This window comes from Paracoccus sp. (in: a-proteobacteria) (assembly GCF_047605025.1).
In the GTDB taxonomy this organism is placed as follows: Bacteria; Pseudomonadota; Alphaproteobacteria; order Rhodobacterales; family Rhodobacteraceae; genus Paracoccus.
Genome location: NZ_JASGGO010000003.1, coordinates 56615 through 167251, shown reverse-complemented (window position 1 = coordinate 167251; position 110637 = coordinate 56615). Strand labels below are relative to the sequence as shown.

The following is a 110637-nucleotide window of genomic DNA, read 5'->3' as shown; positions in this document are numbered from 1 at the left end:
TCCTTCCCCGCCGAACGGCCGCCCCCATGCCCGATACATCCCGCCCCAAGGCACTGATCGTCGCCCATGGCCAGCCCGGCGATCCCGGCCCGCAGCAGCAGGCGGTCCAGGCGCTGGCGACCCAGGTCGCGGCCCGCCTGCCGCAGGCCCGGATCCGGGGCGCGACGCTCGCCATGCCCGGCGCGCTGGACATCGCCGATGACGGGACGCTGATCTATCCGATGTTCATGGCGGCGGGCTGGTTCACCCGCACGGAACTGCCTCGGCGCCTCGCCCAGGCGGGCGCGCCCCAGGCCCGCATCCTGCCGCCCTTCGGCAGCGATCCCGGCCTGCCCGCACTCTGCCTCGCACTGCTGGCCCAAGCCGCCCAGGCCCAGGGCTGGAGCCTGAACGAAACCCATCTCCTGATCGCGGCGCATGGCTCGGGCCGCTCGCACGCCCCGGCCGAGGCGACCCGCGCCATGGCCCGCACCCTCGCCCCGCATCTCGCCGCCATCACCTGCGGCTTCATCGAGGAACCGCCCTTCCTGCGGGATGCCGCCCGCGCCCTGCCCGCGCGCGCGCTCTGCCTGCCGCTTTTCGCGACCGGGGCCGAGCATGTCACCGACGACCTGCCCCAGGCCCTGGCGCAGGCCGGCTTCCAAGGCATCTCACTGCCCCCGGTCGGCCTGGCCGCCGAAGTTCCCGCCATGATCGCCACAAGCATCAGGGCCGCCCTGTCCGAGCGGCCCTGATTCTTCGTTTTCCAAATACCCATGCGACCGCGCCGCCGGGGCCTACATCGCCGCCAGTTGCGCCAGCGCGGCCTTGACCCGCCCCAGATCGTCCTCCAGCGCGGCCAGCTTCTCGCGCGTCTCCTCGATCACCTCGGGTCCGGCATTCTCGACAAAGCGCGGATTACCCAGGCGCCCGCGCAGCCCCCCGGCATCCTTCTCGGCCTTGCCGGCGACCTTTTCCAGCCGCGCCGTCTCGGCCTTGATGTCGATCATCGCGCCCACCGGCAGCGCGAAGCTCGCCCCCAGCGCCGCGACCGAGATCATGCCCGGCCCCATCGCCCCATAGGCAGGCGCGTTCACCCGCGCCAGCCGCTCGATCAGCGGGGAATTCGCGGCCAGCGCCGCGCGCGCCGCCGCATCCGCCTCGGTCACGATCAGATCGGGCCGCGCGCCCGCCGGCACGCCGATCTGCGCGCGGGCCGAACGGATGTTCTCGATCAGCGAAATCACCCAGTTCATCTGCCGGTCGGCCTCGGCGTCGATCAGTTCGGCGCCGTAGTCCGGCCAGTCGCCATGGACCAGCATCCGGTCACGCTCGCCGGTCAGCGCCCAAAGCTCCTCGGTGACGAAGGGCATGATCGGATGCAGCATCGTATAGCACTGGTCCAGCACCCAGCCCATCGTGGCCTGGGTCTCCTGGGCATATTCCCCGTCGAACAGCGGCTTCGAGAACTCCACATACCAGTCGCAGACCTTGCCCCAGACAAAGGCGTAAAGTCCGGTCGCGGCATCGTTGAAGCGATAGCCCGCCAGCGCCTCGTCCGTCGCCATGCGGATGCGGGCGACCTCGCCGATGATCCAGCGGTTCACCACATGGCGCGGCTGGGGACGCGAGACGCCGCCCCTCACGCCGTTCATCTCGGCGAAACGGGTGGCGTTCCAGATCTTGGTGACGAAATTGCGGTTCGCCTCGACATGTTTCGGCCCCAGCTTGGGATCGCGGCCCATCGCGGCCATGCTGGTCAGGGTAAAGCGCAGCGCATCCGCGCCATATTGGTCGATCAGGGTCAGCGGGTCGATGACGTTGCCTTTCGACTTCGACATCTTCGCGCCCTTTTCGTCGCGCACGAGGCCATGGACATAGACCGTGCGGAACGGCACCTGCTCCACGACCGCAAGCTGCATCATCATCATCCGGGCGACCCAGAAGAAGATGATGTCGAAACCCGTGATCAGGGTCGAGGTCGGGAAATAGCGCGCCAGTTCCGGCGTCTGTTCCGGCCAGCCCAGCGTGCCGATGGGCCACAGCCCCGAGGAAAACCAGGTGTCCAGCACATCGGGATCGCGCCAGACCGGATAGACCAGCTTGGTCGGGTCCTGGGTCAGATTGTATTCGGCCAGACCCTGCGCGAAGGCGTCCACGGCGGCCTCGCGGTCGGCCACTTCGATCACGCGGGCGATTTCCAGCGGCTGCGGCAGGCCGGCGATGGCGTCGCGGAAACGCTCGGCCACCTCGGCAAAGCTCGGGGCGCATTGCAAGGTCTCGCCGGCATGAACCAGCCCTTCCTCAAGGAAGGCAAAGATTTCCACCTCGTCCAGCGCGCCGTCATGGTCGTCCTCGACCTGCCCCTCGGGCCGCAGGTCCAGGCCATACCAGACCGGAATCTGATGCCCCCACCAGAGTTGGCGGCTGATGGTCCAAGGCTCGATATTCTCCAGCCAGTGGAAATAGACCTTCTCATGCTGCTCGGGCAGGATCTTCGTTGCGCCGTTGCGCACCGCGTCGATGGCGGGCTGCACGATGCGGGGCGTGTCGACGAACCACTGGTCGGTCAGCATCGGCTCGATCACCACGCCCGAGCGGTCGCCAAAGGGCTGCATGATGGGCTTGGCCTCGACCAGGGGGCGGCGTTCCAGATGCTCGGCGCCGGTCTCCTTGTCGATTTCCTTGTGCAGATAGGTGACGGCCAGGCGTTCGGCGGTGATCGCCTCGATCACGGCCGCGCGCGCCTCGTAACGGTCCAACCCGCGCAATTCCTCGGGCACAAGATTGACCGCGGACACGTCGCCCACATCCTCGCCCCGCGCCGCCCGCGTGGCGATCCCGGCGCTTTCGGCGTAAGAAAGCCCGTCGGCGCGCATCGCGCCCTTGGTGTCCAGCAGCGCGTAAAGCGGGATGCCGTTGCGCATCGCCACGCCGTAATCGTTGAAGTCATGCGCGCCGGTGATCTTGACCGCGCCCGAGCCGAAATCCGGGTCGGGATATTCGTCGGTGATGATCGGGATCAGCCGGCGGTGCTCCTTGGGTCCGACCGGGATTTCCACCAGCTTGCCGACGATGGGGGCATAGCGGGCATCGTCCGGGTGGACCGCCACGGCGCCGTCGCCCAGCATGGTCTCGGGGCGGGTGGTCGCGATACTGATATAGTCGCGGGTCTCGCGCAGGGTGACGCGACCGTCCTCGTCGCGCTCGATGTATTCATAGCTCTCGCCGCCGGCCAGCGGGTATTTGAAATGCCACATATGGCCGGGAACCTCGCGGTTCTCGACCTCAAGATCGCTGATCGCGGTCTCGAAATGCGGATCCCAGTTCACCAGCCGCTTGCCGCGATAGATCAGGCCCTTGTCATACATGTCGACAAAGACCTTGATCACGGCATCATGGAAATTGCCCTCCTGCCCCGCAGGCGCACCCGGCGCCCCGGACATGGTGAAGGCATTCCTGGACCAGTCGCAACTGGCGCCCAGCCGCTTCAACTGCCCGATGATGGTGTCGCCGGATTCCTGTTTCCAGGCCCAGACCTTTTGCAGGAACGCCTCGCGGCCGATCTCGCGGCGGTTCGGTTCCTGGCGTTCGGCCATGCGGCGTTCGACCACCATCTGCGTCGCGATGCCGGCATGGTCCTGGCCGGGCTGCCACAGCGTGTCATGGCCGCGCATCCGGTGCCAGCGCACCAGGATGTCTTGCAGCGTATTGTTCAGCGCGTGGCCGATATGCAGGCTGCCGGTCACGTTCGGGGGCGGGATCACCACCGAAAAGCTTTCCGCCCCCGGCTTCGCATTGGCACCGGCGGCGAAGGCATCGGTCGCCGCCCATTCTGCCGCGATCCGCGCCTCGGCGGCCTGCGCGTCGAAGTTCTTTTCCATGGCCATATGAGCTCACCCCTTGAATTGCCAAGGGAGATAGCGAAAAGCCCCGGAAAGTTGAAGCCCGCTTGACGGGACGGAATCAGACCGGGGCCGGCGCACCGAAATGCGCGCGCTGATCGGCCAAGGCGCGCCGAAAGCCGGGCCGCGCGGTCATCCGCGCCACATAATCTGCAAGCGCCGGATAGGGGTCCAGCACCCCGCGCGCGGCCGGCAGCCGCAGCACATCGGCCAGCAGGATGTCGGCCAGGGTAAAGCGCCCGGCGGCGATGAAGGCGCGTCCCTCCAGCACCGGGGCAAGCTGGCGCAGCCGATCATGCAGGCGTGGCAGGGCACGGGCCACCGCCCCCTCGTCGCGGTCGAAGAACCGCGCGACGGTCAAGGCCAGCACCGCCGGCTCCAGCGTGTTCAGCGCCGCCACCAGCCATTGCTGCGTCTCGGCCCGGTCGGCGGCATCCTCCGGCATCAGCGCGGGATGGCGGTCGCCCAGGTAAAGCAGGATCGCCCCGCTTTCAAAGATCGACAGATCGCCATCGCGCAGCATCGGCACCTGGCCGAAGGGCTGGCGGCCGAAATGCCGCGCCGTCCTTTCGTGAAAGCTGGTGGTCTCGACCGCGTAAGGCAGCCCGGCCTCATGGCAGGCCCAGCGGATGCGCAGGTCCCGGACATAGCCGACGGCCATGTCGGGCACCCGGTCATAGGTCGTGATGGTCAGCATGGCTTATTGTCCTGCCGGGCGAGTTCCGCGTCGCGCCGGATGTGAACCGGAATGGTGAAGCAGGCGTTCAGCCCATGGGCATGCGGGCCGGTCCGCCTGGAAGGCGACGGGGCCGGCCGAAGAGCAGCCAGGCCGGGGCCGCGCGATCCATGTATCCCTGCCTGTTCGCGGCCGGCGCCGCCAGAACGAACCCCTGGTGGCAAGCCATCCCCTCCTTCTCTGGCCAAGCGAAAATCGCCGCATGAGTCGAAGCCTGAACCTTGAAGTAGTAAAAAGCAACTAATAATATTTAAATATGACCAATGCCAGCAAACCCCCGCGCTATGACGAAGGCTGCCTTGGCGCCCACGCGCTGAACGTGATGGGCGACCGCTGGGCGCTTCTGGTGGTGCGCGAGCTGATGTTCGCGCCCAAGCGGTTCCAGATGATCCGCGCGGGCCTGCCGGGCGTCGCCGCCAGCGTGCTGACGCAGCGGCTGGGCGAAATGGCGCGGGCGGGGGTGGTCAGCCATGACGACGTTCTGGGGGTCTATGCGCTGACCGATCTGGGCCGGGCGCTGCATCCCGTCCTGCGCGAGCTTTGCCGCTGGGCGCTGCGCCTGCCGGGCCATGATCCGGCGCGCCATATCAGCATCTCGGCGCTGATGATCTCGATCTCGGCCACGGTGGATGCGGGGCGCGCGGCGGGATCCGCCCTGCGGGGCGGGTTCCTGTGCGGCAAAGAGGGGTTCGAGGTGATCTTTTCGCCCAAGGGCGCCCCCCTGGTCACGGCGATGCGCGCGCCGCAGGGGGATTTCCTGCTGGAAGGGACGGGCAACGCGCTGGCCGCCGCGATCTATGGGCAGGGTCCGCAGGCCATGGCCGAAGCCGGGCGGATCGGCTTGCGCGGCGACCTGGACGCCGCGCAAAGGTTCAGCGATCTTTTCAGCCTGGGGCCTTAAAGCAGGCCCAGAAGCGAATCGCCCGAGGAGATGGCGCAGGTGCTGGGGCTTTCCTCGATCTCCAGCGTCTCGACCACGCCGTCCTGGACCACCATGCCATAGCGTTTCGAGCGGCCGTTGACCCAGCCATCCGCCTGGATGTCCAGCCCCAGCGCCTTGGTGAAGCTGCCATCCGCATCGGCCAGCACCTCGATCCCGGCGCCGGTCGCGCCGGTATCGCGCGCCCAGGCGCCGGCGACGAAGGGATCGTTCACCGTCACGCAGACGATGCGCGAGACGCCCTTGGCGCGGATCTGGTCCGCGTTCTTCACGAAGCTCGGCATATGGGCATTGTTGCAGGTCGGCGTATAGGCGCCCGGCACGGCGAAGATCACCACACGGCCCTGGGCCAGTTCGGCGGTCTCGACCGGCTCGGGGCCGTTCTCGCCCAGTTTCACCAGTTTGCCTGCGGGCAGTTTGTCGCCCTTTGCGATGGACATGCGCGGTTCCTCCGTCAATTGCATCGATCCGATGGGAACTATAGGCTCTGCGCCGCAAGCAAGCCAGCGAGGGCGAAGAATGAACATCGTGATCCTTGGCGCCGGCCAGGCGGCGGCCTCGCTGGCGGCGAAGCTGCGCGGGCTGGGGCATCGCGGCCCGGTCACGCTGATCGGAGACGAGCCGGCGCCGCCCTATCAGCGCCCGCCGCTGTCGAAAACCTATCTGCTGGGGCAGATGGGGCTGGACCGCCTGACGCTGCGCGCGCCGGAATGGTGGGATGAACAGGGCATCACCCTGCGCCTGGGCGAGCGCGCGGCAGGAATCGACCGCGCGCGTCGGGTAGTGGTCACGGATCGCGGCGAATATCCCTATGGGCAACTGGCGCTGACGCTGGGGGCCACGCCCCGCCGCCTGCCCGAGACGATGGGGGGCGATCTGCCCGGCGTGCATGTTGTGCGCAACCTGGCCGACATCGCGGGCTTGCGGCCCGAACTGGTCGCGGGTCGGCGGCTGGTGGTGATCGGCGGCGGCTATATCGGGCTTGAGGCGGCGGCGGTCGCGCGCAAGCTGGGGCTTGAGGTCACGCTGGTCGAGGCCGCCCCCCGCATCCTTGGCCGCGTGGCCGCGCCCGAGACCGCCGACATGATCCGCGCCCTGCATCGCGGCCACGGGGTCGAGATCATCGAGGGCCTGGGTATCGCCCGCCTGACTGGCGCCGGTGCGGTCGCGGGCGTCGAACTGGCCGATGGCCGCCTGCTGCCCGCCGATCTGGTGATCTGCGGCATCGGCGTCGCGCCGGAAACCGCGCTGGCCGAGGCCGCCGGGCTGGCGGTCCGGGACGGCATCGCCGTCGATGCGCGGGGCCGGACCTCGGACCCGCTGATCTGGGCGGCGGGCGATTGCGCCAGCTTTCCCGGCCCCGACGGGCCGATGCGGCTGGAAAGCGTCGGCAACGCCATCGACATGGCCGAGGCCGTCGCCGCGAACATGCTGGGCGCGGGCGCCGATTACGTCCCGAAGCCCTGGTTCTGGTCGGATCAGTTCGACGCCAAATTGCAGATCGCCGGCCTGAACGCGGGCTTCGACCGGATCGTGACCCGGCCCGGCGCCAAGGGCGGCTCGGTCTGGTATTACCGCGCCGGGCGCCTGATCGCCGTCGATGCGCTGAATGACGCCCGCGCCTATATGATCGGCAAGCGCCTGATCGAGGGCGGCACCTCCCCCGCCCCCGAGGCAGTGGCCGGCGCGGCCGACCTGAAGGCCCTGCTATGAGGATCATCGGCGGCGCGTTGCGGGGGCTGAAGCTGGCCGAGATCGGCGCGGGCGATCCGGCGGCGCATCTGCGGCCCACGACCGACCGGGTGCGCGAATCGATCTTCAACCTGCTGGTCAACGGCACGCATGGCAATCCGATCCCCGGCGCGAGGGTGCTGGACCTGTTCGCGGGCACCGGCGCGCTGGGGCTTGAGGCGCTGTCGCGCGGCGCGGCACGGGTGGCCTTCGTCGATGACGGCGTGGCGGCGCGGGGCCTTTTGCGCGCGAATATCGAAAAAGCCCGCGCCATGGGCATCACCGATCTCTGGCGCCGCGACGCGACCCGCCTGGGAGAAAATCGCGGCCCGGCCTATGATCTGATCTTCCTGGACCCGCCCTATGCCCAGGGCCTGGGCGAGCGGGCGCTGGCCTCGGCGCTGGCGGGCGGCTGGATCGCGCCCGGCGCGATGGTGGTCTGGGAAGAGGCCGCGCCCCCCGCGCCCGTGCCAGGGCTGGCGCGGATCGACCAGCGCCAATATGGCGACACGGTGATCACCCTGCTGCGCCCCGAGCCCGCCTAGCCCGAGCGGTCCAGCTTGGTCGAAAGGTGGATCAGGCTTTCCGACGAGCGCACGCCGGTCAGCCCGCCGATCTGGTCCAGCACATCGTCAAGCTGGCTGGTCGAGGCCGCCGCCAGTTGCAGCAGCAGGTCCACCCGACCGCTGGTCGTATGGATACGCTCGACCTCGGGCATGTTGCGCAGCCGGGTCAGGATCCCCGCCTGCGAGCGCGGCTCGATGGTCAAAAGGCAAGTGGCGCGGATGCGGTGTTCGCGCGCGGAATCGCCCAAGCGCAGCGTATAGCCCGCGATCGCGCCCGAGGTCTCAAGCCGTTCCAGCCTGGCCTGCGCGGTCGATCGCGCGACCTTGAGCCGCCGCGCCAGCACCGCCACCGACAGCCGCGCGTCCTGCGCCAGATGGGCCAGGATGCCCCGGTCAAGCTCGTCCACGCGCGATACCCTGTCAGATTGACGCCAAGGCCGTCAGTTTAACCGGATAATCAGGCATTTCCACCATTTTCACAAAGCAATCCGACGCGAATCGAGCGCAGGATAAGATAGACCGCCATTCATTGACCGAAAGAGCGCGCATGGGACTGATCGAGGCTGGTGGCAGGACGCTTTGGGACGATCCGGCCCACATCATCCGCGAACTGGCGCCCGAACACCCGGTGATGGTGTTCTGCGCCCCTGTGCTGGTCGCGAACCTGCGCCGCTTTCAGCGCGGCTTTCCGGGATGCGTGACCTATGCCGTCAAGGCCAATCCCGACCGCGCCGTGATCCGCATGCTGGTCCGGGCGGGCATCGCGGGCTTCGACGTGGCCTCACCGCATGAGATCGAGTTGATCGGCCGCCTGGCCCCCGGCGCCGCGCGCCATTACCACAACCCCGTCCGCGCCGAGGCCGAGATCGCCCAGGCGCTGCGCGCGGGTATCCGCGTCTGGTCGGTGGACAGCCTCTCGGAACTGGACAAGCTGACCCGGCAGGCACTGCCGCCAGGAACCGAGATCGCGGCCCGGTTCAAGCTGCCGGTGGCGGGCGCGGCCTATGATTTCGGCGCGAAGTTCGGGGCGGAGCCGGACCTCGCGGCCAGGCTTCTGCGCCGGATCGCGGCACTGGGCCATGTCCCCTCGCTGACCTTTCATCCCGGCACGCAATGCGCCGATCCCGCCGCCTGGGAAAGCTATATCCTGATGGCGCGCCGCATCGGCGACATGGCCGGCGTGCGGCCGCGGCGGCTGAATGTGGGGGGCGGCTTTCCGTCTTACCGCGTGGCGGCCGCACCGCCCCCGCTTGAGGCGATCTTTGCCCGGATCGACGACGCCGCCACCCGCGCCTTCGGCCAGGCGCGCCCGGAGCTGGTCTGCGAGCCGGGCCGCGCGCTTTGCGCCGATGCGTTTTCCCTGATCACCCGCGTCAAGGCGCTGCGCGACGGCGGGCCGGTCTTTCTGAACGACGGCGTATATGGCGGGCTGACCGAACTGCCCCAGATCGGCAATCTGGACCGGATCGAGGTGTTTTCCCCGGCGGGCCGGCGCCGCCGCGCGCCGCCAGTCGCCCGCACCGTGTTCGGGCCGACCTGCGATTCGCTTGATCGCCTTCCGGGCGAGCTGCCGCTGCCCGGCGACCTGGCCGAGGGCGACCACCTGGTATTTCATGGCGCGGGCGCCTATTCGATCGTCACCAATACCCATTTCAATGGCTTCGGCCAGGTGACCCGCCTGTCCGTTAAGTCAGTTTCCTGAATTCGCAACCTTTCGTTCGTATTCGCATGCTAGCGTTCAGTCATGGAACAAACGAGTCGCCCTAGCGCACAGGTTGTCCTGATGGATGGCACCTTCGCCTCGCTGACCGAGGGGCGGGGGACATCGATCGCGCGGATCCATGCCATGCTGGCGCAAGGCCCGGTGCGGCTTCACTATGCCGAGGGGCAGCAATGGGCCGCCTGGCGCACGGTGCCCGAACTGATCTCGGGGGCGATGCTGGACCGCAATATCCGCCTGGCCTATGGCTGGCTGGCGCGCAACTGGCGGCCGGGCATCCCGCTTTACTTCTTCGGCTATTCGCGCGGGGCGCTGGGGGTCTGCGCGCTGGCGCAGATGATCGCGCATATCGGCCTGATCCGGGCCGAGCATGCGACCGACCAGAACATCCTCTGCGCCTGGAACATGTTCCGTTATTGCCAGAACCATCGCCCCGATCCCGCCATCTGCCACGACCATGTGCCGATCCGCATGCTGGGCCTTTTGGACACGGTGCTGTCCCTGGGCCTGCGCCTGCCCTTCCTGAACCCGTTGTCCGAGCCGGATTTCTGCTATGCGCGCGGCGTGCTGGCCCCGAATGTCGAGCATGGCGCCCATGCCCTGGCCCTGGACGAGACGCGCTGCGCCTTCGCCCCGATCCTGTGGCAATCGCCCGAGCGCGATCCCCGGATCGAGCAATGCTGGTTCCGGGGCAGCCATGCCGATATCGGCGGGCAATTGGCCGGCCACGAGACGGCGCGGCCGCTGGCGAACCTGCCGCTGGTCTGGCTGATGTCGCGCGCCGAATCGCTGGGCCTGCCGCTGCCCGCCGGCTGGCGCGACGATCATCCCTGCGATGCGGCCGCCCCGCCCGTCGGCTGCTGGCATAGCTGGGGCAAGCTGTTCCTGACCCGCGCGGCCCGGCTGGCGGGGGCCGATCCCAGCCAGGCGCTGCATCCCAGCGTCTCGGTCCCCTATGCCGGCCCGGCGCGCCTGATCGGCCACCTGACCCCCGCAGCCCAGCCCCGCCGCCCCCGCCTGCGCCTGCCGGGCGGCGACGGCATGGACAGTTCCGCGACCGCCTGAGCCTGTGGCGGCACCCTGGGAATGCCAGCCGGGCAACGGCGGTCGCATGAATCACGGGGTTGTGATCCATGGCTGGCGGCGATGTCCCGCCCGGCACCCGCAAGGCCATCGTTCAGGGCCGCCCCCGCCGGCCCCGCGACGGCGGGGGTGAAGATGCGCGTGCCGCGCGACAAACCCGCCTCCTGCCCTTTGATCATCCCGATAATCTGTTCATCGGGGCTTACGCGGCACCACTGGGGCCATGGCCCCCTCTTCATCGGTGAAACGGCTTTTCCTCATGTCGTCTGCTCCTTCAGGTTGCTCTGCCCGCTGAGAACTGGATCGTTTGGAACTGGAGTTTTCGGCTAGTATTTCCCGGCTGGGAGAGGAGTTGAAGACGATGAAGGCATCGAGGTTCACGGAAGCGCAGAAGGCGTTCATCCTGAAGCAGGGCGAGGAAGGCACGCCGGTCGCCGAGATCTGCCGCAAGGCGGGGATCAGCCAAGCGACCTGCTTCAACCGGAAGAAACGTCATGGCGGGTTGCTGCCCGACGGGGTGCGACAGCTGAAAGCGCTTGAAGACGAGAACGCGCGCCTGAAGAAGATCGTGGCCGACCTGACACCTGACCGCGAGATGCTGTGAGGCACGTCATCCGCCGAAAGCTCTAAGGCCTGCCCGCGCACGGAAACTGGTCGATGGGATGTTGGTGGACTGGGGTGTGCCGATCCGCCGGGCATGTGGGGCCCTGCGCTTCGACCCATCAAGCTACCATTACAAATCCCGACGAGCCGGGCAGGCCGCTTTGGAACTGAGCATCGGGGAGATTTGCCAAACGCGGGTGCGATACGGATACCGGCGCATCCACGTCCTGCCACGGCGGGAGGGCTGTCAGGTGAACATCAGGAAGACCCGTAGGGTTTACAACGAGTTGGGCCTCCGGTTGCGCAACATCAAGGGATGGGCCGCCATTGGTTCAAGGCCATGCCGAAGATCCCAAGCGGCGGGTCAAGGCGAAGCTGCGTGATGATCGCGCCGAGGCCGTCGGGCCGAATGATGTCTGGGCGATGGAGTTCGTTCACGACCAGCTTGCCCTGGGCAACAAACTGCGCATCCTGACCATCGTGGACATTCATTCCCGCTTCTGTCCAGCGGCTGACTCCCGCTTCGCCTACCGGGGCGAAGATGTGGTCCAGACCCTGGAACGGGTCCGCGCCCAACTGGGCTATCCTGGAACCATCCTGATCTGCGGTTCCGTGAAACGGCTCTTTCTCATGCGAATCTCCTCAGCTCACGCGACGAGAAAATTCTACCTATGCAGCCCCTTAACCTTGGGGAGGATTACCAAAAGACCACCCGCATCGAGGCCGAAGCGAAGAAAATCAATCTTCTGGCAAAGCAACCCGGCACGGCGAGGCGGTTGCAAACGATGCCAGGGATTGGCCCGCTCACGGCGCTTGCGGTCGAGGCCGCGCCCGCGTTGAGCTTTACCGTGGTCGATCTGGCGCGGATGGCGACGAAAGCGGGGATAACGTCAGCATTCTGATCAGGACGATGACACAGGCCTGTCGCTGGTGCCGGCCTGGTCCGGGCGCGTCGCCTCGGTCGCCTGGGCAAGGGCGACCTCTCATGTCCCCCGGGATATTTGGGCAAGAAAGACGGTCAGCCCTTCTTGCCGATGCGCGGCTCGGTGCCGGCCAGGATGCGGCCGATATTGGCGCGGTGGCGGATGAAGATCAGCAAGGCCATGAAGCCCGTGACCAGCGCCGGCCATGCGCCATCCAGCCAGAGCGCCAGGAAGGGCACCAACGCCGCCGCGACCAGCGCCGAAAGGGACGAGATCCGCAGCACCAGCGCCATGATCAGCCAGATCCCGCAGGCGATCAGCCCCAGCCTCCAGTCCAGCGCCAAAAGCGTGCCTAGGAAGGTCGCGACCCCCTTGCCGCCCTGAAAGCCCAGCCAGACCGGGAACAGGTGGCCCAGGAAGGCCGCCGCGCCCGCGACCAGCGCCGCCTCGGGGCCCGCCAGCCAGCGCGCCAGCAGCACCGCGATGGCGCCCTTGCCCGAATCCAGCAGCAGCGTCGCCAGCGCGGCGGGCTTGTTGCCGGTGCGCAGCACGTTCGTCGCGCCGATATTGCCCGAGCCGATCCGGCGCAGGTCGCCCAGGCCCAGCGCGCGGGTGATGACGATGCCGAAGGGGATCGAGCCCAGAAGATAGCCGATGACGGACCAGAGGATCAGGCTCATGCGGTTTCTCCGAAGACCTGCCGCCCGCCGACCCAGGTGCCGAAGACCCGGCCCTGCATCCTGGCGCCGTCGAAGGGCGTGTTCCTGGATTTCGACAGCAGCGTAAAGCGGTCCAGCACGAAGGGCGCGTCCGGGTCGAACAGCACCAGGTCGCCCGGCGCGCCCACGGCCAGGCGCCCGGCATCCAGCCCCAGGCGCCTGGCCGGGTTCAGCGCCATCGCGCGCCAAAGCTGCGGCAGGCTCAGCCCGCCCGAATGATAAAGCCGCATCGCCGCCGGCAGCAGGGTTTGCAGGCCCACCGCGCCCGGCGCCGCCTCGGCGAAGGGCAGGCGCTTGGATTCCTCGTCCTGGGGGGTGTGGAAGCTGGCGATCACGTCGATCAGCCCCTCGGCCACGGCCTCGACCATGGCCAGCCGGTCGTCCTCGGAGCGCAGGGGGGGCGTGAAGCGGAAGAAGGTGCGATAGCCGCCGACATCGTATTCGTTCAGCGTCAGGTGATGGATCGAGATCCCGGCGCTGACATCCAGCCCCGCCTGCCGCGCGCGGCGCAGCGCCGGCAGGCTGGCCGCCACGGTGATCTGGTCGGCGTGATAGCGCGCGCCCGTCATCGCCGCCAGCGCCAGGTCGCGGTCCAGCCCCATCACCTCGGCCGTGGGCGAGACGGCGGGCAACCCGTAGAGCGAGGCGAATTTCCCCCCCGTCGCCGCCGCCCCCTTGGACAGGCCCGGCTCTTGCGGATGGCCGACGATCAGCGCGCCCAGACCCCGCGCATAGGTCATGCAGCGCGACAAAAGCCGGGTATCGGCCACGACGCGCACGCCATCGGTAAAGGCCACCGCGCCGGCGTCTTGCAGAAAGGACATCTCGACCATCTCGCGGCCGTCGCGACCCTTGGTCAGCGCGGCCATGTGGCGGATGTTGACCGGCGCATCGGCAGCGCGGCGGGTAGCGAATTCCAGCGATTCCGGCGCGTCGATGGGCGGCAGCGTATCGGGCCGGGCGATCACCGTGGTGACGCCCCCCGCCGCCGCCGCAAGGCCCGCGCTGCGAAAGCTTTCCTTGTGCCGCTCGCCCGGCTCGCCGATCTTGACGCCCCAATCGACCAGACCGGGGGCAAGGTGGCGGCCGCCGCAGTCGATCAGTTCGGCGCCGCGCGGGGCATCCCCGCCCACCGCCTCGATCACGCCGTCGCGCAGGGTCAGGCTGGCGCCCTCGACCGTCAGGCCCTCGGGATCGACCAGGCGGGCATTGTGGAAATACAGGGTCATTGGATGCGCGCCTCGCTCAATTGGCCGGTTCTTTTGCGAAAGACTTCATCAAGCCGTTGCAACTGCTGTGCCAGCCAATGATGCTGCCTTGGCCAGCCTTCCTCGTCCGTGGGGTCTGCATCGGTCAGCGTCAGCCCGATCCGGGCCGACTGGCTCTGCGGCAAGGGATCCCAGTCAAGGGCACCCCCGAAGTCCTGTTCGATCCGCGCCCTGTCGCCGGCCAGAATTTCAAACCACTGCCTGGCGGCAGGTCCTTGCAGATAAAGACCCGCCTTGATGCGGTTTTCGCGTTTGCTGATCTCAAGCCGGATGATGACATTCGTCTTGCCGACGGCATAATCGGTCCATTGCTGCGCTGCCGGCTTGCGAGGCCTGATATGGCTGCCGCTTCGCAGAAGTTCCTCATTGAAAGCTTCCCAGAAGCGCAGATAGCTGGCCCGCAGCTCCGACGGCGCGCCCTCCTCGATGCTTTTCTTGGCCAAGGCGACCGACTTGCTCCAATCGTTCGGCTTGCTGACGATGTTGAACTTGGGCGCCACCGGGCTTTCGCCGATGCGCCACAACTCGACCTCCAGCCCGAAGATGCGGATGTTTTCGCCCGTGACCTCGTTCAGCCAGTCGCAGGCGGCCCGGTGTTCCTCGGTGAATCGCGCCGCGATCCAGACGATGGTGACGGCGTGCAGCCCGGCGGCATAGGTGATCAACTGGCCCAGATGCGTGTGGTCGGTGCGCTCAAGCTGGTTTTCGATCAGGATCCAGCTTCCGTCCGCCGTATCCTTGCACAGGATGTCGGCGCGGAACGGGCCGACGGAACGCTCCTGCGCCTCAAGTTCAAGGTCGATGCCCAGGGCCTCGCCCAGCAGGGCCAGATTGTCCTCGGACGCCAGCCATGGCGTGAAATGCTGCGCCTCGCTGAGCCAACCTTTCCGCAGATCGACCCGTTCCAGGCGCCCGAAGCCGCTCACGCCATCACCTCGGATGCCTTGGCGCCGCGTTCCGCCCGAAGGTTGCGCGCCAGCAGGTCCATCGCGGCCATGCGCACCGCGACACCCATTTCCACCTGGTCCTGGATCACGCTGCGATTGATGTCGTCGGCGATGGTGCCGTCGATTTCCACGCCACGGTTCATCGGGCCGGGATGCATGACGATGGCATCGGGCGCGGCCAGGGCCAGCTTTTCCGCGTCCAGCCCCCAGCGGTGGTAATATTCCCGCTCGGACGGGATAAAGCCGCCGTCCATCCGTTCCTTTTGCAGCCGCAGCATCATCACCACATCGGCGCCCTTCAGCCCCTCGCGCATGTCCTCATAGACCTCGCAGCCCCAATCGCGCGCGCCCGATGGCATCAGCGTCGAAGGCCCGACCAGCCGCAGCCGGTTCTCCATCTTGCCCAGCAGGAACAGGTTCGAGCGCGCGACGCGGCTATGCGCGATGTCGCCGCAGATGGCGATGGTCAGGCGGTGCAGCCGCCCCTTGGCGCGGCGGATGGTCAGCCCGTCCAGCAGCGCCTGGGTCGGATGTTCATGCCGGCCGTCGCCCGCGTTCAGCACGGCGCAATTCACCTTCTGCGCCAGCAGATCGACCGCGCCGGACTGCGGATGGCGCACCACCAGCAGATCGGGATGCATCGCGTTCAGCGTCAGCGCCGTGTCGATCAGCGTCTCGCCCTTCTTCACGCTGGACGAGGCCACGGACATGTTCATGACATCCGCGCCCAGCCGCTTGCCGGCCAGCTCAAAACTAGCCTGGGTCCGGGTCGAGTTCTCGAAGAACATGTTGATCTGCGTCATCCCCGCCAGCGCGTCGGAATGCTTCACCGTGCGGCGGTTCAACTGGACATAGCTCTCGGCCAGATCAAGCAGCGTGGTGATCTCGGCGGGGGCCAAAGGCTCGATCCCCAACAGGTGGCGCGCTCGGAACATGGAATGGATCCTCCGGGGTCTCGGACGCGCCCTCTATGGCAAATCGCGACGGATGCGGCAAGCGCGCGCCCCCTTGCCAAGCTGCGGATTTTGCCGCATCGCGGGCGGCATGAGCGACAAGGCCGGCCATGTCAGTTTCGTTTCCTCGGGTCCGGGCGATCCCGAGCTGCTGACCCTGCGCGCCGCGCGGCTGCTGGGCGATTGCGACGTGGTGCTTTACGACGACCTCGCCTCGGGGCCGGTGCTGGACCGGGCGGGGCCGCGGGCGGAACGCATCGCGGTGGGCAAACGCGCCGGCCGCCCCTCGGCCAAGCAGGAAACGGTGAACGCGCTGCTGGTCGAGCATGCCCGCGCCGGCCGCCATGTGGTGCGGCTGAAATCGGGCGATTCCGGCATTTTCGGCCGGCTGGAAGAGGAAATGACCGCGCTGACCGCCGCCGGCATCCCTTATGAGATCGTGCCGGGCGTGCCCTCGGCCATGGCGGCGGCGGCGGCGGCGAAGATACCGCTGACCCGGCGGCTGACGGCGCGGCGGCTGCAATTCCTGACCGGCGCCGATGTGACGGGGGGCCTGCCGCAGGATCAGAACTGGGCCGCGCTGGCCGATCCGCAGGCGACCACCGTGGTCTTCATGGGGCAGCGCACCTTTCCCGCCCTCAGCGCCGAGTTGATCGCGCGCGGCATGCCCGCCGACACGCCCGCGCTTCTGGCCGAGGCGGTGGGCCATCCGCATCAGCGGCTGGTCCGCTCGACCGTCGCGGGGCTGGCGGCGCTGCTGCAAGCCGAAGGGCCAAGCACCCATCCCGCGCTGATCCTTTACGGCCCTTTGGCGCCCGAACTGGCGCCCACCGATCCGACACAGCCAGATCCCGCGCCCTAAGGCGGCTCAGGCGGGAAAGCCCGCCGCGCGGCGCAATTCGCCCGTCACCCGGCCGCGCCAGTTCACCTGCGGCCCGGTCAGATATCTCGCCGCCACCGGGTGGCCGGGATCCAGCACCCCAAGATGCAGCAACAGCGCGGTAATCGCCGCCTCGGATCCGCGCGTGCCGCCATCCATCACCTTCAGCGCGATGCCCAGGCGCCGCTCGGGCAGGATGGCGACGAAAACCGCCTCGGCCCCGGTCTTGACCGCGACCCGCCCGCCCATGGCGCGCATCAATTCGGTGCAGGCCCGCCCCTCGCCCGCGACCAGTTCGGGATGGGCCGTCATGGCCTGGACCAGGCGGCGCCGCGCCGCGCCGCGCAGCCCCGGACCAGGATCGGCGAATGCCGCCATGGCGCGCGCCAGCCCCGCCACGCTGCACGCGAAATTCGGCGCCGAACAGCCGTCGATGCCCCAGCCGGCGGCGGTCTCGCCCGTGACTTCCTGAAAGGCGTCGCGCACGGCCGATTGCACCGGATGGTCGATCTCGACATATTCCGGCCCGGCCTTCAGGTGGCGGTTCAGCGTCAGGAAGCCCGCATGCTTGCCCGAGCAATTGTTGTGAAGCTGGCAGGGGCTTTCCGGCGTGCAGGTCAGCCGCGCCCTTTCCTCGGGATCGTTGGGCAGGTGGCTGCCGCAGCGCAGGTCCGGTTCGGACAGACCCAGGGCCGAAAGCCAGGCGCCGACGCGCGCGGTATGGATCCGGGCGCCGTTATGGCTGGCGCAGGCCAGGGCCAGATGCGCGCTTTCCAGGCGCGCGGCGTCCGCGGCCCCGCTTTCGACCAGCGGCAGGGCCTGGATCATCTTGCAGGACGAGCGCGGGAAGATGATCGCCCCCGGATCGCCCCAGGCGGCGACGATGCCCTGGGGGCCGGCGATCACCGCATGGCCCAGGTGGACGCTTTCGCGGATTCCGCCCCGCCAGGCTTCGATCAGTTTGGCCGCCGTCATCGACGCTTTTCCTCTGACAATCGCGCGATTTCATGGCGGGAGGGCTTTTTCTCGGCGCGATTTTCGCATTATCCTGCCGCCGGATGGTTGAAAATACCACCGTCATCAGCGACAAGCCCGGATAAACCGGACTATGGCAGGAGGCCAGAGCATGTTGAATTCCGCGCCGCGTGTGGCGGCCGCAGCCACCCTATTCGCAATCGCCCTTTCCACGCCGGTCCTTGCCCAGGATTCGACGAACGTGATCGGCACCGAAGGGGATTGGACGGCTTTCTCGGCAGCCAGCCCCAAGGAATGCTGGGCCGTCTCGGCGCCCAAGTCGACGCAGAACACCGACACCGCCGGCAAGCCCAAGGACGTGACGCGCAGCGACATCCGCCTTTACATCGCCTACCGCCCCGGCCAGTCGGGCGAGGTCTCGTTCTCGGGCGGCTATCCCTTCGCGCCGGATTCGGCGGTCGAGGTGAACATCGGCGGCAATGTCTTCAAGCTTTTCACCGAGGGGGAAAGCGCCTGGACCGGCTCTCCGTCCGAGGATGGCAAGCTGATCTCGGCCTTGCGCGCGGGCAGCACCGCGATCATCTCCGGGCGTTCGGCGCGCGGCACGGTGACCAAGGACACGTTCAGCCTGGCCGGCATCACCGCCATGACGAACAAGGCGCAAGCCTCCTGCAAATAGGCGCGGGACGCCGGCTTCGCCCGGCCCTCTGAACGCGGAACCCGAAGCGGGGGCCCTGGCCTCCGTTTTCGTATGCGCCCTGTTTCCTTTTGCGGGCTTTTCGCCTATATAGGCGCCTTCGCCCCTTTTATGACCGCCCGCCGGACCGCCAGCCATGAACGCCCCGATCACGCAAGACCTCCTGACCATTCCGCGCAAGCTGCCCGAGACGGGGCTGACCAATATCGTCGGCCTGACGCGCGACCAGCTGCGCGAGGCCCTGATCCAGGCCGGCACGGCGGAAAAGCAGGCCAAGATGCGCGTGGGCCAGATCTGGCAATGGATCTATCACTGGGGCGTGCGCGACTTCGCGCTGATGACGAACCTGGCCAAGGATTACCGTGCCTTTCTGGCCGAGCGTTTCCAGATCGCCCTGCCCGAGATCGTGACCCGTCAGGTCAGCGCCGACGGCACCCGGAAATACCTGCTCCGCATCGCCGGCGGCCATGAGGTCGAGACCGTCTATATCCCCGAGGAAAATCGCGGCACGCTGTGCATCAGTTCGCAGGTGGGCTGCACGCTGACCTGTTCCTTCTGCCATACCGGCACGCAGAAGCTGGTGCGCAACCTGACGGCGGGCGAGATCGTCGGCCAGGTCATGGTCGCCCGCGACGACCTGGGCGAATGGCCGCAGCCCGGCGCCCCCAAGGACGAGACCCGGCTGGTGTCGAACGTGGTCCTGATGGGCATGGGCGAGCCGCTGTATAATTTCGACAATGTGCGCGACGCCATGAAGGTGGTCATGGATGGCGAGGGCATCAGCCTGTCGCGCCGCCGCATCACGCTTTCGACCAGCGGCATCGTGCCCGAGATCGCCAAGACCGCCGAGGAGATCGGCTGCCTTCTGGCCGTCAGCTTCCACGCCACCACCGACGAGGTGCGCGACAAGCTGGTGCCGGTGAACCGCAAGTGGAACATCCAGACGCTGCTGGACGCGCTGCGCGAATACCCGCGCCTGTCGAACAGCGAGCGCATCACCTTCGAATATGTGATGCTGGACGGGGTGAACGACAGCGACGAGGATGCCCGCCGCCTGGTCCGGCTGATCCGGGGCATCCCGGCCAAGATCAACCTGATCCCGTTCAACGAATGGCCGGGCGTGGCCTATAAACGCTCAAGCTGGGCACGGATCGAGGCTTTCGCCGACATCGTGCATAAAGCGGGCTACGCCTCGCCCATCCGCACCCCGCGCGGCGAGGACATCATGGCCGCCTGCGGGCAATTGAAATCGGCGACGGAACGCGGCCGCAAGTCGCGCGCCGAGATCGCGGCCGAGGTGGGGGCCGGGGCGGCGTGATGCCGGCGGGGCGGCCTATTTCGTGTCGCTCAGGGTCTTGGCGAGTTCCAGTTCGGCCTGCGCCAGCTTGGCCTTGATCGCGCCCATCTCGACCTTGTCGGCGGCCAGGAAGATGGTGGCAAGGTTCACCGCATCGCCGGGCGTCGCCGCCAGCAGCGCGCGCAACTCGGCCTCGCTACGCCCGCGCGACAGGATTTCCAGCGCATCCGCGCGGGAATCGTGGAAGCCCACCAGCCGCACATTGTAACGATACAGCGCGCCGGCCGTCGCCAGCAGGAACATCAGGATGATGCCCGGCGGCACTTGATCCGCCACGGTCTTCCACCAGCTTTGACCCGCTTGCCGTTCGGATTCGCGGGCGGCGAGGCATTTCTCGGTCAGCGTGGCGTCGATGGCGCCATCGCCCCGGCAGAGCTTCATGAAGCTTTCAAATTCCAGCGCCTGTTCGTCCTGGCGATAGGCATAGGGGAATTGCTTGAGATTTTGCTGTTCGTTCTTGGTCTCTTGGCGCACGAAGGCGAAGGCATCGCGACGGTTCACGATTTCGGTCAACTCGTCTCGCAGCTTCTCGACCTTGATAAATTCTCGCAGATGAGGCGGCAGGATTTCATCCAGAAAGCGGGCCAATTTCCCGTCGCCCGCTGCCCCGCTATCGAGGTCGACAGGTATCTTATCCCGCCATACGTTTCCAAAACGCACCAGACTGCCATCCCCGCCATAGATCAGCACCCTATCGCCCAGCACGACATGGCCGTACAGCGCCCCTCCCACACCCGAAGGAACGGGCTCGAAATTCTCGCCGCCATCGGTCGAGCGGATGATTGTTCCATTCCAGCCATAGATCAGCACCCTATCGCCCAGCACGACATGGCCGTACAGCGAAACCTCCACACCCGAAGGCACGGGCTCGAAACTCTCGCCGCCATCGGTCGAGCGGATGATTGTTCCGTCATCGCCATAGATCAGCACCCTATCGCCCAGCACGACATGGCCGTTCAGCGAAGCCTTCACACCCGAAAGCATGGGCTCGAAATTCGCTCCGCCATCGGTCGGGCGGGTGATTGCTCCGTTATCGCCATAGATCAGCACCCTATCGCCCAGCACGACATGGCCAAACAGCGCAGCCTTCACACCCGAAGGCACGGGCTGGAAACTCGCTCCGCCATCGGTCGAGCGGATGATTGCTCCGTCCATGGCAAAAAGACGATCACCTCCATAGATCAGCAGAATATCGCCCAGCACGACATGGCCGAGCAGATCAGCCCTCACACCCGAAGCCACGGGCTCGAAATGCGCACCGCCATCGGTCGAGCGCGTGATTGCTCCGCCATCGCCATAGATCAGCAACGTATCGCGCAGCCTCGCATGGCCAGACAATCGACCCTTCATACCCGAGGGAGCCAGTTCGTTCGTCAGCGGCGCCGACAGCCCGTTATCCTCGCGGCTGACAAGTTCCCCTCGCGTGGCATCCAGCTTGGCATCCTCGGCACTGATCGTGCGAAGGGTCGCCTCCAGCGTGGCGCCGCGGCCGTCCCAGTAACTTTGCCAGAAGGGAAACCCCAGATAATAGCCCAGGCCCGCCAGAACGGTCAGAAACAGCAGCACCAGAAAGGCCCAGGCCATGCGCGGCGCGGGCGCGGCAGCGCAGATGCAGGATCACGCCGCCCAAAGGCCCCTGCCCCTCGGCCCATTCGGCGTCCAGCCGCGCCTGTTTCAGCCGTCGCGACCGCTCGGCGGATGAAAGGCTGGCAAACGACTGACTGGTCAACTTATCCGGCACAAGCCTTGTCCCGCACGATTGCGTGAACCCATCCTGCATCACGAAGCGATTCGCTTCAAATCTTCCGCAAGCCGATGAGCGACCGGATCATGCGGCCCGACACCGCGATCCTTGCCCCGCGCGCCCCTTGGCCTTAGAAGCATTCCGACCGTCAGCGAGGCTTCCATGACCCATCCGAAACCCGTCGTCCTGTGCATCCTCGATGGCTGGGGCATCTCGACCCGGCCCGAGCAGAGCGCGCCCGATCAGGCCCGCACCCCCAATTTCGACCGGCTGATGCGCGACTGCCCGCATGGCACGCTGATCACCTATGGCCCCGATGTCGGCCTGCCGCGCGGCCAGATGGGCAATTCCGAGGTCGGCCACACCAATATCGGCGCCGGCCGCGTCGTCGCCATGGATCTGGGCCAGATCGACCTGGCGATCGAGGATGGCAGTTTCTATGCCAATACCGGCCTGGGCGCGTTCATCGACACGCTGCGGGCCACGGGCGGCACCGCGCATCTGATGGGCGTGGTCTCGGACGGAGGCGTGCATGGCCATATCCAGCATGTCATCGCCGCCGCCCGCGCGGTGGCGGAAAAGGGCGTGCCGGTGGTGATCCATGCGGTGACCGACGGGCGCGACGTGCCGCCCAGTTCGGCCATGGGCTTTGTCACCGAATTGCAGGGCAACCTGCCCGACGGCGCGCGCATCGGCACCGTGATCGGCCGCTATTTCGCCATGGACCGGGACAATCGGTGGGAGCGCGTGGGCCGCGCCTATGCCGCCATGGTCCAGGGCCAGGGTCTGGCCGAGCCGGACGCCGCGCAGGCCGTCGCCGACGCCTATGCGCGCGGCGAGACGGATGAGTTCATCCAGCCCAGCCTCATCGGCGATTACGCAGGCGCCAGGGACGGGGACGGCTTCTTCTGCCTGAATTTCCGCGCCGACCGCGCGCGCGAGATCCTGGCGGCGATCGGTCAGCCCGGCTTCGACGCCTTCGACACCGGCCCCCGCCCGCAATGGGCCGCGCTTTTGGGCATGGTCGATTACTCGGCCATCCACAACACCTACATGAGCGCCGCCTATCCCAAGCGGCAGGTGGCGAACACATTGGGCGCCTGGGTCGCGGCCAAGGGCCTGCGCCAGTTCCGCCTGGCCGAGACCGAGAAATACCCCCATGTCACCTTCTTCCTGAACGGCGGGAAAGAGGCGCCCGAGCCGGGCGAGGACCGTTTCATGCCGCAAAGTCCCAAGGTCGCCACCTATGACCTGGCACCCGAGATGGCGGCGCCCGAGGTCAGCGCGAAACTGGTCGAGGCGATCCATGCGGGCTATGATCTGATCGTGGTGAATTTCGCCAACCCCGACATGGTGGGCCATACCGGCAGCCTGCCCGCCGCCATCCGCGCCTGCGAGGCGGTGGACCAGGGCCTGGGCATGATGCTGGCCGCGCTGGAGCAAACCGGCGGCGCGGCGGTGGTGATCGCCGATCATGGCAATTGCGAGACGATGATCGACCCCGAAACCGGCGGCCCGCATACCGCCCATACCGTGAACCCCGTTCCCGTCGTCGTCTTCGGCGCCCCGGCCGGGGCCAGGCTGACCGATGGGCGGCTGGCCGATGTGGCGCCGACGGTGCTGGATCTGATGGGCCTGGACCTGCCCCCGGAAATGACCGGCCATTCGTTGATCGCGCGGGGCTGAGCGGTGCGCAGGACGCTGCTTCTGCCCGCGCTGATCGCCGGGATGGCCACGCTGGCACCCGCGATTTCAGCGCAAAGCGCGGCCCCCTCGGACCAGGGCGCCGCCGCGCTGAGCCAGGCCGCCGAGGAAGCCGCCCAGGCCGCCGAGATGCTGCGCGCCGCCACCGGCCAGCTTGATGCCGCGCTGAGCAAGGAGGATCAGGTCGCTTCGCTGACCCAGATGATCCACGCCTATGAGCAGGGGCTGTCCGCCCTGCGCGACGGACTGCGCCGCGCAGGTATCCGCGAGCAGGAAATCCGCGCCGAATTCGACGCCCGCCGCGACAAGCTGGGCCGGGTCCTGGGCGTGATGACCTCGATGCAGCAATCGCCCGAGACGATGCTGCTTCTGCACCCCGCGGGCCCCGAAGCCTCGGCGCGGGCGGGGATGATCCTGTCCTCGGTCGCGCCGGGCCTTCAGGCCGAGGCGGCGGCGATGCAGCGGAACCTGGACGAAATCCGCGCCGTCCGCACCATCCAGCTTAATGCCGCGAATACGCTGGCGCAGGGCCTGGGCCAGGTGCAAGAGGCGCGCCGGCTGCTGGCCTCGGCCACGACCGACCGCTCGGACCTGCCGCCCCGCTTCGGCGAGGACCCCGAGGAATTGCGTCAACTGATCAAATCCGCCGATACGATGGACAGCTTCGCCTCGGGCCTGTCCTCGATGGAACAGGATGTCGGCCCCCCGATGGCCGATTTCGAGGGCGCGCAGGGAAGCCTGCCCCTGCCCGCGCTGGGAACGATCCTGCGCCGCTATCACCAGCCCGACGCGGCGGGGGTCGAGCGGCCGGGCATCGTCATCGCCACCGGCCCGGCGGCGCTGGTCACCACGCCCTGGCCCGCGACCATCCGCTATCGCGGCCCGCTTCTTGACTATGGCAACGTCATGATCCTAGAACCCGCGCGCGGCTATCTGATGATCTTCGCCGGCCTCGCCCAGGTCTTCGGCGAGACGGGCGACGTTCTGGCGGCGGGCGAGCCGGTCGGCCTGATGGGCGGGACCGAGCCTCCAGCCCAGGAATTCGGCGCCGAATTCGTCGCGGATGCCGCCGAAGGGGGCGGTGCGGGCCAGACGGAAACACTGTATGTTGAACTCCGCAAGGGCAAGGAAACACTGGACCCGGCAGAGTGGTTCGTGATGAATCCCATCATGGACCCGCAGGGCACGGACAGAACCCAGGACACAACCGGCCAGGATTGACCCGGCAGAACGGAAAGACGGAATGAAACATTACCTTCTGGCCGGCGCGATCGGCACCCTTGCAGGCGCGGTCGTGGCCACCCAATTCGCGGGACCGCTGATCGCCCAGGAAAGCGGTAGGAACGCCTCGGTCTATGAGCAGTTGGACCTGTTCGGCAATGTCTTCGAACGCGTCCGCGCCGATTATGTCGAGCAGGTGGACGACAAGAAGCTGATCGAGGCCGCGATCAACGGCATGCTGACATCGCTGGATCCGCACAGTTCGTTCCTGTCGGCCAAGGATTACGAGGATATGCAGACCCAGACCCGTGGCAGCTTCGGCGGCCTGGGCATCGAGGTCGGGCAAGAGGACGGGCTGGTCAAGGTCATCTCGCCCATCGACGACACCCCCGCCGCCAAGGCCGGCGTCAAGGCCGGCGATCTTATCACCCATGTGAACGGCGAATCGCTGATGGGCCTGTCGCTGGACGAGGCGGTGGACAAGATGCGCGGCCCGGTCGGCTCGGACATCAAGATCACCATCCTGCGCAAGGACGAAAAAGAACCCTTCGACCTGACCGTGACCCGCGACGTGATCAAGCTTACCGTGGTCAAGACCCGGATCGAGGGGCATGCGGTCGTCCTGCGCGTCACGACATTCAACGACGAAACCATGTCCACGCTGCGCAGCGAGATGGAAAAGGCCATCAAGGAGGCCGGCGGGATCGAGAAGGTGACGGGCTTCGTCCTGGACCTGCGCAACAACCCCGGCGGCCTGCTGAACCAGGCCATCGAGGTTTCGGACGCCTTCCTCGACAAGGGAGAGATCGTCTCGACCCGAGGCCGCAAACCCGAAGACAGCGAGCGTTGGAACGCCAAGACCGGCGATCTGGCCCAGGGGCGGCCCATGGTGGTGCTGATCAACGGCGGCTCGGCCTCGGCCTCGGAAATCGTGACCGGCGCATTGCAGGACCATCGCCGCGCCATCGTCGTCGGCACCAAATCCTTTGGCAAGGGCTCGGTCCAGACGGTGATGCCCGTGACCTCGGACAGCGCCATCCGGCTGACCACGGCGCGCTATTACACGCCCTCGGGACGTTCGATCCAGGCGCTGGGGATCCAGCCCGACATCATCGTCGAACAGCCCGCGCCCAAGCCCGCCGACGAAAATGCCGACAAGCCCCGCAGCGATTCGAAGTTCCTGAGTTCCGAGGCCGATCTGCGCGGCGCGCTGAACAACGACGCCGTTTCCGACGAGGAAAAGAAGCAGATCGAGGACGAGGCCAAGCAGGTCGAGGCCACCGCCAAACTGCGGGATGAGGATTATCAGCTCGCCTATGCTGTCGATATCCTCAAGGGCCTCGCGGCGGTCAGCTATCGCGCGGACGAGGTTCCCGACGCCGCCAAACCCGCCGTCACCGGCGAGGACGCGACCAGCCAAGGGGCGAAAAAGAAATGACGGCACGCGAATTGCTCGGCCCCTCGGGCCTGCCCTATCGGCCCTGCGCGGGCGTGGTGTTGATCAACGGCGCGGGCCTGGTCTTTGCCGGGCAGCGCATCGACAATCCCGGTCATGCCTGGCAGATGCCCCAGGGCGGCATCGACGCGGGCGAAACCCCGCGCGAGGCCGCGCTGCGCGAACTGGTCGAAGAGACCGGCATTTCCCCCGATAAGGTCCAGATCCTGGCCGAAAGCCCGGATTGGGTGACCTATGACCTGCCGCCCGAGCTTCTGGGCAAGGTCTGGAAGGGCCGATTCGGCGGCCAGCAGCAGAAATGGCTGGCCCTGCGCTTTCTCGGCACGGATGCCGATGTGCGGATCCAGACCGAGCACCCGGAATTCGACCGCTGGCAATGGATGCCCGCCGCCGAGCTTCTGGCCAGCATCGTCTCTTTCAAGCGCGCGGTCTATGAACAGGTCTTCCGCGACTTCCGCGCGCATCTGGCCTGACCCCCGCCAGTTCGCGCATCAGCGCCATTCGATGGTCAGGCTGTGCCCGGCCGGCGGCTTCGGACTATCCGCGCGGCCGATGTCCAGCCCGATCCGCGACAGGCATCCCAGCCCGATCACGCTCAGCAACAGCAGCGCCGGCACCGCGCGATAGACGCGCTGGCGCAGCACCAGCAGATGGCCATAGCTGGTCAACCGGGCGATCTGGCCCTCGAACGGCGCCAGGGCCTTGGCCGCGCTGTTTTGCTTGCCCAACGCGTCGGCACGTTCCGGGCTGCCTGCCGCCGTGGCCTCATAGGCCCGGTTCGCGTCCGCCAGCCGCGCGACCGCCTTGCGATGCTGGTCCAGGAACAGATCCAGCCCGGCCTCGTTCTCGGGATAGCCGCGCGGCACCAGTTCGATCAACCGATCGCGCAGACCCGCATCGGCCAGCACCTCGCGCAGCCTGACGGGCGGGTTCAGCATGATCCACAGCAGGAGGCCGATGCAGCCGCCCAGGCAGGCCAGGCCCAGGACGCCCAGCACGATGCCGCGTTCCATGGCCGCGCCACTCAGCTTGGGCAAAGCGGTCAGCGCGATCCCCGTCGCCAGCGCCCCGGTGACCGCCCCCAGGGTCGAGGCCAGCCATTTGACCGTTTCCAGCACCTTGTCGCGGGCGGCGGCGAAGGGATCGGACGCCTCCGCCATGCCTAAGGCTCCTCGGAGCCTTCGCGGTCCTGCGCCGGCCCAGCCCTCAACTCGCTCAGCCTGTCCAAAAGCATGCGCTCGGCCTCGTGCTGCGTCAGCGCGCCACGCCCCAGCGCAAGCCGGCGCACCAAGGCGGACAGGTCGCCGGGGCTGACGAAGATCGGACCGTCGGCATCCTTCGCATCCCCGCTGGCCGGCGGAGCCGCAGGAGTCACAACGACCGCCCCTGCGCCCGAGAGGGGGCCGGAGGGCGTCGGGCTGGCCTGATAGGTGATGCTGCCATCGTCATGAACCTGAATGTTCAAAACAATGGTCAGGCTGCCGACGACGCTCATCGCCAATCTCCTGGGAATGGGGCGGACGGAAACTTCGGGACGGGCTTGTTCCGCATCCTAGCAGAAAAACCGCCCTTGGAGAAGCGTCCGATGGGTCACGCCCAAGGGGCTGGCGCATCCCGGCGCCCCGTGCTTGCCGCCGCGCCAACACCTTCGCGCCACCATCCTCGCGCCGCGACCGGGCGGCGCCTTGGCCCCGCCGCCGTGGCTTGCCATAATGACCGCCTCGGGACGGCTCGGGCATTGGAAAACAAGCGGGACGGCCCGCCGGCACAGGAAAGACACATGGCCTGGATCTCACTCGTCGTCGCGGGCCTGCTGGAAATCGTCTGGGCCTTCGCGATGAAGAAGTCCCAGGGCTTCACCCTGCTCTGGCCCTCGGTGGTGACGCTGACGGGGATGATCGCCAGCTTCGGGCTGCTGGCCGTCGCGATGCGCACCCTGCCCCTGGGCACGGCCTATACGATCTGGACCGGCATCGGCGCGGTCGGCGCCTTCGTCCTGGGCGTGGTTCTGCTGGGCGAGACGCTTAGCCCCCTGCGCCTTCTGGCCGCCGTGCTGATCATCGGCGGCATCCTGCTGATGAAGCTCTCAAGCTGATCGGCCGGACTGTTGGGGCGGACTGTTCGGGCGGACTGTTGGGGCGGGCTGATCGGGTCAGGCCGCCGCGCCCAGACCCGCCAGCCGCGCCTTCAGCACCTCGCGCGGGATTTCGGCCCGGCTGCCCGAGATCACCGCCCGGCCCCGCTCCAGCATCAGGAAGTGGTCGCCCAGGTCATGGGCGAAATCGAAGAACTGCTCGACCAGCACGATCGCCATGTCGCCCCGGTCGCGCAAGCCTTTGATCACGCGCCCGATCTGCTGGATGATATTGGGCTGGATACCCTCGGTCGGCTCATCCAGAAGCAGCACCTTGGGCCGGGTGATCAGCGCGCGGGCAATCGCAAGCTGCTGCTGCTGCCCGCCCGACAGATCCCCGCCCCGCCGATGCGACATCTCGGCCAGAACCGGAAAATGCTCGAAAATCTCGTCCGGGATCTTGCGCTCGGCCGATGGCAGCAGGCCGAAGCCGGTTTCCAGGTTCTCGCGCACGGTCAGCAGCGGAAAGATCATCCGCCCCTGCGGCACATAGCCGATGCCCCGCGCCGCCATGCCCTGGGCGTTGACCCGGCCCAACTCTTCGCCGTTCAGGCGCAGCGTGCCGCCGGATCGCGGATGACTGCCGGACAAGACCTTCAAAAGGCTGGTCTTTCCGACGCCGTTATTGCCCATGACGCAGGTGACTTCGCCCGGCCGCGCGATCAGGTCGATGCCGTAAAGGATCTGGCTGCCGCCGTAATGCAACGTGATTCCATTGGCTTGCAGCATGTCAGCCCCTTCCCAGATAGACTTCGATGACCTGCGGATTGGCCGTCACATGGTCCAGCGACCCCTCGGCCAGGACCGAACCTTCGTGCAGCACCGTCACCTTGCAATCCAGCCGCCGCACGAAATCCATGTCATGTTCGACCACGACGACCGCGTGCTTCCTGGCCAGCCGCACCAGAAGCGAGGTGGTCAGTTCCCGCTCGGCCAGCGTCATCCCGGCGGCAGGCTCGTCGACCAGCAGCAGGCGCGGCTCTTGCGCCAGCAACATGCCGATCTCAAGCCACTGTTTTTGCCCGTGACTTAGCTCTCCCGATTTGCGGTGAAGCTGCTCGCCCAGACCGACCTCGGCCGCCAGTTCCACGACGCGCGCATCGCTGCCGCCCGACGGTTTCCACCACAACACGCTGAACGGCCCGCGCGCCGCCTTCAGCGCCATGGTCAGGTTCTCGGCCACGGTCTGGTCCTCGAAGACGGTGGGGCGCTGGAACTTGCGGCCGACCCCCGCCCGCGCGATCTGCGCCTCGTTCATCTTCAGCAGGCTTTTCGAGTTCTCGCCCCAAAGCACCTGCCCTTCGTTCGGGCGGGTCTTGCCGGTAACGATGTCCATGAAGGTGGTCTTGCCGGCGCCGTTCGGGCCGATGATGGCGCGAAGCTCGCACTCGGCGATGGCGAAGGACAGGTTGTTGATCGCCCGAAAGCCGTCGAAGCTGACCGAGATGCCATTCACTTCCAGAAGCGCGCTCATTCCGTGGCCTCCTTTTCCCGCAGCGAACCCATGTCCGGGCCAAGCGGCGCGCCGCCGCGTTTCGGCGACCGCAGCCCTTCCAGCAGATCGAAGATCCCGGCGATGCCCTTGGGCGCGAACAGCGTCACCAGCACGAAGCTGAGGCCCAGCAGCACCTGCCACCAATCGACCCATTTGACGGTGTAAAAGCCCAGGTTCAGGTCGGGCGCGCGGCCTCCGGTGAACCAGCTCGACAGCATCGAGACGACGACCGCGCCGATCACCGCGCCGTAAAGCCGCCCGCGCCCGCCGATCGCGACCCAGACCGCCAGATAGATCGAGGCGATGGGCGCAAGCTCGGCCGGGTTGATGATCCCGGCCTGCGGGTAGTAAAGCGCGCCGGCGATGCTGGTGATGATCGCGGCCAGGGTAAAGACCACCAGCTTGTAGCTTTCGACCGAATAGCCCAGGAAGCGCACCCGCGCCTCGTCGTCGCGGATGGCGCGGGTGACGCTGCCGAACTTGCCCGAGGCGACCCAGGAGACCAGCAGATAGCCCAGCGCCAGCGCCAGCGCCGAGGCCCAGAAGAACCAGACCGACAGCCGTTCCTGCGGCACCGCGTCAAGGCCGGGGATGTTCTGCAAGCCGGAAAGGCCGTTGTTGCCGCGCAGGCCGGAATCGTTCTGGAACAGGTAAAGCGCCAGCGCCAGCGTCATCGCCTGGGTCAGGATCGACAGATAGACCCCGTTCACCCGCGACCGGAACGCCAGCCAGCCAAAGACCAGCGCCAGCAGGCCCGGCACCAGCACTACCAGCGCCAGTTGCCCCCAAAGCGAGCCGGCCAGGAACCAGATCACCGGGAACTGGTCCGAGCCCACGACGCCGAAGATCTGGGTGGCGACGGCCTGGCCGATCTCGGCCTCGGTCGGCGGGATCGGCAGGTTCGCCAGCGATCCGGCGACGATGCCCTGGGTCCGGGCGACCATCAGCCACATGCCGATCATGTAGCCGCCCAGCGCGAAAAAGGCCATCTGCCCCAGCGACAGGATGCCGGCATAGCCCCAGACCAGATCCATGGCGACGGCGGCCAGCGCCAGGCACAGCGTCTTGCCCAGCGTCTTGACCATGCTGGTCGAGATGACGCCGGTGCCGTAGCCCGCCGACAGGATGGTGACGCCCAGCGTCAGGACCGCAAGCACGGCCAGAAAGACCAGGATCGAGGGGTGACGTAGAACCAACGGTTTGCGCATCCTAGGCCCCCACTGCGGCGCGGCCCTTGGCGGCGATGATGCCGCGCGGCCGGAACTGGATGAAGATGATGATGAACAGGATCATGTAGGTCTGCGCGGCCAGCGTGTTGGCCGGGTTGAACCACTCGATCCCCTTTTGCAGGAAACCGATCAGCGCGGCCCCGGCCAGCGTGCCCCAGATATTGCCGACACCGCCCACCACGACCGTCATGAAGCTTTGCACGATGTAATCGCTGCCCAGTTCCGAGGTCACTTTCGCGAACAGCCCGATGGCGACCCCGGCGATCCCCGCGATCCCCGAGCCAAGGCCGAAGGTCAGCATGTTGATGCGGTCCGGGCTGATGCCCATGCTGGCCGCCATGCCGGGGTTCTGGGTCACGGCGCGCACCTCCAGCCCCAGCCGGGTGCGGTTCATGATGAAAAGGTAAAGCCCCAGGAAGACCAGCGCCAGGACGAAGATCGCGATGCGGATATAGCTGATCGACACGATGTCGTTGAAGACCAGCGCGCCATCCAGCCAGGCCGGAGAGGTCAGCGGCCGCGCCTGCGTGCCGAAGATGTTCTTGGCCAATTGTTGCAGCGCGATGGAGACGCCGAAGGTCGCCAGCAGCGTTTCCAGCGGGCGCTTGTAAAGGTGCCGGATCACCAGCCGTTCCAGCGCGACGCCGGCGGCGAAGGTCACCGCGAAGGCCAGCGGCAGCGCCACGATCAACGAGATCGTGCGGTCGCTGATGAACTGCTGCACGACATAGCCGGTATAGGCGCCCATCATGATGAATTCGCCATGCGCCATGTTGATCACGCCCATCACGCCGAAGGTGATGGCAAGGCCGATGGCGGCCAGGAAATAGATCGAGGCCAAGGACAGCGCGTCCAGCGACAGATCGGCGGCCTGCATCAGGCCGATGCGGGTTTCGGTGCCGCGCAGGGCGGCGCGGGCGGCGGCGGTCACGTCCGAATTCGGCTCGGCATAGACATCCAGGAAATGGAACCGCTCCAGCGCCGCGTCCATCTCGGCCTCGCTGGCGGCGGGCTGGACCAGGCCCTGCCGCTCCAGCGCGGTATAGGCGCGGTCGCGGGCCGCCTCGTCGCCCAGTTGCGCGACGGGCACGCCGCCCACGGCACCGTTGACGATATGCTGGGCCAGCGTGGCCCGCTCGGCCTGGGGCGTCAGCCGGGCCGGCGCCTGGCCCGCCTCGATCAGCATGGCATAGGCGGCATCGCGGGAAATGTCGCCGCCCGGCACCAGTTCATCCGCGATATTGGCGTCCGGCGGCACGGTTTCCAGCGCCACGCGGCGGGTGGCCAGGATCGGGTTCAGGCTGGCGCGGAAGTCCAGCGAACTATCGCCGCCAAAGCTTTCGATGGCGGCGATGCGCCTGGCCGGGTCGGCGTCGTATTGGATCGTCAGCAACCGTTCCAGCCGGGCCTTGCGCGCGGCCAGGCCCGGATCGGGATCGTCCAGCGCCTGCCGCAACAGCGCAAGCTGGGCGGCGTCACCCTTGCGGGCCAGCGCGTCCAGCGCCTCGACCCGGCGCCTGCGATCTGGATCGGACAGCGCCGATCCCGCCATCGCCGCCGAAATCACCCCGCGCACGCCCGAATTCGGGCGCAGCAGCGTCACATCGCTTTCCGGCACGCTGCCCAGATCGGCCCCGGTCGCGGCATCGGTCAGCTTCAGCGCGTCGCCATCGGGCGCGACGATGACCAGCAGCCCGTCGGATTTGCGCAGCCCCAGCAGCCGGTCGCCCCAGGCTTGCAGCAGCGCCGCCCCCTGCGGGCCGGTCGCGGCGATGGCGGCGACCACCGGCTCGACCGTCTGGCGCGAGGGCTTCTCGATCTGGTCGTGATACTGGGCGACGACCGCAGCCAGGTCGGGGCCTTGGGCGCGCGCCGCGTGCGGCAGAACCAGCGCCACCAGCGCCAGGGCAATCAGGAAAATGCGCATGAAAATCCTCGGGCAGGGAAGCGCGGGGCGGCGTCACGCGCCGCCCCGAAGGTCAGTAGTTCGATTTCACCTGGACACAGCTATTCGTTTCGGTGTTCCACATGCCGCATTTCTTGCCCGGCCAGTCGCTGTCCAGCTTGGCGCTTTCGGGCAGGAAGTCGGTCCAGGCGTCACCGGCCACTTCGGGGGTCTGGCTAACGATGTCGAACTGACCATCCTTGCGGATCTCGCCGATCAGCACGGGCTTGGTCAGATGGTGGTTCGGCAGCACCTTGGCCTGGCCGCCGGTCAGGTTCGGCACCTCGACGCCGACGATGGCGTCAAGCACCTTGTCGGTATCGGTCGAGCCGGCCTTTTCCACCGCCGCGACCCAGGCGTTGAAGCCGATCATGGTGGCCTCCATCGGGTCGTTGGTCACGCGCTTGTCGTTGCCGGTGAACTTGTGCCATTCCTCGATGAATGCCTTGTTTTCCGGCGTGTCGGCGGATTCGAAATAGTTCCAGGCCGCCAGGTGGCCGACCAGGTTCGTCGTATCCAGGCCCGCCAGTTCCTCTTCCCCGACCGAGAATGCCATGACCGGAATATCGTCGGCCGAGACGCCCGCCGCCGCCAGTTCCTTGTAGAAACCGATATTGGCATCGCCGTTGATGGTCGAGACGACCCCCACCTTCTTGCCATCCGCGCCAAGCGCGACCACATCGGCCACGATCTTGGACCAGTCGGAATGGCCGAACGGGGTGTAGTTGACGAAGATGTCGCCAGCCGCCACGCCCTTGCCCTTCAGATAGGCGTCCAGAATGTTGTTCGTCGTGCGCGGATAGACGTAATCGGTGCCCAGCAGCGCCCATTTCTCGACGCCAAGCTCGTCCATCATGTAATCGACGGCCGGGATCGCCTGCTGGTTCGGGGCGGCGCCGGTATAGATCACGTTCTTCGAGGATTCCTCGCCCTCATATTGCACCGGATAGAAAAGCAGCCCGTTCAGTTCCTCGATCACCGGCAGGACGGACTTGCGGCTTACGCTGGTCCAGCAGCCGAAAATCGCATCGACCCCGTTGACCGAGATCAGTTCGCGCGCCTTTTCCGCGAAAAGCGGCCAGTCCGAGGCGGGGTCCACCACGACGGCCTCAATCTTCCTGCCCAGGACCCCTCCCTTGGCGTTCTGCTGGTCCACCATCATCAGGACGGTATCCTTCAGCGTCGTCTCGGAAATCGCCATGGTGCCGGACAGCGAATGCAGCACGCCGATCTTGATCGTGTCGTCCTGCGCCAAAGCCGAGCCGGCAAGGCCCGCGGACAGCGCGACCGTGGCCATGGCGCATGTAAACCTGTTCATCCCTGTTTTCCCTGTTGTGATCATGACGCCGCGGGGCGGCATAAGGGATCAGGGCAGTCGCCTGACAGGCTGCCAATAAGAAAGGCAGAAGCGGATCACGAAATTCTGAACTGCCTCGAAGTGTGATTAAATATCAGCCATCTTGTTCGGCGCGGGGGCAGGCGTGAATCGAAAAGGGCGGCCCTGGCGCCGCCCTTTCAGCCTTGGGCCCCGTTAGCCGCGCAGATGCGCAAGCAACGTGCTGTCGGCATAGCCATCCGGCACCATTCCGCGCGATCTCTGGAAGGACTTGACCGCCTCGACCGATTTCGCGCCAAGCTTGCCGTCCACGCCGCCGGTGTCAAAGCCCCTGGCCATCAACAGGCGCTGCACCTCGGACTTTTCGCTGGTGGACAGGGGGCGGTCCCCGCGCGGCCAGGCGCCCCTTATGCCGGGACGGCCCGCGATGGCCTCGCCCAGATAGCTGACCGCCAGGGCATAGCTGTCCGAGGCGTTGTATTTCAGGATGGCGCGGAAATTCTCGGTGATCAGGAATGCCGGGCCGCGCGCGCCCGCCGGCGCGATGATCGCGCCCGAGGGGACGGCCGCGCCATTCGCCGTCCGCACCCCCATCGCCGCCCATTGGCTACCGGATTTCACCACGGATTTGCTGACCTGGTTATAGTCGAAGCCCTGCGGCAGCACGACCTCGGCGCCCCATGCCTGGCCGGGCTGCCAGCCATTCTGGCGCAGGTAATGCGCGGTCGAGGCCAGCGCGTCGGTCGGATCGTCGGACCAGATGTCGCGCCGGCCGTCGCCGTTGAAATCGACCGCGTGGGACAGGAAGGACGAGGGCATGAACTGCGTATGCCCCATGGCGCCCGCCCAGCTTCCCACCATATGCGCGCTGTCCACGTCGCCCGACTGGATGATGCGCAGCGCCGCGACCAGTTCGCCGGCGAAGAATTCGCCCCGCCGCCCGTCATAGGCCAGCGTCGCCAGCGCCGGCACGATGCGGGTGCTGCCGCGACCCGTGCCGAAATTCGACTCCATCCCCCAGACGGCCAGCACCACCTCGCGCGGGACGCCATAGCGGGCCTCGATCGCCGAAAGCGTGCCGGAATACTGCGCGGCCTTGGCCCGGCCCGTCGCCCCGCGCGAGCCGATGGCGCCGTCCAGATATTCCCAGACCGGCTTCGAGAACTCGCTTTGCTTGCGGTCCAGCGCGATCAGGCTGGGCATGAAATGCGCGTCGGCCATGGCGCTGTCGAAGACGCCCGGCTGGATGCCTGCGGCAATCGCGCGCGGACGGAAGCTTTGCACCCAGTTCTGGAAACCCGCCTCGGATCCCACGCCGCCCGCCGTGGGCAACCCGCCGAAATAGCCCCCGCCCGCGACCTGCGGCGCACGGTTCATCGAGACGCCGCAGCCCGCGACCGCAAGGGTCAGCAGCATCGCGGCGGCGATCCGAGAGTAGCGTCTGGTCATTCTGCCTGTCCGTCCCGTGCTCTTGTTCTGGTTGCAGGCAGTCTAGCGCAGCAAGGCGAGGCTGGCCAGTCAGTCCTGGCCGTCCTCATCCTCGTCCTCGCCGTAAAGCGGCTCCATCTGGGCCACGATCACCGCGTTCTCGGCCAGGGCGCGGTCCATCAGGGCGCGTTCCTCGGCGGGGATCTCATGGCCCTCGGCCAGGCGCTCGTCGATGGTGCCATGCCCGGTCACGTCCAGCGGCGCCAGCCCCGCCTGCTTCAGGATCGCGACCGTCTCGCGCACCGCCTCGGCCTCGTCCTTGCCCGAGGCATAACAGACCAGCGCCGCGCCCGAGGCGTCGGCGGGCAACCCGTCATCCTTGGCGCGCCCGACCTGGACCAGAAGCGTATAGACCTGCTGCGCCATGGCTTTTCCTTTGCTGCGATTTGCCGTCATATCGCCCGAAACGGCCGGAGGGCACAATGAGCAAGAGCCTGAAACGGGTGCGGGCGGCGCTGGAAACGGCGGGGCTGGCGGTCGAGATCCACGAGACCGACGACAGCGCCCGCACCGCCGAGGGCGCGGCGGCGGCGGTGGGCTGCGCCGTCGATCAGATCGCCAAGTCGATCATCTTTCGCGGCGAGGACAGCGGCCATGTCGTGCTGTTCCTGACCGCCGGCGGCAACCGGGTCGATCCGGCCAAGGCGACGGCGCTGGCCGGTCAGCCGCTGGGCAAGGCCGATGCGGGGCTGATCCGGGCCGAGACCGGCTTTGCCATCGGCGGCGTGGCGCCGCTCGGCCATCTGCGCCCGCTTGCCGCCTTTGTCGATCCGCGCCTGATGGATTTCGATCGGGTCTGGGCGGCGGCGGGCACGCCGCGTCATCTTTTTGCCATCGCGCCCGGCGATCTGATCCGCGTGACGGGCGCGCAGGCGGCGGATTTCACCGCCTGATCGCGGCAATGGCGAAGGGGCGGGAAAACCCGCCCCTTGCAGAGCATGCCCGCCCGGCGCCTAGCTGATCGCGCGTTTCAGCCAGATCAGGATGACCGCGCCGATCAGCCCGGCAAAGCCCTGCGCCAGCCAGCTTCCTGCCGCGAAATGCACGCCGAACACGCCCAGCAGGGCATTGGCGACGATGGCGCCGACGATGCCCAGGATGATGTTAAGGAACAGGCCCGTATCGGCCTTCATGATATTGCTGGCGATCCAGCCCGCAAGACCGCCGACGATGATGGCGGCGATCCAACCCAAGCCCTGCATGTGCGATCTCCTGTGAAAGCGGGGTTCCGCCGCTCTAACGCGGACGGCCCGCCCCAGGTTTCACGCAACGCCTCGACCGATGCCGCATTGCAACGGTTTCAGTCGCGCAGCAGCTCGTTGATCGAGGTTTTCGAGCGCGTCTGCGCGTCCACCCGCTTGACGATCACCGCGCAGTAAAGGTTCACCCCGTTCTTCGAGGGCAACGAGCCCGCGACCACGACCGAGCCGGCCGGCACCTCGCCATACATGATCTCGCCTGTCTCGCGATCCACGATCTTGGTGGATTTGCCGATGAAGACGCCCATGCCCAGGACCGAGCCTTCGCGCACGATGCAGCCCTCCACCACCTCGGACCGCGCCCCGATGAAACAGTTGTCCTCGATGATCGTCGGGCCGGCCTGCATCGGCTCCAGCACGCCGCCGATGCCGACGCCGCCCGACAGGTGGACGTTCTTGCCGATCTGCGCGCAGGAACCGACCGTGGCCCAGGTGTCGACCATCGTGCCCTCGTCGACATAGGCGCCCAGGTTCACGAAGCTGGGCATCAGCACCACGCCCTTGGCGATATGGGCCGACTTGCGCACGATGCAGTTCGGCACGGCGCGGAAACCGGCCTCGCGCCAGCGGTCCTCGCCCCAGCCGGCGAACTTGCTGTCGACCTTGTCCCACCAGCCGCCATTCTGCGGGCCGCCGGCGTGGATTTCCATGTCCTTGAGGCGAAAGCCCAGCAGCACGGCCTTTTTCGCCCATTGGTTCACATGCCAGTCGGAGCCGCGCTTTTCGGCGACGCGCAGCGCGCCCTTGTCCAAAGCTTCCAGCACCGCCTCGACGGCCTCACGGCTCTCGCCCTTGGTGGCGGGGGTGATCTGGTCGCGGATCTCCCAGGCGGATTCGACGGCGGCTTCAAGGGCGTCATTCGACATGTGCGGGCCTCTCTCGGGTGGAAACTGTCACCCAAGGGCTATAAGCCGGGGGGTGCGGACGCGCAATCCGCGCCCAGCCCCTGCCAGAGGTTTCGATGATCGAAGAAGACAAGCGCAACCACCCCATCCGCGACAGCCAGCAGGATGCCCAGGCCGCGCGGCATATGCCCGAGACGCCCCAGACCCGCGCACCCGCCTATCGGCTGGCATTCACCGACACGGAATTCCTGCTGCGCGACGAACTGCGCCCGGTGCGGCTGCAACTTGAACTGCTGAAGCCGCAGATGGTGATGGATGCGCGCGGCGTGCGCTCGACCGTGGTGATGTTCGGCGGCGCCCGCATCCCCGCGCCCGAGGCGCGCGACACCGCCCGCACCCCCGAGCTTGCAGGCCTGTCGCATTATTATACCGAAGCGCGGAAATTCGCCCGCCTGATGACCCAGCGCAGCCTTGAGACCTATGGCGCCGAGAACGTGATCTGCACCGGCGGCGGCCCCGGCGTGATGGAGGCCGGCAACAAGGGCGCGGCCGAGGCCGGGGGCATCTCGATCGGGCTGTCCATCGTGCTGCCGCACGAGCAGACGCCGAACGCCTATGTGACGCCGGACCTGTGCTTCAACTTCCACTACTTCGCGATCAGGAAGATGCATTTCCTGATGAGGGCCAAGGCCGTGACGGTCTTTCCCGGCGGCTTCGGCACGCTGGACGAGATGTTCGAGGCGCTGACCCTGATCCAGACGCGCCGGATGACCCGCATTCCCTTCATCCTCTTCGGGGCGGCATTCTGGCGCAAGGTGATCAACTGGCAGGCCCTGGCCGATGCCGGCACCGTCAGCCCCGAGGATCTGGACCTGATCAGCTTCGTCGAAACCGCCGAGGAAGCCATCGCCATCATCGACGCCTGGGCGCCGCCCTGCCCCTGAAAGCCATGCGGCGGCCCGGCGCGGGCGGGCATCCCCGGATCGGCTAAAGAAAGCTCATCGGGTCCACATCCACCGACAGCCGCAGGTTGCCGGGGGCTTTGGGCGCGCGGGCCAGCCATTGCGAGATGGCCTGCTGAAGCGGGGCCTGGCGCGCGGCGCGGATCAGCAGCCGGACGCGGTAGCGGCCCCGGATGCGGGCGATGGGCGCGGGCGCCGGCCCCCATAGCTCGGCCCCGATGCGGGCCAGGGGCTCGGCGCAGGCGGCAAGGGCGCGGGCATGGTTTTCGACCACGGGCTGATCGGGATGCGACAGGATGATCCCCGCCAGCCGCCCGAAGGGGGGCATCCCGGCCGCCTGGCGCTGCGCGGCCTCGGCATCCCAGAACTCCTCGTCCCGGCCCGAGAGGATGGCGCGGATCACCGGATGCTCGGGCTGGTGGGTCTGCAACAGCGCCAAGCCCCGCGCCTCGCCGCCCTCGCGGCCCGCGCGGCCGGCGACCTGGCGCATCAGTTGAAAGGAACGCTCGGCGGCGCGCAGATCGGCGCCTTGCAGGCCCAGATCGGCGTCGATCACCCCAACCAGCGTCAGGCGCGGGAAGTTGTGGCCCTTGGCGACGATCTGCGTGCCGATGATGATGTCCGTCTCGCCCGCGCTGATCCGGGCGATGGCGTCTTTCAGCGCGCGGGCCGAGTGGAACAGGTCCGAGGACAGGACCGAGGCGCGGGCATCGGGAAAGCGCGCGGCCACCTCTTCGGCCAGACGCTCGACGCCGGGACCGATGGCGGTCATCCTGCCCTCGGCTCCGCAGGCGGGGCAGATGACGGGAATGGGCTTCGTCTCGCCGCATTGGTGGCAGACCAGCCGGTTCTGGAAACGATGCTCGACCATGCGGGCGTCGCATTGGTCGCAGCCGACCTGCTGGCCGCAGGCGCGGCAGGCCGTGATCGGGGCATAGCCGCGCCGATTCAGGAACAGCAGCGACTGCTCGCCCCTGGCCTGGCGGGCGCGGATCTCGGCCTCCAGGCGGGGGCTGATCCAGCGGCCCTTCTCCATCTCGGCGGCGCGCAGGTCGATCGCCCCCATCTCGGGCAGTTCGGCGCTGCCATAGCGGGCGCGCAGGTCGATGCGGGCATATTTCCCCTGCCCCGCATTCACCCAGCTTTCGACCGAGGGCGTGGCCGAGGCCAGCACCACCCGCGCCCGGCACAGGCTTGCCCGCAGCACCGCCATGTCGCGGGCACTGTAAAAGACCACATCCTCCTGCTTATAGCTGGAATCGTGCTCCTCATCGACGACGATCAGGCCCAGATCGGCAAAGGGCAGGAACAGGGCCGAACGCGCGCCGACGACCAGCCCCGCATGGTTCGTCGCGGCCATGGTCCAAAGGCGCCGCCGCTCGCTTCGGGTGATGCCGCTATGCCATTCGCCGGGACGGGCGCCGAAACGCGCCTCGACCCGATCCAGGAATTCCGAGGACAGGGCGATCTCGGGCAGCAGAACCAGCGCCTGCCGCCCCTGGCGCAGGCATTCGGCGACGGCTTCCAGATAAACCTCGGTCTTGCCCGAGCCGGTCACACCGCGCAGAAGCGTGGTGCCATAAGCGCGGCGGCCCATGGCGGCGCGCAGGCCGTCGGCGGCCTCCTGCTGGTCGGGGGCCAGGGGCTTGCCCGGCAGGTCGGGGTCCAGCCGCGGATAGGGCAGGTCGCGCGGGGCCAGCGTCTCGGCCAGCGTCCCGGCGCGAAGAAGGCCCTGGACCACGCCCGCGCCGACCCCGGCAAGCTGGGCCAGTTCGGCGGGACCGAAGCCCGCGCCGCCATGATCCTCGATCACCCGCAGAACGGCGGCGCGGGCATCGGTCATGCGTTCGGGCGGGGGGCCGGCGCGGTGGATCAGACGGCGCGCTCCGGGGGGCTGGTCCAGATCCGGCGCCCGCGTCGCCATGCGCAGCATCGAGGGCAGCGGCGTCAGCGTGTATTCCCCCATCCGCTCCAGGAACTCGATCATCTGGGGCGTGAAGGGCGGGGCGTCGATCAGCCGCGCCACCGGGCGCAGCCTGGCCGCGTCGAAATCGCCCACCCCCTGGCCCCAGACCGCGCCCATGACCCGGCGCGGCCCCAGCGGCACCACCACAAGCTGCCCCAGCCGCACGCCCCCCTCGGGCGCGAGATAGTCGAGAATGCCCACGACCTCCTGCGTCAGCACCGCGATGCGCGCGCCATGCGGATAGAACGGCGGCCGGTCGGTCATGCCAGCAGCGAAGGCGGCGCCGGGCCGATCTCGATGGGACCGGAAGCAAAGGCGGGCATGGCGGACTCCTGATCTTGTGCGGGCCGGACTGTGCCACGGGCGCGACCGGACCTGCAAGCAGGGCGCGAATCCCTGCGACCCGCCCTTCCAGACCCGGATGTTATGCGCTAAACCTGCGGCGAACGCCTAAGGAGGGGCCAGAACATGAAATTCTTCGTCGATACCGCCGATACCGCCGCCATCCGCGAATTGAACGACCTGGGCATGGTCGATGGTGTGACCACCAACCCCTCGCTGATCCTGAAATCCGGCCGCGACATCATCGAGGTCACGAAAGAGATCTGCGAAATCGTCAGCGGCCCGGTCAGCGCCGAGGTCGTGGCCGCGAATGCCGATGACATGATCCGCGAAGGCAAGCTTCTGGCCAAGATCGCCCCGAACATCACCGTCAAGGTGCCGCTGACCTGGGACGGGCTGAAAGCCTGCAAGGTCCTCAGCGGCGAAGGCCATATGGTCAACGTCACGCTGTGCTTCTCGGCCGCGCAGGCGATCCTGGCCGCCAAGGCCGGCGCGACCTTCATCAGCCCCTTCATCGGCCGCATGGACGACATCAACCTGGACGGCATGCAACTGATCGAGGATATCCGCACCATCTACGACAATTACGACTACAAGACCCAGATCCTGGCCGCCTCGATCCGCTCGGTGAACCACATCACCGACGCCGCCCGCATCGGCGCCGACGTGATCACCGCGCCCCCCGCCGTGATCAAGGGCATGGTGAACCACGTCCTGACCGACAAGGGTCTTGACCAGTTCAACGCCGACTGGGCCAAGACCGGGCAGAAAATCGGCTGATGGCACAGGACGCGGTGCCGAACCTGCCCGAGGATCTGCGCGCCCGGTTGCTGGGCCAGCCCGAGCTGATCCTGGCCGACCGCGAACTGATGCGTGCGCTGATCGGCGCACGCGACGCCACATTGGGCGAGAATGTCGTGGACATCCGGGGCCTGGCCATGCAGGCGCTGGAGGCACGGCTGGACCGCCTCGAAGCCACGCATGAATCGGTCATCTCGACCGCCTACGAGAACCAGACGGGGATGAACACCGTCCACCGCGCCGTGCTCTCGCTTCTCGAGCCGCTGGATTTCGAGGCTTTTCTGGACAATCTGGAAAGCAATGTCGCGCCGATCCTGCGCATCGAGACATTGCGGCTGATCATGGCCTCGGACAGCGCCGAACAGCCGCCGCGCATTTCGGGACCGCTGCGCATCGTGCCCACCGCGACCATGGCCGAACTGATCGCGGGCGGGCGCCGGGCGCCCCGCGCCGACGACATCATCCTGCGCGGCGTGGCGCCCCAGACCCTGCCCCTTCACGGCGAGGCACGCGCCCCCATCCGCTCCGAGGCGCTGCTGCCGATCGAACTCGGCCCCGGCCGCTTCCCGGCGCTGCTGCTGATGGGCTCGACCGAACAGGCCCGCTTCAGCCCGGCCCAGGGCACCGACCTTCTGCGCTTCTTCGCCCAGGTCTTCCGCCTGGTGCTGATCGGCTGGCTGCGCGAATGAAACCACGCGGCGATCAGGCTCCGCCCCCCCTGGCGCTCGCGCCCCTGATGGCCGAGAACCTGCGCCGCTGGCTCGACAGCGAAAAATCCGCCCGTGATCGCTCGGCCCATACGATCACCGCCTATCAGGCGGATGTGCTGGCCTTCCTGGCCTTCCTGGGCGGCTATCACGGCGGCCCGGCCCTGCCTGGGAACCTTGGGGAACTCACCCAATCCGACATGCGCGCCTTCGCCGCGGCCGAGCGCGAGCGCGGCCTTTCCCCCCGCTCGCTGGCCCGCAGGCTCTCGGCGGTGCGCAGCTTCCTGCGCTGGATGTCCGACCGCCATGGCTTCGACGCCTCGAAGCCGCTGGCCTCGCGCAGCCCGAAATTCACCCGCTCGCTGCCCCGCCCGCTGGCGGTGCCCCAGGCGAAGGCGGTGCTCGACCTTGCGGGCACCACGCATCCGACCGCCTGGATCGCGGCCCGCGACGCGGCGGTGCTGACGCTGCTCTACGGCTCGGGACTGCGCATCTCCGAGGCGCTGGCGCTGCACGGCCGCGACTGGCCCCTGCGCGAAGTGCTGATGATTCGCGGCAAGGGCGGCAAGGAACGCCAGGTGCCGATCCTGCCCGTCGCGCGCGATGCCATCGCGGAATATCTGCGCCTGTCGCCCTGGCCCCTCGCCCCCGAAGAGCCGCTCTTCCGCGGCGCCAGGGGTGGGCGGCTCAGCGCCTCGGTGCTGGACCAGGTCATGCGCAACCTGCGCCAGGCCCTAGGCCTGCCGGCCAGCGCCACCCCCCATGCCCTGCGTCACAGCTTCGCCACGCATCTGCTGGCGGCGGGGGGCGATCTGCGCACGATCCAGGAATTGCTGGGCCATGCCAGCCTGTCGACCACGCAGGTCTATACCGGGGTCGACGACGCGCATCTGCTTTCCGTCTACCGCTCCGCCCACCCCCGCGCCTAAGCGCCCGGCCAGGATCCCGCGGCAGGAAAATCGAAGGTCGCCGCGCAAGCCCCCTGCCCTTCTTCGTTTTCCAAATACCCATGCGACGCCCCCAACCCGCGCCGGCCTTTACAATAGGGCGCGCGGGCGGCATCAGGCTTACCATGCTGGACCTGTCCCTTCATCTCGTGCTCATGCTGGTCGGCGCCGCCTTCGCCGCCGGATTCGTCGATGCCATCGCCGGGGGCGGCGGCCTGATCACGGTGCCGGCGCTGATGCTGGCGGGGGTCCCTCCGGCCCAGGCGCTGGCGACGAACAAGGTGCAGGGCACCTTCGGGGCGGCCACGGCGGCATGGTCCTACGCAAGGCGCGGGCTGGTCGATCCGCGCCGCCAGATCGGGGCGGGCGCGATGGCCTTCGCGGGCGGACTGATCGGCGCGCTTTGCGTCTCGGCCGTGCCCACGGACCTCCTGCGCCATCTGCTGCCGGTGCTGCTGATCGGGATCGCGCTTTTCTTCGCCCTGAAGCCGGGGCTTGGGGATCTGGACCGGACCGAGCGCGTCACCCCCGTCGTATTCGCCGCGACATTCGTGCCGCTGATCGGTTTTTACGACGGGCTGCTGGGTCCGGGCACCGGCGCCTTCCTGATGCTGGGCTTCGTGATGCTGGCGGGCTACGGCGTGCTGAAGGCGACGGCCCATACCAAGTTTCTGAATCTGGCTTCCAATCTGGGCGGGCTGGTGGCCTTCGCGGCGGTGGGCAAGCCGCTTTGGCTGCTGGGGGCGTTGATGGCGGTGGCCCAGATCGCGGGCGCAAGCCTGGGATCGCGGCTGGCCATGCGGATCGGCGCGCGGGTGATCAAGCCGCTTCTGGTCGTCACCTCGGCCGGCCTCGCGCTGCGGCTAAGCTGGCCACTGTTCTAACTTTCGCCCCCATCCGCCGGAAGCGGCGCAAGGGCTCACAAGGCGACAGGACCCCGTTGCGCCCGCTGCCGCCCCGACTATGCTCGGCCCGAAGCGGTGGGCGAAACGGTGGGTGCGATGCTGGGCTTTCTGACCATGGCGCCGGAGGAGGACTCCGAAGGACGCCCCGGCGCCGCCGACCGGCTGCTTTCGGCGACCGCCCACGCCTTGGAAGCGCGGGGGTTGCGGCTGGCGGGCGCGGTGCAGGACAATCTGGATCGCGGCGAGGGCCGGGCCTGCGACATGGACCTGCGCATCCTGGGCGACGGGGCGGTGATCCGCATCTCGCAGGACCTCGGCAATTGCGCCGAAAGCTGCCGGCTGGACGCCGGCGCCTTCGCCCAGGCCGTGGGCCGGGCCGAGGCGGCGCTGGCGCGCGGCGCCGATCTGGTCATCGTCAACAAGTTCGGCAAGCAGGAATGCCATGGCCGAGGCTTTCGCGAATTCATCGCCCAGGCGCTGGCGCGGGGCGTGCCGGTCCTGCTGGCGGTCCCGGCCGGGCAATGGGCGGCATTTCACGAGTTCGCGGGCGATCTGGCCCAGCCCGTGGCGCGCGACGCGCTGATCGACTGGGCGCTGGCCCAAACCGCCGCATGAGCGAACGGGTCGATGCGCGCGGACTTCTATGTCCCCTGCCGGTCCTGCGTCTGCGCAAGCGCCTGCTTGCCCTGGCCCCCGGCGCCCGCGTCACCCTGGTCGCGACCGACCGCGCGGCGGCGATCGACGTGCCGCATTTCTGCGCGCAATCCGGCCATCTGCTGATCCTGACCCGCGAGACCGCGCCGGGCGAAACCGAATATACCGTCGAACGCGGCCCAGATGCTTGAGATCTTCCTGAAGACCCTGCCCTTTTTCCTGCTGATCGGCACCGGCTGGCTGGCGGGGCGCGGGGGCTTCTTTCCGCCCCAGGCGACGGCCTGGCTGACGAAATTCGTCTTCTACTTCGCCCTGCCGGCGATGTTGTTCCGCTTTGCCGCGACGCTGGATCTGGCCGAGCTTTTCGATCCGCAATTCGTGCTGGCCTATCTGGCCGGCTCGCTGACGCTTTGGGCCCTGGCCTTCGGAGCGGCGCGCCTGCGGGCCGAACCTTTGCCCGCAGCCGCGATGCAGGCCCATGCCGCCATCACCGGCAATACCGGCTTTCTGGGCGTGCCGATGCTTGTCGTGCTGCTGGGACCGGGGGCGGTCGGGCCGGTGCTGATGGTGCTGACCATCGACATGCTGGTGTTTTCCTCGCTGATCACGCTGATCGTGGCGGCGGCGGGGCGGGGGCGGATCTCGTTTGCGTCGCTGTTGCCCCTGGGGCGGGGGCTGGTCGCGAACCCGATGATCGTCTCGATGCTGGCGGGGCTGCTTTGGTCGGGGCTGGCGCTGCCCTTGCCCGGCCCGGCGCGGGACTACATGGCGATCCTGGGCGGCGCGGCCACGCCGGGGGCGCTGTTCGCCATCGGCGCCAGCCTGACCGGGCGCCGGGCCGACCGGCTGGGTCCGGCCCTGGGGCTAAGCGCGGCCAAGCTGGTCCTGCATCCCCTGGCCGTGGGCATCGCGGCGCTGTGGTTCTTCGATGTCGAGCCTTTCGCCGCCGGCGCCATGATCGCGGCGGCCAGCCTGCCCGTCGCGGGCAATGTCTATATCCTGGCGCAGCATTTCGGCCTGGCGGTGCAGCGCGTCTCGGCCGCGGTGCTGATTTCGACGGCGGCAAGCATCGCCACCGTTCCCGTGGTGATCCACTGGATCACGAAGGGCTAAGGCTTTCGCCGGCCGCGCGATCCGGGTATGGCCATCCGGCAGAAGGCGCCCGGCAGAAGGCGTCCGACAGAAGGCGTCCGGCGGCTCAGTCGACGGGGCGGATCAGCTTTTTCTCCAGCACGCGCAGCACCGCCGCAAGGTCGTTGCCGCGCTTGAGGATGCGCCCGTCCATGCCGATCACCGCATATTGACCCTGCGCCATGCGCAGGCGGGGGCGCTTCTCGATCCGGTATAGCGGATGTTCGGCGGCACGGCGAAAGACCGAGAAGACCGCCATCTCGCGCAGGAAGGACATGGCGTAGTCGCGCCATTCCCCCGCCGCGACCATGCGGCCGTAAAGGCCAAGGATCACGCCAAGCTCGGCCCGGTCGAAAGCCACCCGATCCTGATCCTGGGGAAAGCCGAAGGGCATGTTCATGCCCCGATGGTGACACCGAAGGCACCACACATCAAATGGAAAAGCGGTCTAGCGCGGACGGCCCGCCATGCGTTGCAGCGTGCCGTCGCGCCACATGCCCTGATGCACGCCGACCATCGCCACATGGCCCGCGATCAGCGCAAGAAGCACCCAGGCGGCCTCTCCATGCAGGGCATTGCCGAAATCCACCATCCAGCCGATGGGCTGGGCGTGGCCGGGAAAGATCTGGAAACCGAAGGGCGCGAAGGGTCTGTCCGAGCCGTAGGCGCGCAGCAATGCCGCCAAAGGCACCAGCGCCATCACCAGATACAAAGCCAGATGCCCAAGCCGCGCGGCCAGGCCCAGCAGGCCCGTGCCATGTTCCGGGCGGTGGCCGCGATTGGACAGCGCCCATAGCGCGCGCAGCACGATCAGCACGAACAGCGCCGCGCCGACCTTCTGATGCGAGAAGACGAAGAACGAGACCAGCGGCGTGCGCCCCAGTGCCAGCCGCAGCCCCATGCCGACGAATTGCCACAGCATCAGCGCCGCGATGGTCCAGTGCAGCAACCGGGTGACGCGCCCGTAAAGATCCTTGGTGTCGCGAATCGGGATCGTTCTCATGGCTCCTTGCCCGTCGAAATCTAGGAAAACCTGCGGCTTGAAATTGACTCGTTTTGTCGGCCAACCTAGACCACCGGAAAAGCTGGCAAGAGGAATAGTGGAAAAGCGGACCACAGGCCAGCACGGTTATCCCGATAACCTGCCGCGCCGCTTTGCACGACTGCCCATGACCCGAGCCCAGATGAACGCAACCGTGACGCCCCCACCCCCCGCGCCGATGCCCCTGACCCAGGCGCAGGAGGGCTTGTGGTATGCCCAGGCGCTGGATCCCCTGAATCCGATCCTGAATACCGGGCAATATCTGGAAATCCTGGGGCCGCTGCACCGCGATACGCTGGCCTTGGCCCTGACGCGCACCCTGGCCGAGACACCGGCCCTGTCTCTGCGCTTCCTGACCGGCCCCAATGGTCCGGCGCAGATCCAGGGGGCGCCGCCGATGCTGGGCTTTGCCGATCTTTCGGTTCAGCCCGATGCCGAGGGTCAGGCCCTGGCCCTGATGCGCGCCGACAGCACCCGCCCGCTGCGGCTGAATGCCGAGCCTGCCGCCGCCTTCACCCTTTTCGCGCTAAGCGCCGAGCGGCATTTCCTTTACGAGCGCATCCATCACCTGGCGATCGACGGCTATGGCATGGTCCTGGTCACGAACCGCATCGCCCGGCACTACGCCGCGCTGCTGGGCCGGGGACCGGCGCCCGCGCCTTTCCCGCCGCTTTCAACCGCCGCCGAGGAGGATGCGGAATATCTGGGCTCGGCCCGCCATGCGCAGGACCGCGCCTGGTGGCATGAACAGATGCGCGGCCTGCCCGAGGTGACCGGCCCCGCGCCGGGCCGGGCGGTCAGCGGACATGGCTTCCTGCGCGACAGCCGGCGGCTGGACCCGGCGCTGCTGGACAGGCTGGCGCAGTTCTCGGCCCGGCACCGATTGGGCTGGCCGGATGTGCTGAACGCTTTGGCGGGGGCCTATCTTGCGCGCTGGACCGGGGGCGAGGCGGTGATCGGCCTGCCCTTCATGGCCCGGATGGGCCGGCGCATCGCGGACCTGCCCTGCATGGCAATGAACGTGCTGCCCTATCGCTTGGCGCTGGACGAGGACACGGCCCTGCCCGAATGGCTGGCCGCGCAGTCGAAATCCATGGCCCGGCACCGTCGCCATGGGCTTTACCGCAGCGAGGCGCTGCGGCGCGAACTGGGCCTTGTCGGCGGGACGCGGCGGCTTTACGGGCCGCTGGTCAATGTCCAGCCCTTCGACAAGGCGCCGGAGTTTCCGGGGCTGGACTGCCGCCTGCATATCCTGGGCGCGGGCGCGGTCGATGACCTGACGCTGACCTTCCGGGGGGATCCGGCCTCGGGGATCACCTTCGAGGTGGACGCGAACCCCGCGCTTTACTCGCCCGGGGAGACCGCTGCCCATGGCGCCCGGATCGAGGCGTTTCTGGCGGCGGCCTTGCAGGCCCGGACCCTGGCCGAGGTTCCGACCGCCAGCCCGGCCGAGATCGCGGCGCAGCGCGATCAGGCGCGGGCCGCGCTCCATCCCCTGCCCGACACCACGCTGGCCGCGCTGATCGCGCACACCATGGCCCGCGCGCCCGACAAGCCGGCGCTGCGCTTCGGCGCCCAAAGCCTTAGCTATGCCGAACTGGACCGCCGCAGCGCCGCGCTGGCCGCGCAACTGGCCGCGATGGGGGCGGGGCGCGACCGCATCGTCGCCGTGGCGCTGGAGCGGGGGCTGGACCTGCCCGTGGCGCTGCTGGCCTGCCTGCGGGCGGGGGCGGCCTATCTGCCGCTGGACCCGGACCATCCGCCCCAGCGCATCGCCCGGATCCTGGAGCAGGCGCGGCCGGTCGCGGTGCTGACCTCGGCCGATCTGCGCGGGCTTTTCCCCGGCGACACGCCCCTGCTGATGCCGCAGGACTGGCCCTTACGGGGCGATGCCCCGCCCGGACCGGCGCCGGACGATCTGGCCTATGTGATCTTCACCTCGGGTTCGACCGGCGCGCCCAAGGGCGTCGCGGTCGAGCATCGCGCCATCGTCAACCGCCTGCTGTGGATGCAGGCGCATTACGGCATCGATGCCGGCGACCGCATCCTGCAAAAGACCCCCGCCACCTTCGATGTCTCGGTCTGGGAGTTCTTCCTGCCCATGATCGCGGGGGCCGAACTGGTCATGGCGCCGCCCGGCGCGCATCGCGACCCCGCCGCCATCGCCGCCCTGATCCGGGACCAGGGCATCACCACCTGCCATTTCGTGCCCTCGATGCTGTCGGCCTTTCTGGCCGCGCCCGCCTCGGAAGGGGTGTGCATGGCCCGCGTCTTCTGCTCGGGCGAGGAGTTGACGGCGGATCAGCGCGACCGCTTCCATGCCCGCATCACGGCCCAGCTTCACAACCTTTACGGCCCGACCGAGGCGGCGGTGGATGTCAGCTACTGGCCCGCCGCGCCCGAGGATCGCAGCAATCCGATCCCCATCGGCCATCCGGTCTGGAACACCCGCCTCGCGGTTCTGGATGAGCGCATGCGCCCGGTGCCGCCGGGCCTGGCCGGGCATCTTTACCTGGGCGGCGTGCAGCTTGCGCGCGGCTATCTGGGCCGCCCCGACCTGACCGCCGAACGCTTCGTCGAGACGCCCGAGGGCCGGCTTTACGCGACCGGAGACCTGGCGCGGCTGCGCCCCGACGGGGCGGTCGTCTATCTTGGCCGCTCGGACCATCAGGTCAAGATCCGGGGCCTGCGCATCGAGCTGGGCGAGATCGAGGCGGCGGCCATGGCCTCGGGCCTGGCCCGCGAATGCGTCGTCCTGGCGCGTGAGGATCATGCGGGGGAAAAGCGCCTGGTGGCCTATCTGGTGCCCGGCCCCGGCTGGCGGCCCGGCGCGCTGGCCGAGGCGCTGGCGGCCAGCCTGCCCGCCTATATGCTGCCCCAGGCCGAGGTGGCGCTGGACGCCCTGCCCGTCACCGCCAACGGCAAGCTGGACCGCAAGGCCCTGCCCGCGCCGGAATTCGCCTTGCGGGGACGCCAGGCGCGCACGCCTTCGGAACGGATGCTGGCGCGGCTTTTCGCCTCTATCCTGCATCTGCCCCAGCCCGCCCCCGCCGAGGCGGATTTCTTTGCCCTGGGCGGGGACAGCCTGTCCGCCGTGCGCCTGGCCCAGGCCATCGAGGCCGAGACGGGCCGCGATCCGGGCCTGGGCACGATCTTCGAGCAGCCGATCCTGGCAAGCCTTGCCGCCGCGCTGGATGCGGGCGGGCCCGGCGATGACGGTCTGGGCCTGCTGATCCAGCTTGCCCAAGGCAAGGCGCCGGCCGCGCCGCTGTTTCTGATCCATCCCGCCGGGGGCCTGTCCTGGGGCTATCGCGGCCTTGCGCGGCGGCTGGCACCTCAGCGGCCGGTCCTGGGCCTTCAGCATCCCGGCCTGACGGCGGAAAGCGGCACGCCGGACAGCCTTGCCGCCCTGGCCCGGCTTTACGCCGCCCGCGCGGCCGAGATCGTGCCCCAGGGGCCGATCCATCTGGCGGGCTGGTCGGTGGGCGGGATCCTGGCGCAGGAAATGGCCGTGGCGCTGGCGGATATGGGGCGGCAAGCGGGGCTGGTGGCGCTTCTGGACAGCTATCCCGCCGATGCCTGGCGCGACGAACCCGAACCCGATCCCATCGCCGCCCTGCGCGCGCTTCTGGCCATCGCGGGCCACGACCCCGAGGGGCATCCCGAACTGGACGACCGCGAAAAGGTCATGGCCTTCCTGCGCAAGGGCGACACGGCCCTAGGGGCGCTGCCGAATTCGGTCCTGGACGGGGTGGTCCGCACCGTGACCCGCACCAATGCCATGATCCGCGCGCATCGCCACCGGCGCCATGCGGGACGCCTGCTGCATTTCCGCGCCGCGCTGGATCATGCGGGCACCGCGCTGACCCCCGACATGTGGCGGGATCTCGCGGCGGGGATCGAGGTGGTCGACCTGCCGCTTCTGCATGCGCAGATGACCTCGCCCCAGGCGGTGGACCTGATCGCGCCGGAACTGGCCCGGCGGCTGGCCGAGTGGTGATCAGGCGGCCGCGAAGGGCAGGACCAGAGGAAATGAGCCCGCCAGCGTCTGGATATGGGCATGTCCCGGCAGCACATGCACCTGGGCCCGATGGCCCGGATGCGCCCGCAGGTCGTCGAAAAAGCGCATCGTCGCCTGGGGCGGCCCATCGGGCGGCGGCCCGTCCGACCCCGTGCGCTTCTCGCGGTCGCCCACGGCCATCAGCAGCGGCAGGCGGGCGGCGGGGGCCTTGGCGGCGATGCGGCGGATCAGCGCCTCGTCCCACCAGATCGAGGGGCTGATCGGCGCATACCTCGCAAAGGCCCAGGGCCGCGCCAGAAGCGCGTAAAGCGTGAAAAGCCCGCCGAAGCTATGGCCCCAAAGCGTGCGCCGGGCGGCGTCGATGGGCAGCCCCGCCTCGGCCGCGAAGCGCAGGGGGCCGGTCAGCCGGTCGTGAAAGATAGCCGCCCCGCCCGCCATCCGCCCAGCATGGACGTGATCGGGCCGCAGCCCGTCGCCCGGACCGTCCGGGGCGGTGAAATCCAGCGTCCGAAGCTCGCGGGCGAACTGGCGATCCGTGTCATAGCCCACCCCCGCCAGCACCAGGCCCGGCGCCAGGGCCAGATGCTGGGGCGTCAGGAAGTCGAAGGCGGCATTGCCGTCCAGCATGTAAAGCACCGGCCAGCCCCGCGACGGCGGCGGTGCCTTGGGAATGGCCAGGAAAAGCCGGTGCCCCGGCCCCTCGGGCACCGTCACCTGCCGCAATTCGTGGCTGGGAGCGCCGGTCTGGAAGACGCACAGCGCCGCTTCGCCCCGCGCATGATCGGGTCCGACATTCCCCAGTCTCGACATCCCGCCCTCCTGTCCTTGTATGGTTCTGACGCGCCAAGTCTTAGTTGACAAGACCAGTCAGAAATATAGGTTTCCGCCCGACATGAGCCACGCCCCGCGGTCAGCCAAGTGCCATTTATACATAGGAGAACGACATGCAATTGACTTTTCCGCTGAATATCCGCCACCTGCTCGGGGCCTCGGCCCTGGCGCTCGGGCTGGCCGCGGGCCCGGCCCTGGCCGACAGCGTGTTTACCCCGTCCGCGACCGAATTTAATGGCCAGATCCGCATCATCGGCGCCGTGCGCGGCATGCCGATCTATCCGGGCGGCGAGGCGATCGTGACCGGCTCGAAGCTGCAACCGGGCCAGAAGGTGACGCTGCTGCGCGGCGCGACGGTGCTGAACAAAGAGCCGATCACCGTAGATGAAAAGGGCGAATTCAGCCATGCCATCGCCGTGGACGAAGCCGCCGCCCTGGGGCTGCAACCCATCGTCATCGCGACCGAGAACCCCGCCAGCGCCGCCGTCGCCGACCTGAAGATCTCGAAAAAGCTGCCGGCCTCGGGCGAGGACAAGTTCACCGTCGAAAGCAAGCCGGTCAATCCGGGCCTGTATCAGGTCGCCGAAAGCGCCAAATCCGGCGCGGTCTTCGTGACCTCGGCCGTGGGGCGCCCGCCGATCAAGGAATCGGCGCTGGTCAAGCTGGACCCCAAGACCCTTGAGGTGGCAAGCCGCATCAATCCGGCGGAGGCCCCCGGCAAGGACGGCACCCCCGGCGGGCTTTACGCGGTCTATGGCGTTGCCGTCGACGACGTGAACGAGACGGTCTGGACCACCAACACACGCCAGAACACGGTCGCGGTCTATAAGCAATCCGACCTGTCGCTGGTCAAGCAGTTCGATCCCGGCACCGTCACCCATGCCCGCGACGTGGTGGTGGACGAGGCCAATGGCCGCGCCTACGCCTCGACCAGCTTCGGCCCGGATCTGGTGGTCTTCGACACCAAGACGCTGGAGACGCTGGAGCCGATCCATATCCCCTCCGAGATCCGGGGCGAGACCTTCGGCGCCATGGCGCTGGACATCGACGCCGAACATGGCAAGCTTGCCACGGTCAGCTACAACACCCCCGAGGCCGCCATCGTCGATCTGAAGACCGGCGAGGCGAAGGTGTTCGCGCTGCCCCGCTCCAAGATCGGCGCGGGCGTGGCCTTCGACGCAGTGGACAATCTGCTTTTCGTGGTCTCGCAGGAAACCGACAACCTGCTGATCCTGAACGCCGAAACCGGCGAGACGCTGCATGACGTGGATGTGGGCGCCACGCCCCTGAACGTGACGTTCGAGCCGAAGAGCCGCCTGGCCTTCATCGCCAATCGCGGCGCGGGCACCATCGCGGTCGTCGACACCAAGGGCGAGATCGTCGCGAACCTGGAAACCGGCGGCTTCCCGAACCAGCTTCGCGCCGACGGCAACGGCAATGTCTGGGCGGTGAACAAATCGCGCGGCGAAGACGACGAGGCCGGGGACCGCATCTGGCGCATCACCCCCAAATCCGAGTAACTGTTCGGGCCGGGTCTTTCCCGGCCCTTTCATTCCACCCAGAAGGTCCGCCGATGCTGCTTCGTTCGCTTCTTGCCGCAATGGCGCTGCTGTCCATGCTGGGCGCGGCCCACGCCGAGTTGCGGGCGACCGACATCCTGGGCCGCGAGGTCACGCTGCCCCAGCCCGCCCGCCGCATCGTCCTGGGAGAGGGGCGGCATCTTTCGGTCCTGGGGCTGATCCATGACGATCCGGTGGCGCTGGTCGCGGGCTGGCGGCTGGACAAGCCCCTGGACCCGCCGACCATGGCGGCCTATCGGGCGAAATTCCCGGCCATCGACGCCATCAGGCCGGTCGGCGCCGGCAATCGCGGCCTATCGGTGGAAAGCGTGATCGCGCTTCAGCCCGATCTGGTGGTGCTGACGCTGATCGACCGCAACGATCCGGCGATGACGCTGGCGCAGGAACAGCTTGACGCGGCGGGCATCCCGGTTGCCTTCGTGGATTTCTTCTCGCACCCCCAGGAGAACTCGATCCCCAGCCTGCGGCTGCTGGGCGCCCTGACCGGGGCCGAGGACCGGGCCGAGGCTTTCGCGGATTTCTACCAGACCCGGCTTGACCGCATCCGCCAGCGCCTGGCCGATCCGGCGATCCCGCGCCCCAGGGTGTTCTTCCACGTCCATGCGGCGCCGACCGGCTGCTGTGCGACCGTCGGCTCGGGCGTGTTCAAGGATTTCATCGAGACGGCGGGCGGGCGCAATATCGGCTCGGAAACCGTCCAGACGGTGCTGGGCAATGTCAGTCTGGAATATCTGATCGGCGCCGATCCCGATATCTATGTCGCGACCGGCGGCACGCATATGGCGGCGCGCGGCGGGCTGGTGCTTGGCTCGGGCGTTTCGCAGGACGAGGCGCGGACCAGCTTTCAGACGCTGATCGCGGCGCCCGGCTTCGCCTCGCTGCGCGCGGTCCAGCAGGGCCGGACGGCGGGCGTCTGGCACATGTTCAACGATTCGCCCGTGCATATCGCGCTGATCGAATACCTGGCCAAGACCTTCCACCCCGACCTGTTCGCGGATGTCGATCCGCAGGACACGCTGAACCGGATCGAGACCGAGTTCCTGCCCGTGCAGGTGCCCGGCACCTGGTGGGTGGAGCCGCAACGATGACCGACACGACCGAAAGCCTGCTGGGCCGCTATCAGGCGCAGGGCCGGCGCCATGCGGTGCTGGTGGGCGTGCTGGGCCTTGCCGCGCTGGCCGCGCTGCTGCTGGATCTTGTGACCGGCCCGGCGGGCCTGCCGCTAAGCCAGACCGTGCGGGCGCTGCTGGGCGCCGAGGTGCCGCTGGGCACGCAGGTCATCGTCTGGGACGTGCGCCTGCCCGTGGCCTGCATGGCGCTGCTGGTCGGCGCCAGCCTGGCGCTGGCCGGGGCCGAGATGCAGACCGTGCTGGAAAACCCCCTGGCCGAGCCGTTCACGCTGGGCGTCTCCTCGGCCGCCGCCCTGGGCGCGGGGGTCGCGATCGTGCTGGGCATGACCCTGCCCGGCCTGCCCCCCGCCTGGGGGGTGACGGGCAATGCCTTCCTGTTCGCCATGGGATCGCTGGGTCTGTTGCAGCTTCTGGGCCGGCTGCGCGCCGGCGGTCCCGAGGTGCTGATCCTGTTCGGCATCGCGCTGAACTTCACCGCCATGGCGCTGATCTCGCTGATCCAGTTCGTGGCCTCGGCGGATGCCTTGCAGCAACTGGTGTTCTGGACCATGGGCAGCCTCACCTCGGCACGCTGGTCGGGGGTGGCGCTGGTCGCGCTGGTGCTGGCGCTGTCGGTGCCGTTCTCATTCCGTGCCGCCTGGCGGCTGACCGCCCTGCGCCTGGGCGAGGATCAGGCGCGCAGCTTCGGCGTCGATGTGCGCGGCCTGCGCCGCTGGACCCTGCTGCGGGTCAGCCTTTTGTCAGCGGCGGCGGTCTCGATGGTGGGCGTCATCGGCTTCGTGGGCCTTGCCGGGCCGCATATCGCGCGCATGCTGGTCGGCGAGAACCACCGCGTTTTCATCCCCGCAAGCATCCTGACCGGCGCGCTGATCATGTCGCTGGCCTCGACGCTTTCCAAGACCATCGTGCCGGGGGTGATGCTGCCGGTGGGGCTTGTCACCTCGCTGATCGGCCTGCCGGTCTTTTTCGCGCTGATCCTGCGGGGACGGCGCGGATGAGCCTTGAGGTCGGCGACATCTCGGTTCGCTTCGGCGCGCGGCAGGTGCTGGCGGGGCTGACCCTGCCGCCCATGCGCGCCGGAGAGCTGACCGTCCTGGCCGGGCCGAACGCCGCCGGGAAATCCACGCTGATGCGCGCCATCGCCCAATTGGTGCCGCATCGGGGCCGGGTCACGCTGGACGGGCAGGATCTGGCCCAGCTTGCCGCGCCCGCGCGTGCCCGGCTGGTGGGTTTCATGCCGCAAAGCCTGCCCGGCGGCTCGTCGCTGATCGCCCTTGAGACGGTGATCGCCGCGCTGCGCGCCGGCCTGGACCTGCCCGGCCCCCAGGCCGAGCGGGCGGCGCTGGAAACGATGGACAAGCTGGGCATCGCCCCCTTGGCGCTGGAGCGGCTGGACGCGCTGTCGGGCGGGCAGCGGCAGATGGTCAGCCTGGCCCAGGCCATCGCCCGCGATCCGCGCCTGCTTCTGCTGGATGAGCCGACCAGCGCGCTGGACCTGGCGCGGCAGGTGCGGCTTTTGTCCGAATTGCGGCGCCTGGCGGGCGAGGGGCGCGTCGTCGCCGCCGTCCTGCACGATCTGGCGCTGGCCGCGCAATGGGCCGACCGGATCGTGCTGATCCATGGCGGCAAGGTGCATGCCCATGGCCCTCCCCAGGCGGTGCTGACGCCGGAACTGCTGGCTCAGGTCTATGGCGTCGAGGCGCGCGTCGAACGCTGCTCACGCGGGCGGCTGATGGTGATGATCGACGGAGAGATCGGGCGCTAGCAGGGCCCGGCCCCTTCGCGACAGGGACGGGGACGGGGACGGGGACGGGGCCCTCAGGCAAGCTTGCAGACAAGCTTGGCCCGCAGACAGGTCCGCGGATGCGCCCCCAGATGCGCCCGCCGCCCGTCAGTTCGTGCGCTGGCGGCTGCGGAAGGGCAAGGGGGCGACGGGAATGCCATCCTCCAGCAGGGCCTTCGCCTCGTCCAGCCGGGCCTCGCCATGGATGGCGCGCTCGGGCGCGCGGCCTTCGTGCATGGCGCGGGCCTCGGCGGCGAAGGACATGCCGACGTAATCCGAATTCTCTTCGATCTGGCGGCGCAGCTTTTCCAGCGCCTGTTCCTGCGGGGTGCCCGGGGCGGACAGGTCCGGCTTACCGCGAGAGGCCGCCACGCGCGGCGCCATCAGCGCCTTTTCCACCTGGACCGAGCCGCATTGCGTGCAGGCGACCTGACCGGCCTTGCGCAGGCGGTCGAACCCTTCGGAATCCCGATACCAGCCATCGAAATCGTGGCCCTTGTCGCAGCGCAGATCATAGCGGATCATGTCGGCTCCCTTCTCCGATACATATCTGGCGGCTGGGGACATTATGCAAGATCCGGGTCATCGCGCCCCGCGCGCCAGCGTCAGGATACGCGCGATCAGGGCCGAGGGATCGCCCGCCCGCGTCAGAAGCATCTCGCGCGCGGCCTTGCCCATGCGGCGCTGACGGAGGGGATCGCCCGCCAGCGCGGTCAGGGCGGCGGGCAGGTCCCGCGCGCTGCTGGCCTCGGCCGCGCCCGCCGCGTCCAGATCTGCATAATCGGCGGCATGGTTCGCCACATGTGGGCCGTGCAGGATCGCCGCGCGCCAGGCGGCGGGCTCCCACGGGGTATGCCCGCCCCGGTCGGCGAACGAGCCGCAGGTGACGCAGATCGCGGCGGATTGATACCAGCGCGCCATCTCTCCCAATGTATCGGCCAGAAGCACATCCTCGCCCGGCTCGGCCCCCTGGCTTCGACGCCCGAAAGGCAGTCCGCGCGCCGCGATCAGCGCGGCCACCGCATCGCCCCGGTCGGGATGGCGCGGAGCCAGGATCAGGCGCAGTTCGGGCAGCACCTGGCGCGCGGCCATGAAGGCGTCCAGCACCGGCCCGTCCTCGCCCTCATGGGTCGAGGCGGCCAGCACCGTCCGGCCGCGACCCGCCACATCGTCGGGCGGCTGGACCTGCGCCGGCCCCAGCAGCTTGAGGTTCAGCCTTGTGCTAAGGCTGCCGGCGGGCAAGCCCAGGCGCAGCAGACGCTCTTCGCTGCCGGCGTCCTGGGCGGAAAGCGCGTCGATGCGCGACAGCATGGGGCGGATCAGCCCAGGCAGGCGCGACCAGCGCGCGGCCGAGCGGGCCGAGATCCGCGCGCCCACCACCACCTGCGCCACGCCCAGGGCATGCGCCATGGCCGAGCGGTTGGGCCAAAGCTCGTTTTCCACGGTGACCAGGACCGAAGGCTCGACCCGGTGCAGGAAACGCTCGACCGCCTGGGGCACGTCCAGAGGGGCAAGCGCGGCCTTCCAGCCCAGCCTGCGCGCCAGATCCCGCCCGGTCAGGCTGTTCGTGGTGACGGTCAGGGGAAATTCGGCGGCCAGCGCCTCGGCCAGCAGCCGGGCCGAGGTCAGTTCGCCCACGCTGGCCGCGTGCAGCCAGATCCCGCCCGGCACCACGTCCGGTCCCCGCAGCGCCAGCCTTTCGCGCAGGTCCGCCCCCGCGAACGGGGCGGCCAGACGCAGGCCGGTCCCGATCACCGCCGAGGCGCCGCGCCAGATCATGCCCGCCCTTTCGTCACGCCGATCCTCCCGCAATACGGCGACAGCCTAGCGCGGGGCGGGGCGGGGTTCAACGCAGCCCGGCCTCGGCGGCCTCGCGGATGGCGCGGATATTGCGACCATAGACCTGCGGGGCATCCACCGAGCCGCCCTTGAACACCGCCGATCCGGCGACCAGCACATCCGCCCCGGCCTGCGCGACCAAGGGCGCGGTCGCCGGATCGCAGCCGCCGTCGATCTGGACATGGATCGGCCGATCCCCGATCATCTGGCGCAGGCGCCGGATCTTGCCCAGTTGCGAGGCGATGAACTTCTGCCCGCCGAAACCGGGATTGACCGTCATCACCAGAACCATGTCGCAAAGGTCCAGAAGCTCGGACGCGGCCTCGGCGGGGGTGCCGGGGTTCAGCGCCAGCCCCGCCTTCCGGCCGGTCGCGCGGATCGCCTGAAGCGTGCGGTGCGGATGCGGCCCGGCCTCAAGATGGGCGGTGATCATGTCGGCGCCGGCCTCGGCGTAAGCCTCGATATAGGGATCGACCGGGGCGATCATCAGATGCACATCCATGAAGCCCCGGACATGGGGCCGGAACGCCTTGACCGCCGGCGGACCGAAGGTCAGGTTCGGCACGAAATGCCCGTCCATCACGTCCACATGCACCCAATCGGCGCCCTGATCCTCGATCGCGCGGATCTCGGCGCCGAAATTGGCGAAATCGGCGGACAGGATCGAGGGCGCGATCTTGATCTTGCGGTCGAAACTCATCGGGGCGTCCCTTTTGCGGCGGCCGGCGCGGGCCTTTCGGATCTGGCCCCCGGTTATCGTGGAACGGCCTTCGGGCGTCAACGGGGCCATCGGCGCGCCCCCTCTTGGGCTTTCGGGCTTTCGGCCTATATTGGGGGCCAAGGCGCGGGCCTTCCCCTTTGGCCGCGCAATCCATCCGAAGGAACCATCATGCCTGAGACAAAGGACATTTCCTGGGACGACGCCGTGTTGCCCTTTCAGCTTGAGCGTTCGGGCGTGCGCGGCCGCGTGGCCCGGACAGGTCCGCTGCTTGAGCATATCCTGTCGCGCCACGACTACCCGAACGCCGTCAGCGCCATGCTGGCGGAACTGGTCACGCTGGCCGCGCTGATCGGCCCGACGATCAAGCTGCGCTGGAAGCTGTCGCTGCAAGTGCGCGGCAATGGCGCGATCCGCACCATCGCGACGGATTACTATGCCCCCGCCACCGACGGCGCCCCCGCGCGCATCCGCGCCTGGGCCAGCTTCGACCCCGAGCGGCTGGCCGGCGACGGCGCGGGCTTCGAGCAGATCGGGCAGGGCTATTTCGCCGTGCTGATCGACCAGGGCGAGGGCACGACCCCCTATCAGGGGCTGACGCCGCTGGCCGGCGGCTCGCTTTCCACCTGCGCGCAGACCTATTTCGCCCAGTCCGAGCAGTTGCCCACCAGGTTCGAACTGACCGTCGGGCGCTCTCGCATGGCGGGCCAGCCCGCCGAGCATTGGCGCGCGGGCGGAATCATGCTGCAAACCCTGCCCGCCCAGCCGGTGGGGCAGCAAGCAGGCGAGGCGCTTGAATCCGCCGACATCCTGCAAGGCGCGCAGTCCGAGGACTGGACCCGCGCATCCATGCTGATGGCCACGGTCGAGCAGATCGAACTGGTCGATCCCGCCTTGCCGCTGCCGAATCTGGTCTATCGCCTGTTCCACGAGGAAGAGCCCGCCGCCTTCGACCGCCAGGCGCTGGAATTCGGCTGCTCGTGCAGCGCCGACAAGGTGCGGGGCACGCTGTCGATCTATTCGCAAAAGGACATCTCGCACATGATCGACGATCGGGGCGTGGTGACGGCGGATTGCCAGTTCTGCGGCGCGCATTACAAATTCGACCCGCTGAGCCTGGGCTTCGAGGCGGTGGTGGACGAATCCGGCCATCCGCTGCCTCCCCGGCTGCCCCCCGCGCAGGCGGCGCAATAGCATGCTCGGCACGCCGCAAGATCTGCTGCGCGACCGGCTGCGGGCGGCGCTGTCGGTCGCGGCGGGGCCGTCCTCGGATTACGATTTCGACGCCCTGCCTCCGGGCGAGGTGCCCTTGCGACCGGCGGGTGTGCTGGCCGCCTTCGACGAAGCCGGGCGGCTGGTGATGACCAAGCGCGCCTCTAGCCTGCGCAACCATCCGGGCCAGATCGCCCTGCCCGGCGGCAAGGTCGATCCCGAGGACCGCGACGAGATCGCCGCCGCCCTGCGCGAGGCGCATGAGGAGGTCGGGCTGGACCCCGCCCAGGTCGAGGTGCTGGGCACCCTGCCCGCGCACCGCACGGTCACGAATTTCGCCATGGTCCCGGTCCTGGGCCTGATCCGGGGCCGCTTCGACCCCAGGCCCGAGGCAGGCGAGGTCGAGGAGGTCTTTCGCGTGCCCTTCGCCCATCTCGCCGACCCGGCCAGCTACCGGATCGAAAGGCGGCGCTGGCGCGGCGGCTGGCGGTCCTATTACGTCGCCCCCTGGGGGCCTTACTACATATGGGGCGCCACCGCGCGGGTGCTGCATTCGCTCTGCGAAAGGTTGAACGCATGACCTGGATCAACGCGCCGTTCCTGAAGGATGCGGGCTTGCGGCAGGTGCTGGAGGCCCTGGCGGCGGGGGGCGAGCAGGCCCTGATCGTCGGCGGCGCCGTGCGCAATGCCGTCCTGGGCGAGCCGGTCGCCGATATCGACCTGGCGACATCGGCCCCGCCCGGCCGCACGATCGAGTTGGCCCAGGCCGCCGGCCTGCGCAGCGTGCCCACCGGCATCGAACATGGCACGATCACCGTGATCGCCCAGGGCAAGAGCTATGAGGTGACGAGCTTTCGCCGCGATGTCCAGACCGACGGCCGCCACGCCATCGTGGCCTTTTCCGGCAGCCTGGAAGACGACGCCCGCCGCCGCGACTTCACCATGAACGCGCTTTACGCCGACGCCTCGGGCCGGGTGCTGGACCCCGTGGGCGGCCTTCCCGACCTGACCGCGCGGCGGCTGCGCTTTGTCGGCGATCCCCGCGCCCGGATCACCGAGGATTATCTGCGCATCCTGCGCTTCTATCGCTTTCTCGCCTGCTATGGCCGCGAGGCGGATCTGCACGCCCTTGCCGCCTGCCGCGAGCTTCGCAACGGTTTGCAGGCGATCTCGCGCGAGCGGATCGGGCATGAGATGCGCAAGCTGCTTTCGGCGCCCGACCCCTCGCGCGCGCTGGCATTGATGGCCGAGGCGGGGGTGCTGCCGCTGGTCCTGCCCGGCGCGGACGCCTCGGACCTGCCCGATCTGATCGAGGCCGAGCGCGATTTCGGCACCGGCGCCCTGCCCGTCTGGCCGCGCCGCCTGGCGCTGCTGGCGCCCGACGACGCCGCGGCCGACCTGCGCCTGTCGCGGGACGAGGCGCGCATGCAAGAGCAGATCGCCGCCGCGCTGGACCAGACCGGCCCCGAGGCCGCCTATCGCTTCGGCAGGGTCGTTGCGGCGCAATCGGTGCTGATCCGCGCGGCCAGGGGCACGGCCCCCGCCTTCGGCTGGTGCCATGCGCTGGCGCGCGGGGCCGAAGCCAAGCTGCCGCTTTCCGCCCGCGATCTGATGCCGCATCTGTCCGGTCCCGCCCTGGGCCGTGCGCTGAAGCGCGCCGAGCACGCCTTTGTCGCCAGCGGTTTCCGCCTGAGCGGCGAGCGTCTGCGCGCCATCGCCCTATCGGATGACAAGCACCCCACGCATGCCGCCGGCCCGGCCAACCGCGAGGGGGCGCGATGATCGACCTGCATTTCCGCTTTGGCCGGATGATCGACGCCTTCCGCCCGGCGGAAGGCCCGCCGCCGCGCATGCTGCTGGCTTTTTTCCGCTGGTGCCTCTCGGGGGCATGGCCGGGGCTGACGGTCGCGGCGGCGGCCTCGGCGCTCAGCGGGATCGCGGATGTCGTCTCGGCGGTGCTTCTGGGCCATGTCGTGGATGCGGTCGTCGGCAGCACGCCCCAGACGTTCCTGACCCAGAACGGCCCGATGGTGCTGGGCTTCGTGATCTTTTTCCTGGTCGTGCGGCCGCTGGTCTTCGGCCTGTCCACCGCCAGTTCCAGCGTCATCATCGGCCCGAACCTGTTCCCGCTGGTCCTGTCGCGGCTGCATCGCTGGACCATGGGCCATTCGGTCACCTTCTTCGACAATGATTTCGCGGGCCGCATCGCCCAGAAACAGACCCAGACCGCGCGCGCCGTCACCGATGTGGCGACCGAGTTCGTGAACGTGGTGGCCTTTGCGCTGGCCTCGATCCTGGGCTCGGCGGCGTTCCTGGTCTCGGTCGACGGATGGGGGGCGGTCGCGATGCTGGCCTGGCTGGGCAGCTATGTCGTGCTGATCCGCTTTTTCCTGCCCCGCATCCGCACCCGCTCGGCCAGCCGGGCCTCGGCGCGGGCCATGGTCACGGGCCAGGTCGTGGACACGATCACCAACATCAAGACCGTCAAGCTTTTCGCCCATGCCGATCACGAGGAAAACGTGGCCCTGGGCGCCATGGCCGGCTTTCGCGAGCGGGCACTGGATTTCGGCCGCGTCAGCACCTGGTTCCGCTTTTCGCTGATGTTCATCGCCGGCGTCCTGCCCGTGGTGCTGATCGGCGGCACGCTGCTTTTGTGGCGCGACGGGCTGGCCACGGCGGGCGATATCGCCGCCGCCGGCGCGGTCTCGATGCGGCTGGCGCAGATGACCGGCTGGGTCAGCATGGCGCTGATGGGCGTCTGGGGTAGCATCGGCGAGGTCGAGGACGGCATGAGGACGCTGGCCCCGCCGCATGGCCTGACCGACGCGCCGGATGCGCTGTCCCTGGGCCGGGTCGGCGGGCGGATCGACTTCGACCATGTGGATTTCTCGTATGGCAAGGGGGCAGGCGGCATCCGCGACCTGGATCTGCACATCGCGCCGGGCGAGAAGCTGGGCGTCGTCGGCGCCTCGGGCGCGGGAAAATCGACCATGGTGGCCCTGCTTCTGCGGCTTTACGATGTCGAGCGCGGCGCGGTGCGGCTGGACGGCCACGACCTGCGCAAGGTCACGCAGGAAAGCCTGCGCCGCAATATCGCCATGGTCACGCAGGAAACGGCGATGTTCAACCGCTCGGCTCGCGACAACATCCTTTACGGCCACCCCGGCGCAAGCGAGGATCAGGTCGTCGCCGCCGCCAAGGCCGCCGAGGCGCATGAGTTCATCCTGGGCCTTCAGGACCATATGGGCCGCAAGGGATACGACGCGCATCTGGGCGAGCGCGGGGTGAAGCTTTCGGGTGGGCAGCGCCAGCGCATCGCCCTGGCCCGCGCGCTTCTGAAGGACGCGCCGATCCTGATCCTGGACGAGGCGACCAGCGCGTTGGACAGCGAGGTCGAGGCCCAGGTCCAGGACGCCCTGCACCGCGCCATGCGGGGCAAGACCGTGCTGGCCATCGCCCACCGGCTTTCCACCATCGCCGAGCTGGACCGGATCGTGGTGATGGAGGCCGGCCGGATCGTCGAGCAGGGCAGCCATGCCGAGTTGCTGGCCGCAGGCGGCACCTATGCCCGCTATTGGAGCCGCCAGTCGGGCGGTTTCCTGGGCACGGACGAGGATGAGATCACCGAGGCCGCGCAGTGACCGAATGGACCGTGGCCCGGCTGGGGCGCAAGGGCGATGGCGTGGCGATTTCCGGCGAGCGGCGGGCGCTGGCCCCGCTGACCCTGCCCGGCGAGGTGATCCAGGGCGAGGCCGAGGCCGGGCGCATCGCCGCCCCGCGCGTCCTGACGCCTTCGGCCCAGCGGGTCCGGGCGCCCTGCCCGCATTACCGCGCCTGCGGCGGCTGCACGCTGATGCATGGCTCGGAGGATTTCGTGAAGGGCTGGAAGGTCGGCGTCGTGACCGAGGCTCTGCGCGCGCAGGGGCTGGCGGCACCGATCGCGGGGGTCCATGTCTCGCCGCCCCGGTCGCGGCGGCGAGCGGTGCTTTCGGGGCGGCGGACGAAAAAGGGGGCGCTGCTGGGCTATCACGCCCGCGCCTCGGATGTGGTGGTGGATCTGGCCGATTGCCAGGTGCTGCGCCCGGCGATCCTGGCCGCGCTGCCCCTGCTGCGCGAGATGGTCGTCGCGGGCGCATCGCGCGCGGGGGAACTGGCGATCACGGTGGTGGACAGCGGCGCGGGGCTGGATGTGACCGTGACCGGCGGCAAGCCGCTTGAGCCGGGGCTGTTCCAGGCGCTGGCGGGTCTGGCCGAAAAGGGCGATCTGGCGCGGCTGACTTGGGACGGGCAGTCGCTGACCCGGCGCCCGCCCGCCCTGGCCTTCGGGCGCGCGCGTGTCGTTCCGCCTGCGGGCGGTTTTTTGCAAGCCACCGCCGAGGGCGAGGCCGCGCTGGTCGCGGCGGTGCGCGAATTCACCCAAGGGACGGCTCGTATCCTGGAGCTTTTCGCGGGCTGCGGGACCTTCACGCTGCCCCTGGCCGAGACCGCCGAACTGCATGCCGTCGAGGGGCTGGCCGCGCCCCTGGCCGCGCTTGAGGCAGGCGCGCGCCAAGCCCCCGGCCTGCGCCGAATCACCACCGAGATCCGGGACCTGGCCCGCCGCCCCCTGCTGCGCGACGAACTGGCTTATGACGCGATCGTGATCGACCCGCCCCGCAGCGGGGCCGAGGCCCAAGCGCGCGAGATCGCCGCGTCGCGGGTGCGGCGCCTGGCCTGGATCAGCTGCGATCCGGTGACTTTCGCCCGAGACGCGCGGATTCTTGCCGAGGCGGATTGGGAAATTTCCCGGCTTTATGTGGTCGATCAGTTCCGCTGGTCGCCCCATGTCGAGACCGTGGCGGAAATTCGCCGACGCTAGCGAATATTTAACCCCTCTGTTATTATCCTCTGAAAACAAGGCGTGCCCTTGGGCACAGCATAAGGGGCAGTGGATGATACGGGCAGTTCGCGCATGGATCGCGTTGGTCGCGGTTGCGCTGGTGGCAAGTTGTGGCGGCGGCGACAGCGGCCTTGGCGCGGACAACAGGTTCAAATCCTATGACGGGCCACCGGTCACCCAGGTCGTGGTCAAGAAGGGCGCGCGCAAGATGTATCTCGTCTCGGGCCGGGAGGTGGTGCGCAGCTATGACGTAAGCCTGGGCAGCCAGCCCGCCGGCGCCAAGCAATACGAGGGCGACGGCAGGACGCCCGAGGGGCTGTATTTCATCGACCGCAAGAACCCGCGCAGCCGCTATCACCTGTCGGTCGGGATCTCTTATCCCTCGGCGCAGGACATCACCCATGCAGCGCAGATGGGCCTGCGACCGGGCGGCGACATCATGATCCACGGCCTTGGCCCCGAAGGTCAGAGGCTGGCCCAGCAGCGCCGCGACTGGACCGCCGGCTGCATCGCCGTGCGCGACGACGAGATCGAGGAAATCTTCGCCATGCTCTCGCCGGGGGTGCCGGTGTTCATTTATCCCTGAGAGGCGGCGGACGCCTTTCGCCGGCACCCTGACCTTCGGGCGGCGAGGCCGGCGGGTATTTGGGAAACGAAGAAGGGCCTTGGGGTCGCGCCTTGGCGATAGGGAAGGGCGGCGACATCCGGCAACCCTGAATGCGCTTCGGCGGCCGCGCGTCCCGGAGATGGGTGGGGAAGGGCGGCGGGGCCGCCCTTCACGCATTTTCCGGGGTGATCCCGTGGCTTACAATGCCGGGGTCGCGCCCGCGCCGACGAAACCCGCGGTCGCCATGGGCTGGGCGTTCATGCCCCCGGTCAGCAGCACCCACCAGATCTTGCCCGAGGGTTCCTGATACCAGCCGATGCCCACATCGGTCGCGCGTGGATCCATGATCACGTCGCGGGTGTCGCGGTTCTGCATCCAGGCGTTCAGGGTGGTGATGTCGTTCTCGTAGGTTTCCGAGATGTTTTCGCCGATCAGATGACCGGAGTAGCCCTGCCGCCGGATCCGGTCCAGCGGCGAGGAGCCGTCCGATCCGAAATGCCAGGCCCGGTTCTGCGCCGCCATGTCACGGGCATGAGCCTTGGCGGCGGCATCGAGCATCGGGCTGAGCGTCGCCGGCGTTGCGCCCAGATTGGCGCGCAGCGCGTTGATCTGGCCCAGCACGCGCGGGCCGATCTGCGTCTCTTCCTGGGCGGTGATCTTGTAGGCCACGGGCAAAGGCTTGCCGTCGGGGCCGAGCTGGGGCTGCCCCGCCCTCTGGCAGGCCGACAAGGCCAGCACGGAGACCAGCGCAATGGTTGTAATTTTCAGCATGATCATTCTGTCCCGGATGAGTTTGGGACAGCCATACAAAAGCCGGAAAGACGCTTCAAACCCAAGATTGCGTGAGCGCAACAGGCTGCGACTATGTTGCGACAATGACGCTGGTTTGAATTGAACGAATCCGGGCACCGGCGTATGCGCGACCCACGACCTCATTTCAAATCGGGCAAAGAAGGCCGCGTCAGGCGGTCCATGACCAGTTCTTAGGAGCGATACAGATGATGAAGCCGAAGACTACGGTTTCTCGACGGAATTTTCTGACCACCTCGTTGGCCATGGGCGCGGCGGGCCTGGCGGCCCCGGCCCTTGCCCAGTCCATCGACCCCTATACCGGCCAGCCGGTCGTCGGCGGCGCGGCGGGCGGCGCGACCCCGGATGCGGGCATGGTGCAATACGACGCCACGCAGGATTCGCGGCGCAACATCTCCAGCTTTCACATGCAGGACTGGCAGCCCTATTTCAGCGATCTGACCAATGGCGCGATCCTGGTGGACCTGACCTCGCGCGCGCTGCATTTCTGGTCCGCCGACCAGTCGGTCTACAAACTTTACCCGACCTCGGTTCCGGTCAGCCCCGATCTGACCCGCACCGGCCGCACCGAGATCATCAAGAAGGTCAAGGGTCCCACCTGGTCCCCCACCCCCGAGATGAAGAAGCGCAATCCCGAATGGCCCGATTTCGTGCCCGCCGGTCCCGACAATCCGCTGGGCACCCGCGCGCTGTGGCTGAGCTGGCAGTATTACCGCATCCACGGCACGCATGACACGCGCAAGATCGGGCGGAAATCCTCGAACGGCTGCATCGGGCTTTACAACGAGCATATCGAGCAGCTTTTCGAACTGACCACCCTTGGCACCCAGGTCCTGGTGATCTGACGCAAGAGGGGCCGAAAGGCCCCTTTTTCCACCCCAAGGGCGGGCTCCCCGCCCGGACCCCTTCGAGGCGCCATGAGAGCCCCCATCCTTGCCCTGATCCTGGCCCTGCCCCTGCCGGTTTTGGCCGAGCAGATGGACATGGCAGCCCGGTTCGCCGACCACGCCGCCAAGGGGCGGACGGGCCTGGCCCGCAAGACGAAGCCTGTCGACGCGCGGCCCGCGCAGCCGGGCGAGGTCATCGTCACCCTGATCCGGGGCGAAGGGATCGAAACCCGCAGCAAGCCCGCCCAGCCGGGCGATCAGGTCGTGCGCAATCGCTGCCCACAGACCGGGAACGAGGAATATCTGGTCTCGGCCGCGAAATTCCCCGATCGCTACGAGGCGACCAGCCAGGCCGCCGGCGGCTGGCGGGAATACCGCCCCAAAGGCCAGGAGATGGGCTATTTCATCATCCCCCAGGGCGAAGGCCCCTATACGTTCGCCGCCCCCTGGGGCGAGGAGATGGTGGCCCGCGCGGGCGATGCCATCGTCGGCAGCCCCGCCGACCCCAGCGATGTCTATCGCATCGCCGCCGCATCTTTCGCGTGCAGCTATGAAATCACGCGGGCAGCGCCCTAGATCCAGCCGCCCAGATTCTCGGCGATGATGCGGGTCAGGACCTCGATATGGTCAGGCTCGGCGTTCAGGCAGGGGATATAGGTGAATTCCTTGCCTCCGGCATGAAGGAACGCCTCGCGGATCTCGCCCTGGATCTCTTCCAGCGTCTCGATGCAATCGGCCGAGAAGGCGGGCGAGATCACGGCGATCCCGGTCACGCCCTGACGCGCAAGATCGGCCACATGCTGGACGGTATAGGGACGCAACCACTCTTCGCGCCCGAAGACGGATTGGAAGCTGGTGTCGATCACGCCGGGTGGCCAGCCCAGCTCCTGGGCCAGCAGGCGCGAGGTTTTCTGGCACTGGCAATGATAGGGGTCGCCCTGCATCAGATAGCGTTTGGGCATGCCGTGATAGCTGGCGACCAGCCGCGCCGGCACCTTGCCCCCCAGCGCGCGCCGGACCGAGCCCGCCAGCGCCCGGATATAGTCGGGGCGGTCGAAATAGGGCGGGACCGTGCGCGCGGCGGGCTGGCGGCGCTGCTCCATCAGGGCGCGGAAGAACTGGTCATTCGCCGTGGCCGAGGTCGCTCCGGCATATTGCGGGTAAAGCGGAAAGAACAGGATCCGCTCGCAGCCCGCCTTGACCATGCGGTCCACCACCGAGGCGGTGGAGGGATTGCCGTAGCGCATGCAGAACTCGACCATGACCCGGTCGCCCCATAGCGCCGCCGCCCGCGGGCGCAGCGCCTCGACCTGCTGGCGGGTGATGGTCATCAGCGGGCTTTCATTCGCCGCCTCGTTCCAGATCGCGCGGTAATTCGCCCCCGAGGAAAACGGCCGCCTGGTCAGGATGATGCCTTGCAGGATCGGCTGCCATTTCCAGCGCGGCAGGTCGATCACCCGGCGGTCCGACAGGAATTCGTTCAGATAGCGGCGCATCGACCAGTAATCGTGCCCATCGGGCGTGCCCAGATTGGCGATCAGGACTCCGATCCGGGGGGTGGGCAGCAAGGGATGGTCGGCGGGCGCGTGTTCAGGTCGGATCATTCTGCTGTCTCATGCTTGCCAAGGCATCCGCCAGCGGCATCCTTGCGGAACCGGGGCGAAGAGGCTTGGGCTGGCTGGCATCGGGGGCCCATCCGGTCAGGAAAACCAGTTCGAAACTGGCCAGGATACGATCGGAATCCTGCGGATCGGGATGGTTCTGCGCATAAAGCCGCGCCGCGTGCATCAGGACGGCGCGGCGGGTCGGGCGGCGCAGGCGGGCGGCAAGGGCGTTCCCCTCGCCCATGGCACGCAGATCCTGGGCCAGATGGAACAGGCTGCGATAGCTGACTCTTTGGCCGATCTGGTCGGCTACCGGCAGCGCCAGGCCCACGCGGGACAGAAGCCCGCCCAGGTCGCGAATCTCGCCCATCGGCAGGACGCGGGGGGAAAGCCCGCCCGAGACCTCGGCCTCGGCGCGCGTCATCACGTCACGAAGCTCGGCAAGGCTGCGCCCGCCGGGACAGGCGGCGATGAAAAGCCCGTCCGGGCGCAGCGCGCGGGCCGATTGCGCGATCTGGCCCACGGGATCCTCGGCCCAGTGCAGCGCCATGGCATGGATCACCAGATCCTGCGATTGCGGCGCCAGGTCGATTCGCGGATCGTCGGCCAGAATGCGGGCGGCGGGAAAGGCCCGCGCCCAGAATTTCGGATGCCCGGTCACGACGGCAATGTCGGTAAAGCTTCTGTTAACCTCGCGCAGTCTATCCTGGATCTCGTCGGCGGCGATTCGATGCAGGAAGTCGACGAAGCCGATGCGGTCGGCGCGGGTCCGGTTACGCGAAAGCGCGGCACGGTCGGTCAGGCTGGGAACGGGATCTTGACGGGCGGGCATCATGGTGGCGCACAATAGGGGGCTTCGCGCCCTGATGAAAGGCGCATTGCGGCTGATCTATCCGCCGCAATGCATGTCCTGCGACGCCCCCGTCGCGGAAGAGGGCGCGCTATGCCCAACCTGCTGGAACGAGGTTGAGTTCCTGGGGAATTGCTGCTGTTCGCGCTGCGGCGTGCCTTTGCCCGACGATGGCGGCGGCGATCACGCGGGGCTTTTATGCGACGACTGCCTGGCCTTGCCGCGCCCCTGGCAGCGCGGACGCGGCGCGCTGGCCTATCGCGGCACCGGGCGCAAGCTGGTCCTGATGCTGAAACATGGCGACCGGCTGGACCTGGCGCCGGCGCTGGGGGACTGGGCGGCGCGCGCGGCGGCGCCTCTGGTGCGGCAGGGCATGGCCGTCGTGCCCGTGCCCCTGCATCCGCGCCGGCTGGCACGGCGGAAATACAACCAGGCGGCGCTTCTGTCGCAGCGGGTGGCGCGGGTCCACGGCTTGGCGCATCTGCCCCGCGCGCTGGTCCGCCTGCGCCATACCCCGATGCAGGACCATGGCAGCGCGGACGACCGCTTCGCCAATCTTGCCGGCGCGCTGGCCGTGCGGTCCGGCCAGGCGGCGGCGCTGCAAGGCCGCGCGGTGCTGCTGGTCGACGACGTGATGGCCTCGGGCGCGACGCTGGCGGCGGCCACCGAGGCACTTTTGCGGGCGGGATCCGGCCCCGTATCGGTCGTGGTGCTGGCGCGAGCGATCAAGGACACCTAAGTATGGGGAAACAAAGCCACGGGAACCTTCCTTCATGTCCAAGGTCGAGATCTATACCACCCCCACCTGCCCCTATTGCCTGGCCGCCAAGGCGCTTCTGACCCGCAAGGGCGTGGCCTTCCAGGAAACCGATGTCAGCGACCCCGGCCCGCGCGCCGCCATGACCGAGCGCGCGGGCCGGCGCAGCGTGCCGCAGATCTTCATAGACGGGCGGCATGTCGGCGGCTGCGACGACCTGCACGCGCTGGACGATGCGGGCAAGCTGGATCCGCTGCTGGGCCTGACCGCATGAGCTTCGCGCCGCTTCGGGCGGGGCTGGTGCAGCTTTGCGTCTCGGACGATCCCGAGGAGAACCTGCCCCGGACCCGCGCGCTGATCCGCGAGGCGGCACAGGGGGGCGCGGGCTTCGTGCTGACGCCCGAGGCGACGAACCTGCTGAACGCGGACCAGGCCACCCAGGACCGCGTGCTGCGCCCCGAGGATCGCGACCCGACCCTGGCCGCCCTGCGCGACGACGCGCGCGGCCTGGGCATCTGGCTTCTGATCGGCTCGCTTTCGCTGAAGACGGCCGACCCGGACGAGCGGCGCTTTGTCAATCGAAGCTTCCTGATCGCCCCGGACGGGCGGATCCGGGCGCGTTACGACAAGCTGCACATGTTCGACGTGACCGTTTCGGAAAGCGAATCCTATCGCGAATCAGCGACCTTCCGCCCCGGAGGGCAGGCGGTGCGGGCGGATGGCCCCTGCCCGCTGGGCCTGACGATCTGCTATGATCTGCGCTTTCCACATCTTTACCGCGATCTGGCCAAGGCGGGCGCGCAGGTGCTGACCGTGCCCGCCGCCTTCAACGACACCACCGGCGCCGCCCATTGGGAGGTTCTGCTGCGTGCCCGCGCCATCGAAAGCGGGGCCTATGTCCTGGCCCCCGCGCAATGCGGCACGCATGCGAATCACCTTTGCCCCGACCGCAGGCCGCGCCGCAGTCACGGCCATTCCCTGGCCGTCGATCCCTGGGGCAAGGTGCTGGCCGATGGCGGCACGGCGCCCGGCGTCGTCTTTGCCGATCTCGACCCTCAGGCCGTTGCCCAGGCACGGTCCCGTATCCCTTCCCTTCGCCATGATCGCACTTATACAGGGCCATGAGCAAAGACATGCCCCAATCCCATTCCGGCCCGCCTCACCACAATTCCGAAGCCTCGGCCGACAGCCTGGCGGCAAGCCTTTTCGCCGAGGTCTTCATCTCGGACCAGTTGGCGCGCGATCTGATCGGGAACGCGCTGCCGAACGGCATGCAGATCTCGCATTTCTCGGTCCTGAACCTGCTGGCGCATCTGGGGGTCGAGCGTAGCCCGGCCGAACTGGCCGGCGCCTTTCACGTCACGCGCGGCGCGATGACGAACACGCTGACCCGACTGGAGCGCGCGGGCCATATCCATATACGCCCCGATTGGAACGACGCGCGGCGCAAATTCGTGGCCATCAGCCCGGCGGGACGGGCCGCGCGGGATACGGCGCTGGCGGCCTTCATGCCGCGAATCGCCGATGTGGTGCGCGATGTCGGCCCCGAAAAGGTGCGCGCCGCCCTGCCCGTGCTGCGCGCGTTGCGCAAGCAGCTTGAAGAGGCGCTGCATCCCGGCCCGCGCTAACCCTCGCGCAGCGCCGTCATGATATAGTTCACCGACAGGTCGCGGGGCGAAAGCGACCAGCTCCATCCCAGGGGATTGAAGACCATGCCGCAGCGATCCACCACGCGCAGGCCCGTGGCCTCGGTCATGGATTGCAACTCGTCCGGGGTGATGAAGCGACGCCAGTCATGCGTGCCCTTGGGCAGCCAGCGCATCACCCATTCCGCGCCGATGATGCCCATGAGAAAGCTTTTCGGGTTCCGGTTCAGCGTGGACTGGATCAGCATCCCGCCGGGTTTGACCAGATCGCGGCAGGTGGCGATGAAATCGGCGGGATCGGCGACATGCTCGACGATTTCCAGCGCCAGAACGATGTCATAGCGCCGGCCCGCTGCCGCCAGCGCCTCGGATGTCGTCGCCTGATAGTCGATCTTCAGCCCCTGCTCGCGCGCGTGCAGGCTGGCGACGGCGATATTGCGCTCGGCCGCGTCGGCGCCGGTGACCTCGGCGCCCAGCCGGGCCATCGGCTCGGCGATCAGCCCGCCGCCGCAGCCGATGTCCAGGATGTCCAGGCCCCGGAAGGGCAGCGGAGCATCGCGGTCGCGGTCGAACTGCGCCGCGATCTGCGCCGTCACATATTCCAGCCGCGTCGGGTTCAGCATGTGCAGCGGCTTGAACTTGCCCTGCGGATCCCACCATTCGGCGGCCATGGCCTGGAACTTCTCGACCTCGGCCGGGTCGATACTGCTGATCTGCGGTCTTTCGGTCATCTGGCCGTCCTTCTTATGGCGGGCGCCTGCGCGGCGTTATATAGTGACACGATGGATAGATTGGCAGGCCAAATCGGCGACCCGCCGCCGCCCGGCAAGATGCACCCGCTGGTCGAACCCTTCGACCAGCGCCAGATCGACATGGGCGACGGCCACGTCATCCATGTCGAGCAAAGCGGAAACCCCCAGGGCCAGCCGGTGATCGTGCTGCATGGCGGACCTGGGGGCGGGTGCAGCCCTTACATGCGGCGCTTTTTCGACCCCGAGCATTTTCGGGCGATTCTTTTCGACCAGCGCGGTTGCGGGCGGTCGCGGCCCCATGCCTCGGTCGAGCGGAACACGACCCAGCACCTGATCTCGGACATACAGGTGATCCGGCGCAAGCTGGGCATCGGACCGGCGATCCTGTTCGGCGGAAGCTGGGGCGCGACCCTGGCCCTTGCCTATGCCGAAGCCCATCCCGAGGCGGTGCAGGCGCTGGTCCTGCGCGGCGTCTTCCTGGGCCGGCGCGCCGAGTTGGACTGGTTCTATGGCGGCGGCGTCGCGCGCTTCTTTCCCGACCGCTGGGAGGAGTTCCAGGCGATGATCCCCGCCGCCGAGCGCGGCGACATGATCGCGGCCTATCACCGCCGCCTTTTCAGCGGCGACCGGGGCCAGGAGGTGCGCCATGCCATGCCCTGGCTGGGCTGGGAGAACGCGCTGGCCGGGCTTGAGATTTCCGGCTCGGGTCATGCGCCGCCGGATTACGCCCGCGCCTTCGCCCGGCTGGAAAACCATTATTTCGTGAATGGCTGCTTCCTGGACGAAGGCCAGTTGCTGCGCGACCGCCACCGAATCGAGCATCTTCCCGCCGTCATCGTCCAGGGCCGTTACGACATGGTATGCCCGCCGCAAACCGCCTGGGACCTGGCCCAGGGCTGGAACAAGGCGGAGTTGCGGCTGGTCCCGGCCTCGGGCCATGCGCTGAGCGAGCCGCGAATCGCCTCCGAACTGGTGCGGGTGATGGACGGCTTGCGCGATGCGGCACGGGCGGGCGGGCGGCCTGCGGGGGGTTAGGCGGCACCCTCTGCGCTTTTCCTTGCAATCCCCCGGCTTCGGGTCTATATGGACTTCAACAGCGGCGCAGGTCTCCACAGCCTGCCCACCGGTAAGACGCACGGGCCGCCAAGGCCCGTTTTTTGTATTTGGGGTAGCCAAATGACCGACCTCATCGCCAAGACCGCCATCGACCGGCGCCTGGCCGAGATCATCTCGCCCGTGATCGAGGATCTGGGGTTCGAACTGGTGCGCATCCGCCTGCAAGGCGGCAAGACGGCGACCTTGCAGATCATGGCCGACCGGCCCGAGGGCGGGATCAACGTCGATGACTGCGCCGATATTTCCACCGCCGTCAGCGCGGTGCTGGATGTCGAGGACCCGATCGAGGATAATTACCATCTGGAAGTCAGCAGCCCCGGCATCGATCGCCCCCTGACCCGGATGAAGGATTTCGCGACCTTCGAGGGCTATGAGGCGCGGCTTGAAACGAACCAGCAGATCGACAGCCGCAAACGCTTCAAGGGCGTGCTGGCGGGTGTCGAGGGTGACGAGGTGCTGATCAATATCGAAGAGGCGGGCCAGGTCCATACCATCGGCCTGAACTTCGACTGGCTCAGCGATGCCAAGCTGGTGCTGACCGACGAACTGATCGCCGAGATGCTGCGGCAGAAGAAGGAAGCGGGCGTGCAGATCGAGAATCTCGACGAGACCGCCTTTGACGAGATCGAAACGGAAGCCGGCGATGACAACGCCGCCGCGAAGGAGTGATGAATGGCCATTACCTCTGCCAACCAGCTTGAGCTGCTTCAGACCGCCGAGGCCGTCGCACGCGAGAAGATGATCGACCCCGATCTGGTGATCGAGGCGATGGAGGACAGCCTGGCCCGCGCGGCGAAGTCGCGCTACGGCTCGGAAATGGACATCCGGGTCAAGATCGACCGCAAGACCGGCAATGCCACCTTCACCCGCGTCCGCACCGTCGTCGGCGACGACGAGGTCGAGAATTATCAGGCGCAATTGACCGTGGCCCAGGCCCAGCCCTATCTGGACAGCCCCCAGCTTGGCGACGTGATCGTGGACGAGGTGCCGCCGGTCGAACTGGGCCGCATCGCCGCGCAATCGGCCAAGCAGGTCATCCTACAACGCGTCCGCGAGGCCGAGCGCGACCGCCAGTATGAGGAATTCAAGGACCGCGCCGGCACCATCATCAACGGCGTCGTCAAGCGCGAGGAATATGGCAATATCATCGTCGATGTGGGCCGTGGCGAAGCCATCCTGCGCCGCAACGAGAAGATCGGCCGCGAGAGCTATCGCCCGAACGACCGCATCCGCGCCTATGTCAAGGACGTGCGCCGCGAGACGCGCGGGCCGCAGATCTTCCTGTCGCGCACCGATCCGCAGTTCATGGCCGAGCTGTTCAAGATGGAAGTGCCGGAAATCTATGACGGCGTGATCGAAATCAAGGCCTGCGCCCGCGATCCGGGTTCGCGCGCCAAGATCGCCGTGATCAGCTATGACAACTCGATCGACCCGGTGGGCGCCTGCGTTGGTATGCGCGGCAGCCGCGTCCAGGCCGTGGTGGGCGAGCTTCAGGGCGAAAAGATCGACATCATCCCGTGGTCCGAGGATCAGGCAACCTTCCTGGTCAACGCGCTGCAACCGGCCGAGGTGGCGAAGGTCGTCTTCGACGAGGACGCGACCCGTATCGAGGTCGTGGTGCCGGACGAGCAGCTTTCTCTGGCCATCGGCCGGCGCGGCCAGAACGTGCGGCTGGCAAGCCAGTTGACGGGCCTGGATATCGACATCCTGACCGAGGAAGAGGAATCCAAGCGCCGTCAGGCCGAGTTCAACGCGCGCACCAAGCTCTTCATGGACACGCTGGACTTGGACGAGTTCTTTGCCCAGCTTCTGGTGGCCGAGGGCTTCACCAATCTGGAAGAAGTCGCCTATGTGGACCTGGACGAGCTTCTGTCCATCGACGGTGTGGACGAAGGCACCGCCGAGGAATTGCAGACCCGCGCCCGCGAGCATCTGGAAGCCGCGAACAAGGCCGCTTTGGACAATGCCCGCGCCCTGGGCGTCGAGGACAGCCTGATCGAGTTCGAGGGCATCACGCCCCAGATGGCCGAGGCTCTGGCCAAGGACGGCGTCAAGACGCTGGAAGATTTCGCCACCTGCGCCGACTGGGAACTGGCCGGCGGCTGGACGACCGAGAATGGCCAGCGCAAGAAGGATGACGGCATCCTTGAACCCTTCGGCGTCAGCCTTGAGAACGCGCAAACCATGGTCATGACCGCCCGCGTAATGCTGGGCTGGGTCGATCCGACCGAACTTGAGGCCGGGGAAGATGCCAGCGAAGGCGACGACGAACAGGAGGCCGGGGTGTAACGCCCCGGGAACCGGATGACACGCGGGGGCCGTATCAAGGACCGCGAGACGCCCGAACGGCGCTGCATCGTCACGGGCGAGACCCAGCCCAAGGCCGGGTTGATCCGCTTTGTCGCCAGCCCCGATGCCGAGGTCGTGCCGGACCTGGCCGAGAAGCTGCCCGGACGCGGCTTCTGGGTTCTGGCCGACCGCAAGGCGCTGGAAAAGGCCGCGGCGAAGGGGCTGTTTTCGCGTGGGGCAAAGGCGCAGGTCTCTGTCCCGCCCGAACTGCTGGCGATGTTGGAACAGGGCCTGGCGAAGCGCGTCGTGGACAACCTGTCCCTGGCGCGCAAGGCCGGGCTGGCCGTCGCGGGCTTCGAGAAGGTGAAGGATTGGCTTGCCGGCGGCAAGGCCAAGGTTCTGCTGCAAGCGAGCGACGGCTCGGATCGCGGCAAGGGCAAGCTCTGGACTCCGCCCGGCGGGCGCTGGTTCGGCTGCTTGACCGCATCAGAATTGGGTTTGTCCTTTGGGCGCGATCATGTCATACACAGCGCGCTTGCGCCGGGGGGCCTGACCGAGACTCTGATCAGGGACGCGAGCAGACTGACGGGTCTGCGCGGGCATGACGATGACAATTCGGTCATCGGGAAGGATTGAAATCGGAATGAGCGATACTGACGGAAAGAAACCCCTGGGTCTTGGTGGCGGCACTGGTCGTTCGGGCCAGGTGAAGCAAAGCTTCAGCCACGGCCGGACCCATAATGTCGCGGTTGAGATCAAGCGCAAGCGCGTTGTCGTGCCGGGCAAGTCCGGGGCGGCTGCGGGCGGCTCGCGCTCGGGCTCTCCTTCGGCTGTCGGTGGCGACCCTTCCAAGCGCCCGGCGGGCATCTCGGATGCCGAGATGGAGCGCCGCATGGCCGCCCTGCGCGCAGCCAAGGCCCGTGAGGTCGAGGAAGCCGTCCAGCGCGTGGCCGAGGAAAAGGCCCGCGAGGAAGAGCGCGAGCGTCGCCGCCTTGAGGCCGAGGCCAAGGAGCGCGAGGATCGCGAGCGCGAGGAAGCCCTGCGCCTGAAGGCCGAAGAGGACGAGCGCCGCGCCCGCGAGGCCGAGTTGCGCGCCCAGAAAAAAGCCGAGGTCAGCAAGCCCAAGGCCGCCGAGGCCCGCCCCGCCCCCGCCGACCGCGCCGCCGCCGAGGCCGCCGCCGCGCGCGCCGAGACCAAGGGCGTCAGCGCGACCGCGCCGCGCAAGACGGAACGCGAGCGCAGCCCCTCGGACGACCGCGACAGCCGCAACAAGGCCCGCGACGACAGCCGCCGCACCGGCAAGCTGTCGCTGAGCCAGGCCATGGACGGAGAAGGCGGGCGCCAGCGCAGCCTTGCCGCCATGAAGCGCAAACAGGAAAAAGCCCGGCAGAAGGCCATGGGCGGCAGCCAGCGCGCCGAAAAGCAGGTCCGCGACGTGCAGTTGCCCGAAACGATCCTGGTCTCGGAACTGGCGAACCGGATGGCCGAACGCACGCCCGATGTCATCAAGTCGCTGATGCGCATGGGGCTGATGGTCACCGCGAACCAGGCGGTCGATGCCGACACGGCGGAACTGGTGATCGACGAATTCGGCCATCGCGCCGTCCGCGTCTCGGATTCCGACGTTGAGCAGGTGATCGATCAGGTCGAGGACAAGGCCGAGGATCGGCAACCCCGCGCCCCGATCATCACCATCATGGGCCATGTCGACCACGGCAAGACCTCGCTTCTGGACGCCATCCGCAACGCCAATGTCGTGGCGGGCGAGGCCGGCGGCATCACCCAGCATATCGGCGCCTATCAGGTGAAAGCCTCGAACGGGGCGCTGCTGACCTTCCTGGACACCCCCGGTCACGCGGCATTCACCTCGATGCGTGCGCGTGGCGCGCAGGTGACGGATATCGTCGTGCTGGTCGTGGCGGCAGATGACGCCGTGATGCCGCAGACGATCGAGGCGATCAACCACGCGAAAGCGGCCAAGGTGCCGATGATCGTGGCGATCAACAAGGTCGACAAGCCCGCCGCCGATCCACACAAGGTCCGCACCGCGCTGTTGCAGCATGAGGTGGTCGTCGAGGCCATGTCGGGCGAAGTGCAGGATGTCGAGGTCTCGGCCAAGACCGGCCAGGGGCTGGACCAGCTTCTGGAAGCCATCGCCCTGCAAGCCGAAATCCTGGAGCTGCGCGCCAATCCCGACCGGGCGGCGCAAGGCGCGGTGATCGAGGCCAAGCTGGACGTGGGCCGCGGCCCCGTCGCCACCGTCCTGGTTCAGAACGGCACGCTGAAACGCGGCGACATCTTCGTCGTCGGCGAGCAGTGGGGCAAGGTCCGGGCGCTGATCAACGACCAGGGCGAGCGTGTCGATGAGGCCGGTCCCTCGGTCCCGGTCGAGGTGCTGGGCCTGAACGGCACCCCCGAGGCCGGCGATGTGCTGAACGTGGTCTCGACCGAGGCGCAGGCGCGCGAAATCGCGGATTACCGCGAGCAGGCCGCCAAGGACAAGCGCGCCGCCGCCGGTGCCGCGATCACGCTGGACCAGATGCTGGCCAAGGCCAAGGCCGATCAAAGCGTCGCCGAACTGCCCGTGGTCGTGAAGGCCGACGTGCAGGGCTCGGCCGAGGCGATCGTCCAGGCATTGGAAAAGATCGGCAACGACGAGGTGCGCGTGCGCGTGCTGCATTACGGCGTCGGCGCGATCACCGAATCGGATATCGGTCTGGCCGAGGCGTCGCAGGCTCCGGTCATCGGCTTCAACGTCCGGGCCAATGCCCCGGCGCGGAACGCCGCGAACCAGAAGGGCGTCGAGATCCGCTATTACTCGATCATCTACGACCTGGTGGACGACATCAAGGCGGCTGCCTCGGGTCTGCTGTCGGCCGAGGTGCGCGAGAACTTCATCGGCTATGCCGAGATCCGCGAAACCTTCCGCGTCACCGGCGTCGGCAATGTCGCGGGCTGCCTGGTGACCGAGGGCGTGGCGCGCCGCTCGGCCGGGGTGCGCCTGCTGCGCGACAACGTGGTGATCCACGAAGGCACGCTGAAGACGCTGAAACGCTTCAAGGATGAGGTCAAGGAAGTGCAGTCCGGCCAGGAATGCGGCATGGCCTTCGAGAATTACGACGACATCCGCAAAGGCGATGTCATCGAGATCTTCGAGCGCGAGGAAGTGCAGCGCCAGTTGTGATCCTGGCCCATGGCAGACAAAAGGCGGACCCTCACGCCGCCAGCCCCTATCCTAAATGTTGAAAGATCAGGATCCGACCGAGACAGCTCGGTCGGATTCTTTCAGCTTAAAGCGTTTCTGCTTTAACCTGGAACATACCGTGCAGCCTTGAGGTAGTTCCAGCATTCGTCTGGATCGAAGAGGTCACGGACCTCGCCGATTGCCTTGAAGACATCGGTGAAGGTTGGTGCTCCGATCCTGCGCAGGTGGGCCTTGAGCTTGGCGAATGCCATCTCGATAGGGTTCAGATCCGGCGAATATGGCGGCAGATAGATGAACCAGCAACGATGGGCATGCAGAGCCTCGGCAGCCTGCCTGTTGTGGTGGGCGGCAAGGTTGTCGAGGATCACCACGGTTCCCGGCTCGATCTCCGGGATCAGGACTTCGCGCACCCAGGTTGCGAAGGCGGGACCGTCCATTGCGCCCTTGATGCACCAGGGCGCGATCAGGGCCTCCGTGGTGAGGCCGGCGATCAGGGTCTGTGTTCCCCAACTGCCGAAGGGCGCATCCATGGTCAGGCGTGTGCCACGCAGGGCCCGGCCCCGCAGGCGGGTAAGATTGGTCTTCACCGAAGTTTCATCAATAAAAACCACGCGATCCGGGTGATCGGCGATGGCGGGCAGGCGATGCGCGAACCAGTCGATCCGCCGCTGCCTTACCCTGCTACCACGGCGCCCGGCGGCCACCAGAGACTTTTTTATAGGTGAACCCAAGCCGTGACAGCAGGCTGGCGATGGACGAATGATGGACCCGAACACCTTCCGCCGCGGCCAGCGCGTCCCTGAGTTCCAACAGCGTGATGTCGAGGTCTTGTGCAAGCAGTTCCTCGAAAAAGGCCCGGTGCGAAGCAAGCTTGCCATGCCCCGTGGGACGGCCCTGGGGCAATGGCTCGGCATGCCCATTGGTCCTGGTCGCCCGCGCCCGGGCGCCGGTCGCCCGCGAGAGCTTCAGCCGCAGCGCCGCTGCCCGGCCACTCAGACCCTCATCGATATATCGATGAAACCGAACCCGAAGTGCCGATGGCAATGGTGCTGACATGATCCATCCTCCCAAATGGAAGGGAATCACGATCAGCACCGCCACGGAACCCCAAGTGAGCCAGCGTTCAACAGAAATGATTTAGGTTATTGCTGGGTCAAGGCATGTGCGATTTTCTTCTTCTTTCGGGTTGCGGCAGCGGTGCTGGCCTTGAAGCGGAAGCTATCGTTTCCGGTCTCCAGGATGTGGCATCGGTGGGTAAGGCGATCGAGCAGCGCAGTGGTCATCTTGGCATCACCGAAGACGCTGGCCCATTCGCTGAAGCTGAGGTTGGTGGTGATCACAACGCTGGTGCGTTCGTAGAGCTTGCTCAGCAGATGGAAGAGCAGCGCACCGCCTGAAGTGCTGAAGGGCAGGTAGCCCAACTCGTCCAGTATCACGAGGTCCAGGCGTGCGAGGTTCTCGGCCGTTTGCCCAGCTTTGCCCCTGGCTTTCTCCTGTTCCAGCGCATTGACGAGTTCGATGGTGGAGAAGAAGCGGACCTTGCGGCGATGATGCTCGACGGCCTGCGTGCCGATCGCGGTCGCGGCATGGGCCTTGCCAGTGCCTGGCCCGCCGATCAGCACCACATTCTGCGCGCCATCGATGAACTCGCAGCGATGCAGCTGGCGCACGGTGGCTTCGTTCATCTCGCTGGCCGCGAAGTCGAAGCCGGTCAGATCCTTATAGGCCGGGAAGCGCGCAGACTTCATGTGATAGGCGATGGAGCGCACCTCTCGCTCCGCGACCTCTGCCTTCAGCAGCTGGTCAGGATCGGCACAGCTGCATCGAAGGCGGACGCGCCCTGTTCGATCAGGTCGGTCACGGCCTGTGCCATGCCATACATCTTGAGGCTTCGCCGCATGATGACGATGGCCCCACTGGCGGGATCATGACGCATGGCGGCCTCCGGTGCTGCGGGCGCGCAGATTGTCATAGCGTCCGACATCGGCCTTGGGTTCTCGGCGCAGGAGCAGCGCCTGCTCGCACAGGATCTGCCCCTCGGCGACGACCACGAGCCGCTCCGGATAGACGCACAGGCTCACCCGACGACGGCCGCCATCGGTGATGATCTCTACGTTAGCCATAAGCATGTGCTCAGGCATAAGCCTAAGCCTCCATGTTCAGGCCTGAGTGTCCGGTCGAAAAAGAGGCCCGTTCAACCAGAGGGAATAAAACAAGCCCCGCCATCCACATGGCGGGGCCTTATCTCAAGCATCGGACCGGATCTTACCAGTCTTCGCGCGCGACGATGCGGGTCAGCACCGGCAGTTTGTTCGCACCCAGGCGCAGCGCCTCACGCGCGATCTCGTCGGACACGCCGTCGATTTCGAACATGATGCGGCCGGGATGGACGCGGGCCGCCCAGTAATCGACCGAACCCTTGCCTTTACCCATCCGCACCTCGGTCGGTTTCGACGAAACCGGCACATCCGGGAAGATGCGGATCCAGACGCGGCCCTGGCGTTTCATGTGGCGCGTGATCGCGCGGCGAGCCGCCTCGATCTGACGCGCGGTCACACGCTCGGGTTCGGTGGCTTTCAGCGCGAAGGAGCCGAAGTTAAGGGCAAAACCGCCCTTGGCTTCGCCGTGAATCCGGCCCTTGTGCTGTTTGCGGAACTTGGTCCGTTTCGGTTGCAGCATTTTGACTTCTCCTTAGCGCGCGTCGCGGTCGCGATCACGGCGCGGACCACGCGGAGCCGGGCCGTCCTGCGCCTCGGTGGCGCGGCGGTCGCGGGCTTGCGGGTCATGCTCCATGATCTCGCCCTTGAAGATCCAGACCTTCACACCGATGATCCCATAGGGGGTCGAGGCTTCCGACAGCGCATAGTCGATGTCGGCGCGCAGCGTGTGCAGCGGCACGCGGCCTTCGCGATACCATTCGGTGCGGGCGATCTCGGCACCGCCCAGGCGGCCCGACACGTTCACCCGGATGCCCAGGGCGCCCATGCGCATGGCGTTCTGCACCGCACGCTTCATGGCGCGGCGGAACGATACCCGGCGCTCAAGCTGCTGGGCGATCGATTCGGCCACCAGCTGGGCGTCAAGCTCGGGCTTGCGGATCTCGACGATGTTGAGATGCAGCTCCGAGGCGGTGAAGTTCGCCAGCTTCTTGCGCAGGGTCTCGATATCGGCGCCTTTTTTGCCGATGATGACGCCCGGACGCGCGGCATAGATCGTCACGCGGCATTTCTTGTGCGGACGCTCGATAATGACGCGGCTGACGCCGGCCTGCTTGGCTTCATCATGGATGAAGTCGCGGATTTTCAGGTCTTCCAGCAATAGATTGCCGTAGTCCTTATCGTCCGCATACCAGCGGCTATCCCAGGTGCGGTTGACCTGAAGACGCATCCCGATGGGGTTGACTTTCTGACCCATTACGCACGCTCCCCGGCTTCAATGGTCTCGACCTGACGCACCTTGATGGTGATTTCCGAAAACGGCTTCATGATCTTGCCGTAACGACCACGGGCACGCGGGCGACCACGTTTCATGACCAGGTTCTTGCCGACCCAAGCCTCGGCGACGATCAGATTATCGACATCGAGATTGTGGTTGTTCTCGGCATTGGCGATGGCCGACTGAAGGCATTTCTTCACGTCACCGGCGACACGCTTGTGCGAGAAGGTCAGATCGGCCAGGGCCTTATCCACCTTCTTGCCGCGGATCAGCGCCGCCACCAGGTTCAGCTTCTGCGGCGAGGTGCGAAGCATCTTGGTTTTCGCAAACGCCTCGTTCTCCGCCACGCGGCGCGGATTTTGTTCCTTACCCATGGGGATTACTTCCTTTTCGCTTTCTTGTCGGCGGCATGACCATAATAGGTCCGCGTCGGCGAATATTCACCAAACTTCTGGCCAATCATCTCCTCGGTCACGGCGACCGGGATATGCTTGCGGCCATTGTAGACACCAAAGGTCAGGCCGACGAATTGCGGCAGGATGGTCGAACGACGCGACCAGATCTTGATGACATCAGACTTGCCGGCCTCGCGGGCTTTTTCCGCCTTGCGAAGCACATATGCATCGACAAAGGGGCCCTTCCAAACTGAACGTGCCATGGATTAACGCCCCTTCTTCGCGTGACGCGACCGCAGGATATACTTGTCGGTCGACTTGTTCGTGCGGGTCTTGTTGCCCTTGGTGCCTTTGCCCCAGGGGGTGACCGGATGACGACCGCCCGAAGTCCGGCCCTCACCACCACCATGCGGGTGGTCGATCGGGTTCATGGCGACACCGCGAACGCTCGGGCGAATGCCCTTGTGGCGGTTGCGGCCAGCCTTGCCCAGGTTCTGGTTCGAATGATCGGCATTCGACACGGCGCCAATGGTCGCCATGCATTCCTGACGCACCAGACGCAGTTCGCCCGAGGAAAGGCGGATCTGCGCATAGCCGCCGTCGCGGCCGACGAACTGGGCATAGGTGCCGGCAGAGCGCGCGATCTGACCGCCCTTGCCCGGCTTCAATTCCACGTTATGGACGATCGTGCCGATCGGCATGCCCGAGAAGGGCATCGCATTGCCGGGCTTCACGTCGACCTTGGCGCCAGCGATGACCTTGTCACCGATGGCAAGACGCTGCGGGGCCAGGATATAGGCCTGCTCACCGTCTTCGTATTTGATCAGCGCGATGAAAGCGGTCCGGTTGGGATCGTATTCGATCCGCTCGACGGTCGCCGCGACATCGAACTTGGTGCGTTTGAAGTCGACGATGCGGTAAAGACGCTTCGCCCCGCCGCCCTTGCGGCGCATCGTGATCCGTCCGGTGTTGTTCCGGCCGCCGTTCTTGGTCAAACCCTCGGTGAGGGATTTGACCGGGCGTCCTTTCCAAAGCTCCGAACGGTCGATCAGAACCAGCCCACGCTGGCCAGGCGTCGTCGGTTTATACGACTTGAGTGCCATGCTTTCTGTCTTCCGTTGCTTTGGACCGTTGGTGGTCCGTTTCAGTCAAAATGCAACGGCCCCGCTGCCGGGGCCGTCGATTCGTGGCTGTTTATCAGAGGCCGGTCGAAACGTCGATGCTGTTGCCAGCTTCCAGCGTCACATAGGCTTTCTTGACATCCGAGCGCACGCCGGGGCGGCCTTTGAAGCGCTTGGTCTTGCCTTTGGTGATGGTCGTGTTCACGGCCTTCACCTTGACATTGAACAGCGCCTCGACGGCTTGCTTGATCGCCGGTTTGTTCGAATCCTTGGCCACCTGGAAAACATAGGCGTTGGCGTCACCCACCAGCGTCGCTTTCTCGGTGATCAGCGGCTTCACGATCACGTCGTAATGTTCGGGTTTCACGCTCATTTCAGGCGAGCCTCCAGAGCTTCGACACCGGCGCGCGTCAGCACGAGCGTATCGCGGCGCAGGATGTCATAGACGTTGGCACCGATCGAGGGCAGCACATCGACGCCCTCAAGGTTGCGGGCGGCGCGGGCGAAGTTTTCGCTGACTTCGGCACCGTCGATCACCAGAACGCGCTTCCAGCCGTTTTCCTTGACCGCCTTGGCGACGGCCGAGGTCTTGGCTTCGGCGATGTTCAGGCTGTCCACGATGACCAGTTCACCCGCCGAGGCTTTCGCCGACAGCGCGTGTTTCAGGCCCAGGGCGCGGACTTTCTTCGGCAGATCGAAGGCATGCGACCGCGGGGTCGGGCCCTTGTAGACGCCGCCGTGACGGAAGATCGGGGCCTTCTTGGAACCGTGGCGGGCGCCGCCGGTGCCTTTCTGGCGATAGATCTTCTTGGTCGAATAGCTGACATCCGACTTGCCCAGGACCGAGTGCGTCCCGGCTTGGGCCTTCGCACGTTGCCAGCGCACCACGCGGTGCAGCAGGTCGGCGCGAGGCTCCAGACCAAAGATGTCATCGCTCAGGTCGATGTCGCCGGCCTTGCCGGCGTCGAGCGTGATCACATCAAGTTTCATTTGCTCTCTCCTTCCGGCGCAGCTTCGTCAGCGGACTTGTCCGCTTCGATCGAAGCCTGGGCTTCGGCCAGAGCAGCCTCCTGCGCGGCGGCTTCGGCTTCAGCGGCGGCCTTGCGGGCGGTTTCTTCCTCGGCGGCGGCGGCGGCGGCGGCTTCCTCGGCCAGGCGGGCGGCTTCCTGCGCCTTGGCGCGGGTCGCGGCGGGGAAGATCGTGGTTTCGGCCAGCGGCTTCTTCACGGCATCCTTGATCGTGACCCAGCCACCTTTCGAACCGGGGACCGAACCTTTGACCATGATCAGGCCACGCTCGGCATCGGTGCGCACGACTTGCAGGTTCTGCGTGGTGACGCGAACGGCACCCAGATGACCCGCCATCTTCTTGCCCTTGAACACCTTGCCGGGGTCCTGGCACTGGCCGGTCGAACCATGCGAGCGGTGGCTGATCGACACGCCGTGCGAGGCGCGCAGACCACCGAAGTTGTGACGCTTCATCGCGCCCGCAAAGCCTTTACCGATCGAGGTGCCGGCGATGTCGACATATTGCCCGGCGAAGTAATGGTCGGCGATGATTTCCTCGCCCACGTTCACCAGGTTTTCTTCGGCGACGCGGAATTCCGCGATCTTGCGCTTGGGCGCGACATTCGCTTTCGCGAAATGACCGCGCAGCGCGGCGGTCGTGCGCTTGGCTTTCGCCTCGCCCGCGCCGAGTTGCAGGGCCACATAGCCGTCAGTCTCGGTAGTGCGTTGCGCGACGACCTGGACATTGTCCAGATGAAGAACGGTAACGGGCACCTGACGCCCGTCTTCCAGGAACAGCCGGGTCATGCCCAGCTTCTTGGCGATAACACCAGTCCGCAGCATGGGGGCCTCCTTAAACCTTGATCTCGACATCCACGCCGGCGGCGAGGTCGAGCTTCATCAGGGCGTCAACGGTCTGCGGGGTCGGATCCACGATGTCGAGCAGACGCTTGTGGGTACGGATTTCCCACTGGTCGCGCGATTTCTTGTCGATATGCGGGCCGCGCAGAACGGTGAATTTTTCGATCTTGTTGGGCAGCGGGATCGGACCACGAACCTGCGCGCCGGTGCGCTTGGCGGTGTTCACGATCTCCTGCGTGCTGGCATCCAGAACGCGATAGTCGAACGCTTTCAGCCGGATGCGGATATTCTGGCTTTGCATAGACATCCCTCTTGCGGGGAGTTCCAGTCGAGAGGCTGACCACGCACCACGCGCCGCCAGCGTCGGACCGTATAAAACAAAGACAGGCCGCCTTGGCTGGCGGCCCTGCCCATGAAGCTGGCCGATTCTTGTCGGAACGGCAGCGATGCGCGCTTATTGCGGATGCCGCTCTGCCTGTCAAGGGCTCTTGACGCCGTTCGGGGCGGGGCCATAGCTGATCGAACAGTTGTTTCACTCGTGATGGGAGTATCCAATGATTTGGCGCATTGCATTTTCCACCTTGGCGCTCGCCGTCCTATCGGTATTCTTTTTTGCCCATAAAATCGCACAAGGGGAATTCCTGGGATTTCCACATGCAGGCACGTGGAGCGAACTTGGCGGAGTTTTCACAGGCATAGCCGCAATTTTTTCCGCCATTGCCGCAATCGGCGTGTTGATCACTTTATTCCTGCACACAAAGGACAGCGCAAGGCAAGCAGAAAGGCATGCGCAAGATAACGCCGAGCAGGCGCAAAGATTTCAGAAAAGCCTTAAAACCAACAGCGACGCAATAGACCGCCTCAAAGAAGCGGCAGGGGCGCTTACCAGCCAAGTGACCGAAATGGCTGCAAACGCTCAGGCGGCCAGGGAACAGGCTGAAACCGCGTCCAAACATCTTATCTTCATCATGGGCAGGCCAAGACTCGATCGCATAGATCGACTTATGGAACGATTTTACGCAGCCGAACCGCCAGACCCGCTGAAGCTCGACAAGCTGGACATCACGGCGGACACCGACCAAGGCAGCGTGCGCATGCTTTTACCCGAAATATGGTGTATCAGCTTACATGTGCTGATAGACGAAATCCTCTCGTTGAAAGATGATGAAAAGGTCGTTCCAGAACTGAAAGAGGAGGCCAGCATCTACCTCAAGGAGCTTCAAAAGCGAATTACGAGCGGCGAGAAAACCGCGCTCGCCCTAGCCGAGCTAACACCCGTAAAGCTCATGGCCCGAGATTATGAGCCCAGCAAGTTCGCAAAATCTCTCAAAGCTGCCGCTTTATTCCCATTCATTAATCTAGAAACATCACGTTACAAGGCTTGGCGTAAAGCCTAGTAAAATTCTGCATCGCAAAGTGCCACATTTCAGATAAAATCCAAAAGGCCCGCCCCTTTATGGGACGGGCCTTTCCGCCGTGATATCCCTCTCGGGATCACCCGGCGCTTGTCTCGCGCGGGCGGGGACCAAGCCCCGCCCCGCATCATCACTTGATGATCTTGGACACCACGCCGGCGCCGACGGTGCGGCCGCCTTCGCGGATGGCGAAGCGCAGCTTCTCTTCCATCGCGATCGGCGCGATCAGCTCGACCTCGAACTTCAGGTTGTCGCCCGGCATCACCATCTCGGTGCCCTCGGGAAGCTTCACCGTCCCGGTCACGTCCGTCGTGCGGAAATAGAACTGCGGGCGGTAGTTCGCGAAGAACGGCGTGTGACGGCCGCCCTCTTCCTTGGTCAGGATATAGGCCTCGGCCTCGAAGGTCGTGTGCGGGTTCACCGATTTCGGCTTGCACAGAACCTGGCCGCGCTCCACCCCGTCGCGGTCCACGCCACGCAGCAGAACCCCCACGTTGTCGCCGGCTTCCCCGCGGTCCAAAAGCTTGCGGAACATCTCGACCCCGGTGCAGGTCGTCTTGCGCGTGTCGCGGATACCCACGATCTCAAGCTCGTCGCCCACGTTCACCGCCCCACGCTCGACGCGGCCCGTCACCACCGTGCCACGGCCCGAGATCGAGAAAACATCCTCGATCGGCAGCAGGAACGGCTGGTCCACCGCGCGCTCGGGCGTCGGGATGTATTCGTCCACCGCCGCGATCAGCGCACGGATCGAATCCTCGCCGATCTCCTTGTCGCGCCCTTCCATCGCCGCCAGCGCCGAGCCCTTGATGATCGGAATGTCATCGCCGGGATAGTCGTAGGACGAAAGCAGCTCGCGCACTTCCATCTCGACCAGTTCCAGAAGCTCTTCGTCATCCACCTGGTCGACCTTGTTCAGGTAGACGACCATGTAGGGGATCCCCACCTGGCGGCCAAGAAGAATGTGCTCGCGCGTCTGCGGCATCGGGCCGTCCGCCGCGTTCACCACAAGGATCGCGCCGTCCATCTGCGCCGCGCCCGTGATCATGTTCTTCACATAATCCGCGTGGCCGGGGCAGTCCACATGCGCGTAGTGACGGGCTTCCGATTCGTATTCAACATGCGCCGTCGAGATCGTGATCCCACGCGCACGCTCCTCAGGAGCGCCGTCGATCTGGTCATAGGCCTTGAATTCGCCAAAATACTTGGTGATCGCAGCCGTCAGCGTCGTCTTGCCGTGGTCAACGTGCCCGATCGTCCCAATGTTGACGTGCGGTTTCGTCCGTTCAAACTTTGCCTTTGCCATAAGCAGGGCTCCTTCGATTCTGGTGTCTAGTATGGAGCGGCGGGGCCAAGGCCCCGCCCACCCGATCAGGCGTATTTCTTCTGGATCTCGTCCGAAATGTTCTGCGGCACGGCCTCGTAATGGTCGAACTGCATCGTGAACACCGCGCGACCCGAGGACATCGAACGCAGGTTGTTGATATAGCCGAACATATTGGCCAGCGGCACGAAAGCGTCGATGACGTTCGCATTGCCGCGCGAGTCCTGGCCGCGGACCATGCCGCGACGGCTGGTCAGGTCACCGATGATCGAGCCCGTATATTCCTCGGGCGTCACCACCTCGACCTTCATGATCGGCTCCAGCAGTTTCGCACCGGCCTTGCGCAGACCTTCACGCATGCCGGCACGCGCGGCGATCTCGAAGGCCAGGACCGAGGAGTCCACATCGTGGAACGCGCCATCCATCAGCGCGACCTTGAAGTCGATCACCGGGAAGCCGGCCAGCGGACCGGAATCCATGACGGACTTGATGCCCTTCTCGACGCCCGGGATGTATTCCTTCGGAACCGCGCCACCGACGATCTTGCTTTCGAAGGAATAGCCTTCGCCCGGCTCGGTCGGGGTGATCTGCAACTTCACGCGCGCGAACTGGCCGGTGCCGCCGGTCTGCTTCTTATGCGTGTAGTCGATCTCGGCCGGCTGGCTGATGGTTTCGCGATAGGCCACCTGCGGCGCGCCGATATTCGCCTCGACCTTGAACTCGCGCTTCATGCGGTCCACGAGGATGTCGAGATGAAGTTCGCCCATGCCCTTCATGATCGTCTGGCCCGACTCGATGTCGGTTTCGACGCGGAAGGACGGATCCTCGGCGGACAGGCGCTGAAGGGCCAGGCCCATCTTCTCCTGGTCGGCCTTGGACTTGGGCTCGACGGCGATCTCGATCACCGGCTCGGGGAAGGTCATGGTTTCCAGAACCACCGGCTTGGCCGGGTCGCACAGCGTGTCGCCCGTGGTGGTGTCCTTCAGACCCGCCAGCGCGATGATATCGCCCGCAAAAGCTTCCTCGATCTCCTCACGGTTGATCGAGTGCATCATCATCATCCGGCCGACACGCTCGCGCTTGCCCTTGGTCGAGTTCATCATCTGGTCGCCCTTTTTCAGGACGCCGGAATAGATCCGCGTGAAGGTCAGCGAGCCGACGAAGGGGTCGTTCATGATCTTGAACGCAAGGCCCGAGAAGGGCTGCGCATCATCCGCAGTCCGCTCGATATTGCGGGTCTCGGTCTCGTCGCCCGGCGCGAAGCCCAGATAGGCAGGCACGTCCAGCGGCGAGGGCAGGAAGTCGATGACCGAGTTCAGAAGCGGCTGAACGCCCTTGTTCTTGAAGGCCGAACCGGCGGTAACCGGGAAGAAGGACAGCGACAGCGTGCCCTTGCGGACCAGGCCGCGCAGGGTCGCCTCGTCGGGCTCATCGCCTTCCAGATAGGCTTCCATGGCCGCGTCATCCTGTTCGACGGCCAGCTCGATCAGCTTGTTGCGCCATTCATCGGCCAGATCCTGAAGCTCTTCGCGGATCGGCTGACGGACCCAGCTTGCGCCAAGATCTTCACCCTTCCAGACCCACTCCTCCATCTTGATCAGATCGACGATGCCTTCCAGCTTGTCCTCGGCGCCGATCGGGAAAGCGATCGGGCAGGGGGTGCCGCCGGTGCGGTCCTTGATCATGTTGACGCAGTTGAAGAAGTCGGCGCCGATCTTGTCCATCTTGTTGACGAACACGATCCGCGGAACCTTGTAGCGGTCGGCCTGGCGCCAGACGGTCTCGGTCTGCGGCTCGACGCCGGCATTGGCGTCCAGAAGGCAGATCGCGCCGTCCAGAACCGCCAGCGAACGCTCGACCTCGATGGTGAAGTCGACGTGGCCGGGGGTATCGATGATGTTGAAGCGGAACTTCGTATCCGAAGTGCCCTCGGTGGTCGGATCTTCCTGGCGCTGCCAGAAGGTGGTCGTCGCGGCCGAGGTGATCGTGATGCCCCGCTCCTGCTCCTGCTCCATCCAGTCCATGGTCGCGGCGCCATCATGGACTTCGCCGATCTTGTGGGACTTGCCGGTGTAGTAGAGGATGCGCTCCGTCGTCGTGGTCTTGCCCGCGTCGATATGGGCCATGATCCCGAAGTTACGGTAACGCTGGAGCGGATATTCGCGTGCCATGTTGCTTTCCCTTACCAGCGGTAGTGGCTGAACGCCTTGTTGGCGTCGGCCATCTTATGCGTGTCTTCGCGTTTTTTCACGGCAGTGCCGCGACCGTTGACCGCATCGGCCAGTTCGCCGGCGAGACGCTCTTCCATGGTGTGTTCGTTGCGGTTCTTCGCGGCGGTGATCAGCCAGCGGATGGCCAAAGCCTCGCGGCGGGTCGGACGCACCTCGACCGGAACCTGGTAGGTGGCACCGCCGACGCGGCGCGAACGCACCTCGACCGAGGGTTTCACGTTGTCGAGGGCTTCGTGAAAGACCTCGATGGGCTCGCGCTTCAGCTTGCCCTGCACCCGATCAAGGGCGCTGTAGACGATCTTTTCGGCAACGGATTTCTTGCCGTCGATCATCAGGTTGTTCATGAACTTGGTCAGCACGCGATCGCCATATTTGGCGTCGGGCAGCACTTCGCGCTTTTCAGCGGCGTGACGACGAGACATGTTCGGATCTCCTTACTTCGGACGCTTCGCGCCGTATTTCGAACGGCGTTGACGACGGTCTTTGACGCCCTGGGTATCCAGAACACCGCGCAGGATGTGGTAACGGACACCCGGAAGGTCTTTTACACGGCCGCCACGGATCAGCACGACGCTGTGCTCCTGGAGGTTGTGCTTTTCGCCCGGAATGTAGGAGATGACCTCGAAGCCATTGGTCAGCCGCACCTTGGCGACCTTCCGCATGGCGGAGTTCGGTTTCTTCGGCGTCGTGGTATAGACGCGCGTGCACACGCCGCGCTTCTGCGGGCACCCTTGCAGGTGCTGCGACTTCGAGCGCTGCACTTTCGGCTGCCGCGGCTTGCGGATCAGCTGTTGGATCGTCGGCATTCGGTTCCCCGTCTTGCTTTCGTCAATACTCGCAGCAAGTTGCTGCGCCACTTCTCGACACGTTCCACGCCCATCGTGAAACGCCACGACCCATCCTTTCCCCTAGGGGCGAGGACGGGTAAACTTGTCCAGAGATCGAGGCATCGAGAGGCCCGGATCAGACCATGGCTGGTCCTGGTGCCCTGGCGGAATCCCGCTGGGTGCGGGCGCTATAGGCGGAATCGCCACCCGAGTCAACAGCGCCCCGGCCCTATGCCCCCTGCCCTACGCCCCCCAACGCGGCCGGTCGGCGCCGGGCTTGCCGAAACGCCGCGCGCCCTCATGCAGGGTGGGCAGATCGATGCGGAAACGCTGCGCCAGAAGCGCCTGCCAATCCACCCCCTCGGCCGGCCAGCGATAGCCCTGCCCGATGGCGCCCGAATCGTTGTCGTGGTGCAGAAAACGCGCGAACATCACCTTTTCGGCCAGGCTGACATTGGGCATGGACAGCCCGATCTTCCAGTGCTGGAAATGCAGCGCGGTGCGGTTCGCGCCCGGCTCCAGGAAGATCGGCTGCGCGATGCCGGTATTGTAGACGACCCAGGGCTCGACCTCGACGCCCCTTGCGGTGCCCTTCAGCACCAGACCGCGCGAATAGTCGCAGCAGAGCCGCATTTTCCGCCGCCAGAGCCCCCGGACATGGCCGAAATCCCGCCGTGCCTGGGCGATATAGTCGATGGCCACGGCATCATCGTCGTCATGGCGGAAATGGCCGATCACATCCGCCGCCGGATCGACATGGGGCGCGACGGCGGCCAGGCAGGCATCAAGGTGCGCCTCTATCGGCGGCACCAGCGCCAGCCGCATCTGCGGCAGGATCTGGGCCAGTTCGCGCAGCCGCGACAACCAGGGATCGGGCAGGTCGGGGCCGGTCATCACGACCAGGGTGAAATCGGGATCGGTCTGCGCCAGCCAGCCCGGCAGCGCCACATGTTCGAACCAGAACCAGCGCCGCGCCATCCGTTCCGGGTCATAAAGGAACGCCCGCCGTTCCTCGATGCTGTCATGGGCAACCTGGAAACCGCGCCCGCCAAGATACGAAAAACGACACAGGCCCAGCATCTGCACCCGCATCACCTGCCGCCTCCAAGCCGCCCTTCGCGCAGGATGGTGTAAAGTCCCGCGCCCACCACCAGGGCCGAGCCGGCCCAGGTCCAAAGGTCGGGCCAGTCCCCGAACACCGCAAGCCCCAGAAAGATCGCCCAGACCAGCGAGCTATAGCGAAATGGCGCCACGAACGAGATTTCGCCCACGCGCATGGCGGCGACGGCGGTGATATAGCCGGTCGTCAGCACTCCGGCGGCCAGAACCAGCAGCAGCGCCTCGGTCGGGGTGGGCAGGCGCCATCCCTCGCCCAGGCCCAGAACGAAACCCGAGATCGTGACCGTCGCCGCGGCATAGAAGGCCACGGTCGAGGATTGCACCGCCGGGCTGAACAGCCGCGTCGCCATATCCCGCACCACGATCAGCAGCATCGTGACCAACGCCACCGCCGACCAGGTATCGAAGGCGCCGCTGCCCGGCCGCAGGATCAGCAGCACGCCCAGGAAGCCGACGCCGATGGCGGTCAGCCGGCGCCAGCCCAACCGCTCATGGAAAAACAGCGCGGCCGCCAGCGTCACCGCCAAAGGCAGCGACTGCATGATCGCCGACAGGTCCGCCAGCGCCATGTGCTGCAAGGCCCAGAGATAAAGAAACGTCGAGATGATATCCGCCCCGGTCCGCGCCAGCAGCGGCAGCACGTCGCGGCGCGGCACGGCCAGCACCAGCCCGCCATGCTGGACCCGCGCCACGACCAGCATCAGCGCCACCGCCACCAGTCCGCGCAGCGCGACGGCTTCATGAACCGCCAGGGTCTGCGTGACCTTCTTCATCAGCGTGTCATTGCAGGTGAAGGCGGCCATGCTGGCCATCATCAACATCGTCCCGCGCAGATTATCGCCAGACGCCACGGATGGCGTGAAGCCCAAAGAGGCCGGGCGAAGGCGGCGGTTGGGGGAAAGGATCGGCATGCGCATCGCAAGACCTTCGTACATTCGTCGCGCCACCGATATTCAACCCGCAGCCTGAATGCCAGCGGCCTTTTCCCTAGAACATGTGGCTGGACGCGGCAGGGGCGCCAAGCAGCCCGGTCCCGTGCCGATAGCGCCCATCATATTGTGCCGACCGCGAAATCTCATGACACAGCGCCAGATCGGCCAGCGTCGCGCCATCGCGACGGCTATCCTCGACGACCCGAAGCCCCTCGTCATCCGTCCACCGGCGGCGACAGCCAGTATCGAAAGCCGGCAAAGCACGAATGCGGCCGGTATCGTCGCCTGCATCCATATGGACATAGATACATGGCCCAGAGAAATCCGCCCAAATAGCCATCCCCCAGGATGACCAGCCGGGGCCGGAAACGGAAAGGCCCGGCAAAAGCCGGGCCTTTCACATTCATTTCCGCAGGCGATCACTCGCCCGGCTGCTCGACGCTTTCCGGCGCGATCAGGGCGGCGGCTGCCTCGGCTTCGGCGCGGCGGGCCTCGATCACCTCATTGTCGCGCTCGGTGGCGATACGGCGGACGCGGGCCGTGGCCCCGCCCGTCCCCGCCGGGATCAACCGGCCGACGATGACGTTCTCCTTCAGCCCGACCAGCTTGTCGCGCTTGCCCTGGACGGCGGCCTCGGTCAGCACGCGGGTCGTTTCCTGGAACGAGGCGGCCGAGATGAAGCTGCGGGTCTGCAAGCTGGCCTTGGTGATGCCCAGCAGCACCGGCTCGCCCTGGGCCGGACGGCCCCCCTTGGCTTCGATCTTGGCGTTCTCTTCCTCGAACTCGTCGCGGTCGACATGCTCGCCCTTCAGCAGCGTGGTGTCGCCGCTGTCCAGGATCTCGATCTTCTGAAGCATCTGGCGAACGATCACCTCGATATGCTTGTCGTTGATCTTCACGCCTTGCAGGCGATAGACATCCTGCACCTCGTCGATCAGGTAATCGGCCAAAGCCTCGATCCCCATGATGCGCAGGATGTCATGCGGCGCCGGGTTGCCGTCCATGATGTAGTCGCCCTTCTGCACGAAGTCGCCTTCCTGCACCGGGATGTGCTTGCCTTTCGGCACCATGTACTCGACCGGCTCCATGCCGTCCTGCGCCGGCTCGATGGTGATGCGGCGCTTGTTCTTGTAGTCCTTGCCGAAGCGCACATAGCCGTCGAGTTCGGCGATGATGGCGTGATCCTTGGGACGACGGGCCTCGAACAATTCCGCCACGCGGGGCAGACCCCCGGTGATGTCCTTGGTCTTGGCACCCTCGCGCGGGATCCGCGCCACCACGTCGCCGGCCTTGATCTCCTGCCCATCCTCGACCGACAGCACCGCATCCACCGACATAGGATAGGTGACGGGGTTGCCCTGCTCGTTGCGGACCGGCTCGCCATTGACATCGACAATGATGATCTCGGGCTTCAGCTCGTTGCCTTTCGGGGCCGAGCGCCAGTCCGTCACGATCTTCTGCGTCATGCCGGTCGCATCGTCGGTCTCATCGCGGACCGAGATCCCCGACAGCAGATCGACATATCGCGCGACACCGGCCTTCTCGGCGATGATCGGCAGGGTATAGGGGTCCCATTCGAACATCTTCTGGCCGCGCGCCACGGCATCGCCGTCACGCACGAACAGCTTCGAGCCGTAGAACAGCTTGTGGCTGGCCAGCACCTCGCCGGTGGACGACTTGATGTGAATCTGCATGTTGCGGCTCATCACGATCAGTTCGCCCGAGGCATTCTCAAGCGTGCTCTCGTTCTCATAGGCGATCACGCCCTCTTGCGAGGCGGCGATGAAGGACTGCTGACCACCCTGGGCGATGCCGCCGATGTGGAAGGTCCGCATCGTCAGCTGCGTGCCCGGCTCGCCGATCGATTGCGCGGCGATGATGCCCACCGCCTCGCCGATGTTGACCAGCGTGCCGCGCGCCAGGTCGCGACCATAGCACAGCGCGCAGATGCCATCCTCGGACTCGCAGGTCAGGGCCGAGCGGATGCGGACGGTCTGCACACCCGCCACCTCGATCTCATCGGCCTTGCGCTCGTCGATGATCTCGTTCTTGCGAACGATGACGACATCCTCGCCCGGAACCAGCACGTCCTCGGCCGCGGTGCGGCCCAGCACGCGTTCCGACAGCGGGCTGACCACCTCGCCGTCATTGACCGCCGCCGAAGCGGTGATCGCGTGATCCGTGCCGCAGTCATGCTCGCGGATGATGCAGTCCTGCGCCACGTCCACCAGACGCCGCGTCAGATAGCCCGAGTTCGCCGTCTTCAACGCGGTATCCGACAGACCCTTCCGGGCACCGTGGGTCGAGTTGAAGTATTCAAGAACGGTCAGGCCCTCCTTGAAGTTCGAGATGATCGGCGTCTCGATGATCTCGCCGTTCGGCTTGGCCATCAGGCCCCGCATCCCGCCAAGCTGCTTCATCTGGCTGACCGAGCCCCGCGCGCCCGAATGCGCCATCATGTAGACCGAGTTCGGCTCAAGTTCCGCGCCCTTCTCGTCCTTCTTGGTGGCCGAGATGGTCTTCATCATCGCGTCGGTCACCTTGTCGTTGCATTTCGACCAGGCGTCCACGACCTTGTTGTATTTCTCGCCCTGGGTGATCAGGCCGTCCAGATATTGCTGCTCGAAGGATTTCACCTGGTCCTGGGTCTCTTCAACCAGGGTCCATTTCGTCGGCGGCACGACCATGTCGTCCTTACCGAAGGAAATCCCGGCCTTGAACGCCTCGCGGAAGCCCAGGCCCATGATCTGGTCGCAGAAGATCACCGACTCTTTCTGGCCGCAATAGCGGTAGACGGTGTCGATGACGTTCTGGATGTCCTTCTTGCGCAGCAGGCGGTTCACCAGCTCGAAGGGCGCCTTCGCGTTCTTCGGCAGCAGCGCGCCCAGCCGCAGACGGCCCGGCGTGGTCTCAAAGCGCTTGATGACCTCGTTGCCGTTCTCGTCGATCTGCGGCAGGCGGGCCTTGATCCGGGCGTGCAGATGCACCGAACCCGAGGCCAGGGCATGCTCGACCTCTTCCAGGTTCGCGAAGGCCATGCCCTCGCCCTTCATGCCCTCGCGCTCCATGGTCGTGTAATACAGACCCAGAACCATGTCCTGCGACGGCACGATGATCGGCGCGCCGTTGGCGGGCGACAGCACGTTGTTCGTGGACATCATCAGGACGCGCGCCTCAAGCTGGGCTTCCAGCGAAAGGGGAACGTGAACGGCCATCTGGTCGCCGTCGAAATCGGCGTTGAAGGCCGAGCAGACCAGCGGATGAAGCTGGATCGCCTTGCCTTCGATCAGGATCGGCTCGAACGCCTGGATGCCCAGACGGTGCAGCGTCGGCGCGCGGTTCAGCAGCACGGGATGTTCGCGGATGACTTCATCCAGGATGTCCCAGACCTCGGGACGCTCTTTCTCGACCAGCTTCTTGGCCTGCTTGACGGTGCTGGAAAGCCCCTTGGCCTCAAGCCGCGAATAGATGAAGGGCTTGAACAGTTCCAAGGCCATCTTCTTCGGCAAGCCGCACTGATGCAGCTTCAGTTCCGGCCCGGTCACGATGACCGAGCGGCCCGAAAAGTCCACGCGCTTGCCCAGAAGGTTCTGGCGGAAGCGGCCCTGCTTGCCCTTCAGCATATCGGACAGCGATTTCAGCGGGCGCTTGTTGTTGCCCGTGATCACCCGCCCGCGACGGCCGTTGTCGAACAGCGCATCGACCGATTCCTGCAACATCCGCTTTTCGTTGCGCACGATGATATCGGGCGCGCGAAGCTCGATCAGGCGCTTCAGGCGGTTGTTGCGGTTGATGACGCGGCGATACAGGTCGTTCAGGTCCGAGGTCGCGAAACGGCCCCCGTCCAGCGGCACCAGCGGGCGCAGTTCCGGCGGGATGACCGGGATCACCGTCATCACCATCCATTCGGGACGGTTGCCCGATTCCAGGAAGGATTCGACGATCTTCAGCCGCTTGATGATCTTCTTGGGCTTCAGCTCGCCGGTGGCCTCTTTCAGCTCATCGCGAAGCTGTTCGGCGGTGGCGGCCAGGTCGATATTGGCCAGCATCGCGCGGATCGCCTCGGCGCCGATATCGGCGCTGAAAGCGTCGGCACCATACTGGTCCTGCGCGTCGAGGAATTCCTCCTCGGTCAGAAGCTGGCCATAGGTCAGATCGGTCAGACCCGGCTCGATGACGACATAGTTCTCGAAATACAGGATGCGTTCCAGATCGCGCAGCGTCATGTCCAGCATCAGGCCGATGCGCGAGGGCAGCGACTTGAGGAACCAGATATGTGCCACCGGGGCGGCCAGTTCGATATGGCCCATCCGCTCGCGCCGGACCTTTTGCAGCGTCACCTCGACGCCGCATTTCTCGCAGACCAGGCCGCGATATTTCATGCGCTTGTATTTGCCGCAAAGGCATTCGTAATCCTTGATCGGGCCAAAGATACGCGCGCAGAACAGACCGTCACGCTCGGGCTTGAACGTGCGGTAGTTGATGGTCTCGGGCTTCTTCACCTCGCCATAGGACCAGGCGAGGATTTCCTCGGGCGAGGCCAGCGAGATCTTGATTTCGTCGAACTGCCGCGGCGAGGCCAGCGGGTTCAGGGGGTTGTGAGCGAGTTCCTGGTTCATTTCCAAATCCTAATGAGGGGCGCGGGGAAGAGAAGCGAGGGCCTGCGCCCTCACTCGTCCTCCTCCGCATCCAGGAGTTCCATGTTGAGGCCCAGACCCCGGACCTCCTTGACCAGGACGTTGAACGATTCCGGCACGCCGGCCTCGAAATTGTCCTCGCCCTTGACGATGCTCTCATAGACCTTGGTGCGGCCCGCCACGTCGTCCGACTTGACCGTCAGCATCTCTTGCAGGGTATAGGCGGCGCCATAGGCTTCCAGGGCCCAGACCTCCATCTCACCCAGACGCTGACCACCGAACTGCGCCTTGCCGCCCAGCGGCTGCTGCGTGACAAGCGAGTAAGGCCCGGTCGAGCGCGCGTGCATCTTGTCGTCGACAAGGTGGTGCAGCTTCAGGACATATTTCATGCCCACGGTGACCTTGCGCGCGAACTGCTCGCCCGTGCGGCCGTCGAAGACCACCGACTGACCCGAGGTGTCGAAACCGGCACGCCGCAGCGCGTCGTTCACGTCCGCCTCCTTGGCGCCATCGAAGACCGGCGTCGAGATCGGAACGCCGCCGCGCACGGCATTGGCGTGCTCGACCAGCGTTTCGTCATCCATGTCCGAGAAGGTCTCGGCATAGAAATCGTCGCCATAGCCGTTCTTCATCGCATCGCGCACCGGGGCCATGTCGCCATTGCGGCGATAGTCCTGAAGCGCCTCGTCGATCTTGATGCCAAGGCCCCGCGAGGCCCAGCCCATATGCGTCTCAAGGATCTGGCCGACGTTCATCCGCGAGGGCACGCCCAGCGGGTTCAGCACCAGATCGACCGGCGTGCCGTCGGCCAGGAAGGGCATGTCCTCGATGGGAACCACCTTGGAGACGACGCCCTTGTTGCCGTGGCGGCCGGCCATCTTGTCGCCGGCTTGCAGCTTGCGCTTCACCGCGACGAAGACCTTGACCATCTTCATCACGCCCGGAGGCAGGTCATCGCCCTGGCGCACCTTCTCGACCTTGTCGTCGAAGCGGTTGTCCAGCGCGCGCTTGAGGCTGTCGAACTGCTGGTTCAGCGCCTCGACCTCTTTGGCGGTATCCTCGTCGGCGACGGCAAGCTGCCACCACTGGCCACGCGAAAGCTGGCCCAGAACCTCGTCATCGACCGAAACGCCGGCCTTGACGCCTTTCGGCCCCTTGACGACTTCCTTGCCCAGGATCAGCGATTTCAGCCGCGCATAGATGTTGCGCTCAAGGATGACCAGCTCGTCGTCCCGGTCGCGGGCCAGACGCTCGACTTCCTCGCGCTCGATCTGAAGCGCACGCTCGTCCTTGTCGACACCGTGGCGGTTGAAGACGCGAACCTCGACGATGGTGCCATAAGCGCCCGGCGGCAGGCGCAGCGAGGTGTCGCGCACGTCGCTGGCCTTTTCGCCGAAGATGGCGCGCAGCAGCTTTTCCTCGGGCGTCATCGGCGATTCACCCTTGGGGGTGATCTTGCCGACCAGGATGTCGCCCGGCCCCACTTCGGCGCCGATATAGACGATCCCCGCCTCGTCGAGATTGCGCAACGCCTCCTCGCCGACGTTCGGAATGTCGCGGGTGATCTCTTCCGGCCCCAGCTTGGTGTCGCGGGCCGCCACCTCGTATTCGTCGATATGGATCGAGGTGAACACGTCGTCGCGGTGGATCCGCTCCGAGATCAGGATCGAGTCCTCGTAGTTGTAGCCGTTCCAGGGCATGAAGGCCACGACCACGTTCCGGCCGATCGCCAGTTCGCCCTGATCGGTCGAGGGACCGTCAGCCACGACCTGACCCTTGACCACGCGGTCGCCCACCTTGACCAGCGGACGCTGGTTGATGGTCGAGGACTGGTTCGAGCGTTTGAACTTGCGCAGACGATAGATGTCCACGCCCGCGTCGCCCGCGCCCAGATCCTCGGTCGCCCGGATAACGATCCGCTGGGCGTCAACCTGGTCGATGATGCCGCCCCGGCGCGCCATGATGGCGGCGCCCGAGTCGCGCGCGACGGTCGCCTCCATCCCGGTGCCGACGAAGGGCGCCTCGGCCCGCAACAGCGGAACCGCCTGACGCTGCATGTTCGAACCCATCAGCGCGCGGTTGGCGTCGTCGTTCTCCAGGAAGGGGATCAGCGCCGCAGCGACCGAGACAAGCTGCTTCGGCGACACGTCGATCAGATCGACGGCATCCACCGGATTCAGCATGAAATCGCCCGCCTGCCGGGTCGAAACCAGTTCGTCCACGAACTTGCCGCCCTCGTCCAGAACGGCGTTCGCCTGGGCGATGGTGTGGCGCATTTCCTCGGTCGCGGACATGTAGACCACGTCATCGGTGACCTTGCCCTCGATGACCTTGCGATAGGGGGTCTCGATGAAGCCGTATTTGTTCACGCGGGCGAAGGTGGCCAGCGAGTTGATCAGGCCGATGTTCTGGCCCTCGGGCGTCTCGATCGGGCACATCCGGCCGTAATGGGTCGGGTGAACGTCGCGCACCTCGAAGCCCGCGCGCTCGCGGGTCAGACCGCCCGGCCCAAGCGCCGAGAGACGGCGCTTGTGCGTGACTTCCGAAAGCGGGTTGGTCTGGTCCATGAACTGCGACAGTTGCGAGGAGCCGAAGAACTCGCGCACCGCGGCCGCCGCGGGCTTGGCGTTGATCAGATCCTGCGGCATCACGGTGTCGATCTCGACCCCCGACATGCGCTCGCGGATCGCGCGCTCCATGCGCAGCAGGCCGATGCGATACTGGTTCTCCATCAGTTCGCCGACCGAACGGACGCGGCGGTTGCCCAGGTGGTCGATGTCGTCGATCTCGCCCTTGCCGTCGCGCAGTTCCACCAAGCCCCGGATACAGGCGATGATGTCCTCGTAACGCAGGGTGCGCTGGGTGTCCGGCGCATCCAGGTTCAGGCGCATGTTCATCTTGACCCGGCCCACGGCCGAAAGATCGTAACGCTCGCCGTCGAAAAACAGGCTGTCGAACAGGGTCGAGGCGGCTTCGACTGTCGGCGGCTCGCCCGGACGCATGACCCGGTAGATGTCCATCAGGGCACCTTCGCGGTTCAAGTTCTTGTCGGCCGCCATGGTATTGCGGATATAGGGGCCGACATTCACATGGTCGATGTCCAGGATCGGAATTTCCTCGACGCCATTGTCCAGCAGAACCTTCAGCAGCCCGCCCGAGATTTCGCCGTCGCGGTCGTATTCGACGGTGATCTCGTCGCCGGCCTCGGCATAGATCAACCCGTTCCGCTCGTTGATGATGTCTTTCGCGACGAAGCGGCCGATGATCTTGTCGAAGGGCAGCAGCAGGCTGATATCGCCCTTCTCGGTCAATTGCTTGACCAGGCGCGGCGTCACCTTCTCGCCGGCCTTGGTGATGACCTCGCCGGTCTCGGCGTTCACCAGGTCATAGGACGGGCGGGTGCCGCGCACGCGCTCGGGGAAGAAGCGCGTGATCCAGCCGGCTTCCTTACCCTTCGAGGCGCGTTGCAACTGATAGTCCACGGTGTCGTAGAAGGCATCCATGATGCCCTCCTGATCCATGCCAAGCGCATAAAGCAGTGTCGTCACCGGCAGCTTGCGGCGGCGGTCGATGCGCGCGAAGACCAGATCCTTGGCGTCGAATTCGAAATCCAGCCACGAGCCGCGATAGGGAATGATCCGGCAGGCGAACAGCAGCTTGCCCGAGCTATGCGTCTTGCCCCGGTCATGGTCGAAGAACACGCCGGGCGAGCGGTGCATCTGGCTGACGACGACGCGCTCGGTCCCGTTCACGATGAACGTGCCGTTCTGCGTCATCAGGGGCATGTCGCCCATGTAGACATCCTGCTCCTTGATGTCCTTGACCGATTTCGCGCCGGTCGTCTCATCAATATCGAACACGATCAGGCGCAGCGTGACCTTCAGGGGCGCGGCATAGGTCATGTCGCGCGCCTGGCATTCGTCCACGTCGTATTTCGGCTTCTCCAACTCGTATTTCACGAATTCGAGCGTCGCGGTCTCGTTGAAGTCCTTGATCGGGAATACCGACTGGAAGACGCCCTGAATGCCTTCGCCATCCTGATGGCCTGCGGCCTCGCCCGACCGCAGGAACAGGTCATAGGACGATTTCTGAACCTCGATGAGGTTCGGCATCTCAAGAACTTCGCGGATATTGCCATAGTAACGCCGGATGCGTTTCTGGCCGACATAAGCTTGCGCCATAGAGGGTCTTACCTTTCGTCTTTCGCGTGCGGCGGTCGTCGGGGCCCGACCGGCGCAAGGCGGCGAATGAGGGATGGGGTCCAATTCGTGCCGCCCGTCCCACCGCGCGGCTCCCGAACCCCGAACATGCCCTGAAGGAAGGTCTGCACCAGCGTCGCGCCGGGAAACCGCCCTTCAAGACAGGTTCGGCAGGGACCGGGAAAGACCCGGACCCTGCCTGTTTCTTCCGAAATCAATCGGCGCGCACCATCTGGTGCAGGCCCGATTACTTCAGCTCGACCTTGGCGCCAGCGGCTTCGAGCTTTTTCTTGATTTCTTCGGCGTCGGCTTTCGAAGCGCCTTCCTTGACCTTGCCACCGGCTTCAACCAGGTCCTTGGCTTCTTTCAGGCCCAGGCCGGTGATGCCGCGCACTTCCTTGATCACGTTGATCTTGTTGGCGCCGGCGTCGGTCAGAACGACGTCGAATTCGGTTTTCTCTTCGACGGCTTCGGCGGCGGCGGCCGGGCCGGCAACCACAACGGCGCCACCGGCGGCCGGTTCGATGCCGTATTCGTCTTTCAGGATGGTTTTCAGTTCCTGGGCTTCCAGCAGGGTCAGGCCCACGATTTGTTCGGCGAGTTGTTTCAGGTCAGCCATTTTTCCGTTCTTTCCATTAAGTGTTCCAACGTCGGGGTTTCATCCCCAAGACGGGATCGGGATTGCCTCAGGCAGCCTCGCGCTCTTCCAGAGTCGAGAGGATGCCCGCGATGTTGGAAGCAGGTGCGCCAATCGCGCCCGCGATGTTGGAAGCAGGGGCACCGATGCAGGACACGATCTGAGCGATAAGCTCTTCACGCGACGGCATCTGAGCCACGGCTTTCACACCGGCCGGGTCAAGCGCCGTGTCGCCCATCGCACCGCCCAGGATCACGAACTTGTCGTTCCCCTTGGCGTATTTGTCCGCGACCTTGGCCGCAGCCACAGGATCCTCGGAGAAGGCGAGCACGGTCATGCCCGTCAGATAGTCGGCGATGCTGGCGCAAGGCTTTCCATCCAGGGCGATCTTGGCGAGCCTGTTCTTGGCAACGCGGACGGACCCACCAGCTTCGCGCATCTGCGCGCGCAGGTCCTGCATTTCGGCAACCGTCATCCCCTCGTAGTGGGCAACCACCACGACGCCAGAGGCTTCGAAGATTTGGCCGAGTTCCTCGACCAACTGCTCTTTCTGCGCTCTATCCACGGTTTCACTCCAAGTATGGGGGTTTCCCCCCGGCTCTCACTTTCCTGTCGCTCGAACAGCGGCAGGAATGGGTCCGTGACGGTCCAAGATCCCCCGAAGAAGCTTCGGAAAATGGTCTTGATCCCATCTCAGGAAGGAAATTAAGCCGGTTCCCCGGCACCCTCCGTCTCGGACAGGACGGGGCATTCGCCCCGCCATCCGCCGGCCTCCCAAGGGATGCCGGCGAAATTCTTGCCGCTTATTGCGCGGCGGCCGAAGCCAGGTCCAGCGACACGCCCGGACCCATGGTCGAGCTGATCGAGACCTTCTTGACATAGGTGCCCTTCGCGCCCGAGGGCTTCGCGCGGGTCACCGCATCGACGAAAGCGCGGATGTTCTCGGCCAGCTTGACCTCGTCGAACGAAACCTTGCCGACGCCGGCATGGACCACGCCCGCCTTCTCGGCCTTGAACTGAACCTCACCACCCTTGGCAGCTTCCACGGCCGATTTCACGTCCATGGTCACGGTGCCGACCTTGGGGTTCGGCATCAGGTTGCGCGGACCCAGGATCTTGCCCAGACGGCCGACCAGCGGCATCATGTCGGGGGTGGCGATGCAGCGGTCGAATTCGATCTTGCCCGACTGGATGGTCTCCATCAGGTCTTCCGCACCGACGATCTCGGCACCGGCGGCCTTGGCTTCGTCAGCCTTGGGGCCACGGGCGAAAACGGCGACACGGACATGCTTGCCGGTGCCATTGGGCAGGGTCACGACGCCGCGGACCATCTGGTCGGCATGGCGCGGATCGACGCCCAGGTTCATCGCGATCTCGACGGTCTCGTCGAATTTCGCCTTGACGTTGGCTTTCACCAGCGCGACGGCGGCCTCGACGGTCAGGTTCGACTTGCCTTCGAAGGCAGCGCGGGCGGCGGCTTTGTTCTTGGAAACTTTTGCCATGACTTAGCCTTTCACCTCGATGCCGATGGAACGGGCCGAGCCGAGGATGATCTGCATCGCGGCCTCGACATCGTTCGCGGACAGATCCTTCATCTTGGCTTCAGCGATCTCGCGCACCTGCTTGGCGGTCACGGTGCCGGCGACGGTGCGGCCAGGCTTGTCCGAACCCTTGGCGCGGTTACGCTTGCCGACCGGCTTCAGGCCAGCGGCCTTCTTCAGCAGAAACGAGGCCGGCGAGGTCTTGGTTTCGAACGAAAAGGACTTGTCGGCGAAATAGGTGATCACGACCGGAACGGGCGAACCCGGTTCCATTTCCTGCGTGCGAGCGTTGAACTCTTTGCAGAACGCCATGATGTTGATCCCGCGCTGACCCAGGGCCGGGCCGACGGGCGGGGACGGGTTCGCTTGACCCGCCTTGATTTGCAGCTTGAGGCTGCCGATAACTTTCTTGGCCATCTGGCCCTCTCCTTATCATCACACCCCAGGCGGGGCCGACTTAGCGGTGCGGCGTCACGCCTCCCGCGAACGATCACGCCGTCTTGGCGACCTGCGTGAATTCCAGTTCGACCGGCGTCGGCCGGCCAAAGATCGAGACGGTGACCTTGATACGGCTCGAAATCTCGTCCACTTCCTCGACCATGCCCGAGAAACCCTCGAAAGGCCCATCGGTCACGTTCACCTTCTCACCCACGTCGAAGCGGATCAGGTTGCGCGGCGCGACCTCCGCCCCGCCCTCGCCGGTCCGGTGCAGGATGGCGTTCACCTCGTCGTCACGCATCGGCATGGGCTTGCCTTGCGCGCCCAGAAAGCCCGTCACCCGGTTGATCGAATTGACCAAGTGATAGGTCCGGTCCGACAGGTCCATACGCACCAGCACATAACCCGGCATGAAACGGCGCTCGGAAGTGACCTTCTTGCCGCGACGGATCTCGATCACCTCCTCGGTGGGGACCAGGACCTCATCGATCTGCTCTTCCAGGTTTTTCTCGACAGCCGCCTGACGAATCGCCTCGGCGACCTTCTTTTCAAAGTTCGACAGGACGCTGACCGAATACCAACGCTTTGCCATGTCTCGATCGACCCCTGTTTCTTCTGGCCTGGTCAGCGCCAAACCCTTGAATTCCCATCCCACCCAGGGCCGCGCGCGGATCCGTGATCGGCTTGCGGCCAAATTGAAATCGGCGCGCACGAGCGAATCGTTGCACGCCGCTGACCTGAGCAGGTCGGGCGGACATACCGCCCCCGACCATCTATTGCAAGCCCTTAGCTGCCGATCAGCCCCAACAGCCCCGCCAAGCCGCTCTTGATCGCCAGATCCACCAGGAAGAAAATGATCGAGGCCAGCGCCGCCATGACGAACACCATGATCGTGGTCGTGATGACCTCGCGACGGGTGGGCCAGGCGATCTTGCCGAGTTCGGCGCGCACCTGACTGATGAACTGGACGGGGTTGGCCATGGGTGATCCCTTCGGTCTTGCAGCGCGTCAGATAGACCGCAAATCCCGGCAATTCAAGCCGCGAATCCGCGCCCGGCGTTCAGGGGCGCAGAAATTCGACCTTGGGCAGGCGTTCGATCCGGGCAATCTCGACTGCATAGGCGGCGGCGGATCGCGCCCGCGCAGCCTCGTCCAGCAATCGCAGCGGCGCATGCCCCTCGGCACGCGGGAACCGCTTGCGGGCCTTGCGCGCCAGAATGCGCAGGTCCGCCCCGGCATCGGCCGTGGCGCGGCGCAGGAACCAGTCATAGCCCGCCTGGGTCATGCTTTCATTCGATGGCGGCGGATCCGGCACCCGCTCGGCCAGTCCCGAAGGCAGCATCCGCAGCAGCAGCCGGGACCGCAGCGCGGGATAATCCTCGAAGCGCCAGATCACCAGCCGCGCCACCCCCTCGATGCCCGTCAGGCGCTTGACCAGCCCCGACCAGCCGACACGGGCCGGATCACGCCCCTGAAGAAAGGCGGGAAACTCGGTTTCATTGCCCAGGCTCAGTTGCAGCGCGAAGGCCGAGACGTTGAAACTCGCCGGATCGCGCAGTGCCAGAAACAGCGTCGACGGTCCCCCGCCGCAGATCTGGATCGCCTGGCCCGCACGGCGCACTGCGAAGGGATAGATCAGGCCGCGCCGGGAAAACAGCGACCCGCGCCGGGTTCCGCCCAGGATGTTCTCCTCGGTCAGCAGAAGATGCGGCGCATCGCCCCGCGCCTGGGCCAGCAGGTCGCGGCACCGGGCCTGCGCCGGACAGCCCGCCCCCCCGGCCAGCGCATCGCTCAGCGGCAGCGCCGCCGCCTCTTCGCGCAGCATTGACGGCTCGGCCAGGAACAGCCCGCCCATGCGCAGATCGTCGCGCGCCAGGCGCAGGGACAATTGCAGATGGGTCGAGGCGGTCTTATGCGCGCCCAGATGGATCGAAACGGACATGAGGGAAAGGCTGGTCTCCGGTTTCTTGCCGCATCAGCATGCGACGGGCCGGAATTCGCGACTGGCAGGGGTTGGGGGACTCGAACCCACGACCCTCGGTTTTGGAGACCGATGCTCTACCAACTGAGCTAAACCCCTAAGCCGCGCTGCTGCTTACGGCAGGCACGGCCAAGGTGCAAGAGCGAAGTTTCCAAGGCCCCCTCAATCGCCTTCCAGAAAGCCGCCGGACTGCCGCGCCCAAAGCCCGGCATAGATGCCGCCTTGGGCCAGCAGGGCCTCGTGGCTGCCCTGCTCGACGATGCGCCCGCGCTCCATCACCACCAGCCTGTCCATGCGTGCGATGGTGGAAAGCCGGTGCGCGATGGCGATGACCGTCTTGCCGCGCATCAGCGTCTCAAGCTGCGACTGGATCGCGGCCTCGACCTCGCTGTCAAGCGCGCTGGTCGCCTCGTCCAGCACCAGGATCGGGGCGTCCTTCAACAGCACCCGAGCAATCGCAATGCGCTGGCGCTGCCCGCCCGAAAGCTTCACCCCCCGCTCGCCCACATGGGCCTCATAGCCGCGGCGGCCCTGCGAATCGCCCAGCAGCGGGATGAAACCCGCCGCCTCGGCCAGTTCGGCCGCGCGCCCGATCTGGTCGTCCCCGGCATCGGGCCGTCCATAGGCGATATTGTCGCGGATCGAGCGGTGCAGCAGCGAGGTGTCCTGCGTCACCACCCCGATCGCCGCGCGCAGGCTTTCCTGCGTCACCTGGGCGATGTCCTGCCCGTCGATCAGGATGCGCCCGCTTTCCAGGTCATGAAAACGCAACAGCAGGTTCACCAGCGTCGATTTCCCCGCGCCCGAGCGTCCGACCAGCCCGATCCGCTCGCCGGGGCGGATGGTCAGGCTCAGATCGTCCAGCACCGCGCCCCGCCCTGCCTGGGCCTGTTCGCCATAGCGGAAGGTCACGCCCCGGAAGTCCACCTCGCCGCGCGTGACCGCCAGCGGCCGCGCGCCCGGCGCATCGACCACCATGCGCGGCAGCGCCAACGAACCGATGCCGTCCCGCACCGTGCCGATATTCTCGAAAAGCCCGGCGAATTCCCACATGATCCAATGCGACATGTTGCCAAGCCGCAGCGCCAGGGGAATGGCGATGGCGACCGCTCCGACCTCGACCTGCCCCCGCGTCCAAAGCCACAGCCCCAGGGTCGTCACCGCGAAAATCAGCGCCGAGTTCAGCGAGGCAAGCAGGATGTTCTGGACCGAGGCCAGCCGCATCTGCGCGTGGACCGTGCCCAGAAACCCCTCCATGCTGTCGCGGACATAGCCCTCCTCGCGCGAGCTGTGCGAGAACAGCTTGACCGTGGTGATGTTGGTATAGCTGTCCACGACGCGCCCCGTCATCACCGCGCGCGCATCCGCCTGCGCCTCGCTGACGCGGCCGATCCGGGGGATCAGCCAGGCCAGAAGCAGCCCATAGGACAGGCCCCAGGCCAGAAACGGCAAGGCCAGCCAACCGTCGGTCGAGGCCGCCAGGAAGATCGCGCCGACGAAATAGACCGCGACATAGACCAGCACGTCCATGAACTTCATCGCCACTTCGCGCACGGCCAGCGCCGTCTGCATCAGCTTTGTGGCGATGCGGCCCGCGAATTCGTCCTGGAAATAGCTCATGGACTGGCGCAGCAGATAGCGATGCGCCTGCCAGCGGATGCGCTGCGGCAGGTTCCCCATCAGGGTCTGGTGCATCAAAAGCGAGCCGGCCACCTGCAACAGCGGCAGCGCGACGACCAGGACCGCCGCCATAAGCAGCAGCCGGCCACCCTCCTCGGCCCAGAACTCCGCGCGGCTCGCGCCTGCCAGACGATCCACCAGATCGCCCAGATAGCCAAGAAGCACCACCTCGCAGATCGCGATCAAGGCCGAGCTGGCCGCCATGGCCAGCATATAGCCCCATGCGCCGCGCGTGAAATGCAGCATGAAGCGCCACAACCCGCGAGGAGGCATCTGCGGGGCCTCGCCGGGATAGGGATCCAGCCGCCTCTCGAACCAGCTAAACATGTTTCACCTCGTCAGCCGGGCTGGCGCCCGCTTCGTTCCGATCCCGTGCGGCGATTTCCTTGAGCGTCGCGACATCCCCGCGCGCATTCCGCTGGATCATCCGGCCCCAGACCGCAGCCCGCAGCCGTGCGACGCCCCCGGCTCAGCGCGGACTTCCGGCGGCCAAGGCATGGCCTGACACCCGCCCGCCGACCGCTTTCACTTGATCAGATCGGAAATGTCGTTGTTGCGGTATTCGCGGGACATGCTCGATTGGGCGCAATAGCGGGCTTTCGTCTCGCTACCGTCCTCATATGTCACCTTATAGCTGGTGTTGTTCGGAATCTGATATGTGTCCACTCTCGTCTCGATCTCATTCGGTCGGCCCCAGGCAGCGCCTCCATCCGAACATTCCTGCGTGACCCGGTATGTCGTTGCTCCCGTCTTTTCGATCTTCTTGAACGCGCAGTTCAGACTCGTGCCCGTTCGCGTCACAAGAGAAAACACGTCCGCCCGCGACGCCCGATTGCAGGGGGTTTCGGCCCTGACATAGTAGCCCCGCTTCAAGGGAAGGGTCTGGACTGCCGTATCGGCCAAGGCCGCCGATATGCTCTGGCCACAGGCAAGCAGCAGCACAGCCCCGGTCGCCGCCATGTTTCGGAAAGTCGAACTGCGCATAGGTCCCTCTGCAAGATTCCAGTGATGTAACAGCGTGCCGGGTCGGGTGGCGCAGAACAATG

109 protein-coding genes, 1 tRNA gene and 2 pseudogenes are annotated in these 110637 nt (G+C 66.6%); 49 read left to right on the top strand and 63 right to left on the bottom strand.

From position 1 onward, the window contains the following. Window positions 1–26: 26 nt before the first annotated feature. Entirely contained in the window at window positions 27–734 is a 708-nt protein-coding gene (locus QM682_RS03645) for a sirohydrochlorin chelatase (RefSeq protein ID WP_415127191.1), read from the top strand. Window positions 735–776: 42 nt separating this feature from the next. Here the strand turns inward: QM682_RS03645 and QM682_RS03640 are convergent, their stop codons facing one another. Beyond that, window positions 777–3869, bottom strand: a complete 3093-nt coding sequence (locus tag QM682_RS03640; RefSeq protein ID WP_415127189.1) for a valine--tRNA ligase — start codon at window positions 3867–3869, stop codon at window positions 777–779. Between the two features lie 76 nt (window positions 3870–3945). Beyond that, the gene (locus QM682_RS03635) at window positions 3946–4581 is read right to left on the bottom strand and encodes a glutathione S-transferase family protein (protein ID WP_415127187.1); all 636 of its coding nucleotides are present in this window, start codon (window positions 4579–4581) and stop codon (window positions 3946–3948) included. Between the two features lie 295 nt (window positions 4582–4876). Between QM682_RS03635 and QM682_RS03630 the strand changes: the two genes are divergently transcribed. Then, on the top strand, window positions 4877–5521 hold the full coding sequence (locus tag QM682_RS03630) for a winged helix-turn-helix transcriptional regulator (protein WP_415127185.1): 645 nt from the start codon (window positions 4877–4879) through the stop codon (window positions 5519–5521). Here QM682_RS03630 and QM682_RS03625 read toward each other — a convergent pair. Then, window positions 5518–6000, bottom strand: a complete 483-nt coding sequence (locus QM682_RS03625; protein WP_415127183.1) for a peroxiredoxin — start codon at window positions 5998–6000, stop codon at window positions 5518–5520. The genes QM682_RS03630 and QM682_RS03625 overlap by 4 nt on opposite strands. Before the next feature lie 79 nt (window positions 6001–6079). On the opposite strand from QM682_RS03625, the gene QM682_RS03620 reads away from it, so the two are divergent. Continuing rightward, window positions 6080–7273 carry an NAD(P)/FAD-dependent oxidoreductase gene (locus QM682_RS03620; RefSeq protein WP_415127181.1) on the top strand — a complete coding sequence of 398 codons (1194 nt, stop codon included), beginning with the start codon at window positions 6080–6082 and terminating at the stop codon, window positions 7271–7273. After that, window positions 7270–7836: a 16S rRNA (guanine(966)-N(2))-methyltransferase RsmD gene (gene rsmD / locus QM682_RS03615; RefSeq protein WP_415127179.1), complete on the top strand. Its 567-nt coding sequence runs from the start codon at window positions 7270–7272 to the stop codon at window positions 7834–7836. Before QM682_RS03620 ends, rsmD begins: the two co-directional genes overlap by 4 nt. Here rsmD and QM682_RS03610 read toward each other — a convergent pair. Further along, window positions 7833–8264, bottom strand: coding sequence for an Lrp/AsnC family transcriptional regulator (locus QM682_RS03610; protein ID WP_415127177.1), 432 nt, complete (start codon window positions 8262–8264; stop codon window positions 7833–7835). The genes rsmD and QM682_RS03610 overlap by 4 nt on opposite strands. Before the next feature lie 140 nt (window positions 8265–8404). Between QM682_RS03610 and QM682_RS03605 the strand changes: the two genes are divergently transcribed. From QM682_RS03605 to QM682_RS03590, 4 genes and pseudogenes are all read left to right on the top strand, one after another. Continuing rightward, complete coding sequence (locus tag QM682_RS03605) at window positions 8405–9559, top strand: type III PLP-dependent enzyme (RefSeq protein WP_415127175.1); 1155 nt, start codon at window positions 8405–8407, stop codon at window positions 9557–9559. A gap of 81 nt (window positions 9560–9640) precedes the next feature. Further along, on the top strand, window positions 9641–10642 hold the full coding sequence (locus tag QM682_RS03600; RefSeq protein WP_415127173.1) for a T6SS phospholipase effector Tle1-like catalytic domain-containing protein: 1002 nt from the start codon (window positions 9641–9643) through the stop codon (window positions 10640–10642). Window positions 10643–11021: 379 nt separating this feature from the next. Further along, window positions 11022–11866 (top strand): annotated as a pseudogene (locus tag QM682_RS03595) (transposase); the annotation flags it as partial. Window positions 11867–11934: 68 nt separating this feature from the next. Continuing rightward, on the top strand, window positions 11935–12165 hold the full coding sequence (locus tag QM682_RS03590) for a hypothetical protein (protein WP_415127219.1): 231 nt from the start codon (window positions 11935–11937) through the stop codon (window positions 12163–12165). Window positions 12166–12281: 116 nt separating this feature from the next. Here the strand turns inward: QM682_RS03590 and plsY are convergent, their stop codons facing one another. From plsY to QM682_RS03570, 4 genes are read right to left on the bottom strand one after another with little or no spacing between them, the layout of a single operon-like run. Next, window positions 12282–12866 carry a glycerol-3-phosphate 1-O-acyltransferase PlsY gene (plsY, locus tag QM682_RS03585; protein WP_415127171.1) on the bottom strand — a complete coding sequence of 195 codons (585 nt, stop codon included), beginning with the start codon at window positions 12864–12866 and terminating at the stop codon, window positions 12282–12284. Beyond that, complete coding sequence (pyrC, locus tag QM682_RS03580) at window positions 12863–14134, bottom strand: dihydroorotase (RefSeq protein WP_415127169.1); 1272 nt, start codon at window positions 14132–14134, stop codon at window positions 12863–12865. Before pyrC ends, plsY begins: the two co-directional genes overlap by 4 nt. Continuing rightward, window positions 14131–15099 carry a DUF4268 domain-containing protein gene (locus tag QM682_RS03575; protein ID WP_415127167.1) on the bottom strand — a complete coding sequence of 323 codons (969 nt, stop codon included), beginning with the start codon at window positions 15097–15099 and terminating at the stop codon, window positions 14131–14133. Before QM682_RS03575 ends, pyrC begins: the two co-directional genes overlap by 4 nt. Then, window positions 15096–16055: an aspartate carbamoyltransferase catalytic subunit gene (locus QM682_RS03570; RefSeq protein ID WP_415127165.1), complete on the bottom strand. Its 960-nt coding sequence runs from the start codon at window positions 16053–16055 to the stop codon at window positions 15096–15098. The genes QM682_RS03575 and QM682_RS03570 overlap by 4 nt, the downstream gene beginning before the upstream one ends. Window positions 16056–16164: 109 nt before the next feature. Between QM682_RS03570 and cobA the strand changes: the two genes are divergently transcribed. Next, entirely contained in the window at window positions 16165–16935 is a 771-nt protein-coding gene (gene cobA / locus QM682_RS03565) for a uroporphyrinogen-III C-methyltransferase (protein ID WP_415127163.1), read from the top strand. Window positions 16936–16941: 6 nt separating this feature from the next. On the opposite strand, the gene QM682_RS03560 is transcribed toward cobA, so the two are convergent. Then, on the bottom strand, window positions 16942–17928 hold the full coding sequence (locus QM682_RS03560; RefSeq protein ID WP_415127161.1) for an asparaginase: 987 nt from the start codon (window positions 17926–17928) through the stop codon (window positions 16942–16944). Between the two features lie 151 nt (window positions 17929–18079). Here QM682_RS03560 and QM682_RS03555 point away from each other — a divergent pair, with 151 nt between their 5' ends. Both QM682_RS03555 and rlmN read left to right on the top strand, forming a co-directional pair. Further along, window positions 18080–18607, top strand: coding sequence for a hypothetical protein (locus tag QM682_RS03555; RefSeq protein ID WP_415127159.1), 528 nt, complete (start codon window positions 18080–18082; stop codon window positions 18605–18607). A gap of 154 nt (window positions 18608–18761) precedes the next feature. Continuing rightward, window positions 18762–19943 (top strand): 23S rRNA (adenine(2503)-C(2))-methyltransferase RlmN, encoded by a 1182-nt coding sequence (rlmN, locus tag QM682_RS03550; protein WP_415127157.1) that lies wholly within the window; start codon window positions 18762–18764, stop codon window positions 19941–19943. 15 nt (window positions 19944–19958) lie between these two features. Here the strand turns inward: rlmN and QM682_RS03545 are convergent, their stop codons facing one another. Then, entirely contained in the window at window positions 19959–21566 is a 1608-nt protein-coding gene (locus QM682_RS03545; protein ID WP_415127155.1) for a WD40/YVTN/BNR-like repeat-containing protein, read from the bottom strand. 322 nt (window positions 21567–21888) lie between these two features. Between QM682_RS03545 and gpmI the strand changes: the two genes are divergently transcribed. The 4 genes from gpmI to QM682_RS03525 are packed head-to-tail and all read left to right on the top strand — an operon-like array spanning window position 21889 to window position 26580. Further along, the gene (gene gpmI, locus QM682_RS03540) at window positions 21889–23412 is read left to right on the top strand and encodes a 2,3-bisphosphoglycerate-independent phosphoglycerate mutase (RefSeq protein ID WP_415127153.1); all 1524 of its coding nucleotides are present in this window, start codon (window positions 21889–21891) and stop codon (window positions 23410–23412) included. Between the two features lie 3 nt (window positions 23413–23415). Then, entirely contained in the window at window positions 23416–24651 is a 1236-nt protein-coding gene (locus tag QM682_RS03535) for a murein hydrolase activator EnvC family protein (RefSeq protein WP_415127151.1), read from the top strand. A gap of 22 nt (window positions 24652–24673) precedes the next feature. Further along, window positions 24674–26089, top strand: a complete 1416-nt coding sequence (locus QM682_RS03530) for a S41 family peptidase (RefSeq protein WP_415127149.1) — start codon at window positions 24674–24676, stop codon at window positions 26087–26089. Continuing rightward, entirely contained in the window at window positions 26086–26580 is a 495-nt protein-coding gene (locus QM682_RS03525) for an RNA pyrophosphohydrolase (RefSeq protein ID WP_415127147.1), read from the top strand. Before QM682_RS03530 ends, QM682_RS03525 begins: the two co-directional genes overlap by 4 nt. 18 nt (window positions 26581–26598) lie before the next feature. On the opposite strand, the gene QM682_RS03520 is transcribed toward QM682_RS03525, so the two are convergent. Together QM682_RS03520 and QM682_RS03515 are read right to left on the bottom strand one after the other, a co-directional pair. Beyond that, window positions 26599–27267 (bottom strand): hypothetical protein, encoded by a 669-nt coding sequence (locus QM682_RS03520; RefSeq protein ID WP_415127145.1) that lies wholly within the window; start codon window positions 27265–27267, stop codon window positions 26599–26601. Window positions 27268–27269: 2 nt separating this feature from the next. Then, window positions 27270–27602, bottom strand: a complete 333-nt coding sequence (locus QM682_RS03515; RefSeq protein WP_415127143.1) for a hypothetical protein — start codon at window positions 27600–27602, stop codon at window positions 27270–27272. Window positions 27603–27887: 285 nt separating this feature from the next. Between QM682_RS03515 and QM682_RS03510 the strand changes: the two genes are divergently transcribed. Next, window positions 27888–28202 carry a DMT family transporter gene (locus QM682_RS03510; protein WP_415127141.1) on the top strand — a complete coding sequence of 105 codons (315 nt, stop codon included), beginning with the start codon at window positions 27888–27890 and terminating at the stop codon, window positions 28200–28202. 57 nt (window positions 28203–28259) lie between these two features. Here the strand turns inward: QM682_RS03510 and urtE are convergent, their stop codons facing one another. The 7 genes from urtE to QM682_RS03475 form a co-directional block, all read right to left on the bottom strand. Next, complete coding sequence (gene urtE, locus QM682_RS03505; RefSeq protein ID WP_415127139.1) at window positions 28260–28970, bottom strand: urea ABC transporter ATP-binding subunit UrtE; 711 nt, start codon at window positions 28968–28970, stop codon at window positions 28260–28262. Between the two features lies 1 nt (window position 28971). Continuing rightward, window positions 28972–29715: an urea ABC transporter ATP-binding protein UrtD gene (gene urtD / locus QM682_RS03500; RefSeq protein WP_415127137.1), complete on the bottom strand. Its 744-nt coding sequence runs from the start codon at window positions 29713–29715 to the stop codon at window positions 28972–28974. Continuing rightward, on the bottom strand, window positions 29712–30944 hold the full coding sequence (gene urtC / locus QM682_RS03495; protein ID WP_415127135.1) for an urea ABC transporter permease subunit UrtC: 1233 nt from the start codon (window positions 30942–30944) through the stop codon (window positions 29712–29714). The genes urtD and urtC overlap by 4 nt, the downstream gene beginning before the upstream one ends. A 1-nt stretch (window position 30945) precedes the next feature. Further along, window positions 30946–32892, bottom strand: a complete 1947-nt coding sequence (gene urtB / locus QM682_RS03490) for an urea ABC transporter permease subunit UrtB (RefSeq protein WP_415127133.1) — start codon at window positions 32890–32892, stop codon at window positions 30946–30948. Window positions 32893–32944: 52 nt separating this feature from the next. Beyond that, window positions 32945–34228, bottom strand: a complete 1284-nt coding sequence (gene urtA / locus QM682_RS03485; protein ID WP_415127131.1) for an urea ABC transporter substrate-binding protein — start codon at window positions 34226–34228, stop codon at window positions 32945–32947. Between the two features lie 213 nt (window positions 34229–34441). Continuing rightward, window positions 34442–35695, bottom strand: coding sequence for a lytic murein transglycosylase (locus QM682_RS03480; RefSeq protein ID WP_415127129.1), 1254 nt, complete (start codon window positions 35693–35695; stop codon window positions 34442–34444). A 69-nt stretch (window positions 35696–35764) separates the two neighbouring features. Continuing rightward, window positions 35765–36100, bottom strand: coding sequence for a hypothetical protein (locus QM682_RS03475; protein ID WP_415127127.1), 336 nt, complete (start codon window positions 36098–36100; stop codon window positions 35765–35767). A 56-nt stretch (window positions 36101–36156) separates the two neighbouring features. Between QM682_RS03475 and QM682_RS03470 the strand changes: the two genes are divergently transcribed. Continuing rightward, a complete protein-coding gene (locus QM682_RS03470; protein ID WP_415127125.1) occupies window positions 36157–36627 on the top strand; it encodes a YbaK/EbsC family protein in 471 nt (156 codons plus the stop codon). 60 nt (window positions 36628–36687) lie between these two features. On the opposite strand, the gene QM682_RS03465 is transcribed toward QM682_RS03470, so the two are convergent. Both QM682_RS03465 and dapD read right to left on the bottom strand, forming a co-directional pair. Continuing rightward, the gene (locus QM682_RS03465) at window positions 36688–36936 is read right to left on the bottom strand and encodes a GlsB/YeaQ/YmgE family stress response membrane protein (RefSeq protein ID WP_415127123.1); all 249 of its coding nucleotides are present in this window, start codon (window positions 36934–36936) and stop codon (window positions 36688–36690) included. Between the two features lie 98 nt (window positions 36937–37034). After that, the gene (gene dapD / locus QM682_RS03460; protein ID WP_415127121.1) at window positions 37035–37859 is read right to left on the bottom strand and encodes a 2,3,4,5-tetrahydropyridine-2,6-dicarboxylate N-succinyltransferase; all 825 of its coding nucleotides are present in this window, start codon (window positions 37857–37859) and stop codon (window positions 37035–37037) included. A gap of 95 nt (window positions 37860–37954) precedes the next feature. Between dapD and QM682_RS03455 the strand changes: the two genes are divergently transcribed. Further along, on the top strand, window positions 37955–38782 hold the full coding sequence (locus tag QM682_RS03455; RefSeq protein ID WP_415127119.1) for an LOG family protein: 828 nt from the start codon (window positions 37955–37957) through the stop codon (window positions 38780–38782). Between the two features lie 43 nt (window positions 38783–38825). Here the strand turns inward: QM682_RS03455 and QM682_RS03450 are convergent, their stop codons facing one another. Beyond that, the gene (locus QM682_RS03450; RefSeq protein ID WP_415127117.1) at window positions 38826–41030 is read right to left on the bottom strand and encodes a primosomal protein N'; all 2205 of its coding nucleotides are present in this window, start codon (window positions 41028–41030) and stop codon (window positions 38826–38828) included. Between the two features lie 204 nt (window positions 41031–41234). Here QM682_RS03450 and fsa point away from each other — a divergent pair, with 204 nt between their 5' ends. The 7 genes from fsa to QM682_RS03415 all read left to right on the top strand — a co-directional run bounded on the left by fsa (window position 41235) and on the right by QM682_RS03415 (window position 46235). Beyond that, window positions 41235–41888 carry a fructose-6-phosphate aldolase gene (gene fsa, locus QM682_RS03445; RefSeq protein ID WP_415127115.1) on the top strand — a complete coding sequence of 218 codons (654 nt, stop codon included), beginning with the start codon at window positions 41235–41237 and terminating at the stop codon, window positions 41886–41888. Beyond that, window positions 41888–42598 (top strand): DUF484 family protein, encoded by a 711-nt coding sequence (locus QM682_RS03440; protein ID WP_415127113.1) that lies wholly within the window; start codon window positions 41888–41890, stop codon window positions 42596–42598. Before fsa ends, QM682_RS03440 begins: the two co-directional genes overlap by 1 nt. Continuing rightward, window positions 42595–43545 (top strand): tyrosine recombinase XerC, encoded by a 951-nt coding sequence (locus QM682_RS03435; RefSeq protein WP_415127111.1) that lies wholly within the window; start codon window positions 42595–42597, stop codon window positions 43543–43545. Before QM682_RS03440 ends, QM682_RS03435 begins: the two co-directional genes overlap by 4 nt. 143 nt (window positions 43546–43688) lie before the next feature. Then, window positions 43689–44447, top strand: a complete 759-nt coding sequence (locus tag QM682_RS03430) for a TSUP family transporter (protein ID WP_415127109.1) — start codon at window positions 43689–43691, stop codon at window positions 44445–44447. A gap of 117 nt (window positions 44448–44564) precedes the next feature. Continuing rightward, complete coding sequence (locus QM682_RS03425) at window positions 44565–45083, top strand: DUF2478 domain-containing protein (RefSeq protein WP_415127107.1); 519 nt, start codon at window positions 44565–44567, stop codon at window positions 45081–45083. Beyond that, complete coding sequence (locus QM682_RS03420; RefSeq protein ID WP_415127105.1) at window positions 45080–45313, top strand: sulfurtransferase TusA family protein; 234 nt, start codon at window positions 45080–45082, stop codon at window positions 45311–45313. The genes QM682_RS03425 and QM682_RS03420 overlap by 4 nt, the downstream gene beginning before the upstream one ends. Continuing rightward, complete coding sequence (locus QM682_RS03415; RefSeq protein WP_415127103.1) at window positions 45306–46235, top strand: AEC family transporter; 930 nt, start codon at window positions 45306–45308, stop codon at window positions 46233–46235. The genes QM682_RS03420 and QM682_RS03415 overlap by 8 nt, the downstream gene beginning before the upstream one ends. An 85-nt stretch (window positions 46236–46320) precedes the next feature. Here the strand turns inward: QM682_RS03415 and QM682_RS03410 are convergent, their stop codons facing one another. Both QM682_RS03410 and QM682_RS03405 read right to left on the bottom strand, forming a co-directional pair. Further along, on the bottom strand, window positions 46321–46653 hold the full coding sequence (locus tag QM682_RS03410) for a DUF2794 domain-containing protein (RefSeq protein WP_415127101.1): 333 nt from the start codon (window positions 46651–46653) through the stop codon (window positions 46321–46323). A 48-nt stretch (window positions 46654–46701) separates the two neighbouring features. Beyond that, the gene (locus QM682_RS03405; RefSeq protein WP_415127099.1) at window positions 46702–47256 is read right to left on the bottom strand and encodes a cytochrome b; all 555 of its coding nucleotides are present in this window, start codon (window positions 47254–47256) and stop codon (window positions 46702–46704) included. Between the two features lie 166 nt (window positions 47257–47422). Here QM682_RS03405 and QM682_RS03400 point away from each other — a divergent pair, with 166 nt between their 5' ends. After that, window positions 47423–51295 (top strand): amino acid adenylation domain-containing protein, encoded by a 3873-nt coding sequence (locus QM682_RS03400; protein ID WP_415127097.1) that lies wholly within the window; start codon window positions 47423–47425, stop codon window positions 51293–51295. Here the strand turns inward: QM682_RS03400 and QM682_RS03395 are convergent, their stop codons facing one another. Then, window positions 51296–52126, bottom strand: coding sequence for an alpha/beta hydrolase (locus tag QM682_RS03395; protein WP_415127095.1), 831 nt, complete (start codon window positions 52124–52126; stop codon window positions 51296–51298). A 134-nt stretch (window positions 52127–52260) separates the two neighbouring features. On the opposite strand from QM682_RS03395, the gene QM682_RS03390 reads away from it, so the two are divergent. From QM682_RS03390 to QM682_RS03375, 4 genes are read left to right on the top strand one after another with little or no spacing between them, the layout of a single operon-like run. Continuing rightward, a complete protein-coding gene (locus tag QM682_RS03390) occupies window positions 52261–53667 on the top strand; it encodes an ATP-binding protein (RefSeq protein ID WP_415127093.1) in 1407 nt (468 codons plus the stop codon). Between the two features lie 53 nt (window positions 53668–53720). Beyond that, window positions 53721–54815, top strand: coding sequence for an ABC transporter substrate-binding protein (locus tag QM682_RS03385; RefSeq protein WP_415127091.1), 1095 nt, complete (start codon window positions 53721–53723; stop codon window positions 54813–54815). Then, on the top strand, window positions 54812–55855 hold the full coding sequence (locus tag QM682_RS03380; RefSeq protein WP_415127089.1) for a FecCD family ABC transporter permease: 1044 nt from the start codon (window positions 54812–54814) through the stop codon (window positions 55853–55855). Before QM682_RS03385 ends, QM682_RS03380 begins: the two co-directional genes overlap by 4 nt. Beyond that, window positions 55852–56622: an ABC transporter ATP-binding protein gene (locus QM682_RS03375; protein ID WP_415127087.1), complete on the top strand. Its 771-nt coding sequence runs from the start codon at window positions 55852–55854 to the stop codon at window positions 56620–56622. Before QM682_RS03380 ends, QM682_RS03375 begins: the two co-directional genes overlap by 4 nt. 126 nt (window positions 56623–56748) lie before the next feature. On the opposite strand, the gene QM682_RS03370 is transcribed toward QM682_RS03375, so the two are convergent. The 3 genes from QM682_RS03370 to rpe form a co-directional block, all read right to left on the bottom strand. Next, window positions 56749–57165, bottom strand: coding sequence for a DUF1178 family protein (locus QM682_RS03370; protein ID WP_415127085.1), 417 nt, complete (start codon window positions 57163–57165; stop codon window positions 56749–56751). Between the two features lie 57 nt (window positions 57166–57222). Further along, a complete protein-coding gene (locus QM682_RS03365) occupies window positions 57223–58419 on the bottom strand; it encodes a 3-deoxy-D-manno-octulosonic acid transferase (RefSeq protein WP_415127083.1) in 1197 nt (398 codons plus the stop codon). Between the two features lie 67 nt (window positions 58420–58486). Then, complete coding sequence (gene rpe, locus QM682_RS03360) at window positions 58487–59179, bottom strand: ribulose-phosphate 3-epimerase (protein ID WP_415127081.1); 693 nt, start codon at window positions 59177–59179, stop codon at window positions 58487–58489. Window positions 59180–59368: 189 nt separating this feature from the next. Here rpe and QM682_RS03355 point away from each other — a divergent pair, with 189 nt between their 5' ends. The 6 genes from QM682_RS03355 to QM682_RS03330 all read left to right on the top strand — a co-directional run bounded on the left by QM682_RS03355 (window position 59369) and on the right by QM682_RS03330 (window position 65874). Then, window positions 59369–60391 (top strand): Hsp33 family molecular chaperone HslO, encoded by a 1023-nt coding sequence (locus QM682_RS03355; protein WP_415127079.1) that lies wholly within the window; start codon window positions 59369–59371, stop codon window positions 60389–60391. 1 nt (window position 60392) lies between these two features. Further along, a complete protein-coding gene (locus QM682_RS03350; RefSeq protein ID WP_415127077.1) occupies window positions 60393–60989 on the top strand; it encodes an NUDIX hydrolase in 597 nt (198 codons plus the stop codon). After that, window positions 60986–62191, top strand: a complete 1206-nt coding sequence (locus QM682_RS03345) for a CCA tRNA nucleotidyltransferase (protein ID WP_415127075.1) — start codon at window positions 60986–60988, stop codon at window positions 62189–62191. Before QM682_RS03350 ends, QM682_RS03345 begins: the two co-directional genes overlap by 4 nt. Further along, window positions 62188–64050, top strand: a complete 1863-nt coding sequence (locus tag QM682_RS03340; protein WP_415127073.1) for an ABC transporter ATP-binding protein — start codon at window positions 62188–62190, stop codon at window positions 64048–64050. The genes QM682_RS03345 and QM682_RS03340 overlap by 4 nt, the downstream gene beginning before the upstream one ends. Beyond that, window positions 64047–65267, top strand: coding sequence for a class I SAM-dependent RNA methyltransferase (locus QM682_RS03335; protein WP_415127071.1), 1221 nt, complete (start codon window positions 64047–64049; stop codon window positions 65265–65267). Before QM682_RS03340 ends, QM682_RS03335 begins: the two co-directional genes overlap by 4 nt. Before the next feature lie 73 nt (window positions 65268–65340). Then, entirely contained in the window at window positions 65341–65874 is a 534-nt protein-coding gene (locus QM682_RS03330) for a L,D-transpeptidase family protein (protein WP_415127070.1), read from the top strand. 219 nt (window positions 65875–66093) lie between these two features. On the opposite strand, the gene QM682_RS03325 is transcribed toward QM682_RS03330, so the two are convergent. After that, window positions 66094–66666: a CAP domain-containing protein gene (locus QM682_RS03325; RefSeq protein ID WP_415127068.1), complete on the bottom strand. Its 573-nt coding sequence runs from the start codon at window positions 66664–66666 to the stop codon at window positions 66094–66096. Between the two features lie 227 nt (window positions 66667–66893). On the opposite strand from QM682_RS03325, the gene QM682_RS03320 reads away from it, so the two are divergent. Next, window positions 66894–67550 carry a L,D-transpeptidase gene (locus QM682_RS03320; protein ID WP_415127066.1) on the top strand — a complete coding sequence of 219 codons (657 nt, stop codon included), beginning with the start codon at window positions 66894–66896 and terminating at the stop codon, window positions 67548–67550. 72 nt (window positions 67551–67622) lie between these two features. Beyond that, window positions 67623–68168: a hypothetical protein gene (locus tag QM682_RS03315; RefSeq protein ID WP_415127064.1), complete on the top strand. Its 546-nt coding sequence runs from the start codon at window positions 67623–67625 to the stop codon at window positions 68166–68168. On the opposite strand, the gene hemH is transcribed toward QM682_RS03315, so the two are convergent. Both hemH and QM682_RS03305 read right to left on the bottom strand, forming a co-directional pair. Beyond that, window positions 68165–69196: a ferrochelatase gene (gene hemH / locus QM682_RS03310; protein WP_415127062.1), complete on the bottom strand. Its 1032-nt coding sequence runs from the start codon at window positions 69194–69196 to the stop codon at window positions 68165–68167. The two genes, QM682_RS03315 and hemH, sit on opposite strands and share 4 nt — an antisense overlap. After that, the gene (locus QM682_RS03305; protein WP_415127060.1) at window positions 69183–70031 is read right to left on the bottom strand and encodes a methyltransferase domain-containing protein; all 849 of its coding nucleotides are present in this window, start codon (window positions 70029–70031) and stop codon (window positions 69183–69185) included. The genes hemH and QM682_RS03305 overlap by 14 nt, the downstream gene beginning before the upstream one ends. A 31-nt stretch (window positions 70032–70062) precedes the next feature. Between QM682_RS03305 and QM682_RS03300 the strand changes: the two genes are divergently transcribed. The 4 genes from QM682_RS03300 to QM682_RS03285 are packed head-to-tail and all read left to right on the top strand — an operon-like array spanning window position 70063 to window position 72431. After that, window positions 70063–70785 carry a double zinc ribbon domain-containing protein gene (locus QM682_RS03300; RefSeq protein ID WP_415127058.1) on the top strand — a complete coding sequence of 241 codons (723 nt, stop codon included), beginning with the start codon at window positions 70063–70065 and terminating at the stop codon, window positions 70783–70785. Window positions 70786–70819: 34 nt separating this feature from the next. Then, on the top strand, window positions 70820–71077 hold the full coding sequence (grxC, locus tag QM682_RS03295; RefSeq protein WP_415127056.1) for a glutaredoxin 3: 258 nt from the start codon (window positions 70820–70822) through the stop codon (window positions 71075–71077). Continuing rightward, entirely contained in the window at window positions 71074–71928 is an 855-nt protein-coding gene (locus QM682_RS03290; protein ID WP_415127054.1) for a carbon-nitrogen hydrolase family protein, read from the top strand. The genes grxC and QM682_RS03290 overlap by 4 nt, the downstream gene beginning before the upstream one ends. 8 nt (window positions 71929–71936) lie before the next feature. Further along, entirely contained in the window at window positions 71937–72431 is a 495-nt protein-coding gene (locus QM682_RS03285; protein WP_415127052.1) for a MarR family winged helix-turn-helix transcriptional regulator, read from the top strand. On the opposite strand, the gene ubiG is transcribed toward QM682_RS03285, so the two are convergent. Next, window positions 72428–73180: a bifunctional 2-polyprenyl-6-hydroxyphenol methylase/3-demethylubiquinol 3-O-methyltransferase UbiG gene (ubiG, locus tag QM682_RS03280; RefSeq protein ID WP_415127051.1), complete on the bottom strand. Its 753-nt coding sequence runs from the start codon at window positions 73178–73180 to the stop codon at window positions 72428–72430. The genes QM682_RS03285 and ubiG overlap by 4 nt on opposite strands. A gap of 51 nt (window positions 73181–73231) precedes the next feature. On the opposite strand from ubiG, the gene pip reads away from it, so the two are divergent. The 5 genes from pip (at window position 73232) to infB (ending at window position 79790) form a co-directional block, all read left to right on the top strand. Next, on the top strand, window positions 73232–74236 hold the full coding sequence (pip, locus tag QM682_RS03275; RefSeq protein WP_415127049.1) for a prolyl aminopeptidase: 1005 nt from the start codon (window positions 73232–73234) through the stop codon (window positions 74234–74236). 141 nt (window positions 74237–74377) lie between these two features. Then, window positions 74378–74986: a ribosome maturation factor RimP gene (rimP, locus tag QM682_RS03270; RefSeq protein WP_415127047.1), complete on the top strand. Its 609-nt coding sequence runs from the start codon at window positions 74378–74380 to the stop codon at window positions 74984–74986. Between the two features lie 3 nt (window positions 74987–74989). Then, window positions 74990–76606 (top strand): transcription termination factor NusA, encoded by a 1617-nt coding sequence (gene nusA / locus QM682_RS03265; RefSeq protein WP_415127045.1) that lies wholly within the window; start codon window positions 74990–74992, stop codon window positions 76604–76606. Between the two features lie 15 nt (window positions 76607–76621). Beyond that, window positions 76622–77242, top strand: coding sequence for an RNA-binding protein (locus QM682_RS03260; protein ID WP_415127043.1), 621 nt, complete (start codon window positions 76622–76624; stop codon window positions 77240–77242). A gap of 7 nt (window positions 77243–77249) precedes the next feature. Then, on the top strand, window positions 77250–79790 hold the full coding sequence (gene infB / locus QM682_RS03255) for a translation initiation factor IF-2 (RefSeq protein WP_415127041.1): 2541 nt from the start codon (window positions 77250–77252) through the stop codon (window positions 79788–79790). A gap of 122 nt (window positions 79791–79912) precedes the next feature. Here the strand turns inward: infB and QM682_RS03250 are convergent, their stop codons facing one another. From QM682_RS03250 to rpsJ, 13 genes and pseudogenes are all read right to left on the bottom strand, one after another. Continuing rightward, the gene (locus tag QM682_RS03250) at window positions 79913–80515 is read right to left on the bottom strand and encodes an IS630 family transposase (RefSeq protein ID WP_415127039.1); all 603 of its coding nucleotides are present in this window, start codon (window positions 80513–80515) and stop codon (window positions 79913–79915) included. Then, window positions 80493–80912 (bottom strand): transposase, encoded by a 420-nt coding sequence (locus QM682_RS03245; protein ID WP_415127037.1) that lies wholly within the window; start codon window positions 80910–80912, stop codon window positions 80493–80495. Before QM682_RS03245 ends, QM682_RS03250 begins: the two co-directional genes overlap by 23 nt. 41 nt (window positions 80913–80953) lie before the next feature. Then, a pseudogene (gene istB / locus QM682_RS03240) lies at window positions 80954–81747 on the bottom strand (IS21-like element helper ATPase IstB). Continuing rightward, entirely contained in the window at window positions 81737–81934 is a 198-nt protein-coding gene (locus QM682_RS03235; RefSeq protein ID WP_415127217.1) for a hypothetical protein, read from the bottom strand. Before QM682_RS03235 ends, istB begins: the two are co-directional and overlap by 11 nt. 142 nt (window positions 81935–82076) lie before the next feature. Further along, the gene (rplP, locus tag QM682_RS03230; RefSeq protein WP_134680210.1) at window positions 82077–82490 is read right to left on the bottom strand and encodes a 50S ribosomal protein L16; all 414 of its coding nucleotides are present in this window, start codon (window positions 82488–82490) and stop codon (window positions 82077–82079) included. Between the two features lie 12 nt (window positions 82491–82502). Next, complete coding sequence (rpsC, locus tag QM682_RS03225) at window positions 82503–83225, bottom strand: 30S ribosomal protein S3 (RefSeq protein WP_415127035.1); 723 nt, start codon at window positions 83223–83225, stop codon at window positions 82503–82505. Then, on the bottom strand, window positions 83225–83620 hold the full coding sequence (rplV, locus tag QM682_RS03220) for a 50S ribosomal protein L22 (RefSeq protein ID WP_415127033.1): 396 nt from the start codon (window positions 83618–83620) through the stop codon (window positions 83225–83227). Before rplV ends, rpsC begins: the two co-directional genes overlap by 1 nt. Window positions 83621–83625: 5 nt before the next feature. After that, window positions 83626–83904, bottom strand: coding sequence for a 30S ribosomal protein S19 (gene rpsS, locus QM682_RS03215; protein ID WP_415127031.1), 279 nt, complete (start codon window positions 83902–83904; stop codon window positions 83626–83628). Window positions 83905–83907: 3 nt separating this feature from the next. Next, complete coding sequence (rplB, locus tag QM682_RS03210; protein WP_415127029.1) at window positions 83908–84744, bottom strand: 50S ribosomal protein L2; 837 nt, start codon at window positions 84742–84744, stop codon at window positions 83908–83910. A 94-nt stretch (window positions 84745–84838) separates the two neighbouring features. Further along, a complete protein-coding gene (locus QM682_RS03205; RefSeq protein ID WP_415127027.1) occupies window positions 84839–85135 on the bottom strand; it encodes a 50S ribosomal protein L23 in 297 nt (98 codons plus the stop codon). Further along, entirely contained in the window at window positions 85132–85752 is a 621-nt protein-coding gene (gene rplD / locus QM682_RS03200; protein ID WP_415127025.1) for a 50S ribosomal protein L4, read from the bottom strand. The genes QM682_RS03205 and rplD overlap by 4 nt, the downstream gene beginning before the upstream one ends. Then, window positions 85749–86612 (bottom strand): 50S ribosomal protein L3, encoded by an 864-nt coding sequence (rplC, locus tag QM682_RS03195; RefSeq protein WP_415127023.1) that lies wholly within the window; start codon window positions 86610–86612, stop codon window positions 85749–85751. The genes rplD and rplC overlap by 4 nt, the downstream gene beginning before the upstream one ends. Window positions 86613–86622: 10 nt before the next feature. Further along, window positions 86623–86931 carry a 30S ribosomal protein S10 gene (gene rpsJ, locus QM682_RS03190; RefSeq protein WP_010400227.1) on the bottom strand — a complete coding sequence of 103 codons (309 nt, stop codon included), beginning with the start codon at window positions 86929–86931 and terminating at the stop codon, window positions 86623–86625. A 253-nt stretch (window positions 86932–87184) separates the two neighbouring features. Between rpsJ and QM682_RS03185 the strand changes: the two genes are divergently transcribed. Beyond that, on the top strand, window positions 87185–88027 hold the full coding sequence (locus QM682_RS03185) for a hypothetical protein (protein WP_415127021.1): 843 nt from the start codon (window positions 87185–87187) through the stop codon (window positions 88025–88027). 148 nt (window positions 88028–88175) lie between these two features. Here QM682_RS03185 and tuf read toward each other — a convergent pair whose 3' ends face one another. The 6 genes from tuf to QM682_RS03155 form a co-directional block, all read right to left on the bottom strand. After that, on the bottom strand, window positions 88176–89351 hold the full coding sequence (tuf, locus tag QM682_RS03180; protein WP_415126984.1) for an elongation factor Tu: 1176 nt from the start codon (window positions 89349–89351) through the stop codon (window positions 88176–88178). 65 nt (window positions 89352–89416) lie between these two features. Next, window positions 89417–91540: an elongation factor G gene (fusA, locus tag QM682_RS03175; RefSeq protein ID WP_415127019.1), complete on the bottom strand. Its 2124-nt coding sequence runs from the start codon at window positions 91538–91540 to the stop codon at window positions 89417–89419. Window positions 91541–91551: 11 nt separating this feature from the next. After that, window positions 91552–92022, bottom strand: coding sequence for a 30S ribosomal protein S7 (rpsG, locus tag QM682_RS03170; RefSeq protein ID WP_415127017.1), 471 nt, complete (start codon window positions 92020–92022; stop codon window positions 91552–91554). A 12-nt stretch (window positions 92023–92034) separates the two neighbouring features. Continuing rightward, the gene (gene rpsL, locus QM682_RS03165) at window positions 92035–92406 is read right to left on the bottom strand and encodes a 30S ribosomal protein S12 (RefSeq protein WP_022705687.1); all 372 of its coding nucleotides are present in this window, start codon (window positions 92404–92406) and stop codon (window positions 92035–92037) included. 264 nt (window positions 92407–92670) lie between these two features. Continuing rightward, entirely contained in the window at window positions 92671–93519 is an 849-nt protein-coding gene (locus QM682_RS03160) for a putative rhamnosyl transferase (RefSeq protein ID WP_415127014.1), read from the bottom strand. Then, window positions 93519–94319, bottom strand: a complete 801-nt coding sequence (locus QM682_RS03155) for a DMT family transporter (RefSeq protein WP_415127012.1) — start codon at window positions 94317–94319, stop codon at window positions 93519–93521. Before QM682_RS03155 ends, QM682_RS03160 begins: the two co-directional genes overlap by 1 nt. Between QM682_RS03155 and QM682_RS03150 the strand changes: the two genes are divergently transcribed. Then, a complete protein-coding gene (locus QM682_RS03150; protein ID WP_415127010.1) occupies window positions 94306–94515 on the top strand; it encodes a hypothetical protein in 210 nt (69 codons plus the stop codon). The genes QM682_RS03155 and QM682_RS03150 overlap by 14 nt on opposite strands. 382 nt (window positions 94516–94897) lie before the next feature. Here QM682_RS03150 and rpoC read toward each other — a convergent pair whose 3' ends face one another. The 12 genes from rpoC to QM682_RS03090 form a co-directional block, all read right to left on the bottom strand. Beyond that, a complete protein-coding gene (gene rpoC, locus QM682_RS03145) occupies window positions 94898–99097 on the bottom strand; it encodes a DNA-directed RNA polymerase subunit beta' (protein WP_415127008.1) in 4200 nt (1399 codons plus the stop codon). Window positions 99098–99147: 50 nt separating this feature from the next. Continuing rightward, a complete protein-coding gene (gene rpoB, locus QM682_RS03140; protein ID WP_415127006.1) occupies window positions 99148–103296 on the bottom strand; it encodes a DNA-directed RNA polymerase subunit beta in 4149 nt (1382 codons plus the stop codon). Window positions 103297–103561: 265 nt separating this feature from the next. Continuing rightward, the gene (rplL, locus tag QM682_RS03135; protein WP_415127004.1) at window positions 103562–103933 is read right to left on the bottom strand and encodes a 50S ribosomal protein L7/L12; all 372 of its coding nucleotides are present in this window, start codon (window positions 103931–103933) and stop codon (window positions 103562–103564) included. Window positions 103934–104000: 67 nt separating this feature from the next. Further along, the gene (gene rplJ / locus QM682_RS03130; protein ID WP_415127002.1) at window positions 104001–104516 is read right to left on the bottom strand and encodes a 50S ribosomal protein L10; all 516 of its coding nucleotides are present in this window, start codon (window positions 104514–104516) and stop codon (window positions 104001–104003) included. Between the two features lie 238 nt (window positions 104517–104754). Beyond that, entirely contained in the window at window positions 104755–105453 is a 699-nt protein-coding gene (gene rplA, locus QM682_RS03125; protein ID WP_415127000.1) for a 50S ribosomal protein L1, read from the bottom strand. A gap of 3 nt (window positions 105454–105456) precedes the next feature. Then, complete coding sequence (gene rplK / locus QM682_RS03120) at window positions 105457–105909, bottom strand: 50S ribosomal protein L11 (RefSeq protein WP_415126998.1); 453 nt, start codon at window positions 105907–105909, stop codon at window positions 105457–105459. Between the two features lie 73 nt (window positions 105910–105982). Beyond that, window positions 105983–106522 carry a transcription termination/antitermination protein NusG gene (gene nusG / locus QM682_RS03115; protein WP_415126996.1) on the bottom strand — a complete coding sequence of 180 codons (540 nt, stop codon included), beginning with the start codon at window positions 106520–106522 and terminating at the stop codon, window positions 105983–105985. A gap of 194 nt (window positions 106523–106716) precedes the next feature. Beyond that, on the bottom strand, window positions 106717–106911 hold the full coding sequence (gene secE / locus QM682_RS03110) for a preprotein translocase subunit SecE (protein ID WP_415126994.1): 195 nt from the start codon (window positions 106909–106911) through the stop codon (window positions 106717–106719). Between the two features lie 79 nt (window positions 106912–106990). Then, window positions 106991–107872, bottom strand: coding sequence for a hypothetical protein (locus QM682_RS03105; RefSeq protein WP_415126992.1), 882 nt, complete (start codon window positions 107870–107872; stop codon window positions 106991–106993). A 62-nt stretch (window positions 107873–107934) separates the two neighbouring features. After that, window positions 107935–108010, bottom strand: a tRNA-Trp gene (locus QM682_RS03100). 63 nt (window positions 108011–108073) lie between these two features. Then, on the bottom strand, window positions 108074–109918 hold the full coding sequence (locus QM682_RS03095; RefSeq protein ID WP_415126990.1) for an ABC transporter ATP-binding protein: 1845 nt from the start codon (window positions 109916–109918) through the stop codon (window positions 108074–108076). 198 nt (window positions 109919–110116) lie between these two features. After that, window positions 110117–110575, bottom strand: coding sequence for a hypothetical protein (locus QM682_RS03090; RefSeq protein WP_415126988.1), 459 nt, complete (start codon window positions 110573–110575; stop codon window positions 110117–110119). Between the last annotated feature and the right edge of the window lie 62 nt (window positions 110576–110637).

What these genes read in the sequence shown, in the direction of transcription:
- rpoC (WP_415127008.1), bottom strand. Translation starts at nt 99,097, where the DNA reads ATGAACCAGGAACTCGCTCACAACCCCCTGAACCCGCTGGCCTCGCCG.
- QM682_RS03160 (WP_415127014.1), bottom strand. Translation starts at nt 93,519, where the DNA reads ATGCGGGTGCAGATGCTGGGCCTGTGTCGTTTTTCGTATCTTGGCGGG.
- QM682_RS03300 (WP_415127058.1), top strand. Translation starts at nt 70,063, where the DNA reads ATGAAAGGCGCATTGCGGCTGATCTATCCGCCGCAATGCATGTCCTGC.
- urtC (WP_415127135.1), bottom strand. Translation starts at nt 30,944, where the DNA reads ATGCGCAAACCGTTGGTTCTACGTCACCCCTCGATCCTGGTCTTTCTG.
- QM682_RS03635 (WP_415127187.1), bottom strand. Translation starts at nt 4,581, where the DNA reads ATGCTGACCATCACGACCTATGACCGGGTGCCCGACATGGCCGTCGGC.
- QM682_RS03385 (WP_415127091.1), top strand. Translation starts at nt 53,721, where the DNA reads ATGCTGCTTCGTTCGCTTCTTGCCGCAATGGCGCTGCTGTCCATGCTG.
- rpsL (WP_022705687.1), bottom strand. Translation starts at nt 92,406, where the DNA reads ATGCCGACGATCCAACAGCTGATCCGCAAGCCGCGGCAGCCGAAAGTG.
- QM682_RS03390 (WP_415127093.1), top strand. Translation starts at nt 52,261, where the DNA reads ATGCAATTGACTTTTCCGCTGAATATCCGCCACCTGCTCGGGGCCTCG.
- QM682_RS03510 (WP_415127141.1), top strand. Translation starts at nt 27,888, where the DNA reads ATGGCCTGGATCTCACTCGTCGTCGCGGGCCTGCTGGAAATCGTCTGG.
- QM682_RS03415 (WP_415127103.1), top strand. Translation starts at nt 45,306, where the DNA reads ATGCTTGAGATCTTCCTGAAGACCCTGCCCTTTTTCCTGCTGATCGGC.
- QM682_RS03605 (WP_415127175.1), top strand. Translation starts at nt 8,405, where the DNA reads ATGGGACTGATCGAGGCTGGTGGCAGGACGCTTTGGGACGATCCGGCC.
- QM682_RS03090 (WP_415126988.1), bottom strand. Translation starts at nt 110,575, where the DNA reads ATGCGCAGTTCGACTTTCCGAAACATGGCGGCGACCGGGGCTGTGCTG.
- nusA (WP_415127045.1), top strand. Translation starts at nt 74,990, where the DNA reads ATGGCCATTACCTCTGCCAACCAGCTTGAGCTGCTTCAGACCGCCGAG.
- QM682_RS03625 (WP_415127183.1), bottom strand. Translation starts at nt 6,000, where the DNA reads ATGTCCATCGCAAAGGGCGACAAACTGCCCGCAGGCAAACTGGTGAAA.
- QM682_RS03525 (WP_415127147.1), top strand. Translation starts at nt 26,086, where the DNA reads ATGACGGCACGCGAATTGCTCGGCCCCTCGGGCCTGCCCTATCGGCCC.
- QM682_RS03365 (WP_415127083.1), bottom strand. Translation starts at nt 58,419, where the DNA reads ATGATCTGGCGCGGCGCCTCGGCGGTGATCGGGACCGGCCTGCGTCTG.
- QM682_RS03205 (WP_415127027.1), bottom strand. Translation starts at nt 85,135, where the DNA reads ATGAGCGTGAAACCCGAACATTACGACGTGATCGTGAAGCCGCTGATC.
- QM682_RS03455 (WP_415127119.1), top strand. Translation starts at nt 37,955, where the DNA reads ATGATCGAAGAAGACAAGCGCAACCACCCCATCCGCGACAGCCAGCAG.
- QM682_RS03405 (WP_415127099.1), bottom strand. Translation starts at nt 47,256, where the DNA reads ATGAGAACGATCCCGATTCGCGACACCAAGGATCTTTACGGGCGCGTC.
- QM682_RS03370 (WP_415127085.1), bottom strand. Translation starts at nt 57,165, where the DNA reads ATGATCCGCTATGATCTGCGCTGCGACAAGGGCCACGATTTCGATGGC.
- QM682_RS03515 (WP_415127143.1), bottom strand. Translation starts at nt 27,602, where the DNA reads ATGAGCGTCGTCGGCAGCCTGACCATTGTTTTGAACATTCAGGTTCAT.
- QM682_RS03340 (WP_415127073.1), top strand. Translation starts at nt 62,188, where the DNA reads ATGATCGACCTGCATTTCCGCTTTGGCCGGATGATCGACGCCTTCCGC.
- QM682_RS03630 (WP_415127185.1), top strand. Translation starts at nt 4,877, where the DNA reads ATGACCAATGCCAGCAAACCCCCGCGCTATGACGAAGGCTGCCTTGGC.
- QM682_RS03420 (WP_415127105.1), top strand. Translation starts at nt 45,080, where the DNA reads ATGAGCGAACGGGTCGATGCGCGCGGACTTCTATGTCCCCTGCCGGTC.
- QM682_RS03095 (WP_415126990.1), bottom strand. Translation starts at nt 109,918, where the DNA reads ATGTTTAGCTGGTTCGAGAGGCGGCTGGATCCCTATCCCGGCGAGGCC.
- gpmI (WP_415127153.1), top strand. Translation starts at nt 21,889, where the DNA reads ATGACCCATCCGAAACCCGTCGTCCTGTGCATCCTCGATGGCTGGGGC.
- QM682_RS03155 (WP_415127012.1), bottom strand. Translation starts at nt 94,319, where the DNA reads ATGAAGAAGGTCACGCAGACCCTGGCGGTTCATGAAGCCGTCGCGCTG.
- QM682_RS03640 (WP_415127189.1), bottom strand. Translation starts at nt 3,869, where the DNA reads ATGGCCATGGAAAAGAACTTCGACGCGCAGGCCGCCGAGGCGCGGATC.
- QM682_RS03435 (WP_415127111.1), top strand. Translation starts at nt 42,595, where the DNA reads ATGAAACCACGCGGCGATCAGGCTCCGCCCCCCCTGGCGCTCGCGCCC.
- QM682_RS03600 (WP_415127173.1), top strand. Translation starts at nt 9,641, where the DNA reads ATGGATGGCACCTTCGCCTCGCTGACCGAGGGGCGGGGGACATCGATC.
- QM682_RS03530 (WP_415127149.1), top strand. Translation starts at nt 24,674, where the DNA reads ATGAAACATTACCTTCTGGCCGGCGCGATCGGCACCCTTGCAGGCGCG.
- urtE (WP_415127139.1), bottom strand. Translation starts at nt 28,970, where the DNA reads ATGCTGCAAGCCAATGGAATCACGTTGCATTACGGCGGCAGCCAGATC.
- QM682_RS03395 (WP_415127095.1), bottom strand. Translation starts at nt 52,126, where the DNA reads ATGTCGAGACTGGGGAATGTCGGACCCGATCATGCGCGGGGCGAAGCG.
- QM682_RS03480 (WP_415127129.1), bottom strand. Translation starts at nt 35,695, where the DNA reads ATGACCAGACGCTACTCTCGGATCGCCGCCGCGATGCTGCTGACCCTT.
- fsa (WP_415127115.1), top strand. Translation starts at nt 41,235, where the DNA reads ATGAAATTCTTCGTCGATACCGCCGATACCGCCGCCATCCGCGAATTG.
- QM682_RS03545 (WP_415127155.1), bottom strand. Translation starts at nt 21,566, where the DNA reads ATGGCCTGGGCCTTTCTGGTGCTGCTGTTTCTGACCGTTCTGGCGGGC.
- rplA (WP_415127000.1), bottom strand. Translation starts at nt 105,453, where the DNA reads ATGGCAAAAGTTTCCAAGAACAAAGCCGCCGCCCGCGCTGCCTTCGAA.
- plsY (WP_415127171.1), bottom strand. Translation starts at nt 12,866, where the DNA reads ATGAGCCTGATCCTCTGGTCCGTCATCGGCTATCTTCTGGGCTCGATC.
- QM682_RS03520 (WP_415127145.1), bottom strand. Translation starts at nt 27,267, where the DNA reads ATGGCGGAGGCGTCCGATCCCTTCGCCGCCGCCCGCGACAAGGTGCTG.
- ubiG (WP_415127051.1), bottom strand. Translation starts at nt 73,180, where the DNA reads ATGACCGAAAGACCGCAGATCAGCAGTATCGACCCGGCCGAGGTCGAG.
- QM682_RS03320 (WP_415127066.1), top strand. Translation starts at nt 66,894, where the DNA reads ATGATGAAGCCGAAGACTACGGTTTCTCGACGGAATTTTCTGACCACC.
- tuf (WP_415126984.1), bottom strand. Translation starts at nt 89,351, where the DNA reads ATGGCAAAGGCAAAGTTTGAACGGACGAAACCGCACGTCAACATTGGG.
- QM682_RS03450 (WP_415127117.1), bottom strand. Translation starts at nt 41,030, where the DNA reads ATGACCGACCGGCCGCCGTTCTATCCGCATGGCGCGCGCATCGCGGTG.
- fusA (WP_415127019.1), bottom strand. Translation starts at nt 91,540, where the DNA reads ATGGCACGCGAATATCCGCTCCAGCGTTACCGTAACTTCGGGATCATG.
- grxC (WP_415127056.1), top strand. Translation starts at nt 70,820, where the DNA reads ATGTCCAAGGTCGAGATCTATACCACCCCCACCTGCCCCTATTGCCTG.
- QM682_RS03590 (WP_415127219.1), top strand. Translation starts at nt 11,935, where the DNA reads ATGCAGCCCCTTAACCTTGGGGAGGATTACCAAAAGACCACCCGCATC.
- rplC (WP_415127023.1), bottom strand. Translation starts at nt 86,612, where the DNA reads ATGCTGCGGACTGGTGTTATCGCCAAGAAGCTGGGCATGACCCGGCTG.
- QM682_RS03425 (WP_415127107.1), top strand. Translation starts at nt 44,565, where the DNA reads ATGCTGGGCTTTCTGACCATGGCGCCGGAGGAGGACTCCGAAGGACGC.
- rpsS (WP_415127031.1), bottom strand. Translation starts at nt 83,904, where the DNA reads ATGGCACGTTCAGTTTGGAAGGGCCCCTTTGTCGATGCATATGTGCTT.
- cobA (WP_415127163.1), top strand. Translation starts at nt 16,165, where the DNA reads ATGAGCGACAAGGCCGGCCATGTCAGTTTCGTTTCCTCGGGTCCGGGC.
- rplL (WP_415127004.1), bottom strand. Translation starts at nt 103,933, where the DNA reads ATGGCTGACCTGAAACAACTCGCCGAACAAATCGTGGGCCTGACCCTG.
- QM682_RS03400 (WP_415127097.1), top strand. Translation starts at nt 47,423, where the DNA reads ATGACCCGAGCCCAGATGAACGCAACCGTGACGCCCCCACCCCCCGCG.
- rpsC (WP_415127035.1), bottom strand. Translation starts at nt 83,225, where the DNA reads ATGGGTCAGAAAGTCAACCCCATCGGGATGCGTCTTCAGGTCAACCGC.
- QM682_RS03555 (WP_415127159.1), top strand. Translation starts at nt 18,080, where the DNA reads ATGTTGAATTCCGCGCCGCGTGTGGCGGCCGCAGCCACCCTATTCGCA.
- rplK (WP_415126998.1), bottom strand. Translation starts at nt 105,909, where the DNA reads ATGGCCAAGAAAGTTATCGGCAGCCTCAAGCTGCAAATCAAGGCGGGT.
- QM682_RS03375 (WP_415127087.1), top strand. Translation starts at nt 55,852, where the DNA reads ATGAGCCTTGAGGTCGGCGACATCTCGGTTCGCTTCGGCGCGCGGCAG.
- QM682_RS03235 (WP_415127217.1), bottom strand. Translation starts at nt 81,934, where the DNA reads ATGGCTAACGTAGAGATCATCACCGATGGCGGCCGTCGTCGGGTGAGC.
- pip (WP_415127049.1), top strand. Translation starts at nt 73,232, where the DNA reads ATGGATAGATTGGCAGGCCAAATCGGCGACCCGCCGCCGCCCGGCAAG.
- QM682_RS03185 (WP_415127021.1), top strand. Translation starts at nt 87,185, where the DNA reads ATGATTTGGCGCATTGCATTTTCCACCTTGGCGCTCGCCGTCCTATCG.
- QM682_RS03620 (WP_415127181.1), top strand. Translation starts at nt 6,080, where the DNA reads ATGAACATCGTGATCCTTGGCGCCGGCCAGGCGGCGGCCTCGCTGGCG.
- QM682_RS03330 (WP_415127070.1), top strand. Translation starts at nt 65,341, where the DNA reads ATGATACGGGCAGTTCGCGCATGGATCGCGTTGGTCGCGGTTGCGCTG.
- QM682_RS03305 (WP_415127060.1), bottom strand. Translation starts at nt 70,031, where the DNA reads ATGATGCCCGCCCGTCAAGATCCCGTTCCCAGCCTGACCGACCGTGCC.
- QM682_RS03380 (WP_415127089.1), top strand. Translation starts at nt 54,812, where the DNA reads ATGACCGACACGACCGAAAGCCTGCTGGGCCGCTATCAGGCGCAGGGC.
- rpe (WP_415127081.1), bottom strand. Translation starts at nt 59,179, where the DNA reads ATGAGTTTCGACCGCAAGATCAAGATCGCGCCCTCGATCCTGTCCGCC.
- secE (WP_415126994.1), bottom strand. Translation starts at nt 106,911, where the DNA reads ATGGCCAACCCCGTCCAGTTCATCAGTCAGGTGCGCGCCGAACTCGGC.
- pyrC (WP_415127169.1), bottom strand. Translation starts at nt 14,134, where the DNA reads ATGACCCTGTATTTCCACAATGCCCGCCTGGTCGATCCCGAGGGCCTG.
- rpsG (WP_415127017.1), bottom strand. Translation starts at nt 92,022, where the DNA reads ATGTCTCGTCGTCACGCCGCTGAAAAGCGCGAAGTGCTGCCCGACGCC.
- urtD (WP_415127137.1), bottom strand. Translation starts at nt 29,715, where the DNA reads ATGAGCGCGCTTCTGGAAGTGAATGGCATCTCGGTCAGCTTCGACGGC.
- QM682_RS03570 (WP_415127165.1), bottom strand. Translation starts at nt 16,055, where the DNA reads ATGTTCCGAGCGCGCCACCTGTTGGGGATCGAGCCTTTGGCCCCCGCC.
- QM682_RS03645 (WP_415127191.1), top strand. Translation starts at nt 27, where the DNA reads ATGCCCGATACATCCCGCCCCAAGGCACTGATCGTCGCCCATGGCCAG.
- rplB (WP_415127029.1), bottom strand. Translation starts at nt 84,744, where the DNA reads ATGGCACTCAAGTCGTATAAACCGACGACGCCTGGCCAGCGTGGGCTG.
- hemH (WP_415127062.1), bottom strand. Translation starts at nt 69,196, where the DNA reads ATGATCCGACCTGAACACGCGCCCGCCGACCATCCCTTGCTGCCCACC.
- QM682_RS03560 (WP_415127161.1), bottom strand. Translation starts at nt 17,928, where the DNA reads ATGACGGCGGCCAAACTGATCGAAGCCTGGCGGGGCGGAATCCGCGAA.
- rplV (WP_415127033.1), bottom strand. Translation starts at nt 83,620, where the DNA reads ATGGGTAAGGAACAAAATCCGCGCCGCGTGGCGGAGAACGAGGCGTTT.
- QM682_RS03285 (WP_415127052.1), top strand. Translation starts at nt 71,937, where the DNA reads ATGCCCCAATCCCATTCCGGCCCGCCTCACCACAATTCCGAAGCCTCG.
- rpoB (WP_415127006.1), bottom strand. Translation starts at nt 103,296, where the DNA reads ATGGCGCAAGCTTATGTCGGCCAGAAACGCATCCGGCGTTACTATGGC.
- rsmD (WP_415127179.1), top strand. Translation starts at nt 7,270, where the DNA reads ATGAGGATCATCGGCGGCGCGTTGCGGGGGCTGAAGCTGGCCGAGATC.
- rpsJ (WP_010400227.1), bottom strand. Translation starts at nt 86,931, where the DNA reads ATGCAAAGCCAGAATATCCGCATCCGGCTGAAAGCGTTCGACTATCGC.
- QM682_RS03465 (WP_415127123.1), bottom strand. Translation starts at nt 36,936, where the DNA reads ATGCAGGGCTTGGGTTGGATCGCCGCCATCATCGTCGGCGGTCTTGCG.
- QM682_RS03475 (WP_415127127.1), bottom strand. Translation starts at nt 36,100, where the DNA reads ATGGCGCAGCAGGTCTATACGCTTCTGGTCCAGGTCGGGCGCGCCAAG.
- QM682_RS03105 (WP_415126992.1), bottom strand. Translation starts at nt 107,872, where the DNA reads ATGTCCGTTTCGATCCATCTGGGCGCGCATAAGACCGCCTCGACCCAT.
- QM682_RS03410 (WP_415127101.1), bottom strand. Translation starts at nt 46,653, where the DNA reads ATGAACATGCCCTTCGGCTTTCCCCAGGATCAGGATCGGGTGGCTTTC.
- rimP (WP_415127047.1), top strand. Translation starts at nt 74,378, where the DNA reads ATGACCGACCTCATCGCCAAGACCGCCATCGACCGGCGCCTGGCCGAG.
- QM682_RS03345 (WP_415127075.1), top strand. Translation starts at nt 60,986, where the DNA reads ATGACCTGGATCAACGCGCCGTTCCTGAAGGATGCGGGCTTGCGGCAG.
- urtB (WP_415127133.1), bottom strand. Translation starts at nt 32,892, where the DNA reads ATGCGCATTTTCCTGATTGCCCTGGCGCTGGTGGCGCTGGTTCTGCCG.
- urtA (WP_415127131.1), bottom strand. Translation starts at nt 34,228, where the DNA reads ATGAACAGGTTTACATGCGCCATGGCCACGGTCGCGCTGTCCGCGGGC.
- rplP (WP_134680210.1), bottom strand. Translation starts at nt 82,490, where the DNA reads ATGCTGCAACCGAAACGGACCAAGTTCCGCAAACAGCACAAGGGCCGG.
- dapD (WP_415127121.1), bottom strand. Translation starts at nt 37,859, where the DNA reads ATGTCGAATGACGCCCTTGAAGCCGCCGTCGAATCCGCCTGGGAGATC.
- QM682_RS03440 (WP_415127113.1), top strand. Translation starts at nt 41,888, where the DNA reads ATGGCACAGGACGCGGTGCCGAACCTGCCCGAGGATCTGCGCGCCCGG.
- QM682_RS03315 (WP_415127064.1), top strand. Translation starts at nt 67,623, where the DNA reads ATGAGAGCCCCCATCCTTGCCCTGATCCTGGCCCTGCCCCTGCCGGTT.
- QM682_RS03325 (WP_415127068.1), bottom strand. Translation starts at nt 66,666, where the DNA reads ATGCTGAAAATTACAACCATTGCGCTGGTCTCCGTGCTGGCCTTGTCG.
- rlmN (WP_415127157.1), top strand. Translation starts at nt 18,762, where the DNA reads ATGAACGCCCCGATCACGCAAGACCTCCTGACCATTCCGCGCAAGCTG.
- QM682_RS03290 (WP_415127054.1), top strand. Translation starts at nt 71,074, where the DNA reads ATGAGCTTCGCGCCGCTTCGGGCGGGGCTGGTGCAGCTTTGCGTCTCG.
- QM682_RS03260 (WP_415127043.1), top strand. Translation starts at nt 76,622, where the DNA reads ATGACACGCGGGGGCCGTATCAAGGACCGCGAGACGCCCGAACGGCGC.
- QM682_RS03470 (WP_415127125.1), top strand. Translation starts at nt 36,157, where the DNA reads ATGAGCAAGAGCCTGAAACGGGTGCGGGCGGCGCTGGAAACGGCGGGG.
- nusG (WP_415126996.1), bottom strand. Translation starts at nt 106,522, where the DNA reads ATGGCAAAGCGTTGGTATTCGGTCAGCGTCCTGTCGAACTTTGAAAAG.
- infB (WP_415127041.1), top strand. Translation starts at nt 77,250, where the DNA reads ATGAGCGATACTGACGGAAAGAAACCCCTGGGTCTTGGTGGCGGCACT.
- QM682_RS03430 (WP_415127109.1), top strand. Translation starts at nt 43,689, where the DNA reads ATGCTGGACCTGTCCCTTCATCTCGTGCTCATGCTGGTCGGCGCCGCC.
- rplD (WP_415127025.1), bottom strand. Translation starts at nt 85,752, where the DNA reads ATGAAACTTGATGTGATCACGCTCGACGCCGGCAAGGCCGGCGACATC.
- QM682_RS03355 (WP_415127079.1), top strand. Translation starts at nt 59,369, where the DNA reads ATGCCTGAGACAAAGGACATTTCCTGGGACGACGCCGTGTTGCCCTTT.
- QM682_RS03350 (WP_415127077.1), top strand. Translation starts at nt 60,393, where the DNA reads ATGCTCGGCACGCCGCAAGATCTGCTGCGCGACCGGCTGCGGGCGGCG.